We start from the raw sequence: 110978 nt of genomic DNA, 5'->3' as shown, positions 1-110978 counted from the left end.
ACGACAAGATCGGCGGGGTCGGGCTCGGCGACGCCGGGCAGTACCTGATGTCGCTGTGCTTCTGCCCGGACTGCCGGGCCGGGTACGAGGCGCACGGCCTCGACGCCGGCGACCTGGCCGTCGCCGTGCGCACCGCGCTGGAGCCGGTGTGGCAGGGGGCGCCGTCCGACGGGGGGTGGGCCGGCGTCGAGAAGCTGCTCGGCACGGCCACGGCCGCCGCCACCCGCGCCTTCCGGGACGCCGCCGCGCGCTCCCTCCAGGAGGCGGCGGTGGCCGCGGTGCGCGCCGCCGCGCCCGAGGGCTTCCAGGTCCTCCTGCACGCGGACCCGGTGTCGTACCACTGCGGGGCCAACGCGGGCGTCGACCCCGCGCACATCCTGTCCGTCGCGGACGGCGTGGTCGTGCCCTGCACGGGCGGCGCGGGCCTGTTGACGCCGTTCGCCGAGCAGCGCCGCGCGGGCGCCGTGCTCGCCGCCAACTTCACGGTCGTCTCCGGCATGGGCGGCAGCCCCGCCACCCTGGCCGAGGACGCCTCCCGCGCCCGTGACCTGGGCGCGACGGAGCTGCGGCTGTACCACGCCGGGCTGGCGTCGGACGCGGACCTGAAGGCGGTGCGCCGGGCGCTGGCCGGACTGTGAACCACGCAGGCCCGCCCGGGGGTTCGGGCGGGCTGTGAACCACGGCGCCGGGCCGGGCGGTCGGCCGGGCCGGCCCCTCGTGCCGACGACGCGGCCGTCTCGCGATGACTTTCCGGGCTTTCGGCGGTCTGCCTCACAAGTGCACGTACCCGTGAGGAGACACCGATGACCGACACCATCCCGGACCTGGGTCCGCAGACCCGCGTGCTGGCCCGGCTCGCCGAGCGGGTGACCGACGAGCAGCTCGCGCACCCGACGCCCTGCCCGGACTACGCGGTGCGCCACCTGCTGGGGCACCTGGCCGGCCTCGCCGTCGCCTTCCGGGACGCCGGGCGCAAGGAGCTGGGGCCCACCACCGACACGCCCCCGGACGCCGCTCTGCCGGACGTCGGGCCCGGCTGGCGGGAGGAGCTGCCCAAGGCCCTCGACGAGCTGGCGCAGGCGTGGCGCGATCCGGCCGCCCGGACGGGCATGACGCGCGCCGGCGGGGTGGATCTGCCCGGCGCGGTCGCCGGGGCCGTCGCGATCGACGAACTGGTCGTGCACGGCTGGGACCTGGCCGTCGCCACCGGCCAGGCCTACGACCCCGACCCGGCCGCCCTGTCGTCGGCGCTCGCCTTCCTCGCCGAGTCCGCCGGCGACCCCGGCCGCGACGCGATCTTCGGCCCCGTCGTCCCCGTGCCGCCCGGAGCGTCCGACCTGGACCGCGCGATCGGGCTGAGCGGACGCGACCCGGGGTGGACCCCGACCCCGCAGGGGGCATAACACCTGCTCACGCCCCTGTCCCGGCCCGGCCTCGGCCGGGCCTTTTCCGTGTCCAGGGGGCGCCGCCCCAGGTCTCGATCGCGTGTCATCCCCACTTCCTTTGTCCGAAGCATTGACGAAACACAGACCCCCTCCTACCTTCAACGCGTCGTACTTCGTACGTCATATATGAGACGCGATACGCGATCCGACGCGAGATCCGAGAGGCGCGCATGACCTCTGTGCCCACGCCGATCCCCTCACGCACGCAGTACGTGCTGGAGGAGATCAAACGCCGCATCCTGACCGGGCAGTTGACGCCCGGGCAGGCCCTGGTGGAGACCGAGCTCGCCGCTCAGTTCGGGGTGTCCAAGACCCCGGTGCGCGAGGCACTGAAGACCCTGGCCGGCACCGGACTGGTGGTCATGAGCCAGTACAAGGGCGTCACGGTGCGCATGGTCGACGCGGACATGGCGCGCGAGGTGTACGACGTGCGGCTGCTGCTGGAGCCGGAGGCCCTGCGGCGCAGCGTGCGGCGCGGCGCGTCCCTGGAGGCGGCGCGCAACGCGCTGAGCCTGGCCGACGAGGCCACGGACACCGCCGAACGCTCCCTGGCCAACCGCGAGTTCCACCGCGCCCTGTACGTGCCCTGCGGCAACCCGCTGCTCGGCCGGATGCTGGACGAGGTCCGCGACCAGGCCGCCCTGGTCTCCGCGGTCGCCTGGGCCGCGAGCCCGTCCTGGGACCGGGAGGCCAGCGAGCACCGCGAGATACTGCGGCTCGCCCTCGCCGGGGACGCGGACGGCGCCGCACGCGCCCTCCACGCGCACATCGCGTCGTTCGTCGAGCGGGCCTTCCCGGATGCGGGAGTCATGGCCCAGGGAGAGGACGGTCAGGAATGACAACGACGTTCGAGACCCAGCGGGCGGCACTCGCCGACGTGGTCGCGATCCCGGTGACCCCGTTCGCCGAGGACGGGTCCGTCGACGAGGGCGTCCACCGGGCTCTGCTGCGTCGTCTGCTCGACGGCGGGATCAGGACCCTCACGCCCAACGGCAACACCGGCGAGTTCTACGCCCTCAGCCCCGAGGAGCGCCGCCGGGTCACCGAGATCACCGTGGACGAGGCCGGCGACCGGGGCGTGATCCTGGTCGGCGTCGGCCACGACGTGCCGACCGCCGTCGCCTCCGCCCGGCACGCCCGGGACCTGGGCGCGCAGATGGTGATGGTGCACCAGCCGGTCCACCCCTACGTCTCGCAGAGCGGCTGGGTCGACTACCACCGCGCCGTGGCTCAGGCCGTGCCCGAGCTGGGCGTCGTGCCGTACATCCGCAACGCGCAGCTCACCGGCGCCCGGCTCGCCGAACTCGCCGACGCCTGCCCGAACGTGATCGGCGTCAAGTACGCGGTCCCGGACGCCGCCCGCTTCGCCGCGTTCGCCCGGGACGCGGGCCTGGACCGGTTCGTGTGGGTGGCCGGGCTCGCCGAGCCGTACGCCCCCTCCTACTTCTCCGCCGGCGCCACCGGCTTCACCTCCGGGCTGGTCAACGTCGCCCCGGCCGTCTCGGTCAACATGATCGAGGCGCTGCGCTCGGGCGACTACCCGGCCGCGATGAAGGTGTGGGAGCAGATCCGCCGCTTCGAGGAACTGCGCGCCGCCAACGGCTCCGCCAACAACGTCACCGTCGTCAAGGAGGCCCTCGCCGTGCTCGGCCTGTGCCGCCGGGAGGTGCGCCCGCCGAGCAGGCAGCTGCCGGAGGGGGAGCGTGCGGAGGTCGCCGCCATCGTCGCGGGGTGGTCGATATGAGCACGCCGAGGAAGGCGCCCGAGGAGCTGCGCAGCCACCAGTGGTACGGCACCGACGGGCTGCGGTCCTTCAGCCACCGGGCCCGCACCCGCCAGCTCGGCTACCTGCCCGAGGAGCACCTGGGCAAGCCGGTCGTCGCCATCCTCAACACCTGGTCGGACATCAACCCCTGCCACGTCCACCTGCGCGACCGCGCGCAGGCCGTCAAGCGGGGGGTGTGGCAGGCGGGCGGCTTCCCGCTGGAGTTCCCGGTCGCCACGCTGAGCGAGACCTTCCAGAAGCCGACCCCGATGCTCTACCGCAACCTCCTCGCCCTGGAGACGGAGGAGCTGCTGCGGTCGTACCCGGTCGACGGGGCCGTGCTGATGGGCGGCTGCGACAAGTCGACGCCGGCCCTGCTGATGGGCGCGGCCAGCGCCGACCTGCCCACCGTCTTCGTGCCCGCCGGTCCCATGCTGCCCGGCCACTGGCGCGGCGAGACCCTCGGCTCCGGCACCGACATGTGGAAGTACTGGGACGACAAGCGGGCCGGCCTCATCGGCGACTGCGAGATGCTGGAGCTGGAGAGCGGGCTGGCGCGCTCGCCGGGCCACTGCATGACGATGGGCACCGCCTCCACGCTCACCGCCGCCGCCGAGGCGCTCGGCGTCACCGTCCCCGGCGCGTCCAGCATCCCGGCCGTCGACTCCGGCCACGACCGGATGGCCGCCGCGGCCGGCCTGCGCATCGTCGAACTGGTCCACAAGGACCGCAGGCTGAGCGACATCCTCACCCGCGAGGCGTTCGAGGACGCGGTGACGACGGTGCTCGGGCTCGGCGGCTCCACCAACGCCGTGATCCACCTGATCGCCATGGCGGGCCGCGCGGGCGTCAGGCTCACGCTGGACGACTTCGACCGGATCGCCCGCACCGTCCCGGTGCTGGCCAACGTCCGGCCGGGCGGACAGACGTACCTGATGGAGGACTTCCACTTCGCGGGCGGGCTGCCCGGGTTCCTGTCCCGGATCACGGACCTGCTCCACCTGGACCGGCCCACCGTCGCGCACGACACCCTGCGCGAGCAGCTCGCCGGCGCCCAGGTCCACAACGACGACGTCATCCGTCCCCGGGACAACCCGGTCGCCCCCGAGGGCGGCGTCGCCGTCCTGCGCGGCAACCTCTGCCCGGACGGCGCGGTCATCAAGCACATAGCCGCCGAGCCGCACCTGCTCAAGCACACCGGCGCCGCGGTCGTCTTCGACGACTACCGGACCATGCAGCGCACCATCAACGACCCCGCGCTCGGCATCACCGCCGACAGCGTGCTCGTGCTGCGCAACGCCGGCCCCAAGGGCGGCCCCGGAATGCCCGAGTACGGGATGCTGCCCATCCCCGACCACCTGCTCAAGCAGGGCGTACGGGACATGGTGCGGATCTCCGACGCCCGGATGAGCGGCACCAGCTACGGCGCGTGCGTGCTGCACGTCGCCCCCGAGTCGTACGTCGGCGGACCGCTCGCGCTGGTGCGCACCGGCGACCGCATCACCCTCGACGTCGAGGCCCGGGTCCTCCACCTCGACGTCGACGACGACGAACTGGCGCGGCGCAGGGCCGAGTGGTCCCCGCCGCCCACCCGCTACGAGCGCGGCTACGGCGCGCTCTACAACGAACAGATCACCCAGGCGGACACCGGCTGCGACTTCGAGTTCCTGGCCCGTCCCGGCAAGGTGCAGGACCCCTACGCGGGCTGAGCCCGCCCCCGGCCGCCCCAAAGCGGCCGGACCCACGCACGCAGCACGAGAAAGCGCTTCACCCCGCAGGAGAACGCCCCCACCGTGCGAGAACGCACGCGCAAGAGAACGTACGAGAACGGAGAACAGTCATGGCCCAAGCCGCAGCCGTGGCGAAACCGCCCGCGCCACCCCGGCGGCGCCGTGCCTCCGCCACGCCGCGCAGGCTGCCGTACCTGCTGATCGCACCGGCGGCCCTGCTGATGCTCGGGTTCATCGCCTACCCGGTGATCAGCGTCTTCTACTACAGCCTCCAGGAATACAACCCCACCAAGCCGTGGCGGAACGGATTCGCGGGCTTCGACAACTTCGTCCACGCCTTCACCGAGGACCCCATCTTCTGGGACACCCTCGTCTTCAGCGCCAAGTGGGTGGTGGTCGAGGTCGGCCTCCAGCTGCTGTTCGGACTCGCGCTCGCCCTGATCGTCAACCAGACCTTCGTGGGCCGCGCGATCGGCCGGGCGCTGGTCTTCTCGCCCTGGGCCGTCTCCGGCGTGCTGACCTCCGCGATCTGGGTACTGCTCTACAACTCCCAGACCGGCATCAGCCGTTACCTCGCCGACATCGGCATCGGGTCGTACGGCACCAGCTGGCTGTCGGACACCTCCACCGTGTTCCCGGCGGCGATCGTCGCCGACCTGTGGCGCGGCGTGCCCTTCTTCGCCATCCTCATCCTCGCCGACCTGCAGTCCGTCTCGAAGGACCTGTACGAGGCCGCCGAGGTCGACGGGGCCAGCCGGTTCAAGCAGTTCTGGCACATCACCCTGCCCCACCTGAAGGACGCCATCGTGCTGTCCACCCTGCTGCGCGCGGTGTGGGAGTTCAACAACGTCGACCTGCTCTACACCCTGACCGGCGGCGGACCGGCCGGCGAGACGACCACACTGCCGCTCTACATCGCCAACACCAGCGTCGAGTCCCACGACTTCGGCTATGCGTCGGCCCTGACCACGGTCGCGTTCGTGATTCTGCTCTTCTGCTCGATCGTCTATCTGCGGCTGAGCAAGTTCGGAGGCGAGGAAAAGTGATCACCAAGGAGGCCACCGCCGAGGTCGCCCCGGCTCCCGCCCGCCCGGCCCGCACGCCGGAGCGGGGGACCGGCAGGAACCGCTCCTGGGACGAGGTCCCGCGCTGGCAGATCTACCTGCCGCTGTCGATCTACCTGATCTTCACGCTCATCCCCTTCTACTGGATCCTGCTGTTCGCACTGCGCCCGGCCGGCTCCACCTCCCTGGTGCCCTGGCCGATGACCCTCGACCACTTCGAGAAGGTCTGGACGGAGCGGAGCTTCGGCACCTACTTCGAGAACAGCGTCTACGTCGGTCTGGCCACCCTCGTGGTCACCACCGTCGTCGCCCTGGCCGGCGGCTACGCCCTCGCCCGGTTCAACTTCAAGGTCAAGCGGGCCTTCATGCTGGCCCTGCTCTGCTCCCAGTTCGTGCCCGGCGCGCTGCTGCTGGTCCCGCTCTTCGAGATCTTCGCCGAACTCCAGCTGATCAACTCGCTGCTCAGCGTCATCATCGCGGAGACGGTCTTCCAGCTGCCGCTGTCGATGATCCTGATCAGCAACTTCATCAAGAACGTGCCGTACTCCCTGGAGGAGGCGGCCTGGGTCGACGGCTGCAACCGCTTCACCGCGTTCCGCATCATCGTGCTCCCGCTGCTGCGGCCCGGCCTGATCGCGGTGGGTTCCTTCGCCTTCGTGCACTCCTGGAACCACTTCCTGTTCGCGCTGATGTTCCTCAACAACCAGCAGAAGCAGACCATCCCGGTCGGCCTGAACACCCTGATGAGCTCCGACAGCGTCGACCTGGGCGCGCTGGCCGCGGGCGGCATCATCGCCGCCGTCCCGGTCGTGCTGGTCTTCGCCTTCATCCAGAAGTGGCTCATCACCGGCTTCAGCGCGGGGGCGGTGAAGGGATGAGAAAGGCCCGCGCGATCCTTCCGCTCGCCCTGCTGGGGCTGCTCGGCGCCCCCGCGCACGCCGACGACGGCCGGGACCTCGGCCGCGAGACCCTCGCCGCCGGCGACGGCTGGGCGGCGGCGGCCGGCGGCACCACCGGCGGCGCGGCGGCGGACGACGCCCATGTGTTCACGGTGACCGACCGCGCCGGGCTGGTGCGCGCCCTCGACGGGGGCAGCGCCACCCCGAAGATCATCAGGATCGCCGGGACCATCGACGCCAACACCGACGACGACGGAGACCGCCTGGACTGCGCCGACTACGCCGCCGACGGCTACACGAAGCGCGCGTACCTGGCCGCCTACGACCCCCGCACCTGGGGCGCGGCCAGGCCGTCCGGCCCGCTGGAGGACGCCCGCAAGGCGTCCGCCGCCCGTCAGGCCGAGCGGATCGAGCTGGCCGTCGGCTCCCACACCACTCTCGTCGGCCTCGGCGACGACGCCGTGTTGAAGGGCGCGAGCCTGCGCATCGCCGACGCGGACAACGTCATCGTCCGCAACCTCGAACTGCGCGACGCCTACGACTGCTTCCCCGTCTGGCAGCCCAACACCGGCGGCCTCGGCGACTGGAAGGCGGCCTACGACAACATCTGGCTGCGCGGTGCGAGCCACGTCTGGATCGACCACGTCACGATCAGCGACAAGGGCCACCCGGACGAGCGGGAGCCCACCCACTTCGGCCGCACCTACCTGCGCCACGACGGGCTGCTGGACATCACCAACGCCTCCGACCTGGTCACCGTCTCCTGGAGCCGGTTCGCCGACCACGACAAGGCGATCCTCATCGGCAACGGCGACGCGGCCACCGCGGACCGCGGCAGGCTCCGGGTCACCCTGCACCACAACGAGTTCGACACCGTCGTCCAGCGCGCCCCGCGCGTCCGCTTCGGCCAGGTCCACCTCTACAACAACCGCTACGTCGTCCCCGGCGACGCCCACGACTACCGCTACTCGATCGGCGTCGGCACCGAGTCCGCCGTGTACGCCGAGAACAACGCCTTCACCGCGCCCGGCCACATCGAGGCCGCCGACCTGGTCAAGAGCTGGAACGGCACCGCCCTGCACCAGAGCGGCACCCTCTTCAACGGCTTCCCGGTCGACCTGCTCGCCCTCAACAACGCCTACAACTCCGGCAGCGAGCGCGACCTGACCGGCGACGTCGGCTGGACGCCGGTCCTGCACGGGCCGGTCGACAGCGCCGCGGCGGCCGACCGGGCGGTGGCCCGGGGCGCGGGAGCGGGGAGGATCCGATGAGCGAACCGCTGTCCGTCGTCCTCGCCGGCGCCCGCGGCCACGGCCGCTGGCACGTCGAGAACATCCGCCGCCTCGAGCGTCGCGGCCTGGTCCGCCTGGTCGGCGTCTGCGAGCTGACCCCGCTGACCGAGGAGGAGTTCGGCGGCGAACTCCCCGAGCAGTCCGCCGACTTCGGCGCCCTTCTCGACTCCACCGGCGCCCGCGCCGCGGTGATCTGCACCCCGATCCCCACCCACACCGACCTGGCGCTGACCGCCGCCCGCCGCGGCGTGCACATGCTGCTGGAGAAGCCCCCCGCGCCGTCCTTCGCCGAGTACCGGCGGATGGCCGACGGGGTCGCCGCGGCCGGCGTCGCCTGCCAGATCGGCTTCCAGTCGCTCGGCTCGCACGCCGTCGCCGCGATCCGCGAGATGGTCGCCGAGGGCGCCGTCGGCGAGGTCACCGGCATCGGCGGGGCCGGCGCCTGGGTGCGCGACGAGGCATACTTCCGCCGCGCGCCCTGGTCGGGCAAGCGGCGGATGAACGGCGTCGACGTCATCGACGGCGCCCTCACCAACCCCCTCGCGCACGCCGTCGCCACCGCCCTCGCCCTCGGCGGCAGCGAACGCGCCGAGGACGTCGCCGGCATCGAGACCGAACTGCTGCGCGCCAACGACATCGAGTCCGACGACACCTCCTGCGTGCGCATCACCACCGCGTCGGGGCGGCGGATCACCGTCGCCGCCACGCTGTGCGCCGAGCGCGCCGACGAGCCCTACGTCCTGGTGCACGGCGACCGCGGCCGGATCACCTTCTGGTACAAGCAGGACCGGGTGCTGCTCCAGCGCGCCGGACACGGCCCGGAGGAGTCCGAGTACGGCCGCACCGACCTGCTCGAGAACCTCGCCGCCCATCTCACCGACGGCGCCGCCCTGCTGGTCCCGCCGGACACGACCGGCGCCTTCATGAAGGTCGTCGAGGCCATCCGCCTCGCGCCCGACCCGGCGCCGCTGCCGCCCGCCGCCTGGCGCCGCGTCCCCGACGAGGACCGGCGCGTGGTCCCCGGCGTCGACGCGCTCGTCGCCGCCGCCGCCGACACCCTGTCCCTCTACTCCGAACTGGGCGCCCCCTGGGCGGTCCACGACGTTCTCGCGAAGCAGGTGAGCCCCCGATGACCAGCGACGACGCGCACGTCCTGAGCGTGTCCGGCCGCCCCGTCGGCCGGTACGTCACCCGGCCCGACCTCCCGGCCCGGCTCTCCCCGCGCCCCTGTCTGCACCCCGTCACCACCCTGTCCGGCACGGCGGTCACCGAACTCGCCCCCGCCGACCACCTCCACCACCTCGGCGTCGGTGTCGCCGTTCCCGACGTCGAGGGGCACAACTTCTGGGGCGGACGCACCTACGTCCGGGACCGGGGCCCGACGGAACTGGACAACCACGGCGTCCAGCAGCACGTCTCCTTCGCCCTGAGCGATCCGGACGGTTTCGTCGAGGAGCTGCGCTGGGTCGCCGACGGCACCGAGCTGCTGCGCGAGCGCCGCACCGTCGCCGCGACCGGGCTCACCGACGTCGCCTGGGCGCTGGACTTCACCTTCGCCCTCACCAACACCACCGGCGGCCCCCTGTCCATCGGCAGCCCCGCCACCAACGGACGCCCCGGCGCGGCCTACGGCGGCTTCTTCTGGCGCGCCCTCAAGGAGGCCGAGGCCCCCGGCGTCCTCACCCCCGACGGCGAGGGAGAGGCACACGCCCACGGCAGCCGCGTCGGCTGGGTCGCCCTCACCGGATCGACCTGGACCCTCGTCTTCGCCGGCGCCACCGAGGCCACCCGCCGCGACCCCTGGTTCGTGCGCACCGCCGAGTACCCCGGCGTCGGCTCGTCCCTGGCCCACGACGCCCGCCTGCCCGTGCCGGCCGGGGAGACGGTCGTCCGCCGGATCGTGACCGTCGTCGCCGACGGCCGCCTCGGCCGCGACGAGGCGGCCGCCCTGGTCCACAAGGCGGTGACCCGGTGACCGTCCCGCCCACCGCGACGACCTACCGCAACCCGGTCCTCGACGCCGACTGGTCCGACCCCGACGTCCTGTGCGTCGGCGACGACTTCTATCTCACCGCCTCCAGCTTCGGCCGCGTCCCCGGACTGCCGCTGCTGCACTCCCGCGACCTCGTCAACTGGACGCTGGTGGGACACGCCCTGGACCGCCTGGAACCGGCGGACGCCTTCGCCGCGCCCCGCCACGACTGCGGCGTGTGGGCCCCGTCCCTGCGCCGCCACGACGACCGGTTCTGGATCTTCTGGGGCGACCCCGACCGGGGGATCTTCCAGGTCAACGCGCCGGAGATCCGCGGCCCGTGGACCCGCCCGCACCTGGTCAAGGAGGGCAAGGGGCTGATCGACGCCTGCCCGCTGTGGGACGAGGAGACCGGCGAGGCGTACCTGGTCCACGCCTGGGCCAGGTCCCGCTCCGGGATCAAGAACCGCCTCACCGGCCACCGGATGCGCCCCGACGGCACCGGAGTGCTCGACGAGGGCAAGGTGATCGTGGACGGCGACCTCGTCCCCGGCTGGTTCACCCTGGAGGGCCCCAAGCTCTACCGGCACGACGGCTGGTACTGGATCCTCGCCCCCGCCGGGGGAGTGGAGACCGGCTGGCAGGGCGCCTTCCGCTCGCGGGACTTCTTCGGCCCCTACGAGGAGCGGGTCGTCCTGGAGCAGAAGGACACCGACGTCAACGGGCCGCACCAGGGCGGCTGGGTGCGCACGGCGGCCGGCGAGGACTGGTTCGTGCACTTCCAGCAGCGCGGCGCCTACGGCAGGGTGGTCCACCTCCAGCCGATGCGCTGGGACGCCGGGGGCTGGCCGGTGATGGGCGACGACGGCGCCCCCGTCACCGAGCACCGCAGGCCCGCCCTGCCGCCGCAGCCGCCGGCCGCGCCCGCCACCGACGACGACTTCCCCGGCGGACGGTACGGCCGCCAGTGGCAGTGGACGGCCAACCCGAGCGACGGCTGGGCCACCCAGCACTCCGCCGACGGGCTCCGGCTGACCTGCGTCCGCTCGGCCGACGCGCACGACCTGCGCCGGCTGCCGAACGTGCTCACCCAGCGGCTGCCCGGCATGCCCGTCGCGGTCGAGGTGGAGCTGCGCCTGGACAGCGAGGAACCGGGGGCGCGCGCGGGACTCGCCGTCCTCGGGGACGCGTACCGCTGGATCGGGCTGGAGCGCGGGAGCGACGGCACGGTCCATCTCGTCGACCGGTTCGCCGAGGCGGTCGCCGACCGGGAACGGGACGCGGCCGAGCCGCGCTCCGCGCCCGACGGCACGGCCCGGCTGCGCGTCGAGATCGGCCCCGGCGCCCGCTGCCGCTTCTCCGCCGACACCGGGGACGGCCCGCACCCCTCGGGCCAGGTCTTCGCCGCCACCCCCTGGCGCTGGGTCGGCGCACTGCTCGGCCTGTTCGCCGTCGCCCCCGGCGACGGACCGGGCCACGCCGGCGCCGGCCTGTTCACCCGCTTCCGGATCACCGCCCTGTAACCGCCAACCCACCCCACCGTTCCGCCCGTTGGGAGCCGCAATGACGCAACTCCATGGCAAGCGCTTGTCGCGTCCGGGACACGGCAAGGTCGCCGCCGCCGTGCTCGGCCTCGTGGCCGCGCTGGGCCTCGGCGCGATCGGGGAGGCGGGGGCCGCGCCGTACCGGGCGGACCGGCCGCACGGCTCCGCCTCGCCGGCCGGTGGTGCGGCCGACGGCGCGGGCGGCGAGGCGGTGCGGCGCGGATCGATCCCGCAGCACGCCACCGGGCGCGATGACGCGTGGGGCGCGGCCTTCGCTCCACGGGACGCTCCACGGGACCTCCATGCCCACCGGCAGGGCCCGGCCGCCGCCGTTCCGGCGCTGGTCAGGCGCCCGTCCGGGCTCCGGGCGGGCATCGGCGCGACCGCCCCGGCGCCCGCGCCGAAGATCGTGCCGCAAGGGACTGGACAGGACGGGTCCGCCACCGTCATCGTCTACGGCACGCCCGCAGCGCACGCCGCCGAAGAGGCCGTGCGCGAGCCGGACGGCGAGCAGCCGCCGTCGTCCGCGACGACCGGCGGCCGGGCCGCCGAGGGCGGCGCCGAACCCCTCGCCACCGGACCGGGGACCGTGCGCGACACGCCCGCCGGGACGACGACCCTCTCCTTCGCCGCGCTCCGCCACCGCGGACCGGGCGACGCCGACCGGGCTCCCCACACTCGCCCCTGAGCAACCCCCACACCCGTTCACCACTCCGTTGAATCCAGAAGAAGAGAGCCGACCAATGAAGATCAGCAATCGCAGAAGCAGCACCGGCGGGCGTCGACTGCCGGCCGTCGTCGCCCTGGGCGCCGTCCTCGCGCTGACCGCCACCGCCTGCGGTGACGACGGCAGCGGCGCCGGCGGGGACAAGGGTTCCGAGGGCAGCGGCAAGGGCAAGATCGTCTTCTGGGACAACAACGGCGGTGTCCGCACCGACATCTGGAAGGAGATCATCGCCGACTTCGAGAAGAAGAACCCGGAGATCGACGTCGAGTACGTCGGGATCGCCTCCACCGAGTACCAGTCGAAGGTCGACACCGCCATCCAGGGCGGTGGCCTGCCCGACGTCGGCGGCGTCGGCGCGGCCATGCTCGCCGGGTTCGCCGCGCAGAACGCCCTGGAGCCGCTGGACGACCGGCTGTCCAAGTCCTCCCTGACCGGCAAGCTGAACGAGGACATGGTCGCCTCGATGAAGGCGGCCGGCGGTGGCGACGAGGTGCTGTACTCCGTCCCGACCTCGGCCAACAACGGCGTCCTCTACTACCGCACCGACCTGTTCGAGAAGGCCGGCCTCGAGGAGCCGTCGACCTGGGACGCCTTCTACAAGGCGGCCGAGGAGCTGACCGACGCGGGCAAGAACGAGTTCGGCTACACCATCCGCGGCGGCGCGGGCTCCATCGCCCAGGCCTTTGACGCGATGTACGGCCAGTCCGGGATCACGTCCTTCTGGGACGGGAGCGGCGAGAAGACCACCCTCAACGACCCGAAGAACGTCGAGGCGCTGGAGAAGTACGCCGGCCTCTACAAGAAGGCCACCCCGGCCGCCGACCTGAACAACGACTTCACCAAGATGGTCGCCCAGTGGGACTCCGGCACCATCGGCATGCTGAACCACAACCTGGGCTCCTACCAGGACCACGTGAAGGCGTTCGGCGTCGAGAAGTTCCGCGGCATCCCGCAGCCGACCGGCCCCGGCGGCAAGCGGGTCCAGGTGTCCAACCCGGTGGACGGGCTGGGTCTGTTCAAGAGCTCCAAGAACAAGGAAGCGGCCTGGAAGTTCATCGAGTTCGCGGCCTCGCACGAGTCCAACTCGAAGTTCAACGAGTCCGCCGGGCAGGTGCCGGCGAACCTCGACGCGGCCAAGGACGAGTGGATCTCGAAGGCGGAGCCGACGAAGCTCGCCGCCGAGGCGCTGTCGGACGGGTCGACGACGATCGTGCAGCTGCCGTACTACCTGCCCGACTGGAACACCATCTCCAAGGCGGAGAACGAGCCCAACTTCCAGAAGGTGCTGCTGGGTGACATGACGGCCAAGGAGTTCCTCGACACGCTGGCCGAGCAGCTGAACGAGGCCCAGGCCGAGTGGAACGAGCAGCAGGGCTAGTCCTCGGCACCGGTTTCCTCGTGGGGCGGCCCGTGGCTCTCGGGCTCCGGGCCGCCCCCGGCCGGGCGCGACCACGCGAGGCGCATGCCGCACCGCGAAGCACCCCCGGTGCACCACGCGGCGCATGCCGCACAGCGAACCACCCCGGTGACCACGCGGCGCATGCCGCACCGCGAATCCCCCCGTCGCACCACGCGGCCGGGCCACACCGCGAACCACCCCGTTGAAAGGCACACCGTCGTGTCACTCACGCGCAGACAGGTCGCGGCCGCCGCCGTGGCCGCCCTTCCCCTCGCCGGCGTCGCCGCCGGCACCGCGTCGGCGCACGGCCGGCGCACCCGCACCCTCTACATCGCCGGCGACTCCACCGCCGCGCAGAAGTACGCCGACGCGGCCCCGGAGACCGGGTGGGGGATGGCGCTGCCCTTCTTCCTCCACAAGGACCGGCCGGTCGCCAACCACGCGGTCAACGGGCGCAGTTCCAAGAGCTTCGTCGACGAGGGACGGCTCGACGTCGTGCTCGGGCAGCTCCGGCCCGGCGACTTCCTGCTGATCCAGTTCGGTCACAACGACCAGAAGACCAGCGACCCGGCCAGGGGCACCGAGCCCTGGACGACGTACCAGGACCACCTGCGGCTGTACGTGGACGGGGCCCGCGCCCGCGGCGCCCGGCCGGTGCTGGCGACGCCGGTGGAGCGGCGGCGGTTCGACGCGGCCGGCAACGCGGTGACCAGCCACGGCGACTACCCGGCCGCGATGCGGGCGCTCGCCGAGGAGGAGGGCGTGGCGCTGCTCGACATCCAGGCGCTGTCGCTGGAGCTGTGGCAGGGGCTGGGCGTCGAGGGGACCAAGACGCACTTCAACTGGACCGCGACCGAGCAGGACAACACCCACTTCAACCCGCCGGGCGCGATCGAGGTGGCCCGGCTCGTCGCGGGCGAACTCCTGCGGCGCCGGGTGCTGGCGCCGGGGGACGTGCGCCGGCTGGACGAGGAGATCCCCGAGTCCTGGATCACCTGGCCGCAGGGCACCGCGTAACCCTCGTACCCCTTCTTCTTGAAAGAGAGCCGCACCATGAGAGCAACCAAATGGCATGGGCATGTCACCAGCGTGGCCGTCGTCGGCTGCACCGCGCTCGTCCTGACCGCGACCGGCGCCCCCGCCCAGGCCCACCACGGCCCGCGTGACGCCGCCCGGCAGACCCTCCCGGCCGGCGACGGCTGGGGGTCGTACGGCACCGGCACCACCGGCGGGGCCGCCGCCGACGCCGAGCACGTGTACACGGTGACCGACTGGGCCGGGTTCAAGGCCGCCCTGGCCGCCGGCGGCGACGCGCCGAAGATCATCAAGGTCAAGGGCGTGGTGGACGCCGTGGCCGACGGATGCCAGGCCTTCGAGGCGCCCGGCTACGACTTCGACGCCTACCTCGAGAAGTACGCTCCCGAGAAGTGGGGCCTGGACACCGACCTGAGCGGCGAGCCCGCCGACAGCCCCGAGGGCCTGCGCGCGGCCTCCGCCGCCAACCAGTCCAAGGCCATCAAGGTGTCGGTGCCGTCCAACACCACGATCATCGGCGTCGGCCGGAACGCGGCCATCAAGGGCGCGAGCCTCCAGATCAACCGCGTCGACAACGTGATCATCCGCAACCTCACGGTCGAGGCCCCGATCGACTGCTTCCCGCAGTGGGACCCCACCGACGGCAGCAAGGGCAACTGGAACTCCGAGTACGACGGCGTCGTCGTCTACGGGGCCACCCACGTCTGGCTGGACCACAACACCTTCACCGACGGCGAGCACCCCGACAGCGAGGCGCCGACCTACTTCGGGATGCTCTACCAGCAGCACGACGGACTGCTCGACATCGTCCGCGGCGCCGACTACGTCACCGCCTCCTGGAACGTCTTCACCCAGCACGACAAGACGATCCTGATCGGCAACAGCGACAGCGAGTCGACCGCCGTCGGCGACCGCGGCCACCTGAAGGTCACGCTCCACCACAACCGGTTCTCCAAGCTCGTGGAGCGCGCGCCGCGCGTCCGCTTCGGCCAGGTCGACGCGTACAACAACCACTACGTGGCCGACGAGAACTACTCCTACAGCCTGGGCATCGGCAAGGAGTCCCAGCTCGTCGCCGAGCACAACGCCTTCACGCTGCCGGACGGGATCAGCCCGGCCAAGGTGCTGAAGAAGTGGAGCGAGGCGCCGGTCACCGCCGCGCACAACGTCGTCAACGGCAAGCCGGTCGACCTGATCGCCGTGCACAACGCCGAGATCCCCGCCGAGACCCTGCAGTCGGGCGCGGGCTGGACGCCCACCCTGCGCACCACGGTCCACCCGGCCAAGGCCGTTCCCGTGATCGTCGGCCTCGGCGCGGGCGCCGGCCGGCTGCGCTGATCCCGCCGCACGCCGGGCCGGGGCGGACCGCACCGCGCCCCCACCACGGGCGCGCCGCCCCGGCCCCTCCCCTCCCTAGGAGCACCCGCATGCCCTCTCCCGACCCCGACCTGCCCCTGCCCCGGCGGGGCTTCCTCCTCGCGAGCGCCGGCGCCGCCGCCGCGCTGGCCGTGACCGCCCCGGCCGCGCACGCAGACGACCGGTCCCGGCGTCCCTCCCGTCCCTTCGGCCGTTTCGGATCGCCGGCCGCCCGCCGCGACCCCGGCACCCTCTACGTCGACGTGCGGGGCCGCGGCGACTTCACCTCCGTCGCCGCCGCCGTGGCCGCCGCCACCGGTACGGGCCGCACCCTGGTCATCGCCCCCGGCACCTACCGCGAGACGGTCGCCGTCGACGCCACCCGCAAGGACATGGCCTGGATCGGCGCCTCGGAGAACCCCCGCGACGTCGTGGTCGTGTACGACAACGCGGCCGGCACCCCCAAGCCGGGCGGCGGCACCTACGGCACCACCGGCTCGGCCACCACCACCGTGCAGGCCGACGGCTTCACCGCCCGCTGGATCACCTTCGCCAACGACTGGCTGCGCGCCGACCACCCCGGCGTCTCGGGCACCCAGGCCGTCGCCGTCAAGGTGCAGGGCGACCGCTCCGCCTTCCACCACTGCCGCTTCCTCGGCCACCAGGACACCCTGTACGCCGACTCCATGGCGCTCGGCGTCTTCGCCCGCCAGTACTTCTCCCACTGCTACGTCGAGGGAGACGTCGACTTCGTCTTCGGCCGGGCGACCGCGGTGTTCGACCACTGCCACTTCCGCACCCTGATCCGCACCGACCTCGCCGCCGCCCCGTACGGCTTCGTGTTCGCGCCCTCCACGGCGGGAGCGAACCCGCGCGGCTACCTGGTGACCAGGAGCCGTATCAGCAGCGAGGCCCCGGACGGCTACTACAAGCTGGCCCGCCCCTGGGTGCCCAGCTCCGACACCACCGCCCGCCCCATGCTGGTCGTCCGCGACTCCCACCTCGGCGCCGGCGTCGACGCGGTCGCCCCCTACACCAACATGTCCAGCGGCCACCCCTGGCAGAACCAGCGCTTCGCCGAGTACCGCAACTCCGGTCCCGGCGCCGCGATCACCGTCCCGGAGAACCGCCCCCAGCTCACCGACGAGGAGGCCGCGTCGCACACCCGCGAGGCCCAGCTCGGCGACTGGACGCCGTGGCGCGAGGACTGCTGACGTGCGCCGGCGGACCGTGGTGACGGGCGCCGCCGCCGCGGTGTTCCTCACCGGAGCCACCCCAGCCACCGCCGGGGCGGCCGAGTGGGCCGGCGGCAACCTGCCGGACTTCCACCGGGCCCTCAAGGACGAGCTGGACTTCCCGCTCGCCTGGGGAACCTCCCCGCTGCGCGACTTCGGGGCGTGGCGCCGCGCCGCCCGCGCCGAGGTCGAGGCGCACCTCCTGGTCGACCGACAGCACCGGGTGCCGTACGCCCCCGAGTTCGGCGGGCGCGCCGACGGCGACGGGTACACCCGCGAGCTGGTGACCGTGTCCCTCACCCGCTACGAACGCGTCCGCGGCGCCCTGCTCACCCCGCACGGCAGCGGGCCGTTCCCCGCGGTGCTCCTGCTGCACGACCACGGCGCGAAGTTCGACATCGGCAAGGAGAAGCTGGTCCGCCCCTGGTACGACGACACCCGGCTGGCCTCGGCGCGGGCCTGGGCGGACCGCTGCTTCGACGGGCGCTTCGTCGGCGACGAACTCGCCCGGCGCGGCTATGTCGTGCTGTGCCTGGACGCCCCCGGCTGGGGCGACCGCGGCCCGGTGACCTACGAGCAGCAGCAGGCGCTCGCCGCCAACTTCTTCAACCTCGGCTCCTCGCTCGCCGGTCTCATGGCCCGCGAGGACGCCCGCGCCGCCGGCTTCCTGGCCGGCCTGGACCGGGTGGACGGCCGCCGGGTCGCCGCCGCCGGATTCTCCATGGGGGGCTATCGCGCCTGGCAGACGGCCGCGCTCAGCGACCAGGTGGCCGCGGCGGCGAGCGCCTGCTGGATGACCGGCCTGAAGGAGATGATGGTGCCCGGCAACAACACCCTGCGCGGGCAGTCGGCGTACTACATGCTCCATCCCGGCCTCGCCCGCCACCTCGACATCCCCGACGTGGCGAGCATCGCCGCCCCGCGGCCGATGTACTTCCTCCACGGCGAACGGGACACCCTGTTCACCCCGGAGGGGGTCGCCGCGGCCTACGGGAGGCTGCGGGCGGTGTGGCGGTCCCGGCACGCGGAGGACAGGCTGCGCACGGAGGTCTGGCCGGGCCTCGGGCACGTCTTCACGGCGCCGATGCAGGAAGAGGTGTTCCGCTGGCTCGACCGGGTGGTGTGACGGGGCCGCCCCCGCCGGTCGTCACCGGCGGGGGCGGCGTGCGCCGGGCGCCCGGCGATTTCTTCGTCCGGCGTCGCGCGCCCTACGAGTCGCCGTCGCCGTCGCCCTCGGAGCCGCTGTCGGAGCCCTCGTCGGCGCTGCCGCGGTGGTCGTCCCGCGGCGCGAAGTCGCCCGCCACCGCCAGCTGCCCGGACGTGCCGCGTGCCGCCGCCGCGTAGGTGTCGTCGCCCGCGTCCCGGCCGCCGCGCTCATGGTCGTACTGCCCCGCGAAGACCCACTCGCCCGCCGGGACCGTACGGCCCTCCTTGAGCACCCAGGTGTAGACGAGGAAGCCGTCCCGCTCGGTCACCGTCACGTCGAAGTCGGCCTCGGGCAGCGAGCGCCAGGCGCCGGTCGAGGCCACCCCGCCGGTCTGCGCGATGCGCAACTGCACGGTCAGCCCGGTCAGTTCCTCGCCGGTCTTCAGGGTGACGTTGGACTGCGCCCAGAACTCGTTGCTGTGCGGGTCCACCGAGCCGTCCGACCACAGGGGCCCGTCCTCGACGCCGGCGTCCGGGTCCAGCGGGGCCGGCGCGGCCTTCGACGGCGGTGCGCTGCTCGGCGGAGGCGAACCGGACTCCGCGCGCCCTTCGGGCGTGGCGCTCGGCGAGGGATCGACCGGGAGGGAGGGCGGCCGGCTCGTCGCGTCCGGCGACGGCGTGGGCGACCCGGTGGCCGCGACCGTGCCCTGCTGCGGGGCCTCGTCCTTCACCGCGGACGCCACCGCGTACCCGCCGACCGCCAGCACGCCGGCGACCGCCGCCGTCGCGCCCGCGACCCGCAGCCAGCCGAACGCCCGCGGCCTCCTGGCCCGGTGCTCGCCGCCGCGGACGGAGTCCTCCGCCATGCCGCGCTCGATCCTGGCCAGCATGCGCGCGCGGTCGGGCCGGTGCGCCTCGGCCGCCTCGTGCAGCCGGGCGCGCAGCTCGTCGTGCACGTCCCGCTGCATGATCATCGATCCCTTCCTGCGGCCTGGCGGGTGCGCGTCATCGCCACACGCATCTTCTGCGGAGCTCCCTGTACGCCGAGCAGGCGTTGCAGCTCGGCCATTCCCTTGGAGGTCTGGCTCTTCACCGTACCCACCGAGACGCCCAGGGCGAGCGCGGTGTCCTTCTCGGACAGGTCGAAGGCGTGGCGCAGCACCACGCAGGCGCGCTTGCGGAACGGCAGCCGGCGCAGCGCCGTCTGCACGTCGACCGCGCCGGCCACGTCCGGATCCTCGACCTTCTCCTCGCGCGACCAGAACAGCGCGATCCGGCGCCGTTCGCGGACCGCGCTGCGGATCCGGGTGCGCGCCAGGTTGGCGACCACGCCCCGCGCGTACGCCACCGGATGGTCGGCCGCGCGCACCCGGTCCCAGCGGTGCCACAGCGCGAGCAGCGCGTCGGCCGCCAGGTCGTCGGCGGCGTCGGCCTCGCCCGTCAGCAGATGGGCGAGGCGGGCCAGTTCGGCGTGGTGGCGCTCGAAGAAGGCATGGAACTCCACGGAGGCGGCGTCGTCGACGACTGTGCCCACGGGCGGTTACTCCTCGCAGCGGTGTCCCGGCATCGAACAACCGTGCGCCGGGGTGAGATCGGGAACTGTACCAGCGTTCCGTGCGGCGATTCGAACGGCGTATGACCCCTCGAACTCCCCTTCCGTAACACGGAGAAAACCTGAACCCTGTCCGGCGGAGGAACAATCCAGCCATCATCCGCACCGGATCACGGGTCACGGGTCACGGATCACGGGTCGCGGATCACCCATCGAGCACAACGAGGAGAGTGCGCCATGTCCGAAGCGCAGAAGGCGGCCGGCCGGCCGGCCGCCCCGCCACCCGCGGGGAACGCCGTCGACCGGTTCTTCCGGATATCCGAACGGGGCTCCACCGTCGGCCGGGAGATACGCGGCGGCCTCGCCACCTTCTTCACCATGGCCTACATCCTCGTCCTGAACCCCCTCATCCTCGGCAGCGCCGAGGACAAGTTCGGCGAGCAGCTCGACCCCGTCCAGCTCACCACCGCCACCGCCCTGGTCGCCGCGGTGATGACGATCGTCATGGGCGTCGGCGGCAACCTGCCGCTCGCCCTGGCCGCCGGACTCGGCCTCAACGCCGTCGTCGCCTTCCAGATCGCCCCGCTGATGAGCTGGGACGACGCCATGGGCCTGGTCGTGCTGGAGGGGCTGCTGATCTGCGTGCTGGTGGTGACCGGGCTGCGCGAGGCCGTCATGCACGCCATCCCGCAACCGCTCAAGCAGGCGATCAGCGTCGGCATCGGCCTGTTCATCGCCTTCATCGGCTTCGTCGACGCCGGTTTCGTCAGCCGCATCCCGGACGCCGCGAACACCACCGTGCCGGTCCAGCTGGGCGGCACCGGCACCCTCACCGGCTGGCCGATCCTGGTCTTCTGCCTCGGCGTGCTGCTGACCGTCGGACTGCTCGCCCGCCGGGTCAAGGGCGCGATCCTGATCAGCATCGCCGTCATGACCGTCGTCGCCCTGGTCGTCAACTCGCTCGCCGACGTGAAGACCTGGGGCCTGACCACGCCCGAGTGGCCCGACCGGATCGTGGACGCCCCCGACTTCGGGCTGATCGGCGACTTCAGCCTGTTCGGCGCGTTCGGCGCGCCCGAGGTCGGCGTCGTCACCGTCGTCCTGCTGATCTTCACACTGATCCTGTCGGACTTCTTCGACACCATGGGCACCGTCGTGGGCATCAGCGCGGAGGCCGGGCTGCTCGACGAGGACGGCAAGGTCCCGAACCTCGGCCGGGTGCTGCTCATCGACGGCGCCGCGGCCGTCGCGGGCGGCGCCGCCTCGTCGTCCTCCGCCACCTCCTACATCGAGTCGGCGGCCGGCGTCGGCGAGGGCTCGCGCACCGGCTTCTCCAACCTGGTCACCGGCGGCCTGTTCGCGCTCGCCCTGTTCCTGACCCCGCTGCTCACGATCGTCCCGCTCCAGGCGGCGGCCCCCGCGCTGGTCGCCGTCGGCTTCCTGATGATGACCCAGGTCAAGCACATCGACTGGGACCGCTACGAGATCGCCGTCCCGGCGTTCCTGACCATCGCCGTCATGCCGTTCACCTACTCCATCACCAACGGCATCGGCGCCGGCTTCCTGGCCTACGTCGTCATCCAGACCGTGCTCGGCAAGGCCAAGCAGGTCCACTGGCTGCTGTGGGGGACCTCGGCGCTGTTCCTGGTCTACTTCGCCATCGACCCGGTCGAGCAGCTGCTCGGCGTGCACTGACGGCGCGGGGAGGCGGCGGGGAGGCGGCGGCGCCCCGCGAGCGGGCGCCGCCGCCCCTCCCCCGCGGGCCCAGGGACGTGGCCGGGACCGTCAGGAGACCGTCAGGAAGCCGGCCTCGTACGCCGCGATCACCGCCTGCGTGCGGTCCCGGGCGCCGGTCTTCGCCAGGACGGCCGCCACGTGCGACTTCACCGTGGCGGGGCCGACCTCCAGGCGCCGGGCGATCTCCGCGTTGGTCAGGCCGGCCGCCATGTGCCGCAGGACCTCTCCCTCCCTGACGGTGAGCCGGGCCACCCAGGGCGGCGGCGTGCCGCGTCCGCGCCCGTGCTCCACGGCCAGCGCCCGCACCGCCGACGGGAACAGCAGGGTGTCGGTGCGGGCGACCAGCCGTACGGCCTGCACCAAGGCGTCCGCGTCCGACCGCTTCAGCAGGAACCCGGCGGCGCCGGCGCGCAGTGCGTCGTACACGTACGAGTCGTTCTCGAAGGTCGTCACGACGACCACGCGGGGCGGCGCGTCCAGCGTGGCGAGGATCTGCTCGGTGGCCCGGATGCCGTCGACCTCCGGCATGCGGACGTCCATCAGCACCACGTCCGGCCGCACCTCGCGCACGACGGACACGGCCTCGGCCCCGGTCGCCGCCTCGCCGGCCACCTCCAGGTCCGGCTCGGCGGACAGGATCGCGCGCAGTGCGGTGCGGACCATGCGCTCGTCGTCGGCGACGACGACGCGTACGGGGGCGGGCGGGGTGCTCATGGGGTTCCTCTTCCTCGGGTGCGGTCCGTCGGCAGTCGTACGTGGAGCAGCCAGGCTCCGGAGTCCGGGCCCGCCCGTGCGGTGCCGCCCAGCAGCCGGGCGCGGTCGGCGATGCCGTCGAGGCCGTGACCGCCGCCGGGGCGGGCGGGGGAGGGGCCGGCGCGCAGCGGGTTGCGGACGGTGATCTCCAGGTGGCCGCCGGCCTCGGCGATGCGCAGGGCGACGGTCGTCCGTTCCCCGCCGTGCCGCAGGGCGTTGGTCAGTCCTTCCTGCACGATGCGGTACGCCTCGCGGGACAGCAGCGGCGGCAGCGAGGCGGGGTCCACGGCGACGTCGGCGGTCACTTCCAGGCCGCCCGCGCGGGTGCGGCGCAGCAGGCCGTCCAGGTCGGCGGCGAGGGCCGGGGCGGGCGCGGTGCCCGGGGCGTCGCCGTCGCGCAGCACGCCCAGCACGGCGTCCAGTTCGCTCACCGTGCGCCGGGTGGTGTCCTCGATCGCGGCGAGGGCCTCGCGGACGAACCCCGGGTCGCTGTCCAGGACCCGGCGGGCGGCGCCGGCCTGGAGGGTGACCGCGCTGAGGGCGTGGCCGACGGAGTCGTGCAGCTCCCGGGCGATCCTGTTGCGCAGGGCCAGGTCGGCGGCGCGCTCCTCGGCCGCCGCGAGCCGGTCGGCGGGGGTCGGCCCGAGCAGCGCGGGCGCCCAGCGGGCCAGCAGCGCCCCGGCGCCGGCCGCGCAGCCCGTGAGCGCGAGCAGCGTCGCGACGCCCGCGACCGGCGCGAGCGCCAGGGCCCAGGCGTGCTCGAAGACCCGGGGCAGCCCCAGCCTGGTGTCGAACAGGACACCGGCGACGGGCAGCACCATCAGCACGGCGGCGAACGGCGGTACCGCCAGCGTCATCCCCGACAGGACGCCGCCGAGCCCCAGGTGCAGCGTGAACCACGCCGCCGTACGCCGCTTGGCCGCCCGCGTCCGGGCCGGGGTGTGCGCGAGGGCGTCGGCGTCGACACCGCACAGCGCCCGGACGGCGGCGGCCTCCAGCGGACGGGTCGGCGGGAACAGCGAGGTGACGGCGGCCAGCGGCAACGCGACGGCGAACGAGGCCAGTTGCACGTACGGGTCGCCGAACAGGTACCGCGAGCCGAGCACCGGACCGACGACGACCGAAGCGACGAACACGTACGGCATGGCGAGCGCGCCGCCGAGGACCAGATGCACCCACCGCCCGAACAGGGCCTTCCGAAAACCGCTCAGACCAGTCGCGCCGGTCGCGCCGGTCGGGCCGGTCGGGCCGGTCATGCGGGACGCCCCCGCCCGCCGGCGAGGCAGGGGCCGTGGAACGTCCCTCACCCCGTGTGTTCCCGGCCGCGTTCCGCGGACCGCTCCCCTTGCCCGGACCGCTCCCTCAAGAAGCCGACGCAGACGGCGGCCGCCAGGAGGCCGGTCGTCACCTGGCCGCCGTAGGTGAGATGCATCAGGGGGCTCGGCCGCTCGGCCATGTCGCCGCCCCCGACGAGGGGCGTCAGCCAGGTCCACCCGGTCCAGCAGACCAGGGTGGCCGAGCCGGCCCAGACCAGGGCGAGCGGCACGGCCGCGGGCAGCGTGGGCGGGCGGCGGAAGGCGAGCAGCAGGGCGCCCGTCACGGCCCCGGCCAGGAAGAGGACGGCCAGGACCTCCAGGACGTGGAAGTCGCTGCCGCGGCCGGTGATCCGCCCGACGGGCAGGCCGGCCGTTCCGCCGCCGGCCCACAGCAGATGGACGGTGAGCGGCAACAGGGCGAGCAGCGCGGCCACGACCGCGGCCGGCCGCTGGGCCGGGCCGGCGCGCCGCCCCGGCGGATCCCCCACCGGCCCCCGCCACAGCCGTCCCCACCGGTCGCGGGCGTAGAGCACGAACAGCGCGCCGAGGGCGACGCCCTGCACGATGAACCCGGTGTAGACCACGGAGAAGACCCATCCGTCGAGGAAGGGCTCGTCCCCGGCGGCCTCCCCGCTGCCGCTGCCGCCGAGCAGGTCCGCCACCACGAACGCGGGGAATCCGGCCATGATCGGAGCGAGCAGCCCGGTCGCCGTCCACACCGGGACGGCGAGCCGCCAGGCCGGCACCGCGCGCCCCCACGGCCGGGTGAGCAGCAGCGCGAGCAGGACGACCGCGCTGTCCATGAGGATCGTCACGCCGTTGGCGACGGCCATGGGAACCCGGTGCTCCAGCAGCTCGCTGCCGTCCGGGATGCCGATCCGGCTCCCGGCGACCCAGGCGGCCTTGAGGGCGAGATAGGGCAGGCACGAGGCGATGGCGACGGCCCGCAGGATCCGCCGCGGCCGGGAGACGGAGGGGTGGGGAGGGGAAGGTACGGGGCCGGGGCCGGCGGGGCTTCGGAGGGCGGCTGTCCGTGTCATGCGCCCACCCTCCCGCGCCGCCGCGACCTGCCGCGTCCTGCCGTACGACGATCTTCCCCCGCCCTCCTCCGCCGGGCGGGGGAGAGGCACTCGACCCCGACCCGGCCGGGCGCCGTGCGGCGCGCCTGCCGCCGCCAAAGGGTCGGCGGGCCACGGGCCTCAGAGCCTGCGCGTCGCCAGCGTCAGCCGGTCCCGCGCGTCGAACAGCGCGTCCTTCACCATCTGCTCGTGGGCGGGCGTCAGCCGGGCCACCGGGATCGAACAGCTGATCGCGTCACGGGCCGGCGTGCGGTACGGGATCGCCACGCCGAAGCAGCGGAGCCCGAGCGTGTTCTCCTCGCGGTCGACGGCGTACCCCTGCTCACGCACCAGGTGCAGTTCCTCGATGAGCTTCTCCCGGTCGGTGATGGTGTTCTCGGTCAGCGCGGGCAGCGACTCGGGCAGCATCTTGCGGACCTGCTCGTCCGTGTACGTGCTCAGCAGCGCCTTGCCCAGCGACGTGGAGTGCGCGGGCAGCCGGCGGCCGACCCGGGTGAAGGGGCGCAGATAGTGCTGGGACTGGCGGGTGGCCAGATAGACGACGTTCGTGCCGTCGAGCCGGGCGAGGTGGATCGTCTCCGTGGTGTCGTCCGACAGCCGGTCCAGCGTCGGCCGGGCCACCGCCACCACCTCGTCGCCGTCGATGTACGAGGTGCCGACCAGCAGCGCCCGCACGCCGATGCCGTACCGCGTGCCGGTGGCGTCGGTCTCCACCCAGCCCAGCTCCACCAGCGTGCGCAGCAGCATGTAGAGGCTGGACTTGGGGTAGCCGACCGCCTCCTGGACGGCCGCGAGGGAGTGCATACCGGGGCGTCCGGCGAAGTACTCGAGCAATTCAACGGTCCGCACCGCGGACTTGACCTGCGCTCCGCCGCCTGTCTCGCCTGCCGACATCGCCCTTGACCCCTTCGTTGCACGGCAAATAGTCTCCGCATCATATTCACCATCAGAGACAGCGTTCAGTATATCGAACGCCCTGGTGGATGACGGACGCACTGCGCAATACATGTGGAGGAACCCGCGGTGGCAGCAGCACCAGTCTGGAGTGTCGACCCCCGAACCGGGAAGCAGCGCGAACAGGTTGCGGTGGAGGCCACGGCCCAGGAGGTGGACGCCGCGGTCCGCGCGGCGCACGACGCCCGCGGCGCCCTGGGCGACCGCACCGTGCGCGGAGCCTTCCTGCGCACCGCCGCAGACCGGCTGGAGGCGGACAAGGAGCGCCTGGTCGCGACCGCCGACGCGGAGACCGCGCTCGGCACCGTCCGGCTGACCGGGGAACTCGCCCGCACCTGCTTCCAGCTGCGGGCCTTCGCGGACATCGTCGACGAGGGCGCCTTCCTCGACGTGGTGATCAACCACCCCGACGACACCGCCACCCCGCCCATCCCCGACCTGCGCCGCTACAAGGTGCCGCTCGGCGTCGTCGCCGTCTACTCGGCGTCGAACTTCCCCTTCGCCTTCTCGGTCGCCGGCGGCGACACCGCCAGCGCCCTCGCCGCCGGCTGCCCGGTCGTCGTCAAGGCCCACCCCGACCACCCGGCCCTGTCCGAGCAGGTCGCCGGAGTGCTGCGGGAGGCCGCCGCCGAGCACGGCGTCCCGGCCGGTGTCGTCGGCCTCGTCCACGGCTTCGAGGCCGGCGTGGAGCTGGTGAAGCACCCGCTGGTCGCCGCCGCCGGCTTCACCGGTTCGGTGCGCGGCGGACGCGCCCTGTTCGACGCCGCCGCCGCCCGTCCGGTCCCGATCCCCTTCCACGGCGAGCTGGGCTCCCTGAACCCCGTCGTCGTCACCGAGGCCGCTGCCGCCGAGCGCGCCGAGGCGATCGGCGCGGGGCTCGCCGGGTCCATGACGCTCGGCGTCGGCCAGTTCTGCGTCAAGCCGGGACTGGTGCTCGCGCCGTCCGGCGAGGCCGGCGACCGGCTGCTGAAGTCCCTGACGGACGCGGTCGCCGACGCCGGGGCCGGCGTGCTGCTGGACCACCGGATGCGGGACAACTTCGTCGCCGGCGTCGCCGAGCGCACCACCCTGCCCGACGTCGAGGCCCCGGTCACGCCCGGCCCCGCCGACGAGCACGCGGTCAGCGCCGGCTTCCTCACCGTCCCGGCCGACCGCCTCACCGCCGAGGGCGAGCACGACCTGCTCCTGGAGGAGTGCTTCGGCCCGGTCACCGTCGTCGCCCGCTACGACGGCGAGGAAGAGGTCCGCGGCGTGCTCTCCCGGCTGCCGGGCAACCTCACGGCGACCGTGCACCTGTCGGAGCAGGAGGCGGCGGGCGAGGGCCGCGGGGCGGAACTCCTCGCCGAGCTGACCCCGCTGGCCGGCCGCGTCCTGGTCAACGGCTGGCCCACGGGCGTCGCCGTCGCCCCGGCCCAGCACCACGGCGGCCCGTACCCGGCGACGACGTCCACGTCGACGTCCGTCGGCGGCACGGCCATCGAACGCTGGCTGCGCCCGGTGGCCTACCAGAACGCCCCCGAGGCCCTGCTCCCGCCCGAGCTGCGCGACGACAACCCGCTGGGGCTGCCGCGGCGCTTCAACGGGCGGCTGGAGCGGTAGCGCTCCGCCGGGGGCGCCGACAGCGGGCCGCGCCGTGAGGGTGCGGTGGGCTGCCGGGTGCGGGTCGCGGGTGGCTGGTCGGGCGGTTCCCCGCGCCGCTTCTCGATGGTGCGGTGGGCTGCCGGGTGCCGGTGGTGGGTGGCTGGTCGGGCGGTTCCCCGCGCCCCTTACGGCGTTGGCCCCGGGCTGGGATGATCAGGGCATGGAGCTGACACTTCCCGAACTGCCGTTCTCGCTGCGGGCCCACGGGCCCGACGGGCACTGGTCCTACGCGGACGGTGTGCTCGCCGGGCGGGCCGGCGCCCGGCAGGACCGGTTCGTGCCGCCCACGGGGGAGGCGCTCGACCCGGAATCGGACGCGCCCCGGCTGCTCGGCGCTCCCCCGGAGGGGGACTTCCAGCTGATCGCGCGGGTGAGCGTCGGTTTCGCCGGGGCCTTCGACGCCGGGGTGCTCTACGTCCACCTGGGCGATCGGGCGTGGGCGAAGCTGTGCCTGGAGTACTCCCCGGACGTGCCCACCGTCTGCACGGTGGTCACCCGGGGCCACTCCGACGACGCCAACTCCTTCACCGTCGAGGGCGACAGCGCCTGGCTCCGGGTGAGCCGCCTCGGCCGCGCCTTCGCCTTCCACGCCTCCCTGGACGGCGAGCGGTGGACCTTCGTGCGCCTGTTCACGCTGGGCGACGAGCGGGAGACGGGCGCGGCGCTGGTCGGCTTCCTGGTCCAGTCGCCGGTGGGCGAGGGGTGCGGGGTGATGTTCGACCACCTGGAGTTCCGGTCCGGCGGGCCGCGGGACCTGCGCGACGGCAGCTGAGGGACGGCGGCGAGGGAATGAACCCGACCGGTTGAACGTTCACGCACCCGCGGAGGGCACCCTCCGCGCTCGCACGAATCCGGAGAGGGCCCCTTTTCCATGCGCGTCGAAATCTGGACCGACATCGCCTGCCCGTGGTGCTACGTGGGCAAGGCCCGCTTCGAGAAGGCGCTCGCCGCCTTTCCCGCGCGGGACGACGTCGAGGTGGTGCACCGGTCCTTCGAGCTCGACCCGCACCGCGCCAAGGACGACGTCCAGCCGGTGCTGACCATGCTCGCCCGCAAGTACGGCATGACCGAGGCGCAGGCCCGGGCGGGCGAGGACAACCTCGGCGCGCAGGCCGCCGCCGAGGGGCTCGCGTACCGCACGCGCGGCCGTGACCACGGCAGCACCTTCGACATGCACCGGCTGCTGCACCTCGCCAAGGAGCACGGCCGCCAGGACGAGCTGGTCCAGCGGTTGTACGAGGCCAACTTCGCCGAGGAGCGGTCCGTCTTCAACGACGACGAGCGGCTGGTGGAGATCGCCGTCGCCGCGGGCCTCGACGAGAGCGCCGTCCGCGCGGTCCTCGCCGACCCGGACGCCTACGCCGACCAGGTCCGCGCCGACGAGCGGGAGGCCGCGGCGCTCGGCGCGAACGGCGTGCCGTTCTTCGTCATCGACCGCAAGTACGGCGTCTCCGGCGCCCAGCCCGCCGAGGTCTTCGCGCAGGCCCTCGCCCGGGCGTGGGACGAGCGGTCGCCGCTGACGCTGGTCGACGCGGGGGACTCCGCGGCCGAGGCGTGCGGGCCCGACGGGTGCGCGGTGCCGCAGCGCTGACGAACACGCAGGTCAGGGGCGTCGTATAAGCGATGCTTGCAGGAACGATGCAGAGAAAGGCAATGGACGGGGAGGTCGTCCGGGCCCACAGTGGTGGCCATGGAGACCTTCGAGACCCTCGTCCGCGCCGAGTTCGCCCCGAAGCGCACGTTCCTCAACACCGCCAGCAACGGCCTGCTGCCCGCCCGTACGGTCGCCGCCCTCAATGAGGCGGTGCTGACCCGGGCCGAGGGCCGGCCCCTGACCGGCCTGCACGATGACGTGGAGACCTGCCGGGCCGCCTACGCCCGGCTCGCCGGAGTTCCCGTCACCCGGGTGGCGGCCGGGTCCTCGGTCGCCGCGTACACCGGCGTCGTCGCCGCGTCGCTGCCCGCCGGGGCCGAAGTCCTCACCGCCGAGGACGACTTCAGCTCCGTGCTCAACGCCTTCCACGTCCGCGGCGACCTCAAGGTCCGTGCGGTGCCGCTGGAGCGCATCGCGGAGTCCGTCCGCCCCGGCACCGCGCTGGTCGCGGTCAGCGCGGCCCAGTCCGCCGACGGGCGGATCGCCGACCTGGCCGCCCTGCGCGAGGCGGCCCGGGAGCACGGGGCCCGTACCTACGTCGACTTCTCCCAGTCCGCCGGCTGGCTGCCGATGGACGCCGGCGCCTACGACTTCACCGCCTGCGTCTCCTACAAGTGGCTGCTCGGCCCGCACGGCGCCGCCTTCCTCACCGTCCCGGAGGACTTCGGCGGACTGACCCCGGTGCTCGCCGGCTGGGTCGCGGGCGAGGTCCCCTTCGACAGCTGCTACGGCCCCGTCACCCGGCTCGCCGACTCCGCCCGCCGGTTCGACCTGCCCCCGGCCCTGTTCACCTACGCCGGGCTGCGCAGCTCCCTGGAACTGATCGAGGAACTCGGCGGCGTCGACGCCGTCCACGACCACGACACGGCCCTCGCCGACCGGTTCCGGGACGGGCTGCTCGGCCTGGGCCACGAGGCCCTGCCCGCGCCCGGCTCCGCGATCGTCTCGGTGCCGGGGCTCGGCGCCCGGCAGCCGGAGCTGGAGCGCGCCGGCATCGAGGTCTCCGACCGCGCGGGCAACCTGCGCGCGTCCTTCCACCTCTACAACACGCCCGCGGACGTCGACCGGCTGCTGGACGCGCTCTCCGGCTGAACGCGCACGCCGAAGGGCGGCGCCGGCCCGCTCCGGCACCGCCCTCGACCGGCGTTCACCGAACCGAGGTTCAGCGCGTCGGCCTTCACCGTACCGGCGTGAAGTCCCGCGCCCCGATGCGGTGTTCTCCGGGGGCGACCCCCGTGCCCCCGGCCGGGCTCGGCTCAGCGCACCGGCGTGAAGTCCCGCGCCCCGATGAACTCCGGCCGCCGCACCGGCGCCGCGAACGGCTCCTCCGCCGCGTTCTCCACGCTGTTGAAGACGATGAAGACGTTGCTGCGCGGGAACGGCGTGATGTTGTCGCCGGACCCGTGCATGCAGTTGCAGTCGAACCACGTCGCCGACCCGGCCCTGCCGGTGAACAGCCGGATGCCGTACTCGGACGCCATCCGGGTCAGGGCCTCGTCCGACGGCGTGCCCGCGTCCTGCATCTGCAGCGACTTCTTGTAGTTGTCCTTCGGCGTGGCCCCCGCACATCCGAGGAACGTCCGGTGCGACCCCGGCATGATCATCAGGCCGCCGTTGGTGTCGTAGTTCTCGGTCAGCGCGATCGAGACGGACACCGTACGCATGTTCGGCAGGCCGTCCTCGGCGTGCCAGGTCTCGAAGTCGGAGTGCCAGTAGAAGCCGCTGGCCCCGAAGCCCGGCTTGACGTTGATCCGCGACTGGTGGACGTACACGTCCGAACCGAGGATCTGCCGGGCCCGGCCGACCACGCGCTCGTCGCGCACCAGCGCGGCGAACACCTCGCTGATCCGGTGCACCTCGAAGACGGACCGGATCTCCTTCGACTTCGGCTCGACGATCGACCGCTCGTCGGCCCGGATCGCCGGGTCGGCCACCAGCCGCTCCAGCTCCCGGCGGTAGACGGCGACCTCGTCGTCCTCGATGAGCCGGTCGACGGCGAGGAAGCCGTCGCGCTCGTACGCCCGCAGGTCGGCCTCGGCGATCGGGCCCGGGGTGTCGGGGGAGCCCCAGACGACGGGGTCCTGGCGGGGGACGGACACCTCGGCCGTGCCGCGGGTCGGGTAGAGATCGGTGACGGTGGTCATGGAGACGGTCACACCTCCTCCGGTTCGGTGAGCAGGGGATAGACGCCGTTCTCGTCGTGGTCCTCCCGTCCCGTGACGGGCGGGTTGAACACGCAGATGCAGCGGAAGTCCTCCAGGACCCTGAGCGTGTGCCGCTCGTGGCCGTCGAGGAGGTACATGGTCCCGGGCGTGATGGTGTACGTCCGCCCGGTCTCGTGGTCGGTCAGTTCGGCCTCGCCCTCGACGCAGACGACGGCCTCGACGTGGTTCGCGTACCACATGGACGTCTCGGTGCCCGCGTGCAGGACGGTCTCGTGCAGGGAGAAGCCGACCCTCTCCCGGGCGAGGACGATGCGCTTGCTCTCCCAGGTGCCGGACGCGGACTTCACATGCCGGTCGGTGCCCTCGAGCTCCTTGAAGGAACGGACGATCACGGTGGTGCGATGCCTCCTGGCTAGATGGTTTCCCGGACGGCGCGGGCCAGGACGCGCAGGCCCTCGTCCAGCTCGTCGGGGGTGATGGTCAGCGCGGGCAGCAGCTTGACGACCTCGCTCTCGGGACCGGACGTCTCGATGAGCAGCCCCAGTTCGAAGGCGCGCCGGGCGATCCGCTCGGCCCGCGCCTTCTCGTGGAACTCGATGCCCCACACCAGCCCGCGGCCCCGGTACTCCTTGACGTCGGCGAGGTTCTCCTCGGTGATCGAGATCAGGTGCTGCTCGATCTGCTCGCCGCGCGCCCGGGTCTGCTTCTCCATGGCCGAGCCGTCGGTCCAGTACATCTCCAGCGCCGCGGTGGCCGTGACGAACGCGGGGTTGTTGCCGCGGAAGGTGCCGTTGTGCTCGCCCGGCTCCCACACGTCCAGTTCCGGCTTGAACAGGCACAGCGACATCGGCAGCCCGTAGCCGCTGATCGACTTGGACACGGTGACGATGTCGGGGACGACGCCGGCCTCCTCGAAGGAGAAGAACGCGCCGGTGCGTCCGCAGCCCATCTGGATGTCGTCCACGATCAGCAGCATGTCCTGGCGCGCGCACAGGTCCGCCAGCGCCCGCAGCCACTCGGGTCGGGCGACGTTGATGCCGCCCTCGCCCTGCACGGTCTCCACGATCACGGCGGCGGGCTTGTTCAGCCCCGAGCCCTGGTCCTCCAGCAGCCGCTCGAACCACAGGAAGTCCGGCACCTTGCCGTCGAAGTAGTTGTCGAACGGCATCGGCGTGCCGTGCACCAGCGGAATGCCCGCGCCGGCCCGCTTGAAGGCGTTGCCGGTCACCGCGAGCGAGCCGAGCGACATGCCGTGGAAGGCGTTGGTGAAGGACACGATGGCCTCGCGGCCCTTGACCTTCCGGGCCAGCTTCAGCGCGGACTCGACCGCGTTGGTGCCGGTCGGGCCCGGGAACATGACCTTGTACGGCAGGTCGCGGGGGCGCAGCACCAGGTCCTGGAAGGTCTGCAGGAAGGTGCGCTTGGCCGTGGTCGACATGTCGAGGCCGTGGGTGACGCCGTCCCGCTCCAGATAGTCGAGCAGGGCCCGTTTGAGCACCGGGTTGTTGTGCCCGTAGTTGAGCGAGCCCGCTCCGGCGAAGAAGTCGAGGTACTCGTGGCCGTCCTCGTCGTACATGCGGCTGCCGCGCGCGCGGTCGAAGACGGTGGGCCAGCCGCGGCAGTAGCTGCGCACCTCGGACTCCAGGGTCTCGAAGACGCTGAGGTCGGGCTGGGTGATGGTCACGACGATTCGCTCCTCAATGCGACAGGTGGGTCAGCGGGCCGATGCGGTAGAGCACCTCGGGGTCGTGCGGGCCGTCCGGGAACTGTCCGGCGTCGAACAGCACCTCGCGCTCGACGCGCGCTCCGTGGCGCTCGGCGTAGGAGGTGAACAGCCGCTCGGAGGCGGTGTTGCCCGGCGTGATGGTGGTCTCGACACGGGTCAGGCCGCCGTGCTCGGCGGCGACCCGGGCGGTGAGCCCGTCGAGCAGCCGGGCGGCCAGCCCCCGGCCGCGGTGCGCGGCGTCGACGGCCACCTGCCACACGAGCAGGGTCCCGGGACGGTCCGGCCGCAGATATCCGGTGACGAACCCGATCGGCTCGCCCCCGGCGTCCCGGGCCACCGCCGAGGTGCCGGCGAAGTCCCGGCACCAGAGCAGATAGCTGTACGACGAGTTCAGGTCGAGGGTCCCGGATTCCTTGGCCATGCGCCAGATCGCGGCCCCGTCCGTCACCGCCGGTCGGTCGATGTGCAGGTCTGCTGGTGCGGCAGTCATGCGAATTGAATTTAGCGAGCGAAATTGAAAATTGCATGGCCGTCAGGTCTTACGTAAGGCCTTCGCGTGTGTTATCACGCGGGCGCGTACGGCCACGCGAGAACCATGCCTTATAGGGCGGTTTGACCCGGAGGAATGGTGTGAAACGGGCGCGTTGTGTAACGCGTCACACCCGTGTAACCCCTGCGGCACCCGCCCGGATTACGCCACTCGGCGTTCGCGAAATCTTCGCGTTTAGGGTCGGGTGAATCGGGCAGAAGAAGACGGGAAGTCGCTTCGGGTAATGGGTATGGAATACGGGGAAAGAATGCCGGGAATTAGGCCGCCTATAAGGCTGCCGCAGGATCCCGGCAGGCCGGGCGAATCAGTGCCGCATTTCCGTGAGCGCCGTTCCGAGGGCGTCCAGCGACGCCCGCACGGCCTCCCGCGTCGCGTCCGGCCCGTAGTGGTTGACCCGGATCATCTCCTTCGCCAGCGCGCCGCCGCCCGCCGCCAGCGGCAGCGAGGCGTCGGCCGTGAGGGCCCGCGCCACCAGCTCCGAGGCGTCGACGCCGGGCGGTGTCCGCAGGGTCGTCGCCACGGGCGCCGCCTGGGTCGCGTCATGCACGTACGGCGCCAGGCCCAGCGCCGCCGCCCCGGCCCGGGTGTCCGCCGCGGCGGAGGCGTGCCGTGCCATCACCGTCTCGAGCCCGGCCTCCTCGATGCGCTCCAGGCACGCCTCCAGCGCCAGCATCTCCAGCTGCGCCGGCGCGTGCGGCAGCGCGCCGCGGCCGGCGTCGATCCAGCGCTCCTTCCAGTCCAGCAGCGACAGGTACGAGCGCCGCGGCGCGCGGGGGTTCGCCGCCATCCGGGCCCAGGCCCGCTCGCTCACCGAAACCGCCGACACGCCCGCCGGGCCGCCCATCGCCTTCTGCGCCCCGATCACGCACAGGTCCACGCCCCACGCGTCCGGCAGCACCGGCTCCGCGCCGACCGAGGCGACCGCGTCCAGGTAGAACAGCGCCCCCTGCTCCCGCACCGCCTCGCCGATCTCCGCGACCGGGTTGGTGTTGCCGGTCGCCGCCTCCGCGTGCACCAGCGACACGAAGTCGGTCTCCGGGTGCTCGGCGAAGGCCCGCCGGACGTCCTCGGCCGTGACGGCCGTGTGGAACGGCACCGCCAGGTCGTGGACCGTCGCCCCGCAGTCCCGCAGCCAGTTGCCGAACGTCGTCCCGTACGGCCCCGTGATCACGTTCAGTGCCGTCGTGCCGGGACCCGCGGCGGCGCGGATGGCCCCCTCCAGCGGCAAGAGCGCCTCGCCCTGCATGATCACCACGTCCTGCCGGGTAGAGAGCAGCCGGGCCACCCGCTCCTCGATCGACGCGAAGCGCGCGGCGGTCAGCGGGGGCAGGTCGAGGAAGGGGTGGGTCACGGCGGTGCTCTCTTCGCTCTCTTCGCTGTCCGCGCCTGTCCGTGCGCGGTCCGGATCGACTCGGACGAGCGTAACCGGCGGCCACCGCGCCCGTTCTCCGGCCCGTACGGGAAAATGGCGCAAAACGCCACCAAATCCCGCAATCCTTGCATGCTCCCCACGTCTCCCCACAGGAGGTCCCCGTGAACACGCTCCTCGGACGCCGGGTCCGGGCCCTGGCCGCCGTCACCGCTACGGCCGGGCTGGTGCTCGTGGCCGGCTGCACGTCCAGCGACGACGGGGGCGGCGGCGGTGAGACGACCGCCGGCGGGGTGAGCCTGGTCAAGGCCGGGAAGCTGACGACCTGCACCCATTTGCCGTATCCGCCGTTCCAGTCGGAGATCGACGGCAAGGTGCAGGGCTTCGACGTGGCCCTGATCGACCTGGTCGCCGAGGACCTCGGCGTGACGCAGGAGATCCTCGACACCCCGTTCGAGAACTTCAAGACCGGCGCGTTCCTCAACTCCGGCCAGTGCGACCTGGCCGCCGCCGGCATGACCATCACCGAGGAGCGCAAGAAGAACGTCGACTTCTCCGACCCCTACTTCGAGGCGACCCAGGCGGTCCTCGCCGACAAGGACAGCGGCATCGCCTCCTTCGCGGACCTCAAGGGGCGGAAGGTGGGCGCGCAGGCGCAGACCACCGGTGAGGACCACGCCAAGGGCCAGGGCCTCGACCCGGTCTCCTTCGAGTCCTCCGACGCCGTCCTCAACGGGCTGCGCACCGGGCAGGTCGAGGCGGTCGTCATCGACTACCCGGTCGTCCAGGGCTGGCTGAAGGACAAGGCCAACGCCGACGCCTTCGAGGTCGCAGACAACATCAACACCGGCGAGCAGTACGGCTTCACCGTCAAGAAGGGCAACACCGCGCTGCGCGAGGCCATCAACAAGGCCCTCGCCGAGGCCCGGTCCGACGGCACGTACAAGAAGCTGTACGAGAAGTGGATCGGCCCGTACGAGGAGTCGGCCGCGTCGCCCTCCGCCTCATGAGCGGCGTCGCCAAGGCCGAGGTCCAGCCGCGGCGCAAGGGGCTGTCCAGGAGGCAGAAGCGGAGCCTGTCGCGCGGGGTCCAGTACGTGGTGTTCGTCGCGGCCGTGATCGCCTTCGCGGTCTCGGCCGACTGGGACCGGCTGCGGAACCAGTTCGCGCAGGAGGACATCGCGCGGCAGATGTTCCCGGACGTCATCACGCTGGCGCTCAAGAACACCGTGCTCTTCACCGTCACCGGCTTCGCCGTCGGGCTGGTGCTCGGCATGGTCATCGCGCTGATGCGGCTGTCTTCCGTGGGCCCCTACCGCTGGCTGGCCGGGATCTACATCGAGATCTTCCGCGGCCTGCCCGCCCTGTTGATCTTCATCTTCATCGGCGTGGCCGTCCCGCTGGCCTTCCCGGGCACCGAGATCGTCGGCGGCACCTACGGCAAGGTCGCCCTCGCGCTCGGCCTGGTGGCCGCCGCCTACATGGCCGAGACGATCCGCGCGGGCATCCAGGCCGTCCCCAAGGGCCAGATGGAGGCGGCCCGCTCCCTGGGGTTCTCACCCGGCAGGGCCATGGTCTCGATCATCCTGCCGCAGGCGTTCCGGATCATCCTCCCGCCGCTCACCAACGAACTGGTCCTCCTCTTCAAGGACTCCTCGCTGGTGCTGTTCCTCGGCGTCACCCTGGAGGAGCGGGAGCTGTCCAAGTACGGCCGCGACCTGGCCAGCACCACCGCCAACTCCACGCCGATCCTCGTCGCCGGCCTGTGCTACCTGCTGGTCACGATCCCGCTCGGCCTCGTCGTGCGCCGCATGGAGGCCAGGGCCCAGGAGGCCGTGAAATGAGCCGACCGGAAATCGAGATCCACGACCTGCACAAGTCGTTCGGCGACAACCACGTCCTGCGCGGCATCGACCTGCAGATCGGCCAGGGCGAGGTCGTCTGCGTCATCGGCCCCTCCGGCTCGGGCAAGTCGACCCTGCTGCGCTGCGTCAACCTGCTGGAGGAACCGAGCCGGGGCCGGGTCGTCGTCGGCGGCACCGAGGTCACCGACCCGGACGTCGACATCGACGCCGTACGACGCCGCATCGGCATGGTCTTCCAGCAGTTCAACCTGTTCCCGCACCTGACCGTCACCGAGAACCTCACCCTGCCGCAGCGCCGGGTGCTGCGCCGGGACAGGGCGACGGCCGCCAGGGTCGCCGCCGAGAACCTGGAGCGGGTCGGCCTCGCCGAGAAGGCGGACGCCCACCCCGCCTCCCTCTCCGGCGGCCAGCAGCAGCGCGTCGCCATCGCCCGCGCCCTGGCGATGGGACCCGAGGTGATGCTGTTCGACGAGCCGACCTCGGCGCTCGACCCGGAACTGGTCGGCGACGTCCTGGCGGTGATGCGGATGCTCGCGCGGGACGGCATGACGATGATGGTCGTCACGCACGAGATGACCTTCGCCCGCGAGGTCGCCGACCGGGTCGTCTTCATGGACGGCGGCGTCGTCGTCGAGGACGGCGCCCCGGAGCAGGTCGTCACCGCCCCCCGCCACGAACGCACCCGCCACTTCCTCTCCCGCCTCCTCGACCCGGCGATGGCGGAGGTGGAGGAGGAGAAGTCCGACCAGGTGGGCGGCCGGGGCGGGCCCCCTCACTAAGGTGCCGTCCATGAGCGATCAGCCGGTGCTGCACGTGAAGGGGCGGGTGCTCGTCGGGCCCGACGACGTCCGGGACGAGCTCTGGGTGATCGGCGGGCGGATCTCGTACGACCGCCCCGCCGGCGCCCGCGAGGTGCGCACGGTGACGGGGTGGGCGCTGCCCGGCCTGGTCGACGCGCACTGCCATGTGGGCCTCGACGCGCACGGCGCGGTGCCGAGGGACGTCGCCGAGCGGCAGGCGCTGGCCGACCGGGAGGCCGGCACACTGCTGATCCGGGACGCCGGCTCGCCCTCCGACACCCGCTGGGCGGACGAACGCGAGGACCTGCCGAAGATCATCCGCGCCGGGCGGCACATCGCCCGCACCCGCCGCTACATCCGCAACTACGCCCACGAGATCGAGCCGGACGACCTGGTCGCGTACGTCGCCCAGGAGGCCCGGCGCGGCGACGGCTGGGTGAAGCTGGTCGGCGACTGGATCGACCGCGACCTCGGCGACCTGGCCGCCTGCTGGCCCCGGGAGGCGGCCGAGGCCGCCATCGCCGAGGCGCACCGGCTGGGCGCCCGGGTCACCGCGCACTGCTTCGCCGAGGACTCCCTGCGCGACCTCGTCGAGGCGGGCATCGACTGCGTCGAGCACGCGACAGGGCTCACCGAGGACCTGATCCCGCTGTTCGCCGAACGCCGGGTAGCGATCGTGCCGACGCTGGTCAACATCGCCACCTTCCCCGGGCTGGCCGCCGGGGGCGAGGCCCGCTACCCGCGCTGGGCCGAGCACATGCGGCGCCTGCACGAGCGGCGTTACGACACCGTGCGCGCCGCCTACGACGCCGGTATCCCGGTGTACGTCGGCACGGACGCCGGCGGCTCGCTCGCCCACGGGCTGGCCGCCGCCGAGGTGGCGGAACTGGTCACCGCCGGGATTCCGCCCGAGGCGGCGGTGTCCGCGACGACCTGGGCCGCGCGCCGCTGGCTCGGCCGGCCCGGCCTGGACGAGGGCGCGCCGGCGGACCTGGTGGTGTACGAGGCGGACCCCAGGGCGGACGTACGGGTGCTGGCGGCGCCACGGCGGATCGTGCTCAACGGGCGGGTGGTCCGGTGACCGGGGTGACGGAAATCCGCCCCTCGGGGCGCGGACGCGCCGCCCGGGCGCTCGCCGGGAGGAGTGAATGCGGCGGGCGCAGGCGAACGCCCGCACCCGAAAGCTCGACGTCCTCGCCAAAACCCCTCGTTGGAGTGAGTCACCCTGGGCGCCGCCCGTACACCGTCGAGGGCACGCTCACCCCGGCCCGGGCCGCCGGCCAGACCCCGCGCCGGCCGACGTGGCGTCCCAGGGCGCGCCCGACCGGCCGGCGGCCGGCCTGGCGGAGACGGGCGGCGACTCCCTGACCCCGTACCTCGCCGGCGGCGGGCGGAGGAGCGCCGGCGCCGGCGCGGGATGAGCGCCTCGCCCCCGGCCGAGTCCGGGCGGCCCGTCCTCAGCCCACCGCCCGCCGCAGCGCCCCCAGGAACCCGTCCGTCGTCGCCCGGTCCCGTACCGCCAGGCGCAGCCACTGCTCGCCCAGCCCCGGGAAGGTGTCCCCGCGGCGCACCGCGTAGCCGAGGGCACGCAGCCGGTGGCGCACCTCGGCCGCACGGGGGAGGCGGACCAGGACGAACGGGGCCTCGGCCGGGGTCACCGCGCGCAGGCCGTGCGGGGCGAACTCCGCCAGGCCCGCCAGGAGACGGGCCCGGTCGGACGCGATGCGGTGGGCGGCGTGGGCCGCCTCCGCCAGGGCCGGCGGCGTCACGCACGCCTCGGCCGCGGCGAGCGCCGGCGTCGACACCGGCCACAGGGGCTGGGCCCGCTCCAGGTCCGCGACGGTGTCCGGGGCGGCGAGGACGTACCCGACGCGCAGCCCGGCCAGGCCCCATGTCTTGGTCAGGCTGCGCAGCACGACCAGGCCGGGCACGTCCGTCCGGCCCGCCAGGGCCTCCCGCTCGCCCGGCACCGCGTCCATGAACGCCTCGTCCACGACCAGCGTCCGCCCGGGCCGGGCCAGCCGCGCCACGTCGTCCGCCGGGTGCAGGACCGACGTCGGGTTGGTCGGATTGCCGACGACGACCAGGTCCGCCTCCTCGGGGACGGCCGCCGGATCGAGCCGGAAGCCGTCCTCCTCGCGCAGCAGCACCCGGTCCACCGAGTGCCCGGCGTCCCGCAGCGCCGCCTCCGGCTCGGTGAACTGCGGATGCACCACCACCGGCCGGCGCACCTTCAGCGCCCGCGCCAGCAGCACGAACGCCTCCGCCGCACCCGCCGTCAGCAGCACCCGGTCGGCCGGCAGCCCGTGCCGCGCGGCGACCGCCGCCCGCGCCGCCCGCCCGTCCGGGTAGGCGGCGAGGCCGGCCAGGGAGTCGGCGATGCGGGTGCGCAGCCACGGCGGCGGCGTGCCCGCGCGGACGTTCACCGCCAGGTCGGTCAGCGCCGCGCCGTCGTCGCGCACCTCCGCGTCACCGTGGTGGCGCAGGTCGGGCCCGTCAGTGTGCATGCGAGTGCGCGTGCCCTCCGTGATGGTGGTGGCCGTGACCGTGGTGGTGGCCGTCGTCGTCGGGGTGGAAGTGCGGCTGCTGCGGCATGCCCACCTTGTCCTCGAAGCCCGGCAGCGCGATCCGGTACACGCACGAGTCGCAGTTCATCCGCAGATCGCCCTCGACGGCCTCCGCGTACCGCTCCATCACCAGGTCCAGCAGCTCCGGCTCCGGCCCGATCACGTCCGCGGACCGCACCTCGACCTCGGGGTGCGCGGCGGCCCAGCCCTCCGTCTGCTGCCGCACCCGGTCCGGGAGGATGCCCGTGAACAGGAAGTACGGCAGCACGACGATCCGCCCGGCACCCAGCCGCGCGCACCGGTCCAGCCCGCTCGGCACGTCCGGCGCGGCCAGCGACACGAACGCCGTCTCCACGCCCGCGTACCCGCGCCCCTCCCACAGGAGCCGGGCCGCCTTGCACACCTCCGCGTTGGCGTCCGGGTCGGTGGAGCCGCGCCCGACCAGCAGCACGGTCACGTCCGCCCGGTCCTCCGGCGTCCGCCCGGCACCGCCGAGCGCCTCGTCCAGACGCCGCTCCAGCACGTTCAGCAGCGCCGGGTGCGGGCCCAGCGGACGCCCGTAGGAGTACGAGATCCCCGGGTGCCGTTCCTTCTCGCGGGCCAGCGCCGCCGGGATGTCGCCCTTGGCGTGCCCGGCGGACACCAGCATCAGCGGCACGGCGGCGAACCGGCGCACCCCGCGCTCCACCAGCTCGGCGACGGCCTCGCCGAGCGGCGGCGGGGACAGTTCGATGAAGCCGCCCGCGACGGGCAGTTCGGGGTGGCGGCGCCCCAGCTGGCGCACGAAGTCGCGGAACGCCTCGGCGCCGGCGTCGTCACGGGTGCCGTGGCCGGCGATGAGCAGGGCGGGCGGCGGGGTGGTCACGGTTTCTCCTCGGCGGAAATCGGGTGGTACAGCAGGGCGTTGAGCGCGGCGGCGGCGACCGCCGACCCGCCCTTCTCGGACACGTTGCTCACGGCGGGCAGCCCGCTCTCGCGCAACGCGGCCTTGGACTCGGCCGCGCCGACGAAGCCGACGGGCAGGCCGATGACGAGCGCCGGAGCGGCGTCCAGCGTGAGCAGTTCCTCCAGCGCGGTCGGCGCGTTGCCGATCACCCAGAGCGCGCCGGGGCCGACCTGCTCGTAAGCCAGCCGGATGCCGTGCGCCGACCGGGTCAGGCCCGGCCCCGCGACGGCGTCCTGCAGCCGGCACACGGTCTCCCGCCGGGTGATGCCCGCACCGACCATCTCCACGTCCACGACGACCGGCGCCCCGGCGTGCAGCGCCGCGTGCGCCGCCACCAGGTCGGCCTCGTCCATCACGAGATCGTCGGCGTACTCCAGGTCGGCGGCGGAGTGGATCACCCGCTCCACCACCGCCCGGGTCAGCGGCGGGAAGTGCGACGTGTCCAGCCGGGCGCGCAGCCGCCGGTAGGACTCGGCCTCGATGGGATGGACCACGCGCGTCACCGGGACGCCTCCTGCCAGCGGTAGCCGCGCGGCGTCACCATGCGCCCCGCGATCGTCCGGGTCGCGGTGTTGCCCACCGTCACGACCGTCATCATGTCGACCGTCGCCGGGGCCAGTTCACCGAGCGTGGTGATCCGGCTCGACTCGTCGGCGCGCGAGGCATTGCGCACCACGCCCACCGGGGTCCCGGACGCCCGGTGCTCGGCGAGGATGCCCAGGGCCTTCGGCAGCTGCCAGTCCCGGCCCCGGCTGCGCGGGTTGTAGAACGTCACCACGAGGTCCGCCTCCGCCGCCGCGCGCACCCGCCGCTCGATGACCTCCCACGGCGTGTGCAGGTCCGACAGGCTGATCGACACGTGGTCGTGGCCGAGCGGCGCGCCCAGGATCGCGGCGGCGGCCAGCGCGGCGGTCACGCCCGGCACCCCGACCACGTCGATGTCGTCGGACGCCTCGGCGAGCGCCGGGGACGCCATGGCGTACACGCCCGCGTCGCCGCTGCCGATCAGCGCCACCGCATGCCCCCTGCGGGCCTCCTCGACGGCCGTGCGGGCCCGCTCCTCCTCCGCGCCGAGCCCCGACTCCAGGACGCGGGTGCCCGGCCGCAGCAGATCGCGGATCTGGTCGACGTACTGGTCCAGGCCCACCAGCACCGAGGCGCGGCGCAGCTCCGCCGTCGCGCGGGGCGTCAGCAGGTCCCGTGCGCCCGGCCCGAGGCCGACCACCGCGAGCCGGCCGCGCGCGGGACGCCGTACGACCGCGCAGGTCGCCATGGCCGACTTACGCTTGGGGACGAGGAGTTCGCCCCCGCGGGCCAGCGCCGACGCCTCCGCGACGGACGGCGTGCCGACGGCGGCGAGCGGCGCGTCGGAGGGGTTCGGCACGTCGACGCCGGCCAGCTCCCCGGCCGGGTACGTCACCAGCGGCACCCCCAGCCGCTGCGCCGCCGCCACGATGCCGGGCTCGCCGGCCTTGGCGTCCACGGTGGCCAGCTCGGCGACCGACGCCGCCGACAGCCCGGCGTCCCGCAGGGCGCCCTCGACCAGCCCCAGCACCTCGTCCGCGGGCGCCCCCCGCGACGCGCCCACGCCCACGACCAGCGACGGCGGACGCAGCACCACCTCGCCCCGGCCGACGGCGACATGGCGGTCCGTCACCCGGATCGTGTACGCCCCGCTCTGCGCGACCGGCAGCGGCGGCAGCGGCCACGCCACCTCGGCGTCCACCGCGACCGGCTCCCCGTCCAGCAGCGCCCGCGTCACCCCGGCCACATCGCCCTCCACGGGCAGCCCCAGCGTGTCCAGACCGGGAAGGCCGGCCGCGTCCGTGCCGGTGGTCACCACCGGCTCGGCGCCGAGCACCTCGCCCACCCGCGCGGCCAGCTCGTTGGCGCCGCCGCCGTGCCCGCCGACCAGCGACACCGCGAACCGGCCGCCCTCGTCGACGCAGACCACGCCCGGGTCGGACGCCTTGTCGGCCAGCAGCGGGGCGATCAGCCGCACCACCGCACCCGTGGCCAGGAAGCACACGAGCTGCTCGCACTCCGCGAACGCCCGCCGCACGGCGGACCCGACAGGGCCGTCGTACACGCGCGTACGCTCCGGCCAGGCCGCGGCCAGCCGGTCGCGCGCAGCCGCGCCCGCCGCCGTGGCGGAAACAAGGCCGATCACTGGACAACTCCTTCGTCATGCGCCGGGGGCCGCACGCCCCACAGCAGGAAAACCGGATTGGTCGCCGCCAGCCGGGTCACATCGCCCGGAAGCGGCGCGAGGCGGGACGACTGCAGCAGCACCCCGTCGCAGTCGAGCCCGGCGGCCGTCAGCGCCTCCCGCGCGGCCGGTACCCGGTCCAGCGCCGCCAGCGCCACCACCACCGCCCGCCGCGCCCGCCGCGCGCACGCCGCCACCACGGCGGGCAGCTCGCGCCCGCCGCCGCCGACGAACACCGCGTCGGGATCGTCGTCCAGGCCGTCCAGCGCCCCGGGCGCCGCCCCGTGCACGGCCCGCACGTCGACGCCGTGCGCGGCGGCGTTGGCGCGGATCCGCTCCACCCCGTCCGCCGCCTTCTCCACCGCCACCACGGCGGCGCCCAGCCGCGCGCACTCCACGGCCACCGAGCCCGAACCCGCGCCGACGTCCCACACCAGGTCGCCGGGGCGCGGCCCGAGCCGGGCCAGGGCCAGCGCCCGCACCTCGAACTTGGTGATCATCGAGTCGCGGTGGGCGAACGCCGACTCCTCCAGCGCCCACCCGCCGGGCCGCACCGGCGGACCCGCGACCGTGCGCACCGGACCCAGCGCCCGCGCCTCGTCCAGGCACAGCACGACGCTCACCGCCGGCCCCCAGTCCCGCGCCGCGGCCTCGGCCGGCGTCACCCGCTCCACCCGCTCCCGGGCCGACCCCAGCGCCGACGCCACCACCAGCACCCGCGGGGCGTCCCCGAGCGCCGCGCCCAGCTCCGCCGGACCGGCCCCAGGCCCGGTCAGCACCGCCGTCTTCGGATGCGCCCGGCACACGTTGACCGCCGTCCGCAGCTCCCGCCCGTGCGCGCTGACCACCACCGCGTCGTCCCACGGCAGCCCCGCCCGCGCGAACGCCGCGGCCACCGACGACACCTCCGGCCGCACCTCCAGCCGCTGTGGCCCGAACCGCTCCGCCAGCGCCCGCACGATCCCGAAGAACCCGGGATCGCCCGAGGCCAGCACCACGACCGGCGCCTCCTTGGCGACGTACTCGGCGACGGCGTCCAGCGCGGGCGCCAGCGGCCCCAGCACGATCCGCTCCGCGCCCCCGGGCAGCGCCACGGACTCCAGGTGCCGCCGCCCGCCGACGACCAGCGCGGCCCCCGCGACCGCCTCCGCCGCGGCCGGCGCCCCCGTCCCCGTGCCCACGACGGTGATCAGGGCGCTCACGTACGGGCACCCCGCTCGCGCAGCGCCCGGCGGGCCTCCGGGTCGGCCTTGCGGTAACCGTGGAAGTGACCGGGGTGGTACAGGTGCGAGCGGGTGCCGTGCGCGTCGAGGGCCGGACCGACCAGGAACAGCGTGTGCTTCCACAGCTTGTGCTCCTTGACCGTGTCCTCCAGCGTGCCCACCGTGCACCGCACCAGCAGCTCCTCCGGCCACGTCGCCTGGTACGCGATCACCACCGGCGTCGTCGTCGGATAGCCGCCCTCCAGCAGCTCCCGCACCAGCTGGCCGCTGCGCGCCGCCGACAGGAAGACCGCCATCGTCGTCCCGTGCCGGGCGAACTCCCGCACCTCCTCCCCGGGCGGCATCGGCGTCTTGCCGCCGCCCAGCCGGGTGAGGATCACCGACTGCGCCACCTCGGGGATCGTCAGCTCCCGCTGCGCGATCGCCGCCACCGCCGAGAACGACGACACGCCCGGCACCACCTCGGTCGCGATGCCGATCCGCGCGCACCGGTCCAGCTGCTCCTGCGTGCCGCCCCACAGCGCCGGGTCACCGGAGTGGATCCGGGCCACCCGCAGGCCGTCGGCGTGCGCCCGCTCGTACACGGCGACGACGTCCTCCAGCGACATCGCCGCCGAGTCGAGGATCTCCGCGCCCTCCCGGGCGTGCTCCAGCACCTCCTCCTGGACCAGGCTCGCGGCCCAGATCACCACGTCCGCCTCGGCGATGGCGCGGGCGGCGCGGAACGTCAGCAGATCGGCGGCGCCGGGGCCGGCGCCGACGAAGGTCACCTTGCCGGAAGGGGCGTCGGCCATGGGTCGGGGTCCTCTCATGACGGGATGGGGAAGCGCACCGGCGGTGAAGGCCGAAGGTGCGCGGCGGGGGACGCATCGGATACGAAGGGCGCATGGCGGTGATCGTCGCGCTCGGCGCGTTCCTGATGACGTTGGCCGGCGGCTGGACGGCACACCGCGTGACCGACCGCCGCCACCTGGTGCTGGGCCTGGCCGGCGGGCTCATGCTGGGCGTGGTCGGACTGGACCTGCTGCCCGAGTCGCTCGCCGCCGCGGACGCCGACGTGTTCGGCGTGCCGGCCGCGTTCCTGCTGTTCGTCGCCGGCTTTCTGCTGGCCCATCTGGTGGAACGGCTGCTGGCCGCCCGGCAGGCCGCGCACGGCGCCAAGAACGCGGACGGACGCGCGCCCGAGGTGGGCCTGACGGCCGCCGCCGCGATGGTCGGCCACAGCGCCATGGACGGCGTCGCCATCGGCGCCGCCTTCCAGATCGGCGAGGACATGGGCGTCGCCGTCGCGCTGGCCGTCGTCGCCCACGACTTCGCGGACGGCTTCAACACCTACACACTGACCCGGCTGTACGGCAACGCCCGCCGCCGCGCCGTGCTGATGCTGGGCGCGGACGCGGTCGCCCCCGTGGCCGGCGCCGCCTCCACGGCGTTCGTCGCCATCCCCGAGCCCCTGCTCGGCGGCTACCTCGGCCTGTTCGGCGGCGCACTGCTGTACCTGGCCGCGGCGGAGATCCTGCCCGAGGCCCACCACACCCACCCGGCCCGCTCCACGCTGCTGTGCACGGTCGCGGGGGCGGCGTTCATCTGGCTGGTGGTCGGCGTCGCGGAGTGACCGGGCCGGCGCCTGTCCGACGGTCACAGCTTGCCGCCCCGCCCGCCGTCGCGCCGCGGCGGCGAGATCAGCGTCGAGAGGTACGGCAGCGCGGCCCCGTCCAGCTCGGCGGCCGGGCGCACGGACTCCTCGGGCAGCCCGAGCGCCGACCCCCACACCGCGTCGTCGATCCGCCCGCTGTCCCGCAGCGCCTCGGCGACCTCGGCCGCCTGCCGCCCGAACTTGTACGCCACGACCGTCCCCGGCCCGTCCAGCGCCTCCTTGAGCACACCCGCCCCGGCCGTCACCGGCACCAGCGTCAGCGGCTCGGTGCCCTCCGTCAGCACCGCTCCCGAACGGGCCGCGAGGTCCTGCATCGCGGTGATCCCGGGCACGGTCCGCACCACGACGCCCGGCACCACGGCGGCGATGGTCTGCGCGAGATAGGTGAACGTCGAGTACACGTTCGGGTCGCCGATCGTCGCGAACGCGACCGTCCCGTGCGCCCGCAGCAGCGCGGCCACCCGCTCCCCGGCCGCGTCCCAGGCGGCCTCGCGCCGGGCCCGGTCGCTGCGCTCGTTCAGCGCGAACACCACCCGCACGACCTTCTCCGGCCCCACGTAGTGCAGCACCGTCGCCTCGGCCCGCCCGCGCTCGCCCGTGTCCATCACCGGGACCACGACGACGTCCGCGGCCCGCAGCGCGTTGACGCCCTTCACCGTCACCAGCTCGGGGTCGCCCGGCCCCACCCCGACCCCGATCAGTCTGCTGCTCATGACGTCCGGCACCTCTCCACGAACCGACGGGCGACACCGGGCTCGGACGCCCAGTGCGTGTGCAGATAGCTCGCGTGCACACCTCGCTGTACGAAACCCTCGACGCGCCGCTCGGGCGCGCGCACCCCCCACGCGGCCTCCGCCCCGGCGCCGGGCTCGACGACCGTGCGGTGGAACTCGTGCCCCCGCATCCGCGTCCCGGCCGCCGCGAGGACGCTGTCGCTCACGGCCACCGCGTCCCGGTAGCCGAGGGTGAGCCGGTCCGTCATCCGCGCGGCGGCGCCGAGCACACCGCACATGGGCAGCCCGTCCAGCTCCCGGCACAGGTACAGCAGCCCCGCGCACTCGGCCGCCACCGGCGCGCCGCCGAGGGCCAGCTCGGCCACGGCCCTGCGCAGCGGCTCGTTGGCGGACAGCTCGGCGGCGTACACCTCCGGGAACCCGCCGCCGACGACCAGCCCGCGCGCGCCCTCGGGCAGTCGCTCGTCGCGGAGGGGATCGAAGGTGACGACATCGGCCCCGGCGGCCGTGAGCAGCTCGGCGTGTTCGGCGTAGGAGAAGGTGAACGCCGGCCCACCGGCGACGGCGACTTTCACACGCCCGGGCGGCGGGGGCGAGGAAGCGACGGCCTCAGCCGCGTCCCAGGCCGCACCCGCCAACGCACCCGCATTCCGAGCCAGCCCCACCAGCGCCTCCAGGTCACATCCCGCGGCGACCTGCGCGGCCATCGCAGCCACGGCCTCCACGGCCTGGGCCCGCCGCTCGGCGACCGGCACCAGCCCCAGATGCCTGGACGGCGTATCGACCTGCGGAGCCCGCCGCAGCACCCCGAACACCGGCACCCCGACCGAATCCAAGGCGTCCCGCAGCAGCTCCTCGTGCCGGTCGGACCCGACCTTGTTGAGGATCACGCCCGCGACCCGCACCTGCGGGTCCCAGGACGCGAACCCGTGCACCAGAGCGGCGACCGACCGCGACTGCCTCGAGGCGTCCACGACGAGCACGACCGGCGCCTCGAGCAGCTTGGCGACATGGGCGGTGGAGGCCAGTTCCCCTTCCCCCGCCGCCCCGTCGTACAGCCCCATCACACCCTCGACGACGGCGATGTCACACCCCCGCGCCCCGTGCAGGAACAACGGAGCGACCAGCTCCGCCCCGCACAGGTACGCGTCGAGATTGCGCCCCACACGCCCGGTGGCGAGCGCGTGGTACCCGGGGTCGATGTAGTCCGGCCCGACCTTGTGCGGGGACACGGCGAGTCCCCGCCCGGCGAGCGCGGCCATCAGCCCCGTGGCGACGGTGGTCTTGCCGCTCCCGGAGGAGGGCGCGGCGACGACCAGCCGGGGAACGGACGAGGGCCAGGTCACCACTCGATGCCCCTCTGCCCCTTCTGTCCGGCGTCCATCGGATGCTTGACCTTGGACATGTCCGTCACGAGATCGGCGAAGTCCACCAGCTTCTCCGGCGCGTTCCGCCCCGTGATCACCACATGCTGGGTGCCCGGCCGGTCGCGCAGGACGTCGATCACCTCGTCGGTGTCGACCCACCCCCAGTGCATCGGGTACGCGAACTCGTCCAGCACGTACAACTGGTACGTCTCGGCGGCCAGGTCCCGCTTGACCTGCTCCCAGCCCTCGCGGGCCTTCTCCTCGTTGTCCATCTGCGCGTCCCGCTGGACCCAGGACCAGCCCTCGCCCATCTTGTGCCAGGCGACGGTCCCGCCCTCGCCGGACTCCCCGAGCACCCGCAGCGCCCGCTCCTCGCCGACCTTCCACTTCGCCGACTTGACGAACTGGAACACCCCGATCGGCCACCCCTGGTTCCAGGCCCGCAGCGCGAGCCCGAAAGCGGCGGTCGACTTGCCCTTGCCCACGCCCGTGTGCACGACCACCAGCGGACGGTTACGGCGCTGACGGGTCGTCAGACCGTCGTCCGGTACGACACTCGGCTGTCCCTGCGGCATTACGCGGCCCTCCTCTGTACGTCCTTCACCAGACCGGCGATCGCGTCGGCCCTCAGCTCGTCCAACGTCACGGCGGCACCGCCCAGTTCACCGGCGAGCTGCCCCGCCAGCCCCAGCCGCACCGGGCCCGCCTCGCAGTCCACGACCACCGACGCCACCCCGTCGGCCGCGAACAGCCGCGCGGCGCGCGACGCCAGCGCCACCGGCTCGGGCCCACCGGTGGCCCGCCCGTCCGTCACCACGACGACCAGCGGCCGGCGCGCGGCGTCCCGCAGCCGCTCCACGCGCAGCACGTCGTGCGCCTTGAGCAGCCCGGCGGCCAGCGGCGTACGGCCCCCGGTCGGCAGCGACTCCAGCCGGGCCGCCGCCGCGTCCACGGACGAGGTGGGCGGCAGCGCGACGTCGGCCGAAGACCCCCGGAAGGTCACCAGCCCCACCTTGTCCCGCCGCTGATACGCGTCCAGCAGCAACGACAGCACGGCGCCCTTCACGGCGCCCATCCGCTGCCGCGCGGCCATCGACCCGGAGGCGTCGACGACGAAAAGAACCAGATTCCCCTCGCGCCCCTCGCGCACCGCCTGCCGCAGATCGTCCCGCCGCACCACCAGCCCCGGCCCGCTGCGCCCCCGCGCCCGCTGGTGCGGCGCCGCGGCCTGCACGGTGGCGGCCAGGTGCAGCTTGGTCAGCGCCCCGCGCGGACGCCGGGCCCCGATCGTCCGCCCGTGCTCGGTCCGCGCCCGCGAACGCCGCCCGGCGGCGCCCTCCCCGATGCCGGGCACGCTCAGCACCCGGGTCCGGAACGGCTCGGCGGCCCGTACGGCCGACTGCTCGCCCGCCCCGGCCCCGGCCGGCTGCGGCTCCCCGCCCTCACCGGCCTCGGGCCGCGCACCGGAACCGCCCTGGTCGGGCCCTTCGAAGGACGGCTGCCCGCCGCCTCCACCGGGACCGTCGGGGTCGGGATCGTCGTCGCCCTCGCCCTGGTCGCCGAACTCCTCCAGCGTCCGGTCGAGCTTGTCCTCGTCCAGCCCCGGAGCGTCGAAGGGGTTGCGCCGCCGCCGGTGCGGCAGCGCCAGCAGCGCGGCCTGCCGCACGTCCTCGGCCAGGACGTCGGTCCGCCCGGCCCAGGCCGCCAGCGCGGTCGCCGTGCGGGCCATCACGATGTCGGCGCGCATGCCGTCCACCTCGAAGGCGGCGCAGGTCGCGGCGATCTGCCGAAGCGCCGCGTCACCGAGCCGGACCTGGGGCAGCAGCTCGCGTGCGGCCACGATCCGCTGCCGCACGGCGGCCTCCTCGTCGGCCCAGCGCGCTGCGAACCCGGCCGGGTCGTCGTCGTGGGCCAGCCGCCGCCGCACGACCTCCACCCGCTGGTCGGGCTCCCGCGAGGCGGCGACCTCGACGGTGAGCCCGAACCGGTCGAGCAGTTGCGGTCGCAGCTCGCCCTCTTCGGGGTTCATGGTCCCGACGAGCAGGAAGCGCGCCGCGTGCCGCACGGACACGCCCTCGCGTTCGACGTACGAGGCGCCCATCGCGGCGGCGTCCAGGAGGAGGTCGACCAGGTGGTCGTGGAGCAGGTTGACCTCGTCCACGTACAGGATCCCGCGGTGCGCGTCGGCGAGCAGGCCCGGCTCGAACGCCTTCACGCCCTCCGCGAGCGCCCGCTCGATGTCGAGGGCGCCCACCAGCCGGTCCTCGGAGGCGCCGACGGGGAGTTCGACCATGCGGGCCGGGCGCGTCGTACCGGCCCGGACCTCGTGCGGCCCGTCCGGGCACGCCGGGTCGGGAGCGGCCGGGGCGCAGGAGAAGCGGCACCCGGGGACGACGTCGACCTCCGGCAGCAGCGCCGACAGGGCGCGGACCGTCGTCGACTTGGCCGTCCCCTTCTCACCGCGCACGAGAATGCCGCCGATGCTCGGTGAGACGGCGTTGAGCAGCAGGCCGAGGCGCAGGTCGTCCTGGCCGACGACGGCCGTGAACGGAAACGGGATGGTCACTTGTCGTCGCCCTCCAGGTCGCCTTCGAGCTCCAGATAGGTGGCGCGCAGCCGCTCCAGCGTGTCGGCGTCCGGCTCGGCCCACAGCCCGCGGTCGGCGGCCTCCAGCAGTCGCTCGGTGATGCCGCGCAGCGCCCACGGGTTGGACTTCTTCATGAAGTCCCGGTTCTCCGGGTCGAAGACGTACTCGGCGCTGAGCTTCTCGTACATCCAGTCGTCCACGACCCCCGCCGTGGCGTCGTACCCGAACAGGTAGTCCACGGTCGCCGCCATCTCGAAGGCGCCCTTGTAGCCGTGCCGCCGCATCGCCGCCATCCAGCGCGGGTTGACCACCCGCGCCCGGAAGACCCGGTGCGTCTCCTCGCCCAGCGTCCGCGTCCTCACCTGGTCCGGCGTCGCCGAATCGCCCACGTAGGCCTCGGGGTTGGCGCCGGTCAGGTGCCGCACCATGGCGACCATGCCGCCGTGGTACTGGAAGTAGTCGTCGGCATCGACCAGGTCGTGCTCGCGCGTGTCGACGTTCTTCGCCGCCACCGCGATCCGCCGGAACGCCGTCTCCATGTCCCCGCGCGCCGCCCGTCCGTCGAGCCCGCGCCCGTAGGCGTAGCCGCCCCACACCGCGTACACCTCGGCGAGGTCCGCGTCGGAGCGCCAGTTCCGCGCGTCGATCAGCGGCAGCAGACCCGCGCCGTACGCCCCCGGCTTGGAGCCGAAGATACGGGCCGTCGCGCGCCGCCGGTCGCCGTGCTCGGCGGCGTCCTCGTCCACGTGCGCCCGCACGTGGTTGGACTCGGCGGGCTCGTCCAGCTCGGCCACCGCCCGCACCGCGTCGTCGATCAGCCCGACGACGTGCGGGAACGCGTCCCGGAAGAAGCCGGAGATGCGGACCGTGACGTCGATGCGCGGTCGGCCCAGCTCCTCCAGGGGCACGATCTCGAAGCCGGTCACCCGCCGCGACGCGTCGTCCCACACCGGGCGGCAGCCCAGCAGCGCCAGGATCTCGGCGATGTCGTCGCCCTGGGTGCGCATCGCGGACGTGCCCCACACCGTCAGGCCGACGGACTTCGGGTACTCCCCGGTGTCGGTCAGATACCGCTGCACCAGCGAGTCCGCCAGCGACTGCCCGACCTCCCAGCTCAGCCGGGACGGAATGGCCTTGGGGTCGACGGAGTAGAAGTTCCGGCCGGTCGGCAGGACGTTGACCAGGCCGCGCGTCGGGGAGCCCGACGGGCCGGCCGGGACGTAGCCGCCGTCCAGGGCGCGCAGGATGTGCCCGATCTCGTCCGTCGTCCGGGCGAGACGCGGCACGACCTCGTCGCAGGCGAACTCCAGCACCGCGACGGCGTCCGGCACTTCGGCGCCGCCCAGCACCTCCCGCACCAGCGGACCGCTCTCCGCGACGGCCCAGCCACGGGCCTCCATGCCCTCCGCCAGCCGCCGGCACAGCTGCTCCAGCAGGTCGACGGCGTCGGAGCCGGTGCGCGCGGGACCCTCCACCAGGTTCGTCAGCTCGACGGGCACCTTCACCGGCGCGCCCGGCTCGGCCAGCAGCTCCTTCTCGTCCAGCCCGAAGTGCGCGGCCAGCGAGGCCCGCAGCCCCGGCAGCGCGTTGGCCCGCCCGCCCCACACCTGGGAGGCCCGCAGCACGGCCAGCACCAGGTTGACGCGCGGTTCGCCGACCGGCCCGCCGCCGAGAACGTGCAGGCCGTCGCGGATCTGCACGTCCTTGATCTCGCACAGATAGCCGTCGATGTGCATGACGAACTCGTCGAAGGTCTCGTCGTCCGGCTGCTCGTCCACGTGCAGGTCGTGATGGAGCTCGGCCGCCTTCACCAGCGTCCAGATCTGCGCCCGCACGGCCGGAGCCTTGGCCGGGTCCAGGTCGGAGACGAGCGCGTACTCGTCGAGGAGCTGTTCCAGCTTCGCCAGGTCCCCGTACGTGTCCGCGCGGGCCATCGGCGGCACCAGGTGGTCGACCACCGTGGCGTGCCCGCGCCGCTTGGCCTGGGTGCCCTCGCCGGGGTCGTTGACGATGAAGGGGTAGACGAGGGGGAGGTCGCCGAGGACGGCGTCCGGCGCGCAGCCCTTGCTGAGCCCGAGGCCCTTGCCGGGCAGCCACTCCATCGTGCCGTGCTTGCCCATGTGCACGATCGCGTCCGCGCGGAAGGAGTTCTCCAGCCAGCGGTAGGCCGCCAGGTAGTGGTGGGACGGCGGCATGTCGGGGTCGTGGTAGATCGCGATGGGGTTCTCGCCGAAGCCGCGCGGCGGCTGGATCATCACGACGACGTTCCCGAACCGCAGGGACGCCAGCACGATGTCGTCGCCGTCCACGTAGAGGGAGCCGGGCGGCTCGCCCCACGCCTCCAGCATCCCGTCGCGCAGCTCGGGGTCCAGCCGGTCGAACCACGCCCGGTAGTCGGCCAGCGGCACCCTGGCGGGCGCGGCGGCCAGCTGGTCCTCCGTCAGCCACTCCACGTCGTGCCCGCCGGCCTCGATCAGCCGGTGGATCAGCTCGTCGCCGTTGTCCGGGTAGCCCTCGACCGCGTACCCGGCGTCGCGCAGGGCGTCCAGCACCCGCACCGCCGAGGCGGGCGTGTCCAGGCCGACGGCGTTGCCGACGCGGGAGTGCTTGGTCGGGTACGCGGTGAAGACGAGCGCCAGCTTCTTGTCGGCGTTCGGCTTGTGCCCGAGCCGGGCGTGCCGTACGGCGATCCCGGCCACCCGCGCGGCCCGCTCGGGGTCGGCGACGTACACCGGGACGTCGTCCGGGCCCTGCTCCTTGAAGGAGAACGGCACGGTGATCAGCCGCCCGTCGAACTCCGGGATGGCGACCTGCATCGCGGCGTCCATCGGGGACAGCGCGGCGTCGGACGCGTCCCAGGCGGCCCGCGAGGAGGTGAGGCACAGGCCCTGCAGCACCGGCACGTTCAGGTCGGCGAGCGCCCCGACGTCCCAGGCCTCCTCGTCGCCGCCGGCCGAAGCACCGGAGGCGTGCGTGCCGCCGGCGGCGAGGACCGTGGCGATCAGGGCGTCGGCGCGGCCCAGGATCCCGTACAGGCCCTCCTCCGCGCCGCGCAGCGAACCGCAGTACACCGGAAGGGCGTTGGCGCCCTGTGCCTCGATCGCGTCGCACAGGGTGTCCACGAAGGCGGTGTTGCCGCTGAGTTCGTGGGCGCGGTAGAAGAGCACGCCGACCGTCGGGCGGCCGTCCGCGACGGCGCGCTCGCCGTGGACGCCGTACTCCGGCATCCTGCGCGGCTCCTCGAAACCCTCGCCGGTCAGCAGCACGGTGTCGGAGAGGAACCGGGCCAGTTCGGTGAGGTTGTCCGGCCCGCCCTCGACGAGGTACCGCAGCGCCTCGGCCACCACGCCGGCCGGGACGGACGACTCGGCCATCAGCTCCGCGTCCGGCACGGCCTCGCCGCCGAGCAGCACGGTCGGCACGCCGGACGCCTTCAGCGCGGCGAGCCCGTCCTCCCAGGCGCGCTTGCCGCCCAGCAGCCGTACGACGGCGATGTCCGCGCCCTCCAGGAGCGCGGGCAGTTCCTCCTGGACGTCGACGCGGGTCGGGTTGCCGATCCGGTAGCCGGCGTCCGCGGCGTGGGCCGCCAGCAGATCGGTGTCGGCGGTCGACAACAACAACACTGTGCTCATGCGGGCGCTCCCGGTGGAATGAAAGGCAGTCCTTGCGGCGCGCCCGACTCGATGAGCCGCCACAGCGCGTCCGTGTCCGCGTGCTGTTCGATCAGGTCGCCGAGCCGGTCGAGCTGTTGCTCGCGCAACGCGGCGAACGAGGTGTCGGGCGCCGGCACGAAGCGGCGGCCGGCGAGGGCGGCCACCTCGCGCAGGAAGGCGCGCCGGAAGCCGTCCGACTCCAGCGAGCCGTGCCAGTGGGTGCCCCAGGTCGTGCCGATCCGGCAGCCGTCCAGACCGTGTCCTCGGTCGTCGGAGATGAACGTGTCCCCGCCGAGGACGTCGGCCACCCCGTGGTGGATCTCGTAGCCCTCGACCCGCTCGCCGAGGGCCTCGCCGACCGGCCGGGTGAGGGTCTTCTCGCGGGCGAAGCGCACCCGCACCGGCAGGATGCCGAGGCCGTCCACCTGTCCGCGTCGGCTCTCGACGTCGTCCTCGATGCGCTCGCCGAGGACCTGGAAGCCGCCGCAGATCCCGAGGACGGGCCGGCCCTCCGCGGCCCGGCGGCGCAGCGCCCCGGCGAGCCCGCGCTCGTGCAGCCAGTCCAGCGCCCGCACGGTGCCGCGGGTCCCCGGCAGCACGACCAGGTCGGCGTCGGCCAGTTCCTCCGGCCGGTCCACGAACCGCACCACGACGCCCGGCTCGGCGGCCAGCGCGTCGACGTCGGTGAAGTTGGACATCAGCGGCACCGCGCACACGGCGACGCGCAGCACGTCCTCGCCGACGGGCGGGGCGGTGTTCGACTCGCGCACGGTCCCGCGCAGCGACACCCTCAGTCCGTCCTCCTCGTCGATGCCGAGCCCGTGCCGGTACGGCAGCACGCCGTACGTCCCCCGCCCGGTGAGGTCCCGGAGCATGTCCAGGCCCGGCTCCAGCAGCGAGACGTCGCCGCGGAACTTGTTCACCAGGAACCCGGCGACCAGCGCCTGGTCCTCGGGCGAGAGCAGCGCCACCGTGCCGAAGAAGGACGCGAAGACGCCCCCGCGGTCGATGTCGCCCACCACCAGCACGGGCAGCCGCGCGTTGCGGGCGATCCCCATGTTCACGATGTCGGTCCGCCGCAGGTTGATCTCCGCCGGACTGCCGGCCCCCTCACAGATCACCGCGTCATACGTGCCCCGCAACTGCTCCAGACAGTCCAGCACCGTGCCCAGCAGCCGCTGCTGCCGCCCGCCGTGGTAGCCGCGGGCGCTCAGCTCGCCCACCGGCCTGCCCAGCAGCACCACCTGGCTGCTCTGCTCGCCGCCCGGCTTGAGCAGCACCGGGTTCATCAGGGCGGTCGGCTCGATCCGGCAGGCCTGCGCCTGCATGGCCTGAGCCCGCCCGATCTCCGCGCCCTCGCGGGTCACGAAGGAGTTCAGCGACATGTTCTGCGCCTTGAACGGCGCCACCTTCACGCCCTGGCGGACCAGCCAGCGGCAGATTCCGGCGGTGACCACGCTCTTGCCGGCGTCGGAGGTGGTGCCGGCGACGAGGAGCCCTCCGCTCATCACGTACGTCCTCTCTGCAGGGCGGACTTCACCACGGACACGCCCGCGCACACCCCGAGCGCGAGCACGCTCACGCGCCGGGACAGCCGGATCGCGCGCCGGATGTCCCCGACCTCGACGGCGCGCCCGGCTGCCCCGTTGAGCACGGGCCGGTGCTCGACGCGCCCGCCGTACGACAGCGTCCCGCCGAGCCGCACCCCGAGCGCCCCCGCGAACGAGGCCTCCACGGGCCCGGCGTTGGGACTCGGGTGCCTGTGGGCGTCGGTCCGCCAGGCCCGCAGCGCGCCGCGCGGATCGTCACCGGCCGCGGCGGCGAGGACGGCGGTGAGCCGCGCGCCCGGCCATCCGGCGAGGTCGTCGAGGCGGGCGGAGGCCCAGCCGTAACGGCGGTGGCGGGGCGACTTGTGGCCGACCATGGCGTCGAGGGTGTTGACGGCCCGGAAGCCGAGCAGCCCCGGCACTCCGCAGGCCGCGCCCCACACCAGCGCGCCGACCACGGCGTCCGAGGTGTTCTCGGCGACGGACTCCACCACCGCGCGGGCGATCCCGTCGGCGTCCAGCGCCTGCGGGTCGCGCCCGCACAGGTGCGGCAGCCGGTCCCGGGCGGCCTCGACGTCCCCGGCCTCCAGGGCGCGCCCGACGGCTTCGGCCTCGCGGGCGAGGGAGGTACCGCCGACGACGGCCCAGGTGGCGGCGCCGGTCAGCAGGACGGAGGCGGCGGGGGAGGAGCGTACGGCACGGGAGGCGGCGGCCCCGAGGGCGACGGCGCCGCCGGCGCACAGCGCGGTGTGCAGCGCGCCCCACCCGCGGTGGTCACGCCACAGCACCCGTTCCACGGCGCCCGCGGCACGTCCGAACGCGGCGACCGGGTGCCCGCGGCGGGGATCGCCGAGGAGCAGGTCGCCGAGGAGGCCGGCGGTGGCGCCGTACGCGAAGACGCGATCGGCACGCATCGGGCTCAGCCGGTCGCGAGGTCGCGTGGGGAGGCGTCGGGAAGAGACCTGGTGCTGAGCCTCGAACGGCAGCCGAGCATCGCGTTGTGTCCTCACTCAGGGTGTCCACGCCCTGGTTCGACGAGACCGGCGGTGAGAGTTCCTGGCTCCCGGGGTTTCCTGCCCCGGTCACAGTGGCGGGACCGCGCCGGATTCTCACCGGGCTTCCTCTCCTGCCGCCGTACATGGCCCCGGAAGTCCACCACGGGGTTGGAAGGGCCGTCAACTTGCCGTTGACCTGCGGGAGGGGAGTGTGCTGAGGCCCACACCGGCCCCCTTGCGCCCGCCCCTGGTCCCGGAACGCGCGGATGCCCGCCTGCCCCGGCCACCGGTGAGGGCGGCCCGGGCAGGCGGGCGTCGAGGGGAAGGGCCCGAAGGGGGAGCGGGCTGCGAGGGGGGAGGGCTACGCGACGATCAGGTAGATCCCGTACGCCACCGCCGCCGCGCACCCGGCGAAGGCCGCGTAGGCGCCGGTCAGCGCGAGGACCGCGGAGCCGCCGCCGTTGGCCGCGGCGCGCTCACGGCGGGACAGTCCCGCGATGCCGAGGGTGAACAGGCCCACGAGGGCCACGGTGACCACGAGGCTGACGCCGAAGACGGAGCCGAGGGCCGCCCAGTCGATCTTCATGCTGCTTCCGTTCCTTCGTCAGACGGGGGTGGAGGCCGACGGGGCCTTGGAGTCGCTCGCCTGGGCGGGGATCGCCGCCGCCAGTTCCTCCGCCGCGGCGGCGGTGGGCGGCGGGGTGACCGCGGCCATGGCGGTGGTGACCACGCCGGCCGGCTCCTCGGTGTCGTTGACGTTGGTGTGGTCGACGACCTCGCGGCGGGAGATCTTCCAGATGGCGGCGCTGGAGCCGACCAGGAAGACGGCCACGAGCGCGGTGCCCCAGTCGCCGAAGCGGGTGACGACCTCGGCGAGCGCGCCCACCAGGGCGGCGGCCGGCAGGGTCAGGCCCCAGGCGACGAACATCCGGGTGGCGGTGGACCAGCGGACCACGCCGCCCTTGCGGCCCAGGCCCGCGCCCATCACGGCGCCGGAGACCGAGTGCGTGGTGGAGAGGGAGAAGCCGAGGTGGGAGGAGGCGAGGATGACCGTCGCGGCGCTGGTCTGGGCGGCGAAGCCCTGCTGCGGCTGGAGGTCGGTCAGGCCCTTGCCCATGGTGCGGATGATGCGCCAGCCGCCGAGGTAGGTGCCGAGGGCGATGGCCACGCCCGCGGAGAGGATGACCCACATGGGCGGGTCGGAGTCGGGGGCGAGGGTGCCGCCGGCGACCAGGGCGAGGGTGATGATGCCCATCGTCTTCTGGGCGTCGTTGGTGCCGTGGGCGAGGGAGACCAGGCCGGCGGAGGCGATCTGCCCGGCGCGGTAGCCCTTGGCCGAGGCCTCGCCGTCGGCCTTGCGGCCGAGCCGGTACGTCAGCCGGGTGCCGAGCATCGCCGCGACGCCCGCCACCAGCGGGGCGGCGATGGCCGGGATGAGCACCTTGGTGACCAGCGCGTCGCCGTGCACCGCGCCGAAGCCGGCGGAGGCGACGGTGGCGCCGACCAGGCCGCCCATGAGGGCGTGCGAGGAGGACGAGGGCAGGCCCACCAGCCAGGTCAGCAGGTTCCACAGGATCGCGCCGACCAGCGCGGCGAAGATGACCTCGGGACGAATTCCGCTCTCGTCGACCAGGCCCTTGGAGATCGTGTTGGCGACCTCCACCGAAAGGAACGCGCCGACCAGATTGAGGACGGCGGACATGGCCACGGCGACCTTGGGCCGCAGAGCACCGGTGGAGATGGTGGTGGCCATCGCGTTGGCGGTGTCGTGGAAACCGTTCGTGAAATCGAACGCGAGTGCGGTTACCACCACAATCGCGAGGATCAGCGAGATGCCTTCCATTTACCCAGGCAATCGTTCGAGGTCATTGGCTGGACGAACGTAAGTAACCCAGGTGAACGCAAGGTGAACTGAGAAGGGCTTCTGGGTGTCCGTAGGTCGGCTCCGGCCTTCACCAACGATCCTTTGGTGAACCGCTCCACGCCGACGACCCGGCGACGGCCCGGACGCCCCAAGGCCCCTGCCCCGAAAGCCGTTCCGCATCCGGTTCCGCATCCGGCCCGCGGGGCGCCGGAAGGAGACGTTGGTCACCCGCCCGGCCGCCTGGCAGGATCCGCGCCATGGGTGAACCGAAGGGTGAGCGAACGGGTGGGCGGGCACAGCGGGAACGGGCGGCCTGGGAGGCCCTCGTCGCGACGGCCCGGCGCACCGTCGCCGACGGACTGGTCGTCGGCACCTCGGGCAACGTGTCCGTACGCGTCGGCGACGTCGTCCTGGTCACGCCCTCGGGCGTCCCGTACGACCGGCTCACGCCGGACGACCTGACCGGGGTCGACCTCGACGGCCGGCAGGTCCGCGGGACGCTCGTGCCGACCAGCGAACTGCCGATGCACCTCGCCGTCCACCGTACGACCGACGCGCGGGCGGTCGTCCACACCCACGCGGTGCACGCGACGGCGGTCTCGACGCTGGTGACGGAACTGCCGGTGATCCACTACATGACGGCGGCCCTGGGCGGCCCCGTCCGCGTCGCCCCGTACGCGACCTACGGCACGCCCGAACTGGCCGAGAACATGCTGACGGCCCTCACCGGCCGCTCCGGCTGCCTCCTGGCCAACCACGGCACGATCACGTACGGCGCCACCCTGGACCAGGCCTACGACCGCACGGCCCAGCTGGAGTGGATGTGCCGCCTGTGGCTGACGGCCTCCTCGGTACCGGGCCGCAGCCCGTCCCTCCTGACCCCGGACCAGCTTGCGGAGGTGGCCCGGCGGCTGCGCGGGTACGGCCAGCGAGGCGGGTGACCGGGAGGCCGCCTCGAGACGCGCGGCCTCGGGCATGCGGGCCCGGGCGACCCCGGGCCGGTCGGGGCGCCTCGCGCCGGCCGGTCGTGGCTCCTCGCGCCGAGCGGGTGCGGACGGGGCGAGATGCCTGGGGCCTGCGACCGGCGCCCCGCCCCCGACCGCGTCACTCCACCGCGCCACCCCCCCACCCCTCCACTGGCCGCCCCTCCGCCTTGCCGGGACACTGGGTGCCGTGCGCACTGTGCAAGCGGCGGCCGCCGCCGTCACCGCTCTCACGGCGGCCGGAGTCGCGGCCGTCGCCGCCGGCCGGATCGCCGGCGGCGCCGCGCTCAGGCCGTCCGCGGGGCGGCCGCCCGCCGGTGAGCCGCGGCTCATCGTGCACGGCGTCGCCGCGGGCACCGTCACGCTCACCCGGTCCCTCGCCTCCCAGCGGCCCGGCACGTACGGCCTCGCCGGGGAGGGATCGCACGCCGTCGTCGGGCCCGTGCTGCACAGCGTCCCGCACCCCGCCGACACCGTCGTCCGCAGGCTGGAGCGCGTCACCCACGGCGCCCTGGAGCCCGGCGACAAGGTGTGGCTCACCCCCAACCTGCACGTCGGCGACCCCGCCGGCGCCCTCGGCCTGGACCACGCCGACGTCGACGTGCCCGGCGAGCTGGGCCCGCTGCCCGCCTGGTTCCTGCCCGGCGTGCGGGACACCTGGGTGATCACCGTGCACGGGCTCGGCACGACCCGGGAGCACCCCCTCAACCTGCTCCCGCTCCTGCACGGACTGCGCTTCCCCGTGCTCGACCTCGCCCACCGCGGCGACCCCGGCGCGCCCCGCTCGCCCGACGGCCTGCACCACCTCGGCGAGACCGAATGGCGCGACCTGGACGCGGCGATCCGCTACGCCGTGCGCTACGGCGCCCGGCGCATCGTCGTCCACGGCTGGTCCACCGGCGCCACCATGGCGCTGCGCGCCGCCGCCCACTCCCCGGTCCGGGACCGCATCAACGGCCTCGTCCTGGACTCTCCGGTCCTCCACTGGGAGTCCACCCTGCGCGCCCTCGCCGCCGCACACCGCACCCCGGCCGCCCTGCTCCCGCTGGCCGTCCGCGCCGCCCAGGGCCGCACCGGACGCGTCAGCCGCCACGGCGACGACACGACCGGGCCCCCGAACATCCCGACGCTGATCTTCCACGGCCCCGACGACCGGCTCGCCCCCTGGACCCACTCCCGCCTGCTGGCCGCCCGCCGCCCCGACCTCATCCGCCTGCACACCGTCCGCCACGCCCCGCACAACGCCATGTGGAACGCCGACCCCGCCGCCTACGAGGAGACCCTGCGCCGCTTCCTGACCCCGTTCATGTGAGCGCCCGCCGATTCCGTTCAACGCCGGACCACTGACCGGTTATCGCCTCCCGGCAGCGCCGACGCCACCTCCACGGGCCGGTCCCGTGGCCCGCCGTGACATTCCGTTTGGGTTTTCGGACGGTCAGCCGGGAGACTGCACTCGTGACGTCCCGTATCCCGCGCGACTCCAGGCTCCGACTCGTCCGCCCGCGACCCCTGGCCGCCGCCCCCCGAGCGATGAACCAGCGGCGCTCGCGCCGCCCCGCACCCCGCCCGCCGGAGGGCACCCCCGCCCCCTCGGAGCTGGCCGGAATGGCACGCTCCAGGCTGGCCGGCGCGGCCCGCGTCGCCCGCTGGGCCGACGCCGCCCTGCGCCCCGGCGGGGGCAACGGCACCTCCGACGGAAAGGCCACCCTCGCCGACGCGACCGCCGAACGGGCCGCGGCCGAAGTCGGTCTGACGCCCGCCCAGGTCCGCGCCGACTGGGACACCGCCCGCCTCGCCGGTCTCGTCGAGGTGCACGGCGGCAGCGCCCGTCCCGGCTGGCGGCTGCGCGCCTGGGACCGCGACGACAGCGCCGTGCTGCGCGGCTGGGTCGCGCTGTTCGACGCCTGGTCGCTCGCCCACCCGGAACCCGCCGGACAGGAGCCCGCCGCGGTCGCCGAGGTCGTCTCGGCCATGCCGCAGGTGCTCTCCTTCCTCCAGCTGTCCGCCGGCCCGGTCCCCGTCGAACAGCTCCTCGACCTCCTCGCCCAGCGCGTCCGCGAGCTGCGCACCGAACGCTGCGAGGTCCCCTACGGCCCCCAGCGCGAACCGGCCCCGCCCGCCGCGGTCACCGGCGACCCCGCCGAACTGGCCCCCCTGCTCGACTGGGCCCTGTGCGCCCTCGCCTCCGTCGGCGCCCTCACCTACGGCGACGGCCAGGCCACCCTCACCCCGCTCGGCAGCTGGGCGGTCTGGGTCAAGCTGGAGCAGATCTGCGTCGCCGCGCAGAGCCCCGCCGGGAACATCGAGGCCGCCGCCGAGGACATGCTCCGCGGCTGCGCCCAGCTGCGCCCGAACGCCGCCCGCGCCGAGTACCGCGCCTGGCTCGCCGCCCGCCCCGTCGGCAGCGCCGTCACCGAGCTGCTCGACGCCGCCCGCGGCGAGGACGCCCTGCTGCGCGGCCTCGCCTTCGAGGCGCTGCGCGTCGTCGGCGCGCCCGCCGAGCCCGACGTCCGCGCCGTCGTCGACGAGCCGACGCTCAGGCCGTACGCCCTGCTGTGGCTGGCCGAGCACGAGGGCGCCGACCCCGAGGACGCCCACGAGGTGCTCACCCGCGAGGAGGCCACCTGGCTGTGGGTCGACACCGCCGCGGCCGTCGCCGACCACGGCGAGGCGCCGCTGCTGGTGCGGCACCTGGAGTCCGCGGTGCAGCCGACCGTGCCCATGCTGCTGGACGAGGTGCGCGCGGTCGGCCACCCGCGCACGGTGCAGGTGCTGGTCGCCCTCGCCGCCGCCCACCCCGACCCGGCCCTGGCCAAGGCCGTGCGCCGCGCCGCCTTCCAGGTGCACACCGGCGGCTGAGGCGGCTCAGCCCTGCGGCTGGGGCGCGTAGGTGCCGAAGCTCCAGACGTTGCCCTCGGCGTCCCGGGCCATGTAGTCCCGGGAGCCGTAGTCCTGGTCCGTCGGGGGCATCAGGATCGCCACGCCGTGGTCCACGGCACGCTGGTGGTGTGCGTCGACGTCGTCCACGACGACGTACACCCCGGCCGGGCCCGCGCCCTTCATCGCGGCGTCGAAGATCCCGCCGCCGCCCTTCGAGCCGATCATCACCGCGCCGTTGCCCTGCGCCAGCTCGGCGTGCAGCACCGTGCCGTCCGGCCCCTCGTACACGGACAGCTCGGTGAAGCCCAGCGCCTCGGTGAGCTGCCGGATCGCCGCCTTCGCGTCCGCGTACAGCAGCGTCGGGTACACGCTCGGCCGTCCGCCGTTCACCTCTGCCATGCCGATCACTCCCTCGTCCGCCGGTTCCCGGCCGCTCCCTACCGGCCGCCAAAACCCCTTGCGCGGCCCCGTTAGACTTGGGCCCATGGCCATTCTCCTCGCGCATTAGACGGCGGGAACGTCCTCAGCCGCCCACCGCCACCCTCCCCCACTCTCGGCTTCGCTCGAGCGGGGGGACCCCCACCGCCCTGGAGTCTGTCCGTGATCTCCGCCTCCGGTATCGAGCTGCGCGCCGGTGCGCGCGTCCTCATCGAGAACGCCACCTTCCGCGTCGCCAAGGGCGACCGCATCGGCCTCGTCGGCCGCAACGGCGCCGGCAAGACGACCCTCACCAAGTGTCTCGCCGGCGAGGGCATCCCCGCAGCCGGAACCATCACCCGCTCCGGCGAGGTCGGCTACCTCCCGCAGGACCCCCGCACCGGCGACCTCGACATGCTCGCCCGCGACCGCATCCTCTCCGCCCGCGGACTGGACGTACTGATCCGCAAGATGCGGGAGAACGAACAGCGCATCGCGGGCGGCCAGGGCGCCACGCGCGAGAAGGCGCTCAAGCAGTACGAGCGCCAGGAGACGGAGTTCCTCACCAAGGGCGGATACGCCGCCGAGGCCGAGGCCGCCACCATCGCCGCCGCGCTGAACCTGCCCGACCGCGTGCTCGGCCAGCCGCTGCACACCCTCTCCGGCGGTCAGCGCCGCCGTATCGAGCTGGCCCGCATCCTGTTCTCCGACGCGGACACCCTGCTGCTCGACGAGCCGACCAACCACCTCGACGCCGACTCCATCGTCTGGCTGCGCGACTACCTCAGGACCTACCGCGGCGGCTTCATCGTCATCAGCCACGACGTCGACCTGGTCGAGACGGTCGTCAACAAGGTGTTCTACCTGGACGCCAACCGCGCCCACATCGACATCTACAACATGGGCTGGAAGCTCTACCAGCAGCAGCGCGAGGCGGACGAGAAGCGCCGCAAGCGCGAGCGGCAGAACGCCGAGAAGAAGGCTGCCGCGCTCAACGCGCAGGCCGACAAGATGCGCGCCAAGGCCACCAAGACGGTCGCCGCGCAGAACATGGCCCGGCGCGCCGAGAAGCTGCTGTCCGGCCTGGAGGCGGTCCGCCAGTCGGACAAGGTCGCCAAGCTGCGCTTCCCCGACCCCGCCCCCTGCGGACGCACGCCGCTGACCGCCGAGGGCCTGTCCAAGTCGTACGGCTCGCTGGAGATCTTCACCGACGTCGACCTGGCCATCGACAAGGGCTCCCGCGTGGTCATCCTCGGCCTCAACGGCGCCGGCAAGACCACTTTGCTGCGCCTGCTGGCCGGCGTCGAGAAGCCCGACACCGGACAGGTGATCCCCGGCCACGGCCTCAAGCTCGGCTACTACGCCCAGGAGCACGAGACCCTCGACCCGGGCCGCACGGTGCTGGAGAACATGCGCTCCGCCGCGCCCGACATGGATCTGGTCGAGGTGCGCAAGGTGCTCGGCTCGTTCCTGTTCTCCGGCGACGACGTGGACAAGCCGGCCGGGGTCCTCTCCGGCGGCGAGAAGACCCGGCTCGCCCTCGCCACCCTCGTGGTGTCCTCGGCGAACGTGCTGCTGCTGGACGAGCCCACCAACAACCTCGACCCGGCCAGCCGGGAGGAGATCCTCGGCGCGCTGCGCACCTACCAGGGCGCCGTCGTCCTCGTCACCCACGACGAGGGCGCGGTCGAGGCGCTCCAGCCGGAGCGGATCATCCTGCTGCCCGACGGCGTCGAGGACCTGTGGGGCTCCGACTACGCGGACCTCGTCGCCCTGGCGTGACCGAACGGACGGTCGACGGCGGATGGATCTTTCGGCCGATCCGTGATCCATCATCTGTGTGAGACGTCCTCGTACCCAGGTGTGTCGAGGTTGTGCCCCCCGCGTGGGCGACGGCCGGACCCGGCGACGTCGGGGGCCCGGCCGTCGCACGTTTCTGACCTGGAACTTCGCTGAACAACCCGTTCGGGTGTACGGACGCCTGCCTCTGGGAATTCGTGATTCCGCATGTGTGGACCGGCTCCCGTCGTCAAAACCTTCTCGCACGGACCTTGCCGAATGGGTGGCCATGTCGGCCCGGAGGGGTGATCATGAGGAGACCAGAGCGCACTTCCCATGAGGAGGCACGGGTGGCCGAGACTCTGAAGAAGGGCAGCCGGGTGACCGGCGCCGCGCGCGACAAGCTCGCGGCAGACCTGAAGAAGAAGTACGACGCCGGTGCGAGCATCCGGGCGTTGGCCGAGGAGACCGGCCGCTCGTATGGCTTTGTGCACCGCATGCTCAGCGAGTCGGGCGTCACGCTCCGTGGGCGTGGCGGGGCGACGCGGGGCAAGAAGGCCACTTCGGCCTGACGCCCCGGGCGGCCCCTTCGTCTCCGATGGTGGCCACCCGGTCTGTCAGCCGACCGACCGGGTGGTTACTGTGCAGTCACTTAGCTTCGCTTCGCTGACCGCACTCATCGGAGGCGCCCCATGGCTTCGCCCGACCACGACCTCGTACCCCTGCTCGACAAGGACGGGGTGCGGCTCACCGTCGACGACGCGATCGCCACGGTGACGCTGACCAACCCCGCCAAGCGCAATGCGCAGAGCCCCGCCCTGTGGCGGGCGCTCGCCGAGGCGGGGCGGCTGCTCCCGGGCGCCGTCCGGGTGGTCGTGCTGCGCGCCGAGGGCAAGTCGTTCTCGGCGGGGCTCGACCGGCAGGCGTTCACGCCCCAGGGCTTCGACGGCGAGCCGTCGTTCCTCGACCTCGCACGGGGTTCGGACGCCGAGCTGGACGCGACCATCGCCGAGTACCAGGAGGCCTTCACCTGGTGGCGGCGCAGCGACATCGTCTCCGTCGCCGCAGTCCAGGGACATGCCATCGGAGCCGGCTTCCAGCTCGCCCTCGCCTGCGACCTGCGCGTCGTCGCGGACGACGTGCAATTCGCCATGCGCGAGACCAGCCTCGGCCTCGTCCCCGACCTGACGGGCACCCACCCCTTGGTGGGCCTCGTCGGATACGCCCGCGCGCTCGAGATCTGCGTCACGGGCCGCTCCGTCCCGGCCGAGGAGTCGGTGCGCTGGGGCCTGGCGAACATCGCGGTCCCCGCCGCCGAGCTGGACGCGGCGGTCCAGGACCTGACCTCGGCCCTGCTCGCGGCCCCCCGCGACGCGGTCATCGAGACGAAGGCCCTGCTCCAGTCCGCCCGGACGCAGACGTACGAGTCCCAGCGCGCCGCCGAACGCGCCGCCCAGGCCCGCCGCCTGCGCGACCTCGCGGGAATCGGCGAGTAGCCCTGCCCTGCCCTGCCCTGCCCGGCCCTGCCCTGCCCTGCCCTGCCCTGCCCGGCCCTGCCCTGCCCTGCCCGGCCCGGCCCGGCCCGGCCCGGCCCGGCCCGGCCCTGCCCGGCCCGGCCCTGCCCGGACCGGGCTCGGCAGGCCGCACGCCGTGCGTGCCCCGGCCGCCGGTCCCACCGACCCACGCCCTTCCGGGTGACCGGCCCCGCGCCGCGCCGGTGCCGCCACCGGCAGCTCGGGCCGCGGCGTGGGCCCGTGCCCTGCCCGGACCTCCCGCGTTCGAGGCGGGATCGGCGTGACAGGGGCGGGTCGCCCGGACACGTGGGGACGTCCCGGGCCCCGGTCGTGTCACCGGGGTGGCCGTCGCCCGGTCGGCCGATGGGCCGGTCATGCGGTCGGCGGCAGGGCGGAGCGACGCCGGCCGCGCGGCGCTCCGTCAGCTCACCGACGTCACCAGCACCGCCACCGACGGGTGGTCCGGCAGACAGTCGCCCACGCGGGTGCGGACCGCCCGGGCCACGTCCACGGCGCGGTGGTCGGCGCGGACCGCGAGTTCCAGCCAGACATGGCGGCGCGGCAGAGAGGCGTCGCCCGTCCGGGCGCCCGGCTCGAAGTGCACGGCGCGGCCCACGCCGCCCAGGGTGCCGGTCAGCCGGGCCACGCCCGGGACCGTCAGGGCCGCGTCCGCCACCAGGCGCTCGTCCGGGGCCACGGGGTCGACGGGCTCCGGAGGTTCCGGAGACGGCTCCTGGTCCGAAGCGCTCCGAGCGTCCTCGGAAGCGTCGTCCAGCAGGTCGGTCGCCCGCAGGTCGATCTCCGCGACCGTCAGCCCCAGCCGCCGCGTCGCCGCCGTCAGCAGCGCCGTGCGCAGCCGCTCGGCCGTCGCGGGCAGCGGCTCCGCCGCCGTCGCCGCGAAGTCCGCCGTCACCCGCAGCGGCCCCGGAGGCAGGGCGGCGGGCGGCTGCGGCACCGCCGGGTCGTAGGTGTGCCCCGGATCGGCGAGCGCGATCCGCAGCCGCCCCGGCCGCACCCCGGGCACCGCGCCCGCGGCGGCCCGCAGCACCGCCCGCGCCACGCCGTCCGCGATCCACGCCCCGTCACCCGGTCCGCCCAGCGGCAGGGATCTGCCGAGGGCCAGCTGCTGTCGTACCGTCCGCGTCCATCGGTCCGCCGTCATTCCTCCAGCCTGCCGCATAGATGGCGCGCCCTCGCGCAACCCGGCTTACGGTGGTCGAAGAACGACGACCGAAAGGGACGTACGGCGATGAGCGAGACAACTGAGCAGAACCGGACACAGATCCCGGACGGCGGCACGGAGGTCCGCAGGGCCACCAGGCGCGGCGGCGGCGACGCGGCGACCCGGGGGCGGACCACCATCGCCGACGGGGTCGTGGAGAAGATCGCCGGACTGGCGGCCCGCGACGTCGTGGGCGTCCACGCCATGGGCAGTGGACTCAGCCGTACCTTCGGCGCCGTACGCGACCGGGTGCCCGGCGGGTCCAAGGCGGTGACGCGCGGCGTCAAGGCCGAGGTCGGCGAGAAGCAGACCGCGCTCGACCTGGAGATCGTCATCGAGTACGGCGTGTCGATCGCCGACGTCGCCCGCGACGTGCGGGAGAACGTCGTCACGGCGGTGGAGCGGATGACCGGCCTGGAGGTCGTCGAGGTCAACATCGCCGTCAGCGACGTGAAGCTGCCGGAAGAAGAGGAAGAGGAGCCGGAGTCCCGGCTCCAGTGACGCGTCGGCGACCGGGCGACCGGACCACTGAAGGTCCGGTGCACCGGACCGCTGACCGGACCCACTGAGGGGAGTGCACCTTGAGCATGGCCGTTGTCGGCATGATCGCCGGAATGGCGCTGGGGTTCGCCGGGTATTTCGGCGGGTTCGGGGCCTTCCTGCTGGTGGCCGCCCTGGGCGCCATCGGGTTCGTCGTCGGGCGGTTCCTCGAAGGGGACCTCGACGTCGGCGACCTGTTCCGTTCGCGCGCCGACCGGCGGCGGTGACGCCGGTGAGCACCGAGGCAGGCGCGGCCCGCCTCCCGGCGGGGGCCGTGCCGCCGGCCGAGCGCGGCGCCACGACCGTCGCCGACCGCGTCGTCGCGAAGATCGCCGCCCAGGCCGCCCGCGAGGCGGCCGGACCGCTGCCGCCGGACGCCGCCCGCCCGCACGCCACCGTCGTCGTCCGCCCCCACGCCCGGCGCCGCCCGGACGTGGGGACCCCGCTCGACGCCGCGCACGTGCACGTCCACCTCGAACTCGGCTACCCGGGCGACATCGGCTCCCGCTGCCGCGAGGTGCGCCGGCACGTCACCGAACGCGTCGGCACGCTGACGGGCATGGCGGTCCCGGAGGTCGCCGTCCGCGTCGAGCGGCTGCACCCGACGGCGGCACACGGCGCCGCGCACGGCAAGGCGGGCGACGTCGGGCCCGGTCCGGCACAGGGGAGGATCCGATGAGCCAGCCGCTGCCCACGGGGGGCGCCGAGCGGCGACCGCCGGTCCTGGAGAAGACCGGCGCGACCGCGGCCGGCCAGGCCGGTCCGCCGGCCAAGGCGCTTCCCTCCGACGCGGCCTCCGCCGACGCGACCCCGGTCCCGGACGGCCGCGCCCACCGCTTCTGGTCGGCGCGCCGCGTCCCGGCGGGCGTCACCGCCCTGTTGCTGCTCCTCGTCACGGGCGCCTTCCTCTACGACGTCGCCGCCGTGCGCGCCGGCCGCGACGCCATGGCCTGGCGCCGGGAACTCGCCGCACAGCTCGCCGAACGCCCCCTCGACGACCTCTGGGCGCTGGCCGGAGCCGGCCTCGCCGCCGCCCTGGGCCTGTGGCTGCTGCTCCTCGCGCTCACGCCCGGACTGCGCGGCCTGCTGCCCATGCGGCGCACCCACCCGGCCGTGCGCGCCGGACTGCACCGCCCCGCCGCCGCGATCGTGCTGCGCGACCGGGCGATGGAGGTGGCCGGAGTGCAGGCGGCCCGGGTCGCCATGGGCCGCCGCCGGGCCGACGTGCGGGCGGTCTCGCACTTCCGTGAACTGGACGACGTACGCGCCGACCTGGAGGCCGCGCTCACCGACGCGATCGGGGAACTGGGCCTGGCCCGGCGCCCCGCGCTGAAGCTGCGGGTCCGGCGGCCCGGCCGGAAGGGGTGAGGGCGGTGCTGCGAACCGTCAACCGTGTACTGCTGGCCCTCGCCGGGCTCGCGCTGCTCGCCCTGGGCGGCGCGGTGCTCGCCGTCGGGCTCGGGGCGAAGCCGCCCTCCTGGTGGCTGCACGACGGCCCGGACGACGTGCTGCTCACCGCGGCCGAGCGGACCCGGTGGCGGGAGGACGGCTGGTGGTGGCCGGTCGTCCTCGCCGCGCTCGCCGTGCTCCTCCTGCTCGCCCTCGGGTGGCTGGCCGCCAACCTGCGCCGCCGCCGGCTGCACGAGGTGCTCGTCGACACCGGCGACGGCGAGAGCGCGCTGCTGCGAGGCAGGGCCCTGGAGGACGCGATCGCCGCCGAGGCCGTGGGGCTGGACGGCGTCGACCGCGCCCACGTCCGCCTCACCGGCCGCCGGGAGTCGCCCTCGGCACGCGTACGGCTCGTGCTGGAACCCCACGTCGACCCCGCCACCGCCCTGCGCCACCTCACCGCCCACGCCCTGGCGCACGCCCGGGAGTCGGCCGCGCTGGACCGTCTCCCGGCGGAGGTCAGGCTCAGGGCGGTCGGACACGGCGCGGAACGGGTCGGCTGACGCGCGCAGAAGCCGTGCCGCACCCGCTCCGCCGACCCCGGGGGCGACCCGGATCGCCGCCGATCACGGCCGAGCGGGCCGACCCGCCGAGAACCCGTGCCGCCGCCGCTCACTGGCCGTGCGGCACCGCTCAGAACCCGTGCCGCACCCCGCCGTCCACCGGCAGCATCACGCCGGTCACGTACGACGCCGCGGGGGACAGCAGGAACGCCGCCGCCCGGCCGAACTCCCGCGGGCTGCCGTACCGCCGCAGCGGGATGCGGGACTCGGCGGCGATCCGGGTCGCCTCGGGGTCGGCGGACAGGGCGTCCAGCTCGCGGACCCGGTCGGTGTCGATGCGGCCGGGCAGCACGCCGACCACGCGGATGCCGCGCGGCCCCAGTTCGTCCGCCAGCGACTTGGCGAAGCCCGCGAGACCGGGGCGCAGCCCGTTGGAGACGGTCAGCCCCGGAATGGGCTCGTACACCGAGCCCGACAGCACGAAGGCGATGACGCCGCCCTCCTCCAGCTCCGCCGCCGCGGCGCGGGCCAGCCGCACCGCGCCGAGGAACACCGACTCGAACGCCGCCCGCCACTGCTCGTCGGTGTTGTCGGCGGCGAACCCGGCGGGCGGCCCGCCGACGCTGACGAGGATGCCGTCGAAGCCGCCGAACCGTTCCCGCGCGGCGGCGATCAGCCGGGCCGGCGCCTCCGGGTCGGCGTTGTCCACGGCCACCCCGTGCGCGTTCGCGCCCAGCTCCGCCGCGGCCTCGGCCACCCGCTGCTCGTCCCGCCCGGTCACGACGACCTTCGCCCCCTCGGCCACCAGCTCGCGCGCGGAGGCGTTGCCGAGGCCGCGGGTGGCCCCGGTGACGACGTACACCCGGTCCTTCAGTCCAAGATCCATGGCCCTATCCTGCCCCGAGCGCGTCGCCGCCCGTGCCGTACAGGGCGAAGGCGGTGTTCACCAGGCCGATGTGGCTGAAGGCCTGCGGGAAATTGCCCAGTTGCCGGCCGGTCGCCGGGTCGTACTCCTCCGCCAGCAGCCCCACGTCGTTGGTCAGTCCCACCAGCCGTTCGAACAGCTCCCGGGCCTCCTCGGTGCGGCCCGTCAGATGCAGCGCGTCCGCCAGCCAGAACGTGCAGGCCAGGAAGGTGCCCTCGCCGCCGGGCAGCCCGTCGACCACGGTGTCGTCGGTGCTGTAGCGGTGCAGGAGGCCGTCGTGCCCCAGCTCCCGGCGGACCGCCTCGATGGTGCCGCGCACCCGCGGGTCGTCCGGCGGCAGGAAGCCCACGCGCGGGATGAGCAGCAGCGCGGCGTCCAGTTCCTTGGAGCCGTACGACTGGGTGAAGGTGTTGCGCTCCGGGTCGTAGCCCCGCTCGCACACCTCGCGGTGCACCTCCTCGCGCATCGCCCGCCAGCCGTGCAGATCGCCCTTCAGCTCCGGGAACCGCTCCATCGTGCGCACCGCGCGGTCGGCGGCCACCCACACCATCACCTTGGAGTGCACGAACTGCCGCCGCCCGCCGCGCACCTCCCACAGCCCCTCGTCCGGCTGCCGCCACTCCTCGCACAGGAACCGCATCATGGAGCACTGCAGCGCCCACATGTGCTGCTTGACCGACAGGCCGGCGTCGCGGCCCAGCGACAGGGAGTCCATCACCTCGCCGTACACGTCCAGTTGGAGCTGGCGCACCGCGTCGTTGCCGATCCGCACCGGCCGTGAGTGGCCGAAGCCGCTCAGCCAGGGCAGCACCGTCTCCGGGAGCCGCCGCTCGCCCGCGACCCCGTACATGATCTGCAGGTCCGCGGTGTTCCCGGCGACCGCGCGCAGCAGCCAGTTGCGCCACGCCTCGGCCTCCTCGTGGTAGCCCGCCGACAGCAGGGCGCCCAGGGTGAGGGTGGCGTCGCGCAGCCAGCAGTAGCGGTAGTCCCAGTTGCGCACCCCGCCCAGCTCCTCGGGCAGGGAGGTGGTGGCGGCGGCCACGATGCCGCCGGTGGGCGCGTAGGTGAGGGCCTTGAGGGTGATGAGCGAGCGCAGCACGGTGTCGCGGTGCGGGCCGTCGTACCGGCACCGCGCCGACCAGGCCCGCCAGTCGGCGACGCTGGTGCGCAGCGCCTCGTACGGGTCGACCTGCTCGGGCCGCGGCTCGTGCGAGGGATGCCAGGTCAGGACGAACGCGACCTTCTCCCCGGGCCCGACGGTGAACTCCGAGTGGGTGCCGTACGACTCGCCCCAGGTCTCCACCTGCGGTTCGCTGCGCAGCCACGCCGAGTCGGGACCGGCGACGGCGACCCGGTGGCCGTCGGTGCGGCGCATCCAGGGCACGACGGAGCCGTAGTCGAAGCGCAGCCGCAGCGTGCTGCGCACGGTGACCCGGCCGCTGAGGCCCTCGACGATGCGGACGACGTCGGGGGCGCGGTCGCGCTGCGGCATCAGGTCGGTGACCCGGACGCTGCCGTCCGGGGTGTCCCACTCGGTGTCCAGGACGAGCGTCTCGGGGCGGTACGCGCGGCGCGTGCACGGGCCGCGCACGCCCTTCGGGGCGATCCGCCAGTGGCCGTTCTCCTCGTTGCCGAGGAGCCGGGCGAAGCAGGCGGCGGAGTCGAAGCGGGGCAGGCAGAGCCAGTCGATGGAACCGTCCCGGCCGACGAGCGCGGCCGTCTGTTCGTCGCCGATGAGGGCGTAGTCCTCGATGCGGTTGTCGACGTGGTTGCCGATGCGGTCGTGGATGCCGGTGTCGGGGCCGTTCTCGGTGGGCGGATGCACGCGGATCGGGTTCCCGGAGGGGGGCGGGGGCAATCCGGGGAACCGACCGGGAGGGCGAGACGTGGCGCACGGTGTGCCCGGAGGGCCTCCGAGCGCCCGTTGCGCCGCGTGCGTGTCAGACGCGCGCCGACTCCGTCCGGGCCGGCTCCCCGTCGCCGCCCTCGCCGTTGCCGTCGTCCGCGCGCCCGGCCGCCGCCCGGTCCCGGACCTCGCGGCGGACCAGGATCACCCAGCCGACCGGCACGCCCGCGCTGAACAGCCACCACTGGATGGCGTAGGCGAGGTGGTTGCCGATGGCGTCGTGGTCGGGCGCGGGGATCGGCTCGGGTCCGGCGCCCTTCGGCAGGGGGGAGGTCAGCTCGACGTAGCCGCCGAGGACCTGCCTGCCGAGCCGCTCCTGCTGCTGCTCGCTGCTGATCAGCATGACCTGGCGGTCGGGCAGGTCCTGGAGGTCCTTGATGCCGCTCTCGGCCGTGGTCTGGTCCCGCATCAGCCGGCCGGTGACGGTGATCTCGCCGCGCGGCGGGGCCGGGACCTCGGGGAACGCGGTCTGCGTCGGGCCCGCCGGCACCCAGCCGCGGTTGACCAGCAGGACCTTGCCGTCCCGGAGGACGAACGGCGTCAGCACGTGGAAGCCGACCTTGTCGTCGGCGTTGGTGCGGCGGCGGACGACGACCTCGCGCGCGGGGTCGAAGCGGCCGGCGCCGGTCACCCGGCGGTAGAGGTCCGCGTCCTTCACCTCGGCGCCGGGCGCGGTCAGCGACTCGACGGGCACGGGGTCGGCGGCCAGGGAGTCGGCGATCACCTGGTTCAGGGCGACGCGGTGCTGGTGCCGGTGCAGCTGCCAGAAACCCAGCTCGATCATCGTCGGGACGAGCGCGAGGACGACGAGGGTGAGGATCACCCACTGCCGGGTCAACAGGAAGCGGTACACCCCACGACCGTACCTCTCGGCCGCGGGGTGCTCGGCGGGGGGTGCCCCGGGGCGCCTCAGCGGGTCTCGGGGCGCCCCGGGAGGGCTTGTCTAGACCCGGTCGACGATCCCCGCCCTCCCCTCCGCGCGGGCGCAGTGCGCACCGCAGTACCAGTGGCCGTCGGCCTCGACTCCCTGGCCGATGATCTGCACCCGGCAGTGCTCGCAGATCGGCGCCATCCGGTGGATCGCGCAGGAGAAGCAGTCGAAGACGTGCACCGCGCCCTGCGCGTGCACCTCGAAGGTCATTCCGTAGTCATTGCCGCATACTTCGCATCTCGCCATGCGCCACAGGGTGAGCCGTGCGCGCGGCCCGGGCGAGCGGGCGGCGGGCGAGTCGCCCGGCAATCACCCGTCCGTACGGTCACGGCCCCGACGCCGGCTCCACATCGCCGAGCAGCTGCCCGAACGCCGCCTCGTCCACCACCGGCGTGCCGAACTGGCGCGCCTTGACCACCTTGGACGTGCCCGAGTCCGGGTCGTTGGTGACCAGGAGGCTGGTCAGCCGGGACAGGCTGGTGGCGACGTGCAGCCCGGCCTCGGTCGCCCGGTCCTCCAGCAGCTCGCGCTCGACCGAGGTGTCCCCGGAGAAGGCCACCCGCATGCCCTGCTTGAGTCGTTTGCCCACTTCGTACCGGCCCGGGTTGGGATACGGGCACGCGGGCCGCTTGCGCGCGGGACGCCAGCTGCCGGGCCGGTAGCCGCCGCCGGGGCCCCCGCCGTACCCGCCGCCGTATCCGCCGCGGCCGCCCGGCTGCTGCCCGATCAGCGGCGCCGGCCGCTCGGCCCACTCGGTCAGCGGCCGGCACTCGTGCAGCGGCAGCCGCACCCCGCCCTCGGCGGCGGCCCGCAGGCTCGGCCGGAACGCCTCCGCCAGCACCCGCGCGTCGTCCAGCGCGTGGTGCGCCCGCCGCTGCACGACGCCGAAGTGCGCGGCCAGCGACTCCAGCTTGTGGTTGGGCAGCGGCAGCTGAAGGGCTTTCGACAGCGCGATGGTGCACAGCCGCTGACGCACCGGGGCCTCGCGCTCCGCGCGCGCGTACTCACGGGCGATCATCTGCCAGTCGAACACGGCGTTGTGCGCGACGAGCACCCGGCCCGCCAGCCGCGCCGCGAACTCCTCGGCGATGTCGGCGAACAGGGGCGCGCCCTCCAGCACGTCGCTCGTCAGACCGTGGATCCACACGGGCCCCGGATCGCGCTCCGGGTTGACCAGGGTGTACCAGTGGTCCTCGACCTCGCCGCGTCCGTCGAGCCGGTAGACGGCCGCGGAGATGATGCGGTCGTCGCGGGCCAGTCCGGTGGTCTCCACGTCAACGACCGCGTATCCGGCGGGATACGCGGCCGGCCACTCCGTGCGGGAGGACGCTGTGGTGGTGTGGTCTTCGAGCATGGTCCATGAGGATACGGGCCGCGACTGACACCGCGGTCCGTCAGGTCGCCGCCAGGGCCCGCCCGTTCGAGCACGGCCCGCCCGGACCGGGTCACCTGTTCGGAGGGCCGGCCCACCCGGACCGGGCCGCCCGTTCGAGGACCGCCCCGCCCGGACCGGGCGTCCGTTCGCCTGGCCGGCCCGTCCGTTCGAGGCGGCGGGTCGGTGCGCTCCCGGCCGCGCGCGGGGTGCCATCCTCCGAACGTGACCGAACCGAACCCCGCCGGGGAGCGCCGGGGCACACTGGGGGAGCGCCTGAACCGGCTGCGCGCTGCGGTGCTGGGCGCCAACGACGGCATCGGCTCCACCGCGGGCCTCGTCGTCGGCGTGGCCGGCGCCACCGACGACCGCTCCGCGTTGCTGACGGCCCGTCTGGCCGGGCTGCTCGCCGGCTCGATGTCGATGGCGGCGGGGGAGTACGTCTCGGTCTCCACCCAGCGGGACTCCGAGAAGGCCGCGCTGGCCGTGGAACGGCGCGAGCTGAGGGAGCGGCCGGAGGCGGAGCCGGCCGAGCTGACGGACCTGCCGGCACGGCGAGGGCTGACGCGGGAGGTGGCCCGGGAGGCGGCGGTCCAGCTGACGGAGCGGGACGCGCTGCGGGCGCACGCGCGCGTGGAGCTCGGCACCGACCCCGACGAACTCACCAACCCCTGGCACGCCGCCTGGGCCGGCTTCCTCGCTTTCACGGCGGGCGCGCTGCTGCCGTTGCTCGCCATCGTCCTGCCGCCGGCCGAGTGGCGGCTGGCGGTGACGGTGGGCTCGGTGCTGACGGCCCTGGCCGCCACGGGCTGGAGCAGCGCCCGCCCGGGGGCCGCCCCGCCGGCACGCGCGGTGACGCGGAACGTCGTGGGCGGGGCGGTGGCGATGGGGGTCACGTACGCGGCGGGGAGCCTGCTGGACGTGGCGGGGGTATGACGCGCGAGTCGTCCATTGGCGGAGATGGCCAACCGGCAAGCGCTTACCTCCGGTAATACTTATCGGTAACAACGTCTAGCCGCGGCAGGTTTCCCGGTCCTACGGTGCAGCCATGCCGAACCTCCCCAACGTCGTGCTGTGGTCCATCCCCGCCTTCGTGCTGCTCGCCGTCGTCGAGATGATCAGCGTCCGGCTCCATCCCGACGACGACGCGGCCGGGTACGACGCCAAGGACGCCGCCACCAGCGTCACCATGGGGCTCGGCAGTCTCGTGTTCGACCTGCTGTGGAAGATCCCCGTCGTCGCGATCTACACGGCCGTCTACGAACTCACCCCGCTGCGCGTGCCGGTGCTGTGGTGGACGGTCGCGCTGATGCTCCTCGCACAGGACTTTTTCTACTACTGGTCCCACCGGGGACACCACGTCGTCCGCATCCTGTGGGCCTGTCACGTCGTCCACCACTCCAGCCGCAGGTTCAACCTCACCACCGCCCTGCGCCAGCCGTGGACCTCCCTGACCGTCTGGCCGTTCTACGTCCCCCTGGTCGCCGCCGGCGTGCACCCGGCCGCCCTCGCCTTCTGCTCCTCGGCGAACCTGGTGTACCAGTTCTGGATCCACACCGAGCGGATCGACAGGATGCCCCGCTGGTTCGAGGCCGTCTTCAACACCCCGTCCCACCACCGGGTGCACCACGCCTCCCAGGGCGGCTATCTGGACCGCAACTTTGGCGGCATCCTCATCGTCTGGGACCGCCTCTTCGGTTCCTTCACCGCGGAGCGGGAGCGCCCGGTGTACGGGCTGACCAAGAACATCGACACGTACAACCCGCTGAAGGTGGCCACCCACGAGTACGTGGCCATCGCCAAGGACCTGCGCCGTGCGACGGGTTGGCGCGAGCGCACGGGCCGCCTGTTCCGGGGCCCGGGCTGGCAGCCGGCGCCCGCAGCGGCGGCGGGACCCGCGGTGCCGGGACCCGCGACGGCGGGACCCGCGGCGCCGACGCCGGGCCGCGTCACCCCGCTCGCGCCGGCCGACGAGAACCCGGCCGCGTGAGCGCTGCCCGCGCGCTGCTCGTCGCCTTCTTCTGTGCCGCCCTCGCCGACCTGGCCTTCCTCGCCGCCGGCTTCACCCCCGGCCACGTGGCGGTCAAGCCGCTGCTGATGCCGTTGCTCGCCGGCTGGGCCGCCCGCTCCGGCGCTCCCCGGCCGCTCGTCGCCGCCCTGCTGTGCGGGTGGGCCGGGGACACGCTGCTGCTGTGGGACGCCGAGCCCGCCTTCCTCGCCGGGATGGCCTGCTTCGCCGTCGGGCACGTGTGCTACCTGATCCTCTTCGCGCGGTACGGCGGCCCCACGCACCCGCGTGCCGTCCCGGCCGCCCTCGCCTACTCCGCCGCCCTCGCCGTCACGGTCGCCCTGCTCGCCCCCGGTCTCCCGTCCGGCCTACGAGTCCCCGTCGCCGTCTACAGCGCCCTGCTCACCGCCATGGCCTGCACGGCCGCCGTCCGCCTCGGCGTCGCCGCCGGAACCGGGGGCGCGCTGTTCATGCTCTCCGACACCCTCATCGCCACCGGCGTCGCCGACCGGCCGCAGCCTCCCCGGCCCGACCTGTGGATCATGCTCACGTACCTGGCCGCGCAGTACCTCCTGGCGCGCGGCACGACAAGGGCGCGGCCGGTGCAGCACCGGCCGCGCCCCTGACCGCGTGGGTTACTTCACCGCGCGCAGCGCGTTCACGATGCCGGCGCCGTAGAAGCCGTTGGCGCGCGTGCCGCCCTTGCACACCGCGTCCTGCGTGCCGTCGCCGTTCTGGTCGTAGGACTCGGGGCAGGCGGTCGCGTCGGCCTGGGCCTTCAGCAGGGCCTGCAGCTGAGCCGGGGACGCCCACGGGTGCTCGGACTTGAGCAGCGCGGCGACGCCCGCGGCGTGCGGCGACGCCATCGAGGTGCCCTGGAGGAAGCCGTACGCGTTGTTCGGCATGGTCGACAGGATGCGGCCGTTCTTCGACGGCGTGTCCGGGATCTGGTAGAGCCGGTCGCCACCGGGCGCGGCCACGTCGACGACGCCGCGGCCGTACGAGGAGTAGTACGACTTGAGGTTGCTGACGCCCGTGGCGCTGACCGTGACGATGCCCGGCAGCTGGGTCGGCACGTCGAAGCACTCGTGCGGGTCGATCGTGCGCTCGACCGGCGTGGAGTCGTCCGGGCTGGAGTCGTCGACGATCGCGTCGGCGTCCAGGTCGTGGTTGGAGTTGCCGGCCGACGCCAGGTGCAGCGTGCCCTTGGCCTGCGCGTACAGCTGGGCCCGGTTGACCGCGTCGACGATGGCCCGCTGGTCGGGGTCGTCCATGCAGTTGTACAGCCACGGGTCGACGTAGTAGCTGTTGTTCGTGATCTCGACGCCGTGGTCGGCGGCGAAGACGAACGCGCAGACGACGTTCTCCGGGTAGAAGAGTCCGTCGTTGGGGTCGCTGACCTTGATGCTGGAGACCTTCACGCCCGGCGCGACGCCAGCGACGCCGATGCCGTTGCGGGCCGCGGCGATCTCGCCGGCGACGTGCGTGCCGTGGTAGTCGTTCGCGGTGTACGGCCGCCAGGCGCCCTCGCTGGTGTCCGCGACGCCGCCCACGCAGTTGGCGGACTGGCCCGCGGAGAAGTTCGGGGCGAGGTCCGGGTGGGTGTCGTCCACGCCGGTGTCGATGACCGCGACGGTCACCTTGGAGCTGCCCGGGTTGATCCGCGCGGCCCGGTCGGCGCCGATGGCCCGCAGGTCCCACTGGTCGGCCTCGAGCGGCTCGGCGCCGTCCTCGGCGGCGGCCTCGACCTTCGCGGCCTCCGCGTCCGTCAGATAGTCGGCCGCGCCCATGTCCGTCGTGCCCTGGGCGACCAGCGGCGAGGTGCGCGTGGCGCCCGCGGACTGCACTCCGCGCACCGCGCGCATCGCCTCGCCGAACTCCGGGTTCGCCGAGTGCGCGACGATCACGCCGATGCGGTCGTACGTCGTCACGACCGTGCCGCCCGCGGCGACGACGGCCTTCTCGACGGACGCGATCGTGCGCCGGTCCACCTTGGTGTTGACGACGTACGCCAGGTTCGCCGCCTCCGCCGTCCGGGCGCCGGTCTCCGCGAGCGGGGCGGCCGAGGCGGCGGCGGGCAGGAAGCCGAGGGAGGCGGTCAGCGACAGCACGACGGGCACGGCGAGCGCGAGCCGACGTCTGGAACGCAGATGAGCCATGGGGTCTCCACATCATCCGGGAAACGAGAGTCCGCCCGAGGCACAGATGGGCCTTGGGCAGGTGCATGACGAACAGTGCACGCCGAAGCTATCCCCCGAACTTGCTGGCCAGCAATGACTTCCGGGCGCGAGTTCGAAAAGACTGCGGACGACTTGAACCGGCACCCGCGTCGCGCCGTGACGTTGAGCAGGGAGGCCGCGCATGAGCGAGCCCCCTGTCGGATCACCGCCGGAGCGCCTAACATCACCGCCCGGTCATGTGATCCACATCACTATGACGCATGAGCCGTTCCCTGTCCGTCGTACGAGGAGACTCCGTGGCCACCGACGCACCGCCCCCCTCGAAACCAGTTCACCGACTCCCCTCGCCCGAGGAGTTCGTCGAGGTGCACGAGAGCGCGGAGTTCGGTGATCTGCGCCGCTCCTACCGCTCCTTCGCCTTTCCGCTGACCGTCGGCTTCATCGCCTGGTACCTGCTGTACGTGCTGCTGTCCAACTACGCGGGCGGCTTCATGGGCACGAAGCTGTTCGGCAACATCAACGTCGCCTTCGTCCTCGGCGTCGCCCAGTTCGTCACCACGTTCCTCATCGCCTGGTGGTACTCCCGGCACGCCGCCGCGGAGCTGGACCCGAAGGCCGAGGCCATCAAGACCCGGATGGAGGGCGGCGCATGAGCCCCGCACAGCAGACCGTGATCCTCGCCGCCAACGAGGCCAGCGAGCACCGGCCGCTCATCATCACCCTGTTCGCACTGTTCGTCGTCGCGACCCTGTTCATCACCGTCTGGGCCGGCCGCCAGACCAAGGACGCCGCCGACTTCTACGCCGGCGGACGCTCCTTCAGCGCCTTCCAGAACGGCCTGGCCGTCTCCGGCGACTACATGTCGGCCGCGTCCTTCCTCGGCATCGCGGGCGCCATCGCCCTCTTCGGCTACGACGGCTTCCTCTACTCCATCGGCTTCCTGGTCGCCTGGCTGGTGGCCCTGCTGCTGGTCGCCGAGCCGCTGCGCAACTCCGGCCGCTACACAATGGGCGACGTCCTCGCCTACCGCATGCGCCAGCGCCCGGTGCGCACCGCGGCCGGCACCTCCACCATCGTCGTGTCGATCTTCTATCTGCTCGCCCAGATGGCCGGCGCGGGCGTCCTGGTCTCCCTGCTGCTCGGCATCACCTCCGACGCCGGCAAGATCCTCATCGTCGCCCTCGTCGGCATCCTGATGATCATGTACGTCTCCATCGGCGGCATGAAGGGCACCACCTGGGTCCAGATGGTCAAGGCCGTGCTGCTCATCGGCGGCACGATCCTCATTACGTTCCTGGTGCTGCTGAAGTTCAACTTCAACGTCTCCGACCTGCTCGGCGAGGCCGCCGAGAACAGCGGCAAGGGCGCCGCCTTCCTGGAGCCCGGACTCCAGTACGGCGCCACCGGCACCTCCAAGCTGGACTTCATCTCCCTCGGCATCGCCCTGGTCCTGGGCACCGCGGGCCTGCCGCACATCCTGATCCGCTTCTACACCGTGCCCAACGCCAAGGCCGCCCGTAAGTCGGTGAACTGGGCCATCGGCATCATCGGCGCCTTCTACCTGATGACCATCGCCCTCGGCTTCGGCGCCGCCGCGCTGATCTCCCAGGACGAGATCATCGCGTCCAACCCGTCCGGCAACACCGCGGCCCCGCTGCTCGCCCTCCACCTGGGCGGCGTCGACTCCGCGTGGGGCGCGATCCTGCTCGCCACCATCTCGGCGGTGGCCTTCGCGACGATCCTCGCCGTGGTCGCCGGCCTCACCCTGGCCTCGTCCTCGTCGTTCGCCCACGACATCTACGCCAACGTCATCAGGAAGGGTCAGGCCACCGAGAAGGAGGAGGTCCGGGCCGCCCGCCTGGCCACCATCGGCATCGGCGTCGTCTCCATCGCCCTGGGCGCCCTCGCCCGCGACCTCAACGTCGCCGGCCTGGTCGCGCTGGCCTTCGCGGTCGCCGCCTCCGCCAACCTGCCGACCATCCTCTACAGCCTGTTCTGGAAGCGCTTCACCACCCAGGGCGCGCTGTGGTCGATCTACGGCGGCCTCATCGTCGCCGTCGGCCTGGTGCTGTTCTCCCCGGTCGTCTCCGGCGACCCGAAGGCGATGTTCCCGGACGTCGACTTCGCTTGGTTCCCGCTCAAGAACCCGGGCATCATCTCCATCCCGTTCGGCTTCCTGATGGGCTGGCTCGGCACCGTCCTGTCGAAGGAGGAGCCCGACGCCAAGAAGTTCGCCGAGCTGGAGGTCCGGTCCCTGACCGGCACCGGAGCGCACTGACACGCGTCGCACCGCGTACCGACGGCCGCGCCGTGGGGGCCTGCTGGTGGGTTCCCGCGGCGCGGCCGCGCCGTTCTCCGTGGGATGCGGGCGTCCCGCGTTGTCGGTGCGGTCGCGTAGGCTCGCAGGTGTCGTAGAAGAAGTGCTCCGCGATCCGCTGAGGGAGTGGGCCCCGTGCTCATCGACACCTACGGCCGGGTGGCCACCGACCTGAGGGTCTCGCTGACCGACCGCTGCAACCTGCGCTGCACGTACTGCATGCCCGAGGAAGGGCTGCAGTGGCTGGGCAAGACGGATCTGCTCACCGACGACGAGATCGTCCGCCTGATAGGCATCGCGGTCACCTCGCTCGGCGTCGAGGAGGTCCGCTTCACCGGCGGCGAGCCGCTGCTGCGCCCCGGCCTGGTCGGCATCGTCGAGCGCGTCGCCGCCCTGGAGCCGCGGCCCCGGATGTCCCTGACGACCAACGGCATCGGCCTCAAGCGCACCGCCCCGGCCCTGAAGGCGGCGGGCCTGGACCGCGTCAACGTCTCCCTCGACACCCTGCGCCCCGACGTCTTCAAGGCCCTCACCCGCCGCGACCGCCACCGGGACGTCCTGGAGGGCCTGACGGCCGCGCGCGAGGCCGGCCTCACCCCCGTGAAGGTCAACTCCGTGCTGATGCCGGGGCTCAACGACGACGAGGCCCCCGACCTGCTCGCCTGGGCCGTCGAGCACGACTACGAACTGCGGTTCATCGAGCAGATGCCCCTCGACGCCCAGCACGGCTGGAAGCGCGACGGCATGATCACCGCTGGGGACATCCTCGACTACCTGCGCACCCGCTTCGACCTCACGCCCGAGGGCGACGAGGCCCGCGGCTCCGCCCCCGCAGAACGCTGGCTGGTCGACGGCGGCCCGCACCGCGTCGGCGTCATCGCCTCCGTCACCCGCCCGTTCTGCCGGGCCTGCGACCGCACCCGCCTCACCGCCGACGGGCAGATACGCACCTGCCTGTTCGCCACCGAGGAGACCGACCTGCGCACCGCCCTGCGCTCCGGCGCACCCGACGAGGAGATCGCCCGCCTGTGGAAGGCGGCCATGTGGGGCAAGAAGGCCGGCGCGGGCCTGGACGATCCCTCGTTCGTCCAGCCGGACCGGCCGATGTCCGCGATCGGCGGCTGACCGCGATCGGCGGCTCACCGCGTCCGCGGCGGGTCAGGACCCCTGTCGGGACTCCCACTGAGCGAGCAGGACGACGTCCTTCAGGAAGCCTCGCACGCCCAGGAACTGCGACAGATGCTCCCGGTGCTCCTCGCAGGCCAGCCAGGTCTTGCGCCGCTCCGGCGTGTGCAGCTTCGGGTTGTTCCACGCCAGCACCCACACGGCGTCGGCGCGGCAGCCCTTGGCGGAGCACACGGGGGTCTCGTCGGTCACGGTTCGTCTCACAGGTCCGTACAAAAGGCGACGCCGAGCAGCCACGGGGGGAGCTGCCCGGCGTCGGTCCGTCGCTCCGACGGGGGATGCGGAGCGCGTACGAAGTATGTCACGGGTAACCGTCCGCCGGGCACCGGAACGTCATGATTGATCTGAGCTTTTCCTGAGCTTTGTGCGCAGTGGGTCCTCGGCCTGCGCGTCGTCCACGCCGCCGGGTTCCTCCGCGTTCCCGCCCGGCGCCGGGGGAGGGGAGATCATCGGCGGATGGGGCACGGTCACGAACGTCGACGGCAGCCCCGGCGCGTTCTCCCGGCCCGCGTTCGCGACGACCACCGCGATATAGGGCAGCACCATGCCGAGCACCAGCCCGACGATCGCGACATGCCGCTCGACGTTCCACAGCACCGCCGCGAGGATCACCGAGAGGGTCCGCACCGACATCGAGATGATGTAGCGCCGCTCCCGCCCGCGGACGTCGTCGTGCAGCCCCTGCCGGGCGCCGGTGATCCGGTACACCTGGGCGTTCCCGCCGCCGCGCCGCTTCAGCATCGCCTTCCACCATCCGCCCGCATCGCGCTGTTCCCCCCGGACACCTCCACGGTACGCCGCCACCCCGCGCTCGCGGAGACCGGGGGCGTCCCCCGTTCGGCCGAGGCCGGCATGCGGCTCCGGGCGCCCCGGCCGAGACTGGGCGTAATGCTCACGCAGATCCGGACGAGGAGGCAGCCATGGGCTGGTTGTGGGCGATCATCGTGGGATTCGTGCTGGGCCTGATCGCCAAGGCGGTCATCCCGGGCAAACAGCACAGTCCCCTCTGGCTGACCACCATCTTCGGCATCCTGGGCGCCATCGTCGGCAACGCCGTGGCCCGGGGATTCGGCGTCGACGAGACGCCGGGCATCGACTGGAGCCGGCACATCTTCCAGCTGGTGGCCGCGATCGTCATCGTGTTCCTCGGCGACATGGTCTACATGGCGCTGCGCGGCAACCGGCGCCGGGCCTGAGCCACGCCGTACGGCGCGGGGGCGTACGCCGTCCCCGGCGGCCGCCCCCGCGCCGGGCGTACGGGTGCTCAGCCGCCGGCGACCTCGACCGCGGCCAGGTTCTTCTTGCCCCGGCGCAGCACCAGCCAGCGGCCGTGCAGCAGGTCCTCGCGCGCGGGCACGGCGTCCTCGGAGACGACCTTGACGTTGTTCACGTAGGCGCCGCCCTCCTTCACCGTGCGGCGCGCGGCCGACTTGCTCGGCACCAGGCCGACCTCCGCGAACAGGTCCACCGCCGGGCCCAGCTCGGCCACCGTGACGTGGGGCACCTCGGACAGCGCCGCGGCGAGCGTCCGCTCGTCGAGACCGCCCAGTTCGCCCTGGCCGAACAGCGCCCGGGACGCGGCGATCACGGCGGCCGTCTGGTCGGCGCCGTGCACGAGCGTCGTCAGCTCCTCGGCCAGCGCCCGCTGCGCGGCGCGGGCCTGCGGCCGCTCCTCGGTCTGCTTCTCCAGCTCCTCGAGCTCCTCACGGGACCTGAAGGACAGAATCCGCAGGTAGCGCGAGATGTCCCGGTCGTCGACGTTCAGCCAGAACTGGTAGAACGCGTACGGCGTCGTCATCTCCGGGTCGAGCCAGACGGCGCCGCCCTCGGTCTTGCCGAACTTGGTGCCGTCCGCCTTCGTCATCAGCGGCGTCGCCAGCGCGTGCACGGTGGCGTCCGGCTCCAGCCGGTGGATCAGGTCGAGGCCGGCCGTGAGGTTGCCCCACTGGTCGCTGCCGCCCTGCTGGAGCGTGCAGCCGTAGCGCCGGTAGAGCTGCAGGAAGTCCATGCCCTGGAGCAGCTGGTAGCTGAACTCCGTGTAGCTGATGCCCTCGGAGGACTCCAGCCGCCGGGCGACCGGCTCCTTCGTCAGCATCTTGTTGACGCGGAAGTGCTTGCCGATGTCGCGCAGGAACTCGATCGCGGAAAGGTTCTGCGTCCAGTCGAGGTTGTTGACCATCACGGCCGCGTTCTCGCCCTCGAAGGACAGGAACGGCTCGATCTGGCCGCGCAGCCGGTCGACCCAGCCGGCGACGGTCTCCGGGTCGTTGAGCGTGCGCTCCGCGGTCGGGCGGGGGTCGCCGATCAGGCCCGTCGCGCCGCCGACCAGGGCCAGCGGCCGGTGCCCGGCCTGCTGCAGCCGCCGTACGGTCAGCACCTGCACCAGATGCCCGACGTGCAGCGACGGCGCGGTCGGGTCGAAGCCGCAATAAAACGTGACGGGACCGTCCGCGAGCGCCTTGCGCAAAGCGTCCTCATCGGTGGACAGGGCGAACAGCCCCCGCCACTTCAGCTCGTCGACGATGTCCGTCACGGTTCTCGCGTCTCCTTGGATGATCTCTCGGGTGGCCCGGTGCGACACCGGGCCACGAACGACTACGAGGTTATACGCCCCGGCTGACAGAACTCATATTGAAATCCGGGATGCGCAGCGGGGGCATCGCGGCCCGGGTGAACCAGTCGCTCCACTCCCGCGGCAGCGTCTTCTCCGTGCGCCCCGCCTCGGTCGCCCGCCCCAGCAGCCCGACCGGCGACTCGTTGAACCGGAAGTTGTTCACCTCGCCGGTCACCTCGCCGTTCTCCACCAGGTAGACGCCGTCCCGGGTCAGGCCCGTCAGCAGCAGCGTCGCCGGGTCGACCTCGCGGATGTACCACAGGCACGTGAGCAGCAGCCCGCGCTCCGTGTCCGCGACCATGTCCGCCAGCGAGCGGTCCTCGCCGCCGTCGAGGACCAGGTTGTCGATGGACGGCGCGAGCGGCAGTCCGGTGAGCCCGGCGGTGTGCCGGGAGGTGAGCAGATGCCTCAGCTCTCCCTCGGCGACCCACTCGGTGGGGGCCAGCGGCAGGCCGTTGTCGAACACCGAGGAGTCGTCGCCGGAGGAGTGCGTCAGCACGAAGGGGGCGCACTCGAGGCCCGGCTCGTCGGGGTCGCTGCGCAGGGTCAGCGGCAGCTCGGTCAGCCGCTCGCCGACGCGGGTGCCGCCGCCCGGCTTGGAGAACACGGTGCGGCCCTCGACCGCGTCCCGGCCCGACGCCGACCACATCTGGTAGATCAGCAGGTCCGCCACCGCGGTCGGCGGCAGCAGCGTCTCGTACCGCCCGGCCGGCAGCTCGGTCCGGCGCTCGGCCCAGCCGAGGCGTACGGCCAGCTCAGCGTCCAGTGCCAGCGGGTCGACGTCCTTGAAGCCACGGGTCGAGCGGCCCGCCCACGCCGAGCGGGCGCGGTCCGGCGACTTGGCGTTCAGCTCCAGCGTCCCGTTCGGCTGGTCGTGCCGCAGCCGCAGCCCCGCGGAGGTCCCGAGATAGCTGGAGGTCAGCTCGTGGTGGGCGAACCCGTACAGCTCGCGTCCGCCGGCCCGCGCGCGGGCGAACGCCTCGCCGAGCGCCGGCGCGAAGTCGGCGAACACGGCGGACGACGTCTCGGCTGGCGCGTCCGTGAAGTCCGGGCTCGCACCGGCCCCGGTCACCAGGGGCTGCGCGTCCTCGGCGGGCCCCGCACCGCGCGCGGCGGCCTCGGCGGCCCGCACCAGCGGCTCCAGCTCGTCCACGGTCACCGCCGACCGTGACACCACGCCGGTCGCCGTACCTTCCTTGCCGTCGACGGTCGCGACGACGGTGAGGGTGCGTCCGCGCGTGACGCCGTTGGTGGTCAGCGCGTTGCCGGCCCAGCGCAGGTTCGCCGTGGAGTGCTCGTCGGCGATCACGACGCAGCCGTCCGCCCGGGACAGTTCCAGGGCCCGCTCGACGATCTCGTGCGGCTTGTTGGCGGACACGCTCATCGACCGGCCTCCTGCGTCGTGTTCAGAATGTTGACGCCCCTGAAGAGGGCGGACGGGCAGCCGTGCGAGACGGCCGCGACCTGGCCCGGCTGGGCCTTGCCGCAGTTGAAGGCGCCGCCCAGTACGTACGTCTGCGGGCCTCCGACGGCCGCCATGGAGCCCCAGAAGTCGGTGGTCGTCGCCTGGTAGGCCACGTCCCGCAGCTGGCCGGTGAGCCGGCCGTTCTCGATCCGGAAGAAGCGCTGGCCCGTGAACTGGAAGTTGTAGCGCTGCATGTCGATGGACCACGACCGGTCGCCGACCACGTAGATGCCCCGGTCGACGCCTCCGATGAGGTCCTCGGTCGACATCCCGGCCGGGTCCGGCCGCAGTGAGACGTTGGCCATGCGCTGCACCGGCACGTGCGCGGGGGAGTCCGCGAACGCGCAGCCGTTGGACCGCTCGAACCCGGTGAGCCGCGCGATCCGCCGGTCCAGCTGGTAGCCGACCAGCGTGCCGTCCTTCACCAGGTCCCACGACTGCGCCTCGACGCCCTCGTCGTCGTAGCCGACGGTGGCCAGGCCGTGCTCGGCGGTGCGGTCGCCGGTGACGTTCATCAGCTCGGAGCCGTATTTCAGCTTGCCGAGCCGGTCGAACGTCGCGAACGAGGTGCCCGCGTAGGCGGCCTCGTAGCCGAGCGCGCGGTCGAGTTCGGTGGCGTGCCCGATGGACTCGTGGATGGTCAGCCACAGGTTGGACGGGTCGACCACCAGGTCGTACAGCCCCGGCTCCACGCTCGGCGCGCGCATCTTCCCGGCGAGCAGCTCAGGCAGCTCGGCCAGCTCCGCGTCCCAGTCCCAGCCGGTGCCCGTCAGGTACTCCCAGCCGCGCCCGACCGGCGGGGCGATGGTCCGCATCGAGTCGAACTCGCCGCTGGAGTCGTCCACCGAGACGGCCGTCAGCTGCGGATGCAGCCGCACCCGCTGCTGCGTGGTCACCGTCCCGGCCGTGTCGGCGTAGAACTTGTTCTCGTGCACGGTGAGCAGCGAGGCGTCGACGTGGTCGACCCCGTCGGCCGCCAGCAGCCGCCCGCTCCACTCGGCCAGCAGCCCGGACTTCTCCTCGTCCGGCACCGTGAACGGGTCGATCTCGTACGACGAGACCCAGGTCCTGTCCGCGTGCACGGGCTCGTCGGCCAGCTCCACGCGCTCATCGGACCCGGCCGCCCGGATCACCTGGGCCGACAGCTTCGCCATCGCCACCGCCTGCGAGGCGACCCGTGCCGCCGCGTCCATCGTCAGGTCCACGCCCGACGCGAAACCCCAGGTTCCGCCGTGGACGACGCGGACCGCGTAGCCGAGGTCCGTGGTGTCCGACGAGCCGGACGGCTTGCCGTCCCGCAGCCGCCAGGACGCGCTGCGCACCCGCTCCAGCCGGAAGTCGGCGTGCTCCGCCCCGAGCGCACGCGCGCGTGCCAGCGCGGCGTCCGCCAGGGCGCGTAGCGGGAGCGCCAGGAATGACTGATCGACTTCGTGGGGCACGAGTGGGATCCCTTCGAGGTGCTCTCCTGCGATGGCCGTCACCGGCAGTGAATCATGGCTCGCAGGCGGGCTTCCGCCGAAAATCCGGGATCGACCGGTCCGGCCCGCCGGTCAGGGCGCGGCGATCGTCGCGACGACGGCGATGATCACGAAGATGGCGAGGAACGAGCCGAAGACGAGCAGCATCTTCTTCTGACCGTTGCGGGGGTTCGGGTCGAGCACAGGCATACGGCAAGTCTCGCACCCCCGCCGCGCAGCGGGCCCCCGGGGGTGTCAGCGGCGCGCCTCGTCCTCGACCGTGCGGTCCCGGCCGGCCAGGACGCCCACGGCCGTCTGCGGGATCATCAGCGCGGCCATCAGGGCCAGCGGCAGGCCCCAGCCGCCGCTGTGCTGGTAGAGCACGCCCACCAGGAGCGGACCGGGGATGGACAGCAGATAGCCGGCGCTCTGCGCGAAGGCCGACAGCTGGGCGACGCCCGCGCCCGTCCGGGCCCGCATGCCGACCATGGTCAGGGCCAGCGGGAAGGCGCAGTTGGACACGCCGAGCAGCACGGCCCACGCCCAGGCCCCGCCGGCGGGCGCGAGGTACAGGCCGGCGTACCCGGCGAGCCCGCAGGCGCCCAGCGCCACCACGATCGGGCCCTGGTGCGGCAGCCGGGTGGCCAGCCGCGGGATGACGAAGGCCAGGGGCACGCCCATCACCATGGTGACGGCGAGCAGCACCCCGGCCGTGCCGGCGGGCACGCCGGCGTCCCGGAAGATCTGCGCCATCCACCCCATGGTGACGTAGGCGCCGGTGGCCTGGAGGCCGAAGAACACCGCAAGAGCCCAGGCGGTGCGGCTGCGGGTGATCCGCAGGGCGGGCGCGGGCGCGGGCGCGGACGGCAGCTCGGCGGCCGGTTCCCGGTCCCGTGCGAACGCCAGCCACGGCGCCACGGCGGCCCCGGCGAGTCCCGCCCACACCGCGAGACCCGAGCGCCAGTCGCCGCCGAGGGCGTCGGTCACGGGCACGGTGACCGCGGCGGCCGTCGCGGTGCCGAGGGCGAGGGCCATGGAGTAGAGGCCGGTCATGGTGCCGACCCGGTCGGGGAAGCGGCGCTTGACGATGACCGGCATCAGGACGTTGGCGACCGCGATGCCGGCCAGCGCGAGGGCGGTGGCGGCGAGGAAGCCGGCCGTGCCGCCGGCGTAGGGGCGCACCAGCAGGCCGGCGGCGATGGCCGTCATGCCGGCGCACACCACCGCCCCCGCCCCGAAGCGGCGGGCCAGACGCGGGGCGGTGACGCCGAAGACGGCGAAGCACAGCGGCGGCACCGAGGTCAGCAGCCCGGCCACGCTGCCGCTCATGCCGAGCCCTTCACTGACCTCCTCCAGCAGGGCGCCGAGGCTGGTGATGGCGGGGCGGAGGTTCAGGGCGGCCAGGACGATGGCGACGACGGTCAGCCGGGCGGCCCACGCGCGCGGGGCGCCGGCCGCCCGGTGCGCCGGACCCCTGCCGACCGTGCCGCCCGGTCCGCCTGCCGCACTCGATCCGCGCGATCCGTCCGTCCTGGGTGCCCGGGTCCCGAGCGTCCGGGTCCTGAGCATCCGGGTCCTGGGTATCCGGCTCGTACGGGTTTCCTTGCTCGCCATGTCAGCCATCATAGAATCATGGGATGATTGGGTGACCATCCCCCGTGCGGCCGGCGGTCGCCCGGTCCGTGCAAAGGTGTGCCATGGCCCTGAGTCACCCCCGCCGCTCGGCCCTGTCCGAGCAGGTCATCGCCGAGCTGCGCACCCAGATCACCTCCGGCGAATGGCCCGTCGGCTCCCGCATCCCGACCGAGACCGAGCTGGTCGAACAGCTCGGAGTCGCCCGCAACACGGTCCGCGAGGCCGTCCGCGCCCTCGCCCACAACGGGCTCCTGGACATCCGCCAGGGCTCCGGCACCTACGTCGCGGCCACCAGCGAGCTGGCGGGCGTCATGCACCGCCGGTTCGCCGACGCGGACCCCCGGCACATCGCCGAGCTGCGCTCCGCCCTGGAGTCGGCCGCGGCGCGGCTGGCCGCCGAACGGCGCACCGAACGGGACCTCGGACAGCTCGACGCCCTGCTGAGGCGGCGGGAGGAGGCCTGGGAGTCCGGTGACAGGGAGGAGTTCGTGACCGCCGACGCCACCTTCCACCTGGCCGTCGTGGCCGCCTCGCACAACGACGTCATGACCGAGATGTACGCCGACCTCGGCGAGGTGCTGCGCGACTGGCTCCGCGACGACATCGGCGACGAGCTGACGCCGGAGACCTACCAGGAGCACGCCCGGCTGCTGGACGCCATCCGCGCGGGCGACGCGGAGACGGCGGCGGCCGTGGCCGCGGGCTACCCCTTCCTGTGCCGGTTCAGCTCCCCCGGTTCTGGTGGCTGACCCAGGCCGAGCGCACTTCCTTCCAGCAGCGGCCGGTCAGCCGTACCGTCGTGGCCGGCCCCGCGTCCACGGGCGCGCTGTCGGTGTCGAGGTCCCACCACCGGTCGCACTCGATGTGCAGGCGGACCCGGTCGGTGTCCACATAGGGGTTGTGACAGCGGGCGACCACCCGCGAGCCCCGCACGCTCGTGCCGCATTCGGCGCCGAACGGCGCCGGGGAGGGTGCGGAGGCGGGCCGGGCCGGAATCCCGGCCGGTACGCGCGCGTGGTCGAGGACGTCGTACGGCAGGGACGCGGTGAGGGCCACGGCGGCGGTCACTGAGGCCAGTTGGCGAAGCAGGCGCACAAGGGGGGACCTCCTCGGCCGTGCTGGGGAGGGACGCGTGGGTGAACGCGTAATCCAGAGTGCCCAGTTGTCCGCCTCCTCCGCTCGGCCGGTTGGGCCGAACGGGCGACGCCCCGTTCCCCGCGCGCGGCGGGGAACGGGGCGTTTCGCGAGACCCGGGGGCGCTACGCGCCGATGGCGTGCAGACCGCCGTCCACGTGGATGATCTCGCCCGTGGTCTTCGGGAACCAGTCGCTCAGCAGCGCCACGACGCCGCGGCCGGCCGGCTCCGGGTCCTTCAGGTCCCACTCCAGCGGGGCGCGGGTGTCCCAGACGGACGCCAGCTCGGCGAAGCCCGGGATGGACTTCGCGGCCATCGAACCGATCGGGCCCGCCGAGACGAGGTTGCAGCGGATGTTCTGCTTGCCCAGGTCACGGGCCATGTAGCGGCTGGTGGCCTCCAGCGCCGCCTTGGCCGGGCCCATCCAGTCGTACTGCGGCCACGCGTACTGCGCGTCGAAGGTCAGGCCGACGACCGAACCGCCATTCTGCATCAGCGGCAGGCATGCCATCGTGAGCGACTTCAGCGAGTACGCCGAGACGTGCATCGCCGTGGCGACGGACTCGAACGGCGTGTTCAGGAAGTTGCCGCCGAGCGCGTCCTGCGGGGCGAAGCCGATGGAGTGCACGACGCCGTCCAGGCCGCCCAGCTCCTCGCCGACCAGGTCCGCGAGCCGCCCGAGGTGCTCGTCGTTGGTGACGTCCAGCTCGATGACCTTGGTGGGCTTCGGCAGCTTCCTGGCGATGCGCTCGGTCAGCGTGGGCCGCGGGAACGCGGTCAGGATGATCTCCGCACCCTGCTCCTGGGCCAGCCTCGCAGTGTGGAAGGCGATGGAGGACTCCATCAGCACACCGGTGATCAGGACGCGCTTGCCCTCGAGAATTCCGCTCATGGTGATCAGTGACCCATTCCCAGTCCGCCGTCAACGGGAATGACGGCTCCAGTGATGTACGAGGCGTCGTCCGAGGCGAGGAACCGCACCGTCGCGGCGATCTCCTCGGGGCGCGCGTACCGGCCGAGCGGCACCTGCGCGACGATGCCCGCGCGCTGCTCCTCGGACAGTGCCTGGGTCATGTCGGTGTCGACGAAGCCCGGCGCGACGACGTTGAAGGTGATGTTGCGCGAACCCAGCTCACGGGCGAGGGAACGGGCGAAGCCGACCATCGCGGCCTTGGAGGCGGCGTAGTTCGCCTGCCCCGCGGAACCGAGCAGCCCGACGACGGACGAGATGAGGACGACGCGGCCCTTCTTGGCGCGCAGCATGGCACGGTTGGCCCGCTTGACGACCCGGAAGGTGCCGGTGAGGTTGGTGTCGACGACCGAGGTGAAGTCCTCCTCGGACATGCGCATCAGGAGCTGGTCCTTGGTGATGCCGGCGTTGGCGATCAGCACCTCGACCGGGCCGTGTTCGGCCTCGATCTCCTTGTAGGCCTGCTCCACCTGCTCGGAGTCGGTGATGTCGCACTTGACCGCGAGAAAGCCGGCCGGCGGCTCACCCGAGCGGTACGTGATCGCGACCTTGTCGCCGGCGTCGGCGAAAGCGCGGGCGATGGCGAGGCCGATGCCCCGGTTGCCTCCGGTGACGAGAACCGAGCGGCTCAACGGATCACCCTTTCGATTGCGGTCGGATTCCCCCGCCCGAACACCTGGATGACAGGCGGCTTCCTACCAGAACCTATCGGGCGGCCCCCGCCCCGGGACATTCGGGCACCGACAGCGGCGCACCCGGTGACCTGTCGGATTCCTACAGTCGGCCGCGCATGGGCTGCGCCGTGGCCGCGCTCTTGAGGCGCCCTCGGCGCGAGCGGGGAGGGTGGGGGTAGCCCCCCTGTCCCCTAGGGGGCCAGGGTCAGGGTCGAGTGGGTGGATCACCGGATGGGTTCGCGTCCGCCGGTTCCGTACCTTCGAAGCGTGGCCGCAGGAGGCGGTCACGACCCGCTCGAGGACGGACCCCCGGAGGCATCATGTCGGCCAGCACCCACCCCCGCCCCCACCCGGCGAACACGGGCCGCGTCGACATCCGTCTGCCCTGGTGGGCGCTGGCGCTGCCCGCGCTCGCCTTCGGCGTCCTGCTCGCGATGATGATGAACCCCGCCGAGGCCCACGCCGCGGGCGAGGAGCCCGTCGTCGCCCACCTCGTCGAGCGCGTCCAGCAGCTCATAGCCCACTGAGGACGGGCGGAGCCGCCCGCCAACTACCCGCGCCCGATGGCTCGTTTTCTGCGAAGCTGGGACCCATGAGCGTCGCAGAACCCCGCAGGATTGTCCTCTTCCGGCATGCGAAGGCCGACTGGCCCCAGGTGAACGACCACGAGCGGCCGCTCGCCGAGCGGGGGCGCATGGACGCCGCCGTCGCCGGGCGCAAGCTGGCCGACTCCGGGATCCCCTTCGACCTGGCCCTGTGCTCCACCGCGACCCGGACCAGAGAGACGTGGAAACTGGCCGTGCAGGAGTTCCCGCACCGGCCGAAGACCGTCTACGAGGAGCGGATCTACGAGGCCTCGCCCGGCGAGCTGATCGCCGTGCTCAACGAGACTGCCGACGACGTCCACAACATCCTGCTCATCGGCCACAACCCCGGCATCCAGGGGCTCGCCGAGGTGCTGTCCGGCTCGGCCGAACCCGAGCCCCGCGAGCGGATGACCCGACGCGGCTTCCCGGCCGCCGCCTTCGCCGTGCTGTCCTTCACCAGCCCCTGGAAGTCCCTGGAGCCCGGCGTCGCCACCCTGCTCGACTACTGGGCCCCGTCCGAGTGACGGCGCCGCGTCCCCGGGCCGTCCTCGTCTCCGGGACCGCTCAGGGACGCGGCCGGTCAGCTCTCCTCGTGCGCGTCCGCCGCCTCGACCTCTTCGCGGGTGACGCCCAGCAGATACAGCACCGTGTCCAGGAACGGCACGTTCACCGCCGTGTGCGCGGCCTCCCGCACCACCGGCTTGGCATTGAAGGCGACGCCGAGACCCGCCGCGTTCAGCATGTCCAGGTCGTTCGCGCCGTCGCCGATGGCCACCGTCTGGGCCAGGGGCACGCCCGCCTCGGCCGCGAACCGGCGCAGCAGCCGTGCCTTGCCCGCCCGGTCGACGATCTCGCCGGTGACCCGGCCGGTGAGCCTGCCGTCGACGATCTCCAGCGTGTTGGCCTGCGCGAAGTCCAGGCCGAGGCGCTCCTTGAGGTCGTCGGTGACCTGGGTGAACCCGCCGGAGACCACGCCGACTTGGTAGCCGAGTCGTTTCAGCGTGCGAATCAGCGTGCGCGCGCCGGGGGTCAGCCGCACCTCGCTGCGCACCTTGTCCACCACGGAGACGTCCAGCCCCTTCAGCAGCGCCACGCGCGCGTGCAGCGACTGCTCGAAGTCCAGCTCGCCCCGCATCGCGGCGGCCGTCACCTCGGCGACCTCGGCCTCGCAGCCGGCGTGCGCCGCGAACAGCTCGATCACCTCGTCCTGGATGAGCGTGGAGTCCACGTCCATCACGACCAGGCGCTGCGCCCGCCGGTGCAGGCCCGCCGAGACGACCGCGACGTCCACGCCGAGCGCCGCCGCGTCGGTCACCAGGGCGGTGCGCAGCGGCTCCGTCTCCACGCCGGACACCGCGAACTCGACCGCCGTCACCGGGTACTTGGCGAGCCGGAAGATGCGGTCGATGTTGCCGCCGGCCCGGGTGATGCGGCCGGCGATCGACGCCGTCGCCTCCGCGGTGAGCGGGTGTCCGAGGACGGTCACCAGGGACCGGCCGAGACCGCGCGGGCGGTTGTCGCCGCGGCCGGAGATGATCTCCGCCTGCATCTTCATCGACTCCGCCCAGCTGTGGACGGTGGCCCGCAGATCGCCCTCCTGCCCGCGCGGCGGCTCGGTCACGAGCGCGCACAGCACGATCCGGCCACGGGTGACGACCTGCTCGATGTCGACCACGTCGACGGAGTAGGCGGCGAGGGTGTCGAAGAGTCCGGCCGTGATGCCCGGCCTGTCCTTGCCGAAGATCTTCACAAGGAGAGTGGGGACGTCAGAGGTCTGCGAAGCGCTCATGGTGTTCCCACGGTAACCGGCACGCAGTGCCCGCCGCCCGCGAGGTCCGCCTGCCGGACACGGAACACTGCACAACACTGGGTGGCGCCCGGGTGGCGTGCATCCGACGGCGTGGTTCACCGCTGCGGGGCTCGGGCGCCGACGCCGGGAGGGCTCGGGGATCACGCCGGTGCGGCTCAGGACCCGCGCCCGAGGGCTCAAGGTCCGCGCCGGGGCGGGCGTGGTGGCGGGGGCGGGCCGTCGCCGGGGGAGGCGGGCGGCCGAGGCGGTCGCTCGGGCGGGGGTTCAGGGGCCGCATGAGGGTGAGGGCGCCGTGCACGTCGACGCCGGCAGGTCGCCGAGGCCCAGTGCGCCCCGCCGAGCGCGACGACGCCGTGCCCGGCCCGCGTCACCGCGCCCAGCGCCGCCGCGAACAGGGCGATCACCGCCCCCGCCCGCGCGACGAGTGTCGGCCGCCGTGATGCCGACCCCCGCCCGCCGCAAGGACCGCAGGAAGAACCGGGACAGGAGCAGCGCACCGGTCAGGCCGACCCCCAGTGGCGTGATCTCGACGGCCGTGGCGGCCTCGGCGCCGTCGAGCCCGAACACGGACACCGCGCCGGACGACGTCACCGAACCGCCCGCCCCGAGCGCCACCACGGCCGCGGTCATCGGCCCCGCAGAGCCCTCCACGCCCCCGCATCCGACGCCCCCGCACCGGACGCGTCCGCCTCCAGCAGCCGCAGCCCGAGCGCCGCGGCGCCCGCCATCGCGGCCACCGCCCAGCTCACCGAGCCCGTCGCGGACAGCAGCACCTCACCCCACGGCACGCGCCGGCCGCGCCCCACCACCGTCCCCCCCGCCGGTCGAAGCGCTCATGGCGGACCCCCCGATCCGCGGCGCGGCCGGCCGCCGCTCATGTCCCCCTCGCGGGGATTACCACTCTCCGGCCCGATATCACCCCCGTCGACGGCGCGCGGGGAAACACCCTCGCGCCGTCTTCACAAGGCCCGGCTTTCGGTCAGGCGGCCCCTCCTGCGATAGTTCCCCCGATGTTCGACATCCCTAGACTCCCCGCGACGGGGGTAATTCGGGGGACAACTCAGTGGGGCATGGAGTGCCGGAACTCGTACTGCAAACCAATGGACGGACCTGGACGCTCGACCCGTCCAGGGCATACACACTCGGACGCGATCCGCAGGGAGACGTCGTGTTCGACGACGCCAGGGTCTCCTGGCGGCACGCCACGGTCAGCTTCAACGGCCGCAGTTGGGTCGTCGAGGACCATGGCAGCACCAACGGCACATACGTGCAGGGGCAGCGGATCCAGCAGTTGGAGATCGGCCCCGGTTCGACGGTGAACCTCGGCAACGCGACCGACGGACCGCAGCTGAACCTCTCGGGCGCCGCGGCCGTCGCCGCACCGCCTCAGCAGCCGTACGCCGCGCAGGCGCCGCAGGCGCAGGGCGCGCCCGCCGGCTGGTCCGCGCCGGCGCAGCAGCACGTCCCGCAGGCGCAGCCGGCGCAGGCCGGCTGGCCGCCGCCGCAGCAGCAGCCCGCGCCGCACATTCCGCCGCAGCAGGGCCCCGGTGGTGGCGCGGGGGCGCCGCCGGTCCACGGCGACCGCAGCCCGACCACGTTCCACCAGTTCTCCCTCGGCCGCGTGATGCGCATCGGCCGTGCCCTGGAGAACGACCTGGTCGTCTCCGACCTCCAGGTCTCCCGCAACCACGCGGAGTTCCACTCGACGCCCGACGGCCGCATGGAGATCCGCGACCTGGGCTCCCACAACGGCACGTACGTCAACGGTCAGCCGATACCCAAGGGCGGCTCCCAGTTGCTCGGGCCGACCGACATCGTGGGCGTCGGCCACTCGACGTTCCGGATCGTCGGCGACCGGCTCGAGGAGTTCGTCGACACCGGTGAGGTCTCCTTCTCGGCCCGCCATCTGACGGTCACGGTCGACGGCGGCAAGCAGATCCTCAAGGACGTCTCCTTCGGCGTCCCGGAGAAGTCGCTGATCGCGGTCATCGGCCCGTCCGGCTCCGGCAAGTCGACCCTGCTCAAGGCGTTGACCGGCTACCGGCCCGCCAACCAGGGCGAGGTGCTGTACGACAACCGGAACCTGTACAAGCAGTTCGCCGAGCTGCGTCAGCGCATCGGTCTGGTCCCGCAGGACGACATCCTGCACAAGGAGCTGACCGTCAAGAAGGCCCTGAAGTACGCGGCCAAGCTGCGCTTCCCGGCCGACACCACGGCGGCCGAGCGCGAGGCCCGCATCGACGAGGTGCTGCGCGAGCTGAAGCTCGACATCCACAAGGAGAAGAAGGTCACCTCCCTCTCCGGCGGCCAGCGCAAGCGCGTCTCCGTCGCCCTGGAGCTGCTGACCAAGCCGTCGCTGATCTTCCTGGACGAGCCGACCTCCGGCCTGGACCCGGGCATGGACCGCGACGTGATGCAGCTGCTGCGGGGTCTGGCGGACGACGGCCGCACGGTGCTGGTCGTCACCCACTCGGTGGCCGAGCTGGCCATCTGCGACAAGCTGCTGGTGATGGCGCCGGGCGGCTCGGTGGCCTACTTCGGTCCGCCCGAGGAGGCGCTGAACTTCTTCGGCTACGACACCTGGGCCGATGTCTTCTCCGCCTTCGAGAACTACCGCGACTACGACTGGGCGGGCCGCTGGAAGGGCTCGCAGCACTACCAGATGTACGCCGCGGACATCGACGCCGTCGCCCCGCAGTCCGTGCAGATGCAGCCCATGCAGGCCATGCGCCCGCCGAAGCCGCAGGGCTGGATGTCGCAGTTCGTCACGCTGGTGCGCCGCTATGTGTCGGTGATCGCCTCCGACCGGGGCTTCCTGGCGCTGATGCTGATCCTGCCGGCGGTGCTCGGCGCGGTGAGCCTGCTCATCGACCCGGACCGGGGCCTGCTGCCCAACCCGCCCCACCCGCAGACCGGCCGGGTCATCCCGAACGGCACGGCCACCACGGTCCTGCTGATCCTCGCGGTCGGCGCCTGTTTCGCCGGCGCGGCCAACTCCGTCCGCGAGCTGATCAAGGAACGGGTCATCTACGAGCGGGAGCGCGCGACCGGCCTGTCCCGGTCGGCGTACCTGATGTCCAAGGTGTTCGTGCTCGGCATGATCACCGTGCTGCAGGGCCTGCTGGTCGGCGTGATCGGTTTCTCCAGCCGGGAGATCCCGGAGGAGGGCCTGGTCCTCGGCGGCATGACGCTGGTCGAGCTGTCGCTTCCGATCATGGCGCTGGGCTTCACCTCGATGATGTTCGGCCTGATCATCTCGTCGCTGGTGAAGACGGCCGAGAAGACCATGCCGCTGCTGGTGATGTTCGCGATCATCCAGGTCGTCTTCACGGGCTGTCTGTTCGCGCTGAACGGCACGGTGGGCGTCAACCAGTTCTCGTATCTGATGCCGTCGCGCTGGGCGGTGGCCGCCGCGGGCGCCACGCTGGACTTCAACCGGATCAGCCCGCCCGAGGAGGCCGGCAACGAGGACCCGCTGTGGGAGAACACCGTGGGCACGTGGGGCATGGACATGGCCGCCCTGCTGATCCTCGGCGCGATCTGCGGCTTCTTCGTGGCCCGCTTCCTGCGCCGCCACGAGCCCGAGGTCATGCGCAAGTAACCGGGGGCTTCGGCCCCGAAGGGCGGCACCCCGTCAGGAGGGTGCCGCCCTTCGGCGTTCTCGTTCGCGTGAAGAGGTCCGCGCCGACCTCAGTACGCGCTGTTGACGTTGTCGATCGAGCCGTAGCGGTCGGCCGCGTAGTTGGCGGCGGCGGTGATGTTGGCGACCGGGTCGTAGATGTTCCACGAGGTGCCGGGCACGTGGTACGCCTGGAAGGTCGGCGGGATCACCTGGAGCAGGCCCTTGGAGGGCACGCCGTTGATGGCGTTGATGTCCCAGTCGTTGATCGCGTTCGGGTTGCCCGAGGACTCGCGCATGATGTTCTTGTGCAGGCCGTGGTAGGAGCCGGGTATGCCCTTGGCGTCCATGATGTCCAGGGCCTGGGTGATCCAGCCGTGCAGGTTGTTCGGGTAGCTCTTGACGGCGGCCTTCCTGACCGGGGCGCGCTCGGCGGAGCGGCTCGCGGTCTGCTTGGCGGCGCGCACCTGCGCGGCCTCGGCGGCGGCCTTCTGCTTCGCGGCCTCGGCGGCCTTCCTCTTGGCGGCGGCGTCGGCCTTCTTCTTGGCGTCGGCCTTCCGCTGCTCCTCCAGGGCCGCGAAGGCCGGGTTCTCGCCGTACAGCGGGTCCGTGAGACCGGCCTTGACGTCCTTGCTCGGCTCGGAGCGGTAGGTCACCGTGGGGGACGAGACGGCCTCGGTGGTGGTGGTCGCGCCGCCTGCGGGGACGACGGTGAAGCCGAGGGCGGCGGCGCCGAGCGTGGCGGCACCGGCGAGGGCGATCTTGCGGTTCCGGGTCAGAGCGCGACTGCGTTCGCGAATCCGGGCATACGTGAGCATGGGGGTTGGACCTCTTCGAATAGCGCGGAGGTCGCTCGGCGTCCGGCGGGGACACGGGGTTGCCCGTACGAACGCCGCGGGTGGGAACCCGCGGCGGTGAGCGACGTCAGCCATTGTTAGCGGCCGGTAAAAAACGGGGCAAAGGTGTGATCTACGATCTCCCATAGTGGATCAGGGAGGGGCAAAGCGGGACAGACCGGGCTGTCTGTCCCGCTGGGATGGGTGGGCCCTTCTCCTATGCGCCTTCGTAGGTGACCTGCGCCCTGTGCGAGGCCTCACACGGCCCGCGCCGCGCTCTCACGAGGAGTTGCGCGAGCAATGCGGAGTGTGAGGTCCGGCTACGGCGCCTCCGGCGGGAGCAGAAGGTGCACGTCCCCGAACTCGTGCCACAGATAGCGCCCGCGCAGCGCCTCCCCGTACCCCCGGTCGATCGCCGCCCGCCCCGCAACCGCCTCCAGCATCAGCAGATGCGAGGCCTCCGGTTCGTGCAGCCCGGTCAGCAGCCCGTCCACCACCCGCACCCCGCGTCCGGGCGTGACCACCAGGTCCGTCCACCCCCGGGCGGCCCGGACCACCCCGTCGGCGCCGGCCGCCGACTCCACCGCCCGCACCGCGGTCGTCCCCACCGCGATCACCCGGCCGTCCCCCGCCCGCACCGCGTTGATCAGCCGGGCCGACGTCGGGGGCACCTCGTAACGCTCCGGGTACGGCGGCTCGTGCGCCTCCGCCGAGGCGACCCCGGTGTGCAGCGTGACCGGCGCGAACCCGACCCCCCGGCTCACCAGCTCCGCCACCGTCCGGCCGGTGAAGGGCCGCGCCGCGCTCGGCATCTCCGCACTGCCCGACCCGTCGCCCGACGGCAGCGCGAACACCGTCTGGTACGCCGACAGCGGCTGATCCCGCTCCGTGTAGGAGTAGCGGATCGGCCGCCCGTGCCGGCGCAGCACCCCGAGCACCTGCGCATCCGTCGGCCGCGCCCACCACAGCCGCTCCCCGGCACCGACGGGCTCCTCCAGCACCAGCCGCGTCCCGTCCGGCAGCCCCACCTCCGCACCCGCGGGACCTCCCGCACGCGGGCGCGTGGTGCCCCTGCCGTCCGGCTCGCGCAGTTCCACCGCCCAGCGCCCGTCGTCCCCCCGCGTCGAGAAGTGCACCACCACGCGCGCGTGCCCGATCCGGCCGTCCACCGCGGCGGCCAGGGTGGGCGAGGTGTTCACCACCAGCAGGTCCCCGGCCCGCAGCAGCAGCGGCAGCTCCCGGAACGCGTGGTGCGACACCTGCGTTCCGCGGGACACCAGCAGCCGTACGTCGTCCCGCTCCAGGCCCGGTCCCCGCTGCTCGGCCGGCACCCGCGCGGACAACTCCTCCGGCACCCGCACCGCGAGCGTCATCGCGTTTCCTCCAGCAGCGCCGACGCCACGATCCGGCCGCTCGCCGGCCGCTCGTCCAGCAGCCGCAGGAACGCCGGGGCCACAGCGGCCGGCTGCGGCCGCGGCCCGTCGTCGTCCGGTACGGCCGCCGCGTACAGGTCGGTGGCCATGTCCCCGGGATCCACCGCCCACACCCGCAGTGCGGGCTCCTCGACGGCCAGCACCGCCGCCAGCCGGTCCAGCGCCGCCTTCGACGCCCCGTAGCCGCCCCACGTCGGGTAGGCCTCCACGGCGGCGTCCGAGCTGACCGCGATCACCGCGCCGGCCCCCGACGCCCGCAGCAGCGGCAACGCCTCGCGCACCAGCCCCAGCGCGGCCACCACATTCACCTCCAGCGCCCGCCGCAGCCCTTCCAGGGGCAGCTCCTCCAGCGGCACCAGCGGCTCGGCGCCCAGCGCGCTCGCGTTGTGCACCAGCAGATCGACCCCGCCGAGCCGCCAGGCCGCGGCCACCAGCCCCGACCGGTGCCCCGCGTCCGTCACGTCCCCCGCGAGCGCCTCCACCCGCGTCCCGTGCGCCCCGAGCTGTGCCGCCGCCTCCCGCAGCGCCCCGGCGCCACGGGCGTTCAGCACCAGATCCCAGCCGCGCGCGGCCAGCCCTTCGGCGAGCGCCCGCCCCAGCCCTTTGGACGCCCCTGTGATGATCGCTACCGGCATGACGTCTCCCCTCGTTCCCGACGCCGCTCGACGGGCGTCGCCTCGACGAGGGGAACGCTAGGAACCGGCCGGCCCGCCGCGCGTCGGACGCAGGCCGCAGAACGACGGGTCCCTTCGGCCTACGCCACCGCACTCCGTCCCGGGGCCTACACCCCGCGCTCCGTCCCCGGCCCTACGCCCCGCGCTCCGTCCCGCGCCCTAGGTCCACCGTCCCGGGCGGCGGCCGTCACAGGTCCGATCCGCGCTGTCGCACCCCGCCGGTAGCGTGGACGCCATGAGTCGAGGACCCCGGTCCGGCCTTGCCGCGGTGAGCGCCGCGCTGCTGGCGATGAGCAGGCATCTGGAGGTGCGCGACGTCCTCAAGACGATCGTCGCCTCCGCCCGTGAGCTGCTCGACGCGCAGTACGCCGCGCTCGGCGTCCCCGACGACCACGGCGGCTTCGCCCAGTTCGTGGTGGACGGCGTCGGCGACGAGCAGTGGAAGGCCATCGGCCCCCTCCCACGCCAGCACGGCATCCTCGCCGCGATGCTGCGCGAGGCGAAACCGCAGCGCCTGGCCGACGTCCGCAAGGACCCCCGCTTCGAGGGCTGGCCCTCCGCCCACCCCGAGCTGGCCGACTTCCTCGGCCTGCCCATCCGCGACGGCGACGAGATCATCGGCGCGCTCTTCCTCGCCAACAAGAACTGCCCCAGACCCGACGGCGGCTGCGGCTTCACCGAGGACGACGAGGAACTGCTGGCCATCCTCGCCCAGCACGCGGCCATCGCCCTCACCAATGCCCGCCTCTACGAACGCAGCCGCGAACTGACCATCGCCGAGGAACGCTCCCGCCTCGCCCACGAACTGCACGACGCCGTCAGCCAGAAACTCTTCTCCCTGCGCCTGACCGCCCAGGCCGCAGCGGCCCTGGTCGACCGCGACCCGGCCCGCGCCAAGGGCGAACTCCAGCAGATCGCCGGCCTCGCCGCCGAGGCCGCCGACGAACTGCGCGCCGCCGTCGTGGAGCTGCGCCCCGCCGCCCTGGACGAGGACGGCCTCGTCGCCACCCTGCGCACCCAGATCCAGGTCCTCGACCGCGCCCACAGCGCGCACGTCACCTTCACCGCGCGCGGCGTGCGGGCCCTGCCCGCCGCCCAGGAGGAGGCTCTGCTGCGCGTCGCCCAGGAGGCCCTGCACAACGCCCTGAGACACTCCGGCGCCACCCGCGTCGACGTCACCCTGGACCGCCACGGCCCCGGAGCCGTCCTGCGGATCGGCGACGACGGCAGCGGCTTCGAACCGCGCACCGTGCGCCGGGCGGGACGCCACCTCGGCCTGGTCTCGATGCGGGACCGCGCGAGCGGCGTCGGCGGCAGGCTGACCGTGCAATCGGCGCCCGGCAAGGGCACCACGATCGAGATGGAGGTCCCCGGTGGCTGACGCAATCAGGGTGCTGCTCGTCGACGACCACCAGGTCGTCCGCCGGGGCCTGCGCACCTTCCTGGAGGTACAGGACGACATCGAGGTGGTCGGCGAGGCCGCCGACGGCGAGGAGGGCGTCGCCCGCGCCGAGGAGCTGCGGCCGGACGTCGTCCTCATGGACGTCAAGATGCCGGGCATGGACGGTGTCGAGGCGCTGCGCAGGCTCCGCGAACTGGACAACCCCGCACGCGTCCTCGTCGTCACCAGCTTCACCGAGCAGCGCACCGTCGTCCCCGCCCTGCGCGCCGGCGCCGCCGGGTACGTCTACAAGGACGTCGACCCCGACGCCCTCGCCGGCGCCATCCGATCGGTCCACGCCGGCCACATCCTGCTCCAGCCGGAGGTCGCCGGCGCCCTGCTCGCCCAGGAGGAGAGCAACGGCGGCCAGGGCAGGGGCGGCACGCTCACCGACCGGGAGCGCGAGGTGCTGAGCCTGATAGCGGACGGCCGCTCCAATCGCGAGATCGCCCGCGCCCTAATCCTGTCCGAGAAGACGGTGAAGACCCACGTCTCCAACATCCTCATGAAACTCGACCTGTCGGACCGCACCCAGGCCGCCCTGTGGGCCGTACGCCACGGCGTAACCGGCTGAGCCAGCCCGCCGGGCGGCGCCGCGCTCAGCGCACGCCCCGCTCCCGCTCCTCCACCATGGAGTTGTACGCCGCCACCTGCGCCCGCCGGGCCGTCCGCTCCACCGGACGCAGCGCCTGCGCCCGCGCCGCCATCTCGCCCGCGCTCACCGCACCCCCGTGCCCCGCCCCGTGCGCCACGGACATCAGCAGGGCCACCCGCTGCGCCAGCTCCAGCACCCGCACCGCCCGCCCCGGATACCCCGGAGCCAGAGCCTCCCGGCCGCGCTCGGCCCGCGCCCGGTAGGCGTCGATCGCCGCCTGCGCCACCGGACCCGACCCGGCCACGTCCAGCCGCGTCAACGCCTCCGTCGCCTCCCGCAGCGCCTCCGCCAGCTCCCGCTCCGCCTCGCCCAGCGAGGGCACGTCGGCCGGCGGCGCCTCCCGCACCGGCAGACAGTGCCAGACGACCTCCACATGCACATCGCCGTCCGGTCCGGCCTCGTACACCTCGGGAACCAGCCCGAAGGCGGCCCCGTGACAGATCACCGCCTCCTCGGCCTCCAGCGCCCGCGCGTTGAACTCCGGCGGACCGCTCAGCCCCAGCGGATGCCCCGGCGCCGGCAGCGCCACCCGCAGCCCCGTCGCCCCGAGCGCCCGCAGCCGTCCCAGCGCCAGCGTCAGACCCACCGGCGCCGACTCGCCCGGCAGCCCCTCCACGCGGTGCACGGCGTCCTCGCCGACGATCGCGACCACGGCGTCGTCCGGCGAGACAAGTCCGGCGAGAAGGGCATTTCCCCAAGCGGCGAGGCGTCCAGAGCGCGGTTCCGAAAGCATGGCTCCCACCCTAAGTACCGGACCGATGGAATGGAGCGGCCGACCGGTGGCGTAGATTTCCTGGAGGGCCGCCCCACCGGCGCGGCGGACCGAGCCACAGGCGAACGCGACAGCCGAGACCGGCCACACTGCAAGGGGAGACAACGCGCTCATGAGCGATGTTCTGGAGCTTCAGGACGTATCCGTGGTCCGTGAGGGCCGGGCTCTGGTGGACCAGGTCTCCTGGTCGGTCAAGGAGGGCGAGCGCTGGGTCATCCTCGGCCCCAACGGCGCCGGCAAGACCACCCTCCTCAACGTCGCGTCCAGCTACGTCTACCCGAGCAAGGGCACCGCCACCATCCTCGGCGAGACCCTCGGCCGCCCCGGCACCGACGTCTTCGAACTGCGCCCCCGCATCGGCATGGCCGGCATCGCCATGGCCGACAAGCTCCCCGGGCGCCAGACCGTCCTGCAGACCGTCCTCACCGCCGCCTACGGCATGACCGCCGCCTGGCAGGAGGAGTACGAGGACGTCGACGAGCAGCGCGCCCGCGCCTTCCTCGACCGCCTCGGCATGTCCGACTTCCTCGACCGGAAGTTCGGCACCCTCTCCGAGGGCGAGCGCAAGCGCACCCTCATCGCCCGCGCCCTGATGACCGACCCCGAGCTGCTCCTGCTGGACGAGCCCGCCGCCGGCCTCGACCTCGGCGGACGCGAGGACCTCGTACGCCGTCTCGGCCGCCTCGCCCGCGACCCCATCGCCCCCTCGATGATCATGGTCACCCACCACGTCGAGGAGATCGCGCCGGGCTTCACTCACGTCCTCATGATCCGCCAGGGCAAGGTCCTCGCCGCGGGCCCGCTGGAGCTCGAACTCACTTCCCGCAACCTCTCCCTCTGCTTCGGCCTCCCGCTCGTCGTGGAGCAGGTCGGCGACCGCTGGACCGCCCAGGGCCTCCCGCTCGCCTGACCCTCCCCGGGCCCACAGCGGACAACAGGGGCGCACACCAAGGGCGTTCGACTCACGGCGCGCCCTGTCCGTGACGCCGCCGCGGACCTACCATGACCGTGTGAACGCCATTGACGCATGGGTGTGGTGGCTCGTCGGAGCGGCGGGGCTCGGCATCGCGCTCGTCGTGACCGCGATGCCGGAACTGGCAATGCTGGCCGCGGGCGCACTGGCCGGCGCGCTCGTCGCCGCGCTGGGCGGCGGCATCGTGGCCCAGGTCGTCGTCTTCGCCGTCGTATCGGTCGCCCTCATCGCCGTCGTACGCCCCATCGCGGCCCGGCACCGCGCCGACCGGCCCCAACACGTCACCGGGGTCGACGCGTTGAAAGGCCGCCAGGCCGTCGTGGTGGAACGCGTCGACGCCTCCGGCGGACGGATCAAGCTCGCCGGCGAGATCTGGTCGGCGCGCGCCCTCGACAACGGCCGCGCCTACGAGGCGGGTGAGGAAGTGGACGTCGTGGACATCGAGGGAGCCACGGCGATCGTCATATGACCCCGCACGACGCAAGGTGGCCGAACACCGCACGAGCCGCGCGACGGTCTGACAGACTCGACCAGCAAGATCTTCGACAACCATAAGATCTTCCAAGAGCGCCGAGGCGGAGAAGGGTACGGGGAACGTCGATGGAACCGGTCATCATCGTCCTGATCATTCTGGTGGTGTTGGTCTTCATCGCCCTGATCAAGACGATCCAGGTCATCCCACAGGCCAGTGCCGCCATCGTGGAGCGCTTCGGCCGCTACACGCGGACGCTGAACGCGGGCCTCAACATCGTCGTCCCGTTCATCGACACCATCCGCAACCGCATCGACCTGCGCGAGCAGGTCGTGCCGTTCCCGCCGCAGCCGGTCATCACCCAGGACAACCTGGTCGTCAACATCGACACCGTCATCTACTACCAGGTGACGGACGCACGGGCCGCGACCTACGAAGTCGCCAGCTACATCCAGGCCATCGAGCAGCTCACCGTCACCACGCTGCGCAACATCATCGGCGGCATGGACCTCGAGCGCACCCTGACCTCCCGCGAGGAGATCAACGCCGCCCTGCGCGGCGTCCTGGACGAGGCCACCGGCAAGTGGGGCATCCGCGTCAACCGCGTCGAGCTCAAGGCCATCGAACCGCCCACCTCCATCCAGGACTCGATGGAGAAGCAGATGCGCGCCGACCGCGACAAGCGCGCCGCGATCCTCCAGGCCGAGGGCGTCCGGCAGTCCGAGATCCTGCGCGCCGAGGGCGAGAAGCAGTCCCAGATCCTGCGCGCCGAGGGCGAGGCCAAGGCCGCGGCCCTGCGCGCCGAGGGCGAGGCCCAGGCCGTCCGCACCGTCTTCGAGGCGATCCACGCCGGCGACCCGGACCAGAAGCTGCTCTCCTACCAGTACCTCCAGATGCTCCCGAAGATCGCCGAGGGCGACGCCAACAAGCTCTGGATCGTCCCCAGCGAAATCGGCGACGCCCTCAAGGGTCTGTCCGGCGCCATGGGCAACTTCGGCGCCCCCAGGCCCAGCCAGGACAACGGCCACACCCCGACGGAACGCCGCGAGAAGCCCAGCATCGACTGAGGGCGCCTCGGGAAGCGCGAGTTCCCCGCAACCCCGCTCCGGGGCGCGGGGAACCGCGCGACAAGCCATGACGAACCCCGCACCCGCGGGGAACACCTCAGCCGCACCCCGGCGGGCGCCTCACGCAGCGTCGAGAGTCAGCCAGTCCGGCAACGCTGTGAGGTCGTCCTGCCCCAGCGCCAGCAGCATCGCATCGGCAGGAGTGGGCTCGAACGGCTGCCGCAGCAACGGCATCCCCGCCTCCTCCGGAGTCCGGTTCGCCTTGCGGTGGTTGTCCTCCGCGCACGAGGCGACCGTGTTCAGCCAGGTGTCCCGACCCCCCTGGGACCGCGGCACCACGTGGTCCACGGTCGTGGCCCGCTTCCCGCAGTACGCGCACCGGTGCCGGTCCCGCACCAGAACACCCCGCCGGGACCACGGCGCTTGTCTTCGGAACGGCACCCGTACGTATCTGCACAGCCTGATGACCCGGGGCGCCGGTATGTCGACCGCGGCTCCGCGCATGCGCAGTTCGGGGTGGGACTGCTCCACGACGGCCTTGTCCTGGAGCACCAGAACGACGGCTCGGTTCAACGTCACCGTCGACAGCGGCTCGAAGCTCGCGTTCAGTACCAGCGTGTCCCGCATGACCAGCCCACCTCCCGTGCGCACCGGCCCACCCCCTTGGCGGGCTGGGATCAACTCTGGCCGTGCACGCCGAGATGGACAACGCAATAAATGCCCGCCTCCGATCACCGCCAACCACCGCGGCGACCAGAGACGGGCGAACGTTCGATGAACGTCAGGACTGGGCGGGCACCTCGTACTCACCGATCAGCTGAGCGCGCGCCAGCGTGTGGAAACGGAGGTTGAAGCCCACGACCGCCGGACTGGCGTCCGCGTCCGGGCCCAGCTTCTCCTGGTCCACCGCGTACACCGTGAACACATACCGGTGCGGCCCGTCCCCGGGCGGCGGCGCGGCGCCGCCGAAGTCCTTGGTGCCGTAGTCGTTGCGGGCGTGGACCGCGCCCTCCGGCAGCCCCTCGAACTTCCCGCTGCCCGCGCCCGCCGGCAGCTCCGTCACCGAGGCCGGGATGTCGAACAGGACCCAGTGCCAGAACCCGCTCCCCGTCGGAGCGTCCGGGTCGTAGCAGGTCACGGCGAAACTCTCGGTCTCGGCCGGAAAGCCCTCCCACCGCAGCTGCGGCGAGGTGTTGCCGGCCGCGTGGACCTGAGCGTCCTTGAGCGTCGCGCCCTCCTGGACGTCCTCGCTCGTGACCGCGAACGACGGCACGGGCGGATGGAAGTCGTGGGGGAGCGGCCGCCGCTTGAGCTCGGTCACCTCGGTACCTCCTGGATCGGGTAAGTGCACAGGCCTCCGAGCCTAGAACCAGTTCCGCTTGCTGCCGACCTCGGACAGCCACTGGTTGAGGTACGCCACCCAGTCGGTGCCCCGGAAGTCGTTCAGGCCCACCTGGAAGGAGCGGAAGGTGTCGCTGCCCTCGCTGAACAGGCCCGGCCTCTTGTCCATCTCCAGCACCACGTCCATGGCCTGCTCGTCGGCCACGAAGCTCAGCTCCACCTGGTTCAGCCCGCGGTACTGCTGCGGCGGCAGGAACTCGATCTCCTGGTAGAACGGCAGCTTCTGACGCGTGCCCCGGATGTGCCCGCGCTCCATGTCCGCGTTCTTGAACCGGAAGCCCAGCTGGACGAAGGCGTCCAGAATGGCCTTCTGCGCCGGCAGCGGGTGCACGTTGATCGGGTCAAGGTCCCCGGAGTCCACCGCACGCGCGATCTCCAGCTCCGTGGTGACGCCGATGTGCATCCCGTGCAGCGCCTGACCGTCGATCATGGTGATCGGCGTCTCCCACGGGATGTCCAGCCCGAACGGCACCGTGTGCACGGCGTTCGCCTGCAGCTCGAAGGCGCCGCCGAGCCGCACCTTGGTGAACTCCACGTCCTGCTTGTACTCGGAGTCCTGGCCCTCCACCTCGACCCGGGCCTGCAGTCCGAGCGACAGCGCCTCGATCTGCTGGTTGACGGACCCGCCCTGGATGCGCACCTCACCCTGGACGACACCACCCGGAACGACGTTGACCTCGGTGAGCACCGTCTCGACGGAAGCCCCGCCGGCCCCCAGGCTCGCGAGCAGCTTCTTGAACGCCATGTCTTACCCCTTCGCCCACTTGCGCTTGGATCCTCGATCCCTACATACGCGATACGCCACCCCCCGGTTCCGCGCCACCCGACTGCACTACCCTCGGACGGCGTGATCGCGACCCCCGACCGTACGCCCCTGCCGCGCGCCTTCTTCGACCGCCCCGTCCTCGACGTGGCCCCCGACCTGCTCGGGCGCATCGTCGTACGGGACACCCCGGACGGACCCATCGCGGTACGCCTGACCGAGGTCGAGGCCTACGACGGCCACAACGACCCCGGCTCCCATGCCTACCGGGGCCGTACCCCCCGCAACGACGTGATGTTCGGGCCTCCCGGACACGTGTACGTCTACTTCACCTACGGCATGTGGTTCTGCATGAACCTGGTGTGCGGCGAGGAGGGCCGGGCGAGCGGGGTCCTGCTCCGCGCCGGCGAGATCGTCGAGGGCGCGGAACTGGCTCGCACCCGTCGACTCTCGGCCCGCAACGACAAGGAATTGGCCAAAGGCCCGGCACGTCTCGCCACGGCCCTGGACGTGGACCGGACCCTCGACGGCACGGACGCCTGCGCCCCCGGCGAGACCCCCATCCGCGTCCTCACCGGGACCCCCGTCCCCGCCGACCAGGTGCGCAACGGTCCGCGCACCGGCGTCGCCGGCGAGGGCGGCGTCCACCCCTGGCGCTTCTGGGTGGCCGACGACCCGACCGTCAGCCCTTACCGGGCCCACGTTCCCCGCCGCCGTCGAACTTGACTCGACCTTGGAAGGTCCGTAATGTGGCCCGAGCCGCTGAACCGGGTACTGCGAAGTCAGCAGCCGGAGCGGCCAAACCCACTACCTACGTCCTCCCCTCGGCGGGAGCGAATTCGGCGTGCCCGCATGTCGAATTCGGGACTCGGGAAGCTCGATTATGAGTTGCTCGCAGATTCGGCTAACGTAGTGAATGTCGAGAGGCCGACGAGCGAAAGCCCGGAAGCCTCAAGACGCCCCCGCCGACCGGGAATCGGAGCCGAAAGGATCTGATAGAGTCGGAAACGCAAGACCGAAGGGAAGCGCCCGGAGGAAAGCCCGAGAGGGTGAGTACAAAGGAAGCGGCCGTTCCTTGAGAACTCAACAGCGTGCCAAAAGTCAACGCCAGATATGTTGATACCCCGACCTGATCGGTTTCCGTTCGGGTTGAGGTTCCTTTGAAAAAATACAGCGAGGACGCTGTGAATGGCCGGGCTTGTTCCGCCTGGCTGTTCCGCTCCCGTGAAAAGCATTCACGGAGAGTTTGATCCTGGCTCAGGACGAACGCTGGCGGCGTGCTTAACACATGCAAGT

The 110978-nt window shown here is 73.2% G+C and carries 109 protein-coding genes, 1 rRNA gene and 1 riboswitch (1 of these 111 running past the window's edge); of the genes, 56 read left to right on the top strand and 54 right to left on the bottom strand.

The window, feature by feature from the left end; genetic code table 11:
- From ACZ6KF_RS13175 to ACZ6KF_RS13095, 17 genes are all read left to right on the top strand, one after another.
- Positions 1 to 638 carry the 3' portion of a hypothetical protein gene (locus ACZ6KF_RS13175; RefSeq protein WP_469159813.1) on the top strand. Its footprint begins 526 nt before the window's first position, so the window shows 638 of its 1164 coding nt (coding positions 527–1164); its start codon lies beyond the left edge, outside the window; its stop codon occupies positions 636 to 638.
- 165 nt (positions 639 to 803) lie between these two features.
- Positions 804 to 1403, top strand: a complete 600-nt coding sequence (locus ACZ6KF_RS13170; RefSeq protein WP_356633102.1) for a TIGR03086 family metal-binding protein — start codon at positions 804 to 806, stop codon at positions 1401 to 1403.
- Between the two features lie 212 nt (positions 1404 to 1615).
- Entirely contained in the window at positions 1616 to 2284 is a 669-nt protein-coding gene (locus ACZ6KF_RS13165; RefSeq protein WP_356633100.1) for a GntR family transcriptional regulator, read from the top strand.
- Complete coding sequence (locus ACZ6KF_RS13160) at positions 2281 to 3189, top strand: dihydrodipicolinate synthase family protein (RefSeq protein WP_469159814.1); 909 nt, start codon at positions 2281 to 2283, stop codon at positions 3187 to 3189. Before ACZ6KF_RS13165 ends, ACZ6KF_RS13160 begins: the two co-directional genes overlap by 4 nt.
- Positions 3186 to 4919: an L-arabinonate dehydratase gene (araD, locus tag ACZ6KF_RS13155; protein WP_356633096.1), complete on the top strand. Its 1734-nt coding sequence runs from the start codon at positions 3186 to 3188 to the stop codon at positions 4917 to 4919. The genes ACZ6KF_RS13160 and araD overlap by 4 nt, the downstream gene beginning before the upstream one ends.
- 131 nt (positions 4920 to 5050) lie before the next feature.
- Positions 5051 to 5986, top strand: a complete 936-nt coding sequence (locus tag ACZ6KF_RS13150; RefSeq protein ID WP_356633094.1) for a carbohydrate ABC transporter permease — start codon at positions 5051 to 5053, stop codon at positions 5984 to 5986.
- On the top strand, positions 5983 to 6882 hold the full coding sequence (locus ACZ6KF_RS13145) for a carbohydrate ABC transporter permease (protein ID WP_356633092.1): 900 nt from the start codon (positions 5983 to 5985) through the stop codon (positions 6880 to 6882). The genes ACZ6KF_RS13150 and ACZ6KF_RS13145 overlap by 4 nt, the downstream gene beginning before the upstream one ends.
- Positions 6879 to 8174, top strand: a complete 1296-nt coding sequence (locus ACZ6KF_RS13140; RefSeq protein ID WP_469175497.1) for a pectate lyase family protein — start codon at positions 6879 to 6881, stop codon at positions 8172 to 8174. Before ACZ6KF_RS13145 ends, ACZ6KF_RS13140 begins: the two co-directional genes overlap by 4 nt.
- Positions 8171 to 9328 carry a Gfo/Idh/MocA family protein gene (locus ACZ6KF_RS13135; RefSeq protein ID WP_469175499.1) on the top strand — a complete coding sequence of 386 codons (1158 nt, stop codon included), beginning with the start codon at positions 8171 to 8173 and terminating at the stop codon, positions 9326 to 9328. Before ACZ6KF_RS13140 ends, ACZ6KF_RS13135 begins: the two co-directional genes overlap by 4 nt.
- Positions 9325 to 10170: a DUF6807 domain-containing protein gene (locus ACZ6KF_RS13130; protein WP_469175501.1), complete on the top strand. Its 846-nt coding sequence runs from the start codon at positions 9325 to 9327 to the stop codon at positions 10168 to 10170. Before ACZ6KF_RS13135 ends, ACZ6KF_RS13130 begins: the two co-directional genes overlap by 4 nt.
- Complete coding sequence (locus ACZ6KF_RS13125; RefSeq protein ID WP_469238471.1) at positions 10167 to 11690, top strand: glycoside hydrolase family 43 protein; 1524 nt, start codon at positions 10167 to 10169, stop codon at positions 11688 to 11690. The genes ACZ6KF_RS13130 and ACZ6KF_RS13125 overlap by 4 nt, the downstream gene beginning before the upstream one ends.
- A 40-nt stretch (positions 11691 to 11730) precedes the next feature.
- Positions 11731 to 12399 (top strand): hypothetical protein, encoded by a 669-nt coding sequence (locus ACZ6KF_RS13120; protein ID WP_469238470.1) that lies wholly within the window; start codon positions 11731 to 11733, stop codon positions 12397 to 12399.
- A 55-nt stretch (positions 12400 to 12454) separates the two neighbouring features.
- Positions 12455 to 13816: an ABC transporter substrate-binding protein gene (locus tag ACZ6KF_RS13115; RefSeq protein ID WP_356633080.1), complete on the top strand. Its 1362-nt coding sequence runs from the start codon at positions 12455 to 12457 to the stop codon at positions 13814 to 13816.
- A gap of 240 nt (positions 13817 to 14056) precedes the next feature.
- Complete coding sequence (locus ACZ6KF_RS13110; protein ID WP_469238469.1) at positions 14057 to 14854, top strand: rhamnogalacturonan acetylesterase; 798 nt, start codon at positions 14057 to 14059, stop codon at positions 14852 to 14854.
- 36 nt (positions 14855 to 14890) lie between these two features.
- Positions 14891 to 16210 (top strand): pectate lyase family protein, encoded by a 1320-nt coding sequence (locus ACZ6KF_RS13105; RefSeq protein ID WP_469238468.1) that lies wholly within the window; start codon positions 14891 to 14893, stop codon positions 16208 to 16210.
- An 89-nt stretch (positions 16211 to 16299) separates the two neighbouring features.
- On the top strand, positions 16300 to 17442 hold the full coding sequence (locus ACZ6KF_RS13100) for a pectinesterase family protein (protein WP_469159820.1): 1143 nt from the start codon (positions 16300 to 16302) through the stop codon (positions 17440 to 17442).
- Between the two features lies 1 nt (position 17443).
- Positions 17444 to 18589, top strand: coding sequence for a dienelactone hydrolase family protein (locus tag ACZ6KF_RS13095; RefSeq protein WP_469238467.1), 1146 nt, complete (start codon positions 17444 to 17446; stop codon positions 18587 to 18589).
- An 82-nt stretch (positions 18590 to 18671) separates the two neighbouring features.
- On the opposite strand, the gene ACZ6KF_RS13090 is transcribed toward ACZ6KF_RS13095, so the two are convergent.
- Positions 18672 to 19583 carry a hypothetical protein gene (locus ACZ6KF_RS13090; RefSeq protein WP_356633070.1) on the bottom strand — a complete coding sequence of 304 codons (912 nt, stop codon included), beginning with the start codon at positions 19581 to 19583 and terminating at the stop codon, positions 18672 to 18674.
- A complete protein-coding gene (locus tag ACZ6KF_RS13085) occupies positions 19580 to 20143 on the bottom strand; it encodes a SigE family RNA polymerase sigma factor (RefSeq protein ID WP_356633068.1) in 564 nt (187 codons plus the stop codon). Before ACZ6KF_RS13085 ends, ACZ6KF_RS13090 begins: the two co-directional genes overlap by 4 nt.
- Before the next feature lie 255 nt (positions 20144 to 20398).
- Between ACZ6KF_RS13085 and ACZ6KF_RS13080 the strand changes: the two genes are divergently transcribed.
- Complete coding sequence (locus ACZ6KF_RS13080) at positions 20399 to 21856, top strand: NCS2 family permease (RefSeq protein WP_356633066.1); 1458 nt, start codon at positions 20399 to 20401, stop codon at positions 21854 to 21856.
- 90 nt (positions 21857 to 21946) lie between these two features.
- On the opposite strand, the gene ACZ6KF_RS13075 is transcribed toward ACZ6KF_RS13080, so the two are convergent.
- The 4 genes from ACZ6KF_RS13075 to ACZ6KF_RS13060 all read right to left on the bottom strand — a co-directional run bounded on the left by ACZ6KF_RS13075 (position 21947) and on the right by ACZ6KF_RS13060 (position 25940).
- Entirely contained in the window at positions 21947 to 22612 is a 666-nt protein-coding gene (locus ACZ6KF_RS13075; protein ID WP_469238466.1) for a response regulator transcription factor, read from the bottom strand.
- The gene (locus ACZ6KF_RS13070; RefSeq protein ID WP_469238465.1) at positions 22609 to 23907 is read right to left on the bottom strand and encodes a sensor histidine kinase; all 1299 of its coding nucleotides are present in this window, start codon (positions 23905 to 23907) and stop codon (positions 22609 to 22611) included. The genes ACZ6KF_RS13075 and ACZ6KF_RS13070 overlap by 4 nt, the downstream gene beginning before the upstream one ends.
- A 47-nt stretch (positions 23908 to 23954) precedes the next feature.
- Positions 23955 to 25007: a hypothetical protein gene (locus ACZ6KF_RS13065; protein WP_469238464.1), complete on the bottom strand. Its 1053-nt coding sequence runs from the start codon at positions 25005 to 25007 to the stop codon at positions 23955 to 23957.
- A 159-nt stretch (positions 25008 to 25166) separates the two neighbouring features.
- Entirely contained in the window at positions 25167 to 25940 is a 774-nt protein-coding gene (locus ACZ6KF_RS13060; RefSeq protein ID WP_356633058.1) for an IclR family transcriptional regulator, read from the bottom strand.
- Between the two features lie 129 nt (positions 25941 to 26069).
- On the opposite strand from ACZ6KF_RS13060, the gene ACZ6KF_RS13055 reads away from it, so the two are divergent.
- From ACZ6KF_RS13055 to ACZ6KF_RS13040, 4 genes are all read left to right on the top strand, one after another.
- Complete coding sequence (locus ACZ6KF_RS13055; protein WP_469238463.1) at positions 26070 to 27599, top strand: aldehyde dehydrogenase (NADP(+)); 1530 nt, start codon at positions 26070 to 26072, stop codon at positions 27597 to 27599.
- A gap of 202 nt (positions 27600 to 27801) precedes the next feature.
- Entirely contained in the window at positions 27802 to 28413 is a 612-nt protein-coding gene (locus ACZ6KF_RS13050; RefSeq protein ID WP_469160272.1) for a DUF1349 domain-containing protein, read from the top strand.
- A 99-nt stretch (positions 28414 to 28512) separates the two neighbouring features.
- On the top strand, positions 28513 to 29232 hold the full coding sequence (locus ACZ6KF_RS13045) for a DsbA family oxidoreductase (RefSeq protein ID WP_469160273.1): 720 nt from the start codon (positions 28513 to 28515) through the stop codon (positions 29230 to 29232).
- A gap of 99 nt (positions 29233 to 29331) precedes the next feature.
- A complete protein-coding gene (locus tag ACZ6KF_RS13040; RefSeq protein WP_469160274.1) occupies positions 29332 to 30387 on the top strand; it encodes an aminotransferase class V-fold PLP-dependent enzyme in 1056 nt (351 codons plus the stop codon).
- Between the two features lie 164 nt (positions 30388 to 30551).
- Here ACZ6KF_RS13040 and thpD read toward each other — a convergent pair whose 3' ends face one another.
- From thpD to ACZ6KF_RS13015, 5 genes are all read right to left on the bottom strand, one after another.
- On the bottom strand, positions 30552 to 31439 hold the full coding sequence (gene thpD, locus ACZ6KF_RS13035; RefSeq protein ID WP_356633114.1) for an ectoine hydroxylase: 888 nt from the start codon (positions 31437 to 31439) through the stop codon (positions 30552 to 30554).
- An 8-nt stretch (positions 31440 to 31447) separates the two neighbouring features.
- Entirely contained in the window at positions 31448 to 31852 is a 405-nt protein-coding gene (locus ACZ6KF_RS13030) for an ectoine synthase (protein ID WP_469238462.1), read from the bottom strand.
- 20 nt (positions 31853 to 31872) lie between these two features.
- Positions 31873 to 33144 (bottom strand): diaminobutyrate--2-oxoglutarate transaminase, encoded by a 1272-nt coding sequence (ectB, locus tag ACZ6KF_RS13025; protein ID WP_469160276.1) that lies wholly within the window; start codon positions 33142 to 33144, stop codon positions 31873 to 31875.
- 13 nt (positions 33145 to 33157) lie between these two features.
- Positions 33158 to 33676, bottom strand: a complete 519-nt coding sequence (gene ectA, locus ACZ6KF_RS13020; RefSeq protein WP_356633044.1) for a diaminobutyrate acetyltransferase — start codon at positions 33674 to 33676, stop codon at positions 33158 to 33160.
- 364 nt (positions 33677 to 34040) lie between these two features.
- Positions 34041 to 35087, bottom strand: a complete 1047-nt coding sequence (locus ACZ6KF_RS13015) for a pyridoxal-phosphate-dependent aminotransferase family protein (RefSeq protein WP_469160277.1) — start codon at positions 35085 to 35087, stop codon at positions 34041 to 34043.
- A 182-nt stretch (positions 35088 to 35269) separates the two neighbouring features.
- Between ACZ6KF_RS13015 and ACZ6KF_RS13010 the strand changes: the two genes are divergently transcribed.
- Genes ACZ6KF_RS13010 through ACZ6KF_RS12995 form a run of 4 tightly spaced genes read left to right on the top strand, consistent with a single transcriptional unit; the run spans position 35270 to position 38850 of the window.
- Positions 35270 to 36115, top strand: a complete 846-nt coding sequence (locus tag ACZ6KF_RS13010; RefSeq protein WP_469238461.1) for a transporter substrate-binding domain-containing protein — start codon at positions 35270 to 35272, stop codon at positions 36113 to 36115.
- On the top strand, positions 36112 to 36948 hold the full coding sequence (locus ACZ6KF_RS13005; RefSeq protein ID WP_469160279.1) for an amino acid ABC transporter permease: 837 nt from the start codon (positions 36112 to 36114) through the stop codon (positions 36946 to 36948). The genes ACZ6KF_RS13010 and ACZ6KF_RS13005 overlap by 4 nt, the downstream gene beginning before the upstream one ends.
- Entirely contained in the window at positions 36945 to 37748 is an 804-nt protein-coding gene (locus ACZ6KF_RS13000; protein ID WP_469160280.1) for an amino acid ABC transporter ATP-binding protein, read from the top strand. Before ACZ6KF_RS13005 ends, ACZ6KF_RS13000 begins: the two co-directional genes overlap by 4 nt.
- 10 nt (positions 37749 to 37758) lie before the next feature.
- On the top strand, positions 37759 to 38850 hold the full coding sequence (locus tag ACZ6KF_RS12995; protein ID WP_356633034.1) for an amidohydrolase family protein: 1092 nt from the start codon (positions 37759 to 37761) through the stop codon (positions 38848 to 38850).
- A gap of 376 nt (positions 38851 to 39226) precedes the next feature.
- Here ACZ6KF_RS12995 and cobC read toward each other — a convergent pair whose 3' ends face one another.
- From cobC to cobM, 6 genes are read right to left on the bottom strand one after another with little or no spacing between them, the layout of a single operon-like run.
- Positions 39227 to 40276: an Rv2231c family pyridoxal phosphate-dependent protein CobC gene (gene cobC, locus ACZ6KF_RS12990; RefSeq protein WP_356633032.1), complete on the bottom strand. Its 1050-nt coding sequence runs from the start codon at positions 40274 to 40276 to the stop codon at positions 39227 to 39229.
- Positions 40266 to 41201 carry a sirohydrochlorin chelatase gene (locus tag ACZ6KF_RS12985; protein ID WP_469160283.1) on the bottom strand — a complete coding sequence of 312 codons (936 nt, stop codon included), beginning with the start codon at positions 41199 to 41201 and terminating at the stop codon, positions 40266 to 40268. Before ACZ6KF_RS12985 ends, cobC begins: the two co-directional genes overlap by 11 nt.
- Positions 41198 to 41785, bottom strand: coding sequence for a precorrin-8X methylmutase (locus ACZ6KF_RS12980; protein ID WP_469160284.1), 588 nt, complete (start codon positions 41783 to 41785; stop codon positions 41198 to 41200). The genes ACZ6KF_RS12985 and ACZ6KF_RS12980 overlap by 4 nt, the downstream gene beginning before the upstream one ends.
- Complete coding sequence (gene cobJ, locus ACZ6KF_RS12975) at positions 41782 to 43452, bottom strand: precorrin-3B C(17)-methyltransferase (RefSeq protein ID WP_469238460.1); 1671 nt, start codon at positions 43450 to 43452, stop codon at positions 41782 to 41784. The genes ACZ6KF_RS12980 and cobJ overlap by 4 nt, the downstream gene beginning before the upstream one ends.
- Entirely contained in the window at positions 43449 to 44684 is a 1236-nt protein-coding gene (cbiE, locus tag ACZ6KF_RS12970) for a precorrin-6y C5,15-methyltransferase (decarboxylating) subunit CbiE (protein WP_469160316.1), read from the bottom strand. The genes cobJ and cbiE overlap by 4 nt, the downstream gene beginning before the upstream one ends.
- A gap of 5 nt (positions 44685 to 44689) precedes the next feature.
- Positions 44690 to 45508, bottom strand: coding sequence for a precorrin-4 C(11)-methyltransferase (gene cobM / locus ACZ6KF_RS12965; RefSeq protein WP_356633024.1), 819 nt, complete (start codon positions 45506 to 45508; stop codon positions 44690 to 44692).
- Between the two features lie 92 nt (positions 45509 to 45600).
- Here cobM and ACZ6KF_RS12960 point away from each other — a divergent pair, with 92 nt between their 5' ends.
- On the top strand, positions 45601 to 46329 hold the full coding sequence (locus tag ACZ6KF_RS12960; protein ID WP_356633022.1) for a ZIP family metal transporter: 729 nt from the start codon (positions 45601 to 45603) through the stop codon (positions 46327 to 46329).
- A 23-nt stretch (positions 46330 to 46352) separates the two neighbouring features.
- Here ACZ6KF_RS12960 and cobI read toward each other — a convergent pair whose 3' ends face one another.
- From cobI to ACZ6KF_RS12915, 9 genes are all read right to left on the bottom strand, one after another.
- Positions 46353 to 47084 (bottom strand): precorrin-2 C(20)-methyltransferase, encoded by a 732-nt coding sequence (cobI, locus tag ACZ6KF_RS12955; RefSeq protein ID WP_356633020.1) that lies wholly within the window; start codon positions 47082 to 47084, stop codon positions 46353 to 46355.
- Positions 47081 to 48454, bottom strand: coding sequence for a cobyrinate a,c-diamide synthase (locus ACZ6KF_RS12950; protein WP_469238459.1), 1374 nt, complete (start codon positions 48452 to 48454; stop codon positions 47081 to 47083). Before ACZ6KF_RS12950 ends, cobI begins: the two co-directional genes overlap by 4 nt.
- Entirely contained in the window at positions 48448 to 49047 is a 600-nt protein-coding gene (gene cobO, locus ACZ6KF_RS12945; protein ID WP_469175533.1) for a cob(I)yrinic acid a,c-diamide adenosyltransferase, read from the bottom strand. The genes ACZ6KF_RS12950 and cobO overlap by 7 nt, the downstream gene beginning before the upstream one ends.
- A complete protein-coding gene (locus ACZ6KF_RS12940; RefSeq protein ID WP_469238458.1) occupies positions 49047 to 51038 on the bottom strand; it encodes a putative cobaltochelatase in 1992 nt (663 codons plus the stop codon). The genes cobO and ACZ6KF_RS12940 overlap by 1 nt, the downstream gene beginning before the upstream one ends.
- Positions 51035 to 54691 carry a cobaltochelatase subunit CobN gene (gene cobN / locus ACZ6KF_RS12935; RefSeq protein WP_469238457.1) on the bottom strand — a complete coding sequence of 1219 codons (3657 nt, stop codon included), beginning with the start codon at positions 54689 to 54691 and terminating at the stop codon, positions 51035 to 51037. The genes ACZ6KF_RS12940 and cobN overlap by 4 nt, the downstream gene beginning before the upstream one ends.
- Positions 54688 to 56220 carry a cobyric acid synthase gene (locus ACZ6KF_RS12930; protein WP_356633010.1) on the bottom strand — a complete coding sequence of 511 codons (1533 nt, stop codon included), beginning with the start codon at positions 56218 to 56220 and terminating at the stop codon, positions 54688 to 54690. Before ACZ6KF_RS12930 ends, cobN begins: the two co-directional genes overlap by 4 nt.
- Positions 56220 to 57173: a cobalamin biosynthesis protein gene (locus tag ACZ6KF_RS12925; RefSeq protein WP_469238456.1), complete on the bottom strand. Its 954-nt coding sequence runs from the start codon at positions 57171 to 57173 to the stop codon at positions 56220 to 56222. Before ACZ6KF_RS12925 ends, ACZ6KF_RS12930 begins: the two co-directional genes overlap by 1 nt.
- Positions 57174 to 57290: 117 nt before the next feature.
- Positions 57291 to 57431: riboswitch (cobalamin riboswitch) on the bottom strand.
- Positions 57432 to 57615: 184 nt separating this feature from the next.
- Positions 57616 to 57840 (bottom strand): hypothetical protein, encoded by a 225-nt coding sequence (locus ACZ6KF_RS12920; RefSeq protein ID WP_469238455.1) that lies wholly within the window; start codon positions 57838 to 57840, stop codon positions 57616 to 57618.
- An 18-nt stretch (positions 57841 to 57858) separates the two neighbouring features.
- Positions 57859 to 59097 carry an inorganic phosphate transporter gene (locus ACZ6KF_RS12915; protein ID WP_356633004.1) on the bottom strand — a complete coding sequence of 413 codons (1239 nt, stop codon included), beginning with the start codon at positions 59095 to 59097 and terminating at the stop codon, positions 57859 to 57861.
- Positions 59098 to 59375: 278 nt separating this feature from the next.
- On the opposite strand from ACZ6KF_RS12915, the gene ACZ6KF_RS12910 reads away from it, so the two are divergent.
- From ACZ6KF_RS12910 to ACZ6KF_RS12900, 3 genes are all read left to right on the top strand, one after another.
- Entirely contained in the window at positions 59376 to 60059 is a 684-nt protein-coding gene (locus ACZ6KF_RS12910) for a class II aldolase/adducin family protein (RefSeq protein WP_469238454.1), read from the top strand.
- 232 nt (positions 60060 to 60291) lie between these two features.
- Positions 60292 to 61413: an alpha/beta hydrolase family protein gene (locus ACZ6KF_RS12905; RefSeq protein ID WP_469238453.1), complete on the top strand. Its 1122-nt coding sequence runs from the start codon at positions 60292 to 60294 to the stop codon at positions 61411 to 61413.
- Positions 61414 to 61556: 143 nt separating this feature from the next.
- Complete coding sequence (locus ACZ6KF_RS12900) at positions 61557 to 62960, top strand: hypothetical protein (RefSeq protein ID WP_469238452.1); 1404 nt, start codon at positions 61557 to 61559, stop codon at positions 62958 to 62960.
- 6 nt (positions 62961 to 62966) lie between these two features.
- Here the strand turns inward: ACZ6KF_RS12900 and ACZ6KF_RS12895 are convergent, their stop codons facing one another.
- Entirely contained in the window at positions 62967 to 63380 is a 414-nt protein-coding gene (locus tag ACZ6KF_RS12895) for a VOC family protein (RefSeq protein WP_356632996.1), read from the bottom strand.
- 201 nt (positions 63381 to 63581) lie between these two features.
- Here ACZ6KF_RS12895 and abc-f point away from each other — a divergent pair, with 201 nt between their 5' ends.
- From abc-f to ACZ6KF_RS12880, 3 genes are all read left to right on the top strand, one after another.
- Entirely contained in the window at positions 63582 to 65180 is a 1599-nt protein-coding gene (gene abc-f, locus ACZ6KF_RS12890) for a ribosomal protection-like ABC-F family protein (RefSeq protein ID WP_356632994.1), read from the top strand.
- Between the two features lie 347 nt (positions 65181 to 65527).
- On the top strand, positions 65528 to 65749 hold the full coding sequence (locus ACZ6KF_RS12885; RefSeq protein WP_003976983.1) for a helix-turn-helix domain-containing protein: 222 nt from the start codon (positions 65528 to 65530) through the stop codon (positions 65747 to 65749).
- Positions 65750 to 65869: 120 nt separating this feature from the next.
- On the top strand, positions 65870 to 66673 hold the full coding sequence (locus ACZ6KF_RS12880) for an enoyl-CoA hydratase/isomerase family protein (protein ID WP_469238451.1): 804 nt from the start codon (positions 65870 to 65872) through the stop codon (positions 66671 to 66673).
- A 439-nt stretch (positions 66674 to 67112) separates the two neighbouring features.
- On the opposite strand, the gene ACZ6KF_RS12875 is transcribed toward ACZ6KF_RS12880, so the two are convergent.
- Positions 67113 to 67853 carry a nucleopolyhedrovirus P10 family protein gene (locus tag ACZ6KF_RS12875; protein ID WP_469160293.1) on the bottom strand — a complete coding sequence of 247 codons (741 nt, stop codon included), beginning with the start codon at positions 67851 to 67853 and terminating at the stop codon, positions 67113 to 67115.
- Between the two features lie 87 nt (positions 67854 to 67940).
- Between ACZ6KF_RS12875 and ACZ6KF_RS12870 the strand changes: the two genes are divergently transcribed.
- The 5 genes from ACZ6KF_RS12870 (at position 67941) to amaP (ending at position 70405) form a co-directional block, all read left to right on the top strand.
- Positions 67941 to 68414 carry an Asp23/Gls24 family envelope stress response protein gene (locus ACZ6KF_RS12870; protein WP_356632988.1) on the top strand — a complete coding sequence of 158 codons (474 nt, stop codon included), beginning with the start codon at positions 67941 to 67943 and terminating at the stop codon, positions 68412 to 68414.
- 80 nt (positions 68415 to 68494) lie between these two features.
- A complete protein-coding gene (locus ACZ6KF_RS12865; protein WP_356632986.1) occupies positions 68495 to 68680 on the top strand; it encodes a hypothetical protein in 186 nt (61 codons plus the stop codon).
- A complete protein-coding gene (locus tag ACZ6KF_RS12860; protein WP_469160294.1) occupies positions 68677 to 69132 on the top strand; it encodes an Asp23/Gls24 family envelope stress response protein in 456 nt (151 codons plus the stop codon). Before ACZ6KF_RS12865 ends, ACZ6KF_RS12860 begins: the two co-directional genes overlap by 4 nt.
- The gene (locus ACZ6KF_RS12855; protein WP_469238450.1) at positions 69129 to 69821 is read left to right on the top strand and encodes a DUF6286 domain-containing protein; all 693 of its coding nucleotides are present in this window, start codon (positions 69129 to 69131) and stop codon (positions 69819 to 69821) included. The genes ACZ6KF_RS12860 and ACZ6KF_RS12855 overlap by 4 nt, the downstream gene beginning before the upstream one ends.
- On the top strand, positions 69818 to 70405 hold the full coding sequence (amaP, locus tag ACZ6KF_RS12850; protein ID WP_469238449.1) for an alkaline shock response membrane anchor protein AmaP: 588 nt from the start codon (positions 69818 to 69820) through the stop codon (positions 70403 to 70405). Before ACZ6KF_RS12855 ends, amaP begins: the two co-directional genes overlap by 4 nt.
- A gap of 130 nt (positions 70406 to 70535) precedes the next feature.
- Here the strand turns inward: amaP and ACZ6KF_RS12845 are convergent, their stop codons facing one another.
- From ACZ6KF_RS12845 to ACZ6KF_RS12825, 5 genes are all read right to left on the bottom strand, one after another.
- On the bottom strand, positions 70536 to 71291 hold the full coding sequence (locus ACZ6KF_RS12845) for an SDR family oxidoreductase (RefSeq protein ID WP_356632978.1): 756 nt from the start codon (positions 71289 to 71291) through the stop codon (positions 70536 to 70538).
- Positions 71292 to 71295: 4 nt separating this feature from the next.
- Positions 71296 to 73107: a glycoside hydrolase family 15 protein gene (locus ACZ6KF_RS12840; protein ID WP_356633110.1), complete on the bottom strand. Its 1812-nt coding sequence runs from the start codon at positions 73105 to 73107 to the stop codon at positions 71296 to 71298.
- A 163-nt stretch (positions 73108 to 73270) separates the two neighbouring features.
- Positions 73271 to 74089, bottom strand: coding sequence for an SURF1 family cytochrome oxidase biogenesis protein (locus ACZ6KF_RS12835; protein ID WP_469175547.1), 819 nt, complete (start codon positions 74087 to 74089; stop codon positions 73271 to 73273).
- 90 nt (positions 74090 to 74179) lie between these two features.
- A complete protein-coding gene (locus ACZ6KF_RS12830) occupies positions 74180 to 74413 on the bottom strand; it encodes a hypothetical protein (RefSeq protein WP_356632974.1) in 234 nt (77 codons plus the stop codon).
- A gap of 79 nt (positions 74414 to 74492) precedes the next feature.
- The gene (locus ACZ6KF_RS12825; RefSeq protein ID WP_469160298.1) at positions 74493 to 75521 is read right to left on the bottom strand and encodes a DEDDh family exonuclease; all 1029 of its coding nucleotides are present in this window, start codon (positions 75519 to 75521) and stop codon (positions 74493 to 74495) included.
- A 243-nt stretch (positions 75522 to 75764) separates the two neighbouring features.
- On the opposite strand from ACZ6KF_RS12825, the gene ACZ6KF_RS12820 reads away from it, so the two are divergent.
- The 3 genes from ACZ6KF_RS12820 (at position 75765) to ACZ6KF_RS12810 (ending at position 78173) form a co-directional block, all read left to right on the top strand.
- Positions 75765 to 76475: a VIT1/CCC1 transporter family protein gene (locus ACZ6KF_RS12820; RefSeq protein WP_469238448.1), complete on the top strand. Its 711-nt coding sequence runs from the start codon at positions 75765 to 75767 to the stop codon at positions 76473 to 76475.
- Between the two features lie 112 nt (positions 76476 to 76587).
- The gene (locus ACZ6KF_RS12815; protein WP_356632968.1) at positions 76588 to 77529 is read left to right on the top strand and encodes a sterol desaturase family protein; all 942 of its coding nucleotides are present in this window, start codon (positions 76588 to 76590) and stop codon (positions 77527 to 77529) included.
- Positions 77526 to 78173, top strand: coding sequence for a lysoplasmalogenase (locus ACZ6KF_RS12810; protein WP_356632966.1), 648 nt, complete (start codon positions 77526 to 77528; stop codon positions 78171 to 78173). Before ACZ6KF_RS12815 ends, ACZ6KF_RS12810 begins: the two co-directional genes overlap by 4 nt.
- A 9-nt stretch (positions 78174 to 78182) precedes the next feature.
- On the opposite strand, the gene ACZ6KF_RS12805 is transcribed toward ACZ6KF_RS12810, so the two are convergent.
- Complete coding sequence (locus tag ACZ6KF_RS12805; RefSeq protein ID WP_356632964.1) at positions 78183 to 79706, bottom strand: S8 family peptidase; 1524 nt, start codon at positions 79704 to 79706, stop codon at positions 78183 to 78185.
- A 317-nt stretch (positions 79707 to 80023) separates the two neighbouring features.
- On the opposite strand from ACZ6KF_RS12805, the gene ACZ6KF_RS12800 reads away from it, so the two are divergent.
- From ACZ6KF_RS12800 to moaA, 3 genes are all read left to right on the top strand, one after another.
- Positions 80024 to 80380, top strand: a complete 357-nt coding sequence (locus ACZ6KF_RS12800) for a DUF485 domain-containing protein (protein ID WP_469160302.1) — start codon at positions 80024 to 80026, stop codon at positions 80378 to 80380.
- On the top strand, positions 80377 to 82005 hold the full coding sequence (locus ACZ6KF_RS12795; RefSeq protein ID WP_356632960.1) for a solute symporter family protein: 1629 nt from the start codon (positions 80377 to 80379) through the stop codon (positions 82003 to 82005). The genes ACZ6KF_RS12800 and ACZ6KF_RS12795 overlap by 4 nt, the downstream gene beginning before the upstream one ends.
- A gap of 174 nt (positions 82006 to 82179) precedes the next feature.
- Positions 82180 to 83169 (top strand): GTP 3',8-cyclase MoaA, encoded by a 990-nt coding sequence (moaA, locus tag ACZ6KF_RS12790; protein ID WP_469238447.1) that lies wholly within the window; start codon positions 82180 to 82182, stop codon positions 83167 to 83169.
- Between the two features lie 33 nt (positions 83170 to 83202).
- Here moaA and ACZ6KF_RS12785 read toward each other — a convergent pair whose 3' ends face one another.
- Positions 83203 to 83421, bottom strand: coding sequence for a hypothetical protein (locus ACZ6KF_RS12785; RefSeq protein WP_356632956.1), 219 nt, complete (start codon positions 83419 to 83421; stop codon positions 83203 to 83205).
- Between the two features lie 141 nt (positions 83422 to 83562).
- Positions 83563 to 83970 (bottom strand): DUF3099 domain-containing protein, encoded by a 408-nt coding sequence (locus ACZ6KF_RS12780; protein WP_469238446.1) that lies wholly within the window; start codon positions 83968 to 83970, stop codon positions 83563 to 83565.
- Between the two features lie 179 nt (positions 83971 to 84149).
- Here ACZ6KF_RS12780 and ACZ6KF_RS12775 point away from each other — a divergent pair, with 179 nt between their 5' ends.
- Positions 84150 to 84425, top strand: coding sequence for a GlsB/YeaQ/YmgE family stress response membrane protein (locus tag ACZ6KF_RS12775; protein ID WP_356632952.1), 276 nt, complete (start codon positions 84150 to 84152; stop codon positions 84423 to 84425).
- Positions 84426 to 84493: 68 nt separating this feature from the next.
- Here the strand turns inward: ACZ6KF_RS12775 and tyrS are convergent, their stop codons facing one another.
- The 5 genes from tyrS to ACZ6KF_RS12750 form a co-directional block, all read right to left on the bottom strand.
- Positions 84494 to 85762 (bottom strand): tyrosine--tRNA ligase, encoded by a 1269-nt coding sequence (gene tyrS, locus ACZ6KF_RS12770; RefSeq protein WP_469238445.1) that lies wholly within the window; start codon positions 85760 to 85762, stop codon positions 84494 to 84496.
- 70 nt (positions 85763 to 85832) lie between these two features.
- The gene (locus ACZ6KF_RS12765; RefSeq protein ID WP_356632948.1) at positions 85833 to 87227 is read right to left on the bottom strand and encodes a metallopeptidase TldD-related protein; all 1395 of its coding nucleotides are present in this window, start codon (positions 87225 to 87227) and stop codon (positions 85833 to 85835) included.
- Positions 87224 to 88747 (bottom strand): TldD/PmbA family protein, encoded by a 1524-nt coding sequence (locus ACZ6KF_RS12760; protein WP_356632946.1) that lies wholly within the window; start codon positions 88745 to 88747, stop codon positions 87224 to 87226. Before ACZ6KF_RS12760 ends, ACZ6KF_RS12765 begins: the two co-directional genes overlap by 4 nt.
- Before the next feature lie 111 nt (positions 88748 to 88858).
- On the bottom strand, positions 88859 to 88975 hold the full coding sequence (locus ACZ6KF_RS12755) for an SGM_5486 family transporter-associated protein (RefSeq protein ID WP_356632944.1): 117 nt from the start codon (positions 88973 to 88975) through the stop codon (positions 88859 to 88861).
- 45 nt (positions 88976 to 89020) lie between these two features.
- Entirely contained in the window at positions 89021 to 90391 is a 1371-nt protein-coding gene (locus tag ACZ6KF_RS12750; protein ID WP_469238444.1) for a CynX/NimT family MFS transporter, read from the bottom strand.
- Positions 90392 to 90462: 71 nt separating this feature from the next.
- Here ACZ6KF_RS12750 and ACZ6KF_RS12745 point away from each other — a divergent pair, with 71 nt between their 5' ends.
- Positions 90463 to 91149 carry a FadR/GntR family transcriptional regulator gene (locus tag ACZ6KF_RS12745; RefSeq protein ID WP_356632940.1) on the top strand — a complete coding sequence of 229 codons (687 nt, stop codon included), beginning with the start codon at positions 90463 to 90465 and terminating at the stop codon, positions 91147 to 91149.
- On the opposite strand, the gene ACZ6KF_RS12740 is transcribed toward ACZ6KF_RS12745, so the two are convergent.
- The 3 genes from ACZ6KF_RS12740 to fabG all read right to left on the bottom strand — a co-directional run bounded on the left by ACZ6KF_RS12740 (position 91124) and on the right by fabG (position 93137).
- On the bottom strand, positions 91124 to 91495 hold the full coding sequence (locus tag ACZ6KF_RS12740; protein ID WP_356632938.1) for a hypothetical protein: 372 nt from the start codon (positions 91493 to 91495) through the stop codon (positions 91124 to 91126). The two genes, ACZ6KF_RS12745 and ACZ6KF_RS12740, sit on opposite strands and share 26 nt — an antisense overlap.
- 164 nt (positions 91496 to 91659) lie before the next feature.
- Positions 91660 to 92427, bottom strand: a complete 768-nt coding sequence (gene fabI, locus ACZ6KF_RS12735) for an enoyl-ACP reductase FabI (RefSeq protein WP_356632936.1) — start codon at positions 92425 to 92427, stop codon at positions 91660 to 91662.
- Positions 92428 to 92432: 5 nt separating this feature from the next.
- The gene (gene fabG / locus ACZ6KF_RS12730; RefSeq protein WP_469160306.1) at positions 92433 to 93137 is read right to left on the bottom strand and encodes a 3-oxoacyl-[acyl-carrier-protein] reductase; all 705 of its coding nucleotides are present in this window, start codon (positions 93135 to 93137) and stop codon (positions 92433 to 92435) included.
- Positions 93138 to 93499: 362 nt separating this feature from the next.
- On the opposite strand from fabG, the gene ACZ6KF_RS12725 reads away from it, so the two are divergent.
- Both ACZ6KF_RS12725 and ACZ6KF_RS12720 read left to right on the top strand, forming a co-directional pair.
- A complete protein-coding gene (locus ACZ6KF_RS12725; protein ID WP_356632932.1) occupies positions 93500 to 93706 on the top strand; it encodes a hypothetical protein in 207 nt (68 codons plus the stop codon).
- A 65-nt stretch (positions 93707 to 93771) separates the two neighbouring features.
- Positions 93772 to 94290 carry a SixA phosphatase family protein gene (locus ACZ6KF_RS12720; RefSeq protein WP_469238443.1) on the top strand — a complete coding sequence of 173 codons (519 nt, stop codon included), beginning with the start codon at positions 93772 to 93774 and terminating at the stop codon, positions 94288 to 94290.
- Positions 94291 to 94346: 56 nt separating this feature from the next.
- Here the strand turns inward: ACZ6KF_RS12720 and serB are convergent, their stop codons facing one another.
- From serB to ACZ6KF_RS12705, 3 genes are all read right to left on the bottom strand, one after another.
- A complete protein-coding gene (serB, locus tag ACZ6KF_RS12715) occupies positions 94347 to 95555 on the bottom strand; it encodes a phosphoserine phosphatase SerB (RefSeq protein ID WP_356632928.1) in 1209 nt (402 codons plus the stop codon).
- Positions 95556 to 95840: 285 nt separating this feature from the next.
- Positions 95841 to 96206, bottom strand: coding sequence for a streptophobe family protein (locus ACZ6KF_RS12710; protein WP_469175554.1), 366 nt, complete (start codon positions 96204 to 96206; stop codon positions 95841 to 95843).
- Positions 96203 to 96364 (bottom strand): hypothetical protein, encoded by a 162-nt coding sequence (locus ACZ6KF_RS12705; RefSeq protein WP_469160309.1) that lies wholly within the window; start codon positions 96362 to 96364, stop codon positions 96203 to 96205. The genes ACZ6KF_RS12710 and ACZ6KF_RS12705 overlap by 4 nt, the downstream gene beginning before the upstream one ends.
- A gap of 287 nt (positions 96365 to 96651) precedes the next feature.
- Between ACZ6KF_RS12705 and ACZ6KF_RS12700 the strand changes: the two genes are divergently transcribed.
- Positions 96652 to 99177 (top strand): ABC transporter ATP-binding protein/permease, encoded by a 2526-nt coding sequence (locus tag ACZ6KF_RS12700; RefSeq protein WP_469238442.1) that lies wholly within the window; start codon positions 96652 to 96654, stop codon positions 99175 to 99177.
- An 89-nt stretch (positions 99178 to 99266) separates the two neighbouring features.
- Here ACZ6KF_RS12700 and ACZ6KF_RS12695 read toward each other — a convergent pair whose 3' ends face one another.
- From ACZ6KF_RS12695 to ACZ6KF_RS12685, 3 genes are all read right to left on the bottom strand, one after another.
- On the bottom strand, positions 99267 to 100013 hold the full coding sequence (locus tag ACZ6KF_RS12695) for a transglycosylase SLT domain-containing protein (protein ID WP_469175560.1): 747 nt from the start codon (positions 100011 to 100013) through the stop codon (positions 99267 to 99269).
- 338 nt (positions 100014 to 100351) lie between these two features.
- A complete protein-coding gene (locus ACZ6KF_RS12690) occupies positions 100352 to 101404 on the bottom strand; it encodes an S-adenosylmethionine:tRNA ribosyltransferase-isomerase (RefSeq protein ID WP_356632920.1) in 1053 nt (350 codons plus the stop codon).
- Positions 101401 to 102099: an SDR family NAD(P)-dependent oxidoreductase gene (locus tag ACZ6KF_RS12685; protein ID WP_469238440.1), complete on the bottom strand. Its 699-nt coding sequence runs from the start codon at positions 102097 to 102099 to the stop codon at positions 101401 to 101403. Before ACZ6KF_RS12685 ends, ACZ6KF_RS12690 begins: the two co-directional genes overlap by 4 nt.
- Positions 102100 to 102373: 274 nt before the next feature.
- Between ACZ6KF_RS12685 and ACZ6KF_RS12680 the strand changes: the two genes are divergently transcribed.
- Together ACZ6KF_RS12680 and ACZ6KF_RS12675 are read left to right on the top strand one after the other, a co-directional pair.
- Positions 102374 to 103519, top strand: coding sequence for a GAF domain-containing sensor histidine kinase (locus tag ACZ6KF_RS12680; protein ID WP_356632916.1), 1146 nt, complete (start codon positions 102374 to 102376; stop codon positions 103517 to 103519).
- The gene (locus tag ACZ6KF_RS12675) at positions 103512 to 104153 is read left to right on the top strand and encodes a response regulator (protein ID WP_469238439.1); all 642 of its coding nucleotides are present in this window, start codon (positions 103512 to 103514) and stop codon (positions 104151 to 104153) included. The genes ACZ6KF_RS12680 and ACZ6KF_RS12675 overlap by 8 nt, the downstream gene beginning before the upstream one ends.
- 25 nt (positions 104154 to 104178) lie before the next feature.
- On the opposite strand, the gene ACZ6KF_RS12670 is transcribed toward ACZ6KF_RS12675, so the two are convergent.
- Positions 104179 to 104967, bottom strand: a complete 789-nt coding sequence (locus ACZ6KF_RS12670) for a hypothetical protein (RefSeq protein ID WP_356632912.1) — start codon at positions 104965 to 104967, stop codon at positions 104179 to 104181.
- A 151-nt stretch (positions 104968 to 105118) separates the two neighbouring features.
- On the opposite strand from ACZ6KF_RS12670, the gene ACZ6KF_RS12665 reads away from it, so the two are divergent.
- The 3 genes from ACZ6KF_RS12665 (at position 105119) to ACZ6KF_RS12655 (ending at position 107518) form a co-directional block, all read left to right on the top strand.
- Positions 105119 to 105916 carry an ABC transporter ATP-binding protein gene (locus ACZ6KF_RS12665; protein WP_356632910.1) on the top strand — a complete coding sequence of 266 codons (798 nt, stop codon included), beginning with the start codon at positions 105119 to 105121 and terminating at the stop codon, positions 105914 to 105916.
- A gap of 100 nt (positions 105917 to 106016) precedes the next feature.
- Positions 106017 to 106448, top strand: a complete 432-nt coding sequence (locus ACZ6KF_RS12660; RefSeq protein WP_469160314.1) for an NfeD family protein — start codon at positions 106017 to 106019, stop codon at positions 106446 to 106448.
- Between the two features lie 131 nt (positions 106449 to 106579).
- Positions 106580 to 107518 (top strand): SPFH domain-containing protein, encoded by a 939-nt coding sequence (locus ACZ6KF_RS12655; RefSeq protein WP_356632906.1) that lies wholly within the window; start codon positions 106580 to 106582, stop codon positions 107516 to 107518.
- Positions 107519 to 107638: 120 nt separating this feature from the next.
- Here ACZ6KF_RS12655 and ACZ6KF_RS12650 read toward each other — a convergent pair whose 3' ends face one another.
- The 3 genes from ACZ6KF_RS12650 to ACZ6KF_RS12640 all read right to left on the bottom strand — a co-directional run bounded on the left by ACZ6KF_RS12650 (position 107639) and on the right by ACZ6KF_RS12640 (position 109664).
- On the bottom strand, positions 107639 to 108145 hold the full coding sequence (locus ACZ6KF_RS12650) for an HNH endonuclease (RefSeq protein ID WP_356632904.1): 507 nt from the start codon (positions 108143 to 108145) through the stop codon (positions 107639 to 107641).
- Positions 108146 to 108299: 154 nt separating this feature from the next.
- Positions 108300 to 108839, bottom strand: a complete 540-nt coding sequence (locus ACZ6KF_RS12645; protein ID WP_469238438.1) for a YbhB/YbcL family Raf kinase inhibitor-like protein — start codon at positions 108837 to 108839, stop codon at positions 108300 to 108302.
- 42 nt (positions 108840 to 108881) lie between these two features.
- On the bottom strand, positions 108882 to 109664 hold the full coding sequence (locus ACZ6KF_RS12640) for a sporulation protein (protein ID WP_469175563.1): 783 nt from the start codon (positions 109662 to 109664) through the stop codon (positions 108882 to 108884).
- A gap of 102 nt (positions 109665 to 109766) precedes the next feature.
- Between ACZ6KF_RS12640 and ACZ6KF_RS12635 the strand changes: the two genes are divergently transcribed.
- Positions 109767 to 110408 carry a DNA-3-methyladenine glycosylase gene (locus ACZ6KF_RS12635; protein WP_356632898.1) on the top strand — a complete coding sequence of 214 codons (642 nt, stop codon included), beginning with the start codon at positions 109767 to 109769 and terminating at the stop codon, positions 110406 to 110408.
- 508 nt (positions 110409 to 110916) lie between these two features.
- Positions 110917 to 110978: ribosomal RNA gene (locus ACZ6KF_RS12630) — 16S ribosomal RNA — on the top strand; the annotation flags it as partial.

The organism is Streptomyces sp. NPDC046379, from assembly GCF_055587785.1.
Note: the sequence above shows the minus strand (reverse complement) of the source record. Positions and strands in the feature narration are given on the sequence as shown.

What these genes read in the sequence shown, in the direction of transcription:
- ACZ6KF_RS13170 (WP_356633102.1), top strand. Translation starts at nt 804, where the DNA reads ATGACCGACACCATCCCGGACCTGGGTCCGCAGACCCGCGTGCTGGCC.
- ACZ6KF_RS13165 (WP_356633100.1), top strand. Translation starts at nt 1,616, where the DNA reads ATGACCTCTGTGCCCACGCCGATCCCCTCACGCACGCAGTACGTGCTG.
- ACZ6KF_RS13160 (WP_469159814.1), top strand. Translation starts at nt 2,281, where the DNA reads ATGACAACGACGTTCGAGACCCAGCGGGCGGCACTCGCCGACGTGGTC.
- araD (WP_356633096.1), top strand. Translation starts at nt 3,186, where the DNA reads ATGAGCACGCCGAGGAAGGCGCCCGAGGAGCTGCGCAGCCACCAGTGG.
- ACZ6KF_RS13150 (WP_356633094.1), top strand. Translation starts at nt 5,051, where the DNA reads ATGGCCCAAGCCGCAGCCGTGGCGAAACCGCCCGCGCCACCCCGGCGG.
- ACZ6KF_RS13140 (WP_469175497.1), top strand. Translation starts at nt 6,879, where the DNA reads ATGAGAAAGGCCCGCGCGATCCTTCCGCTCGCCCTGCTGGGGCTGCTC.
- ACZ6KF_RS13135 (WP_469175499.1), top strand. Translation starts at nt 8,171, where the DNA reads ATGAGCGAACCGCTGTCCGTCGTCCTCGCCGGCGCCCGCGGCCACGGC.
- ACZ6KF_RS13130 (WP_469175501.1), top strand. Translation starts at nt 9,325, where the DNA reads ATGACCAGCGACGACGCGCACGTCCTGAGCGTGTCCGGCCGCCCCGTC.
- ACZ6KF_RS13120 (WP_469238470.1), top strand. Translation starts at nt 11,731, where the DNA reads ATGACGCAACTCCATGGCAAGCGCTTGTCGCGTCCGGGACACGGCAAG.
- ACZ6KF_RS13115 (WP_356633080.1), top strand. Translation starts at nt 12,455, where the DNA reads ATGAAGATCAGCAATCGCAGAAGCAGCACCGGCGGGCGTCGACTGCCG.
- ACZ6KF_RS13105 (WP_469238468.1), top strand. Translation starts at nt 14,891, where the DNA reads ATGAGAGCAACCAAATGGCATGGGCATGTCACCAGCGTGGCCGTCGTC.
- ACZ6KF_RS13100 (WP_469159820.1), top strand. Translation starts at nt 16,300, where the DNA reads ATGCCCTCTCCCGACCCCGACCTGCCCCTGCCCCGGCGGGGCTTCCTC.
- ACZ6KF_RS13090 (WP_356633070.1), bottom strand. Translation starts at nt 19,583, where the DNA reads ATGATCATGCAGCGGGACGTGCACGACGAGCTGCGCGCCCGGCTGCAC.
- ACZ6KF_RS13080 (WP_356633066.1), top strand. Translation starts at nt 20,399, where the DNA reads ATGTCCGAAGCGCAGAAGGCGGCCGGCCGGCCGGCCGCCCCGCCACCC.
- ACZ6KF_RS13075 (WP_469238466.1), bottom strand. Translation starts at nt 22,612, where the DNA reads ATGAGCACCCCGCCCGCCCCCGTACGCGTCGTCGTCGCCGACGACGAG.
- ACZ6KF_RS13070 (WP_469238465.1), bottom strand. Translation starts at nt 23,907, where the DNA reads ATGACCGGCCCGACCGGCCCGACCGGCGCGACCGGCGCGACTGGTCTG.
- ACZ6KF_RS13065 (WP_469238464.1), bottom strand. Translation starts at nt 25,007, where the DNA reads ATGACACGGACAGCCGCCCTCCGAAGCCCCGCCGGCCCCGGCCCCGTA.
- ACZ6KF_RS13060 (WP_356633058.1), bottom strand. Translation starts at nt 25,940, where the DNA reads ATGTCGGCAGGCGAGACAGGCGGCGGAGCGCAGGTCAAGTCCGCGGTG.
- ACZ6KF_RS13050 (WP_469160272.1), top strand. Translation starts at nt 27,802, where the DNA reads ATGGAGCTGACACTTCCCGAACTGCCGTTCTCGCTGCGGGCCCACGGG.
- ACZ6KF_RS13045 (WP_469160273.1), top strand. Translation starts at nt 28,513, where the DNA reads ATGCGCGTCGAAATCTGGACCGACATCGCCTGCCCGTGGTGCTACGTG.
- ACZ6KF_RS13040 (WP_469160274.1), top strand. Translation starts at nt 29,332, where the DNA reads ATGGAGACCTTCGAGACCCTCGTCCGCGCCGAGTTCGCCCCGAAGCGC.
- thpD (WP_356633114.1), bottom strand. Translation starts at nt 31,439, where the DNA reads ATGACCACCGTCACCGATCTCTACCCGACCCGCGGCACGGCCGAGGTG.
- ectA (WP_356633044.1), bottom strand. Translation starts at nt 33,676, where the DNA reads ATGACTGCCGCACCAGCAGACCTGCACATCGACCGACCGGCGGTGACG.
- ACZ6KF_RS13005 (WP_469160279.1), top strand. Translation starts at nt 36,112, where the DNA reads ATGAGCGGCGTCGCCAAGGCCGAGGTCCAGCCGCGGCGCAAGGGGCTG.
- ACZ6KF_RS13000 (WP_469160280.1), top strand. Translation starts at nt 36,945, where the DNA reads ATGAGCCGACCGGAAATCGAGATCCACGACCTGCACAAGTCGTTCGGC.
- ACZ6KF_RS12995 (WP_356633034.1), top strand. Translation starts at nt 37,759, where the DNA reads ATGAGCGATCAGCCGGTGCTGCACGTGAAGGGGCGGGTGCTCGTCGGG.
- cobC (WP_356633032.1), bottom strand. Translation starts at nt 40,276, where the DNA reads ATGCACACTGACGGGCCCGACCTGCGCCACCACGGTGACGCGGAGGTG.
- cobM (WP_356633024.1), bottom strand. Translation starts at nt 45,508, where the DNA reads ATGGCCGACGCCCCTTCCGGCAAGGTGACCTTCGTCGGCGCCGGCCCC.
- ACZ6KF_RS12960 (WP_356633022.1), top strand. Translation starts at nt 45,601, where the DNA reads ATGGCGGTGATCGTCGCGCTCGGCGCGTTCCTGATGACGTTGGCCGGC.
- cobI (WP_356633020.1), bottom strand. Translation starts at nt 47,084, where the DNA reads ATGAGCAGCAGACTGATCGGGGTCGGGGTGGGGCCGGGCGACCCCGAG.
- cobO (WP_469175533.1), bottom strand. Translation starts at nt 49,047, where the DNA reads ATGCCGCAGGGACAGCCGAGTGTCGTACCGGACGACGGTCTGACGACC.
- cobN (WP_469238457.1), bottom strand. Translation starts at nt 54,691, where the DNA reads ATGAGCACAGTGTTGTTGTTGTCGACCGCCGACACCGATCTGCTGGCG.
- ACZ6KF_RS12930 (WP_356633010.1), bottom strand. Translation starts at nt 56,220, where the DNA reads ATGAGCGGAGGGCTCCTCGTCGCCGGCACCACCTCCGACGCCGGCAAG.
- ACZ6KF_RS12925 (WP_469238456.1), bottom strand. Translation starts at nt 57,173, where the DNA reads ATGCGTGCCGATCGCGTCTTCGCGTACGGCGCCACCGCCGGCCTCCTC.
- ACZ6KF_RS12920 (WP_469238455.1), bottom strand. Translation starts at nt 57,840, where the DNA reads ATGAAGATCGACTGGGCGGCCCTCGGCTCCGTCTTCGGCGTCAGCCTC.
- ACZ6KF_RS12915 (WP_356633004.1), bottom strand. Translation starts at nt 59,097, where the DNA reads ATGGAAGGCATCTCGCTGATCCTCGCGATTGTGGTGGTAACCGCACTC.
- ACZ6KF_RS12910 (WP_469238454.1), top strand. Translation starts at nt 59,376, where the DNA reads ATGGGTGAACCGAAGGGTGAGCGAACGGGTGGGCGGGCACAGCGGGAA.
- ACZ6KF_RS12895 (WP_356632996.1), bottom strand. Translation starts at nt 63,380, where the DNA reads ATGGCAGAGGTGAACGGCGGACGGCCGAGCGTGTACCCGACGCTGCTG.
- ACZ6KF_RS12880 (WP_469238451.1), top strand. Translation starts at nt 65,870, where the DNA reads ATGGCTTCGCCCGACCACGACCTCGTACCCCTGCTCGACAAGGACGGG.
- ACZ6KF_RS12875 (WP_469160293.1), bottom strand. Translation starts at nt 67,853, where the DNA reads ATGACGGCGGACCGATGGACGCGGACGGTACGACAGCAGCTGGCCCTC.
- ACZ6KF_RS12870 (WP_356632988.1), top strand. Translation starts at nt 67,941, where the DNA reads ATGAGCGAGACAACTGAGCAGAACCGGACACAGATCCCGGACGGCGGC.
- ACZ6KF_RS12855 (WP_469238450.1), top strand. Translation starts at nt 69,129, where the DNA reads ATGAGCCAGCCGCTGCCCACGGGGGGCGCCGAGCGGCGACCGCCGGTC.
- ACZ6KF_RS12845 (WP_356632978.1), bottom strand. Translation starts at nt 71,291, where the DNA reads ATGGATCTTGGACTGAAGGACCGGGTGTACGTCGTCACCGGGGCCACC.
- ACZ6KF_RS12830 (WP_356632974.1), bottom strand. Translation starts at nt 74,413, where the DNA reads ATGGCGAGATGCGAAGTATGCGGCAATGACTACGGAATGACCTTCGAG.
- ACZ6KF_RS12825 (WP_469160298.1), bottom strand. Translation starts at nt 75,521, where the DNA reads ATGCTCGAAGACCACACCACCACAGCGTCCTCCCGCACGGAGTGGCCG.
- ACZ6KF_RS12815 (WP_356632968.1), top strand. Translation starts at nt 76,588, where the DNA reads ATGCCGAACCTCCCCAACGTCGTGCTGTGGTCCATCCCCGCCTTCGTG.
- ACZ6KF_RS12805 (WP_356632964.1), bottom strand. Translation starts at nt 79,706, where the DNA reads ATGGCTCATCTGCGTTCCAGACGTCGGCTCGCGCTCGCCGTGCCCGTC.
- ACZ6KF_RS12795 (WP_356632960.1), top strand. Translation starts at nt 80,377, where the DNA reads ATGAGCCCCGCACAGCAGACCGTGATCCTCGCCGCCAACGAGGCCAGC.
- ACZ6KF_RS12780 (WP_469238446.1), bottom strand. Translation starts at nt 83,970, where the DNA reads ATGCTGAAGCGGCGCGGCGGCGGGAACGCCCAGGTGTACCGGATCACC.
- ACZ6KF_RS12775 (WP_356632952.1), top strand. Translation starts at nt 84,150, where the DNA reads ATGGGCTGGTTGTGGGCGATCATCGTGGGATTCGTGCTGGGCCTGATC.
- ACZ6KF_RS12765 (WP_356632948.1), bottom strand. Translation starts at nt 87,227, where the DNA reads ATGAGCGTGTCCGCCAACAAGCCGCACGAGATCGTCGAGCGGGCCCTG.
- ACZ6KF_RS12755 (WP_356632944.1), bottom strand. Translation starts at nt 88,975, where the DNA reads ATGCCTGTGCTCGACCCGAACCCCCGCAACGGTCAGAAGAAGATGCTG.
- ACZ6KF_RS12750 (WP_469238444.1), bottom strand. Translation starts at nt 90,391, where the DNA reads ATGATGGCTGACATGGCGAGCAAGGAAACCCGTACGAGCCGGATACCC.
- ACZ6KF_RS12745 (WP_356632940.1), top strand. Translation starts at nt 90,463, where the DNA reads ATGGCCCTGAGTCACCCCCGCCGCTCGGCCCTGTCCGAGCAGGTCATC.
- fabI (WP_356632936.1), bottom strand. Translation starts at nt 92,427, where the DNA reads ATGAGCGGAATTCTCGAGGGCAAGCGCGTCCTGATCACCGGTGTGCTG.
- ACZ6KF_RS12725 (WP_356632932.1), top strand. Translation starts at nt 93,500, where the DNA reads ATGTCGGCCAGCACCCACCCCCGCCCCCACCCGGCGAACACGGGCCGC.
- ACZ6KF_RS12720 (WP_469238443.1), top strand. Translation starts at nt 93,772, where the DNA reads ATGAGCGTCGCAGAACCCCGCAGGATTGTCCTCTTCCGGCATGCGAAG.
- serB (WP_356632928.1), bottom strand. Translation starts at nt 95,555, where the DNA reads ATGAGCGCTTCGCAGACCTCTGACGTCCCCACTCTCCTTGTGAAGATC.
- ACZ6KF_RS12710 (WP_469175554.1), bottom strand. Translation starts at nt 96,206, where the DNA reads ATGACCGCGGCCGTGGTGGCGCTCGGGGCGGGCGGTTCGGTGACGTCG.
- ACZ6KF_RS12695 (WP_469175560.1), bottom strand. Translation starts at nt 100,013, where the DNA reads ATGCTCACGTATGCCCGGATTCGCGAACGCAGTCGCGCTCTGACCCGG.
- ACZ6KF_RS12690 (WP_356632920.1), bottom strand. Translation starts at nt 101,404, where the DNA reads ATGACGCTCGCGGTGCGGGTGCCGGAGGAGTTGTCCGCGCGGGTGCCG.
- ACZ6KF_RS12685 (WP_469238440.1), bottom strand. Translation starts at nt 102,099, where the DNA reads ATGCCGGTAGCGATCATCACAGGGGCGTCCAAAGGGCTGGGGCGGGCG.
- ACZ6KF_RS12680 (WP_356632916.1), top strand. Translation starts at nt 102,374, where the DNA reads ATGAGTCGAGGACCCCGGTCCGGCCTTGCCGCGGTGAGCGCCGCGCTG.
- ACZ6KF_RS12670 (WP_356632912.1), bottom strand. Translation starts at nt 104,967, where the DNA reads ATGCTTTCGGAACCGCGCTCTGGACGCCTCGCCGCTTGGGGAAATGCC.
- ACZ6KF_RS12665 (WP_356632910.1), top strand. Translation starts at nt 105,119, where the DNA reads ATGAGCGATGTTCTGGAGCTTCAGGACGTATCCGTGGTCCGTGAGGGC.
- ACZ6KF_RS12655 (WP_356632906.1), top strand. Translation starts at nt 106,580, where the DNA reads ATGGAACCGGTCATCATCGTCCTGATCATTCTGGTGGTGTTGGTCTTC.
- ACZ6KF_RS12650 (WP_356632904.1), bottom strand. Translation starts at nt 108,145, where the DNA reads ATGCGGGACACGCTGGTACTGAACGCGAGCTTCGAGCCGCTGTCGACG.
- ACZ6KF_RS12640 (WP_469175563.1), bottom strand. Translation starts at nt 109,664, where the DNA reads ATGGCGTTCAAGAAGCTGCTCGCGAGCCTGGGGGCCGGCGGGGCTTCC.